The following is a 95,637-nucleotide window of genomic DNA, read 5'->3' as shown; positions in this document are numbered from 1 at the left end:
ATTTTTTCTGTCCAACTAAGTGTAGACGATCCAGGTCGAGGGAGAGCGTTGGAGTGGTGAGTTACCAGAAAGTCATGCATTCAGTATTGGTGTTATGATGGGGAAACTTCATGAAGCTTCCGCAACTTTAAATGTACCACATAATTTTGTTCGACCTCATTGGGGGATTTCTAGTTTCAGGCAAGAGATAAATAAATTAGAGCGTTATTATCCACGTTTCCTAACGGGTGGATCATGGATGCTATACCAAAAAGCCATCGATAAGATCATTCAACAATTGGATAGCATGCAAAGAGATGCTCGGAATTACGGATTAATTCATGCGGATTTGCATTCCGGAAACGTTGTGTTTAACAACGGACTCCCATACCCAATTGATTTTGGAAGATGCGGGTACGGATACTATTTGTATGATATGGCAGCTGCATTGCTGGAGCTTTATCCAAAACATCGCCGGTTACTTATTCAAGGTTATGAGAGAATAGTCAAACTAGGGAAGGATTATATTCGAGACCTAGAATGTTTCTTCATCATGTTTATGATTGAAAACTATTGTCATCACTCATCTGATATTAGAGAAATTCCTAGTCTAATAGAAGAACAAAAATATGCTTTGGCTTATATTACAGAATATATAAATGATAGGTCTTTCTTATTTAAAGTTGTTGAACCTATAGATCCCGAAAGAATTTTTAACGAACTAGAGGAAGCACAGTCAACGGACAACCCTCCGGATTTTGTGATGCCGGAACGTTAGAAGCCATTGGCTAAGGCCGCCAGCAGGTCCTTGCGGACTTATGCTGCCGTGACGTCGTGAATGCAAGAAGGTTAGGTGAAACCTACACAAAAATAAGGGGGTTTTTCAAAAGGAGAAAGAATAGAAGCATGTTTACATGTATCTCAAGATCCAGTTTATGTAGAGTTTTAATAATCTGGTATGTATATGTTCAAGGAGTGAAGAGTTGAATACACTAATGAGCCCAGAGTTAGATAAGATAAAGGAAATCATGGACGGTTTCATCGCTCCTTGGTATATTGCTGGCGGATGGTCTATAGATTTGTTTCTTGGTAGGAAAACTAGGGAGCACAAAGATATGGATTTGGTTATTTTTAGGCAATATAAAGAGGAAGTAATAGAACACTTTCACGGCTGGGATATTCAGATGGTTGTGTTTGGAGAAGATAGATTTGAGCAGGTAAGTCGAGGGATGAACATTGAGAAACCTAATTATTGTTTACATCTACGAAAAGGTGATGAATTTGTTGAAATTCTTTTTACGGATGTGGCTGAAGGAAGTGTAATTTATAGAAGAGATGAGTCTGTGAGAATGTCATTGGATGATTTTGTTCATCAGGATCGAGCGGGTCGAAAGTTCGTTACCCCGGAGTGGCAGCTATTATTTAAATCAAAATCCCCCAGATTAACCGATGAAGAGGATTTTAAGAACATTATTTATAGCTTATCAATTAAGCAATTGAATTGGCTGAAGATAGCACTTGAACATACAAATCAGAATGAAGAATGGAAAGATCAATTAAGCAAGCTTGAAGAAGGCAGGTTCATCAGATAACACATATTCACGCTACGGGCCTTACGGACCTTGATTTGCAAGAGGGTTTTCGAAGGAAATGGAATCAGCAGACAACCCTGCACTGGCTCAGTCCGTCGGACCCGGGGCCAAAGTAAGGGTTGGTGAATGCAAGAACGTTATATGAAATGGATGAGATCTGCTCAAAAAATGATTTTCACGAGGGAATGATTTAAATATGGAAATAAGGCAGATGGTTACTGCTTTTCTTTTTCATAATGAAAACATCTTAATGATAAAGAAACAAGCTAGTAAGTTATATGATTTTGAGTTCTGGAGTGGAGTAGGCGGCCACATTGAACCTTATGAATTGAACAACCCAATGAAGGCTTGTGTAAGGGAGATATACGAAGAAGCAGGAATCGAAGAGCAGAATATTTATGAATTATCACTTAGGTATTTATTGTTCAGAATCAAGGAAGATGAGATCCGGCAGCAGTTTGTATACTTCGGAAAACTAAAATCGGATCAAGTACGCTCTTCTGATGAAGGAGAAGTTTATTGGATACATAAGGATAAAGTACAAGATTTACATATCTCAAGCATAATAAAGCAAATGCTCGCACATTATTTTCAAAATCCATTCAAACAAGAAATTATGGTAGGAACATTAACAGAACGTAATGAAGTCCCGACTACTCAATGGGCAGAATTGAAAGATCCAAAGATATTTTGAATAAGATTCAATCATAAAACTAAGTGACATAAGTGAAGGCTTTGAATATGGAGCGCCAAAAGCAGCGCCAGAACTAGAGAAAGATATAAGAGTTCACAGTGTGGTGGGATTATGACTTTTGTGGATGACTCATGCGGCCTTCGTCTTCATTGCTTACCACATTATTTGAGAAGGTGAATTCTATTGAAGTATTACTCAAAACATACCAAAAGAGATGAAAACCTACCTAATGTCAGGAAAGCATTATTAGAAACGATTGTTCATTCATTAAAGCTAAGACCAGAAGTGATTGGTATTTTTGTAGGTGGTTCAATAGCTCTAGGCAATGAAGACAATTTCTCTGATATTGACTTGCGAGTAGTTGTTCAGGAACAAGCACTCTCACGATACATAGAATCTAAACAGGAACTCGCAAAAGAGTGGGGAAACGTTCTGTTTTTTGAAGACTATTATCCGAAAGCTCCCTTTACAATCGCACATTACGATACCTTTATAAAGGTAGATGTGTTTTTTTACAATACGCAAACCTTACATCCGTCTATCTGGCTTAAAGGCATTAAGATTTTGTTTGATCCTGAAGAGATCATTAGCCACCTCCTCAAGAAATCAGAGGCATTACATTACACGGTAAATCAGAGTAATGTATTGCGTTGGAGGGGAAAGGTCTTTGCCTATATTCATGAGGTTTATCGAAGGGTTATGCGTGGGGAATATTATTATGCACTAACGAATCTGAATAACATAAGACAATTTATAGTGCAAGGATGGGATATGGAGATAGATAGACAGCCTAATGAAGGTTGGGACTGGTCAAGATCGAAGGAGAACGAACTCACTTAATGCCATGGCAATTAACAATGCTTGAAAGTTGGGATTGTAGTCGGAATGAAGTCGAAATAATGAAGACCTTGACAAGTATGGTTCCAGAACTATTAAGAATTTATAATAGACTAATAGAAAAAACTGGAATAATTGAAGGAAACAATAAAATGAGCGCGATAATAAATCAAGTGATTTAGTAAGTGTCTCGGAGATGGTAAGAGAATGGGATCACACCATATTCAAGCTGCGGGCCTGAAGGCGCAAGGTCTACAGAGGCATTTTGGGGAAGCGAATTCAGCAGACAACCCTGCACTGGCTAACCGCTAGTCGCGGCAGCCCCTGCCTGAAATAACGTTAAACTTTGAAAGGACAGACTGAATGAAAGATACAAAGTCAAAGGCATCTCTTCAGTTATTTTTGGTTACTTCATTAATACTGACGCTTACTTCCTCAATACAAGTATTTGTAAATATTCTGCAAGAAAGACCTTATTGGCTAGTCACATTGCTATTATTTCCAATTCCATTTTTTATTTTTAGTGCAATAATGATTTCTCTGGATTTAGCGAAACAGGACTACACTACTCTTCAAGGTCGTGTAATAACTAAGGGAAAAGACATTATTGTAGTAAGGATTGAACATGGAAAGGATAAAAAATTTAGAGTGAAGAATGATTTGATAAATGATTTAGTTGAGGAAACAGATATTGAAATACAATATTATAAGAGAACAAAAGCAGTGATAAGTATAAAGAAAATTAACCAAAGAACAACAGAACTTTCTGAAACAGAAGGTTGATATTCTTAGGTGAGGAGAGGAATAAAGTATAGTTATTGTAGATTTATTGTCAAATAATGCGGACCCCAATATTGCAAATTTATACGGAGATACTGCCCTACATTTGCTTGCCAGTTCATATCTTTCTGAGGATACCTCCGGCGTAGTAGAATTACTCATTAAATCTGGGGTAAAGAAGAATCTTAAAAATAAAAATGAGGAACGCCCATTTGATTTAGCGTTAAAAGCAAATAATGACCAGCTGTTTTCTTTGCTATAGTAATCGATACAATTAATCAAAGGCGGGCATGAATGAAAATCCTATTTTACATATGTGCATTGTTAGTTTGTTTCATAATTCTGATTCCTTTAGAATTTTTCTTTGATTTTGCAAACTTAATGAATGAGAAGTCTAGACTAGAAAGTGGTCAGTCAGAATTTTCTATTAGTGAAAACTTATTATTAGTAGGTTTTCGTCTTCTCGCCACTGTACTAATAATTACTTGCTCTACGTTGTTAATTAGACTTTTATTTTTGCAACATACGAAACTTAAGGATACCTTAAATGTAATTGTGATTGCATTTATTATCGATAATTTATTATTTTTAAAAAACTTGGTAATGTAAACAGAGGTTCATATGGATGTTGTGATGTACAACGTTTGAATAGAAAGGAATTCAATGGTGTTATGGTGCTAGGTCCGAGTGAGGAGTTTTGGGTGAAGTTGATTCAGCGGACACTCTATCGGTTCGCGAATGCAAGAGCGTTGTCGGAAATCAACCCAAAATCATAAACCAGGAGATCTTAATGAACAGTATTATAAGGGAAGCAATCTTATCCGATTATCATGAAGTGGCCAGATTAGTGGCTCAAATTCATGAAATACATGTGAAAGAACGTCCGGATATTTATGCCCCGGATCCGTGTCCTATGAGTAATGACTATTTTAATAAACTGCTTGTGGATCAGAAATCCAAGCTTTTTGTTGTTGTAGTTGAAGACAAGGTGGTTGGGTACTCGGTCTTGAGAATAAACCTTCCTCCCAATCGACAGATCTATAGAAGCAGAAAATACATTTCAATTGATGATTTTTGTATTGATGAAAAATACAGGAATAACGGATTAGGAAAAGAATTAATGAATTACATTCTTGACTTTGGAAAAGGTGTTTCTGCTCAGTGTATAGAATTAGGGGTATCCGAATTCAATAAAGATGCAATAAGGTTTTATGAATCCATGGGTTTGACAACCAGGAGCAGAAGAATGGAATTCATTCTTAGAGACCAACTCGAAGATGGCGATAACATCCGATAACACCAGATTCACGGGCGGGCCGCACCTTGTGCGAGCCTTGGGCGCTGAGAGGCATTTTCAGGAAGCGGGATCAGGTGACAACCCTGCCGACTAACCACATCCCGGCCGGACGCATTGGTTTTTTTATGCGGTAAGGGTTGGTGAAAGTAAGACGATTATCGGAAATCAGTGCAAACTATAACATAGGGGTGAGCATTTGAGATTTGCATGTCCTTGTTGTGGTTACAAATCATTAAACATTAAACCGCCGGGAACATTTGAAATTTGCGAAGTGTGTTATTGGCAAGATGATCCAATACAATACAATGACCCGGATTTTGAAGGTGGAGCTAACAAAGTTTCATTACGACAAGCTCAAAAGTTGTTTGAAATCAATATGGGTATGCCTAGTGAACCTGCTTTTGAATATGAAGGTCCCAAAGATATCAAAGACATTAGAAGAATGCCATTAGTTGAGATTGCAAGAATATTTTATGCATTAGATCTTCCCATTAATAAAATACTTGGGCTATACCTCGGATTTACTCAAATAAGTGATAGCAAATTTGTTTTTGACTTTCAAGAGATTTACAGTTTTATGGATGAGGATCGAGAACTGATTATTAGATATATAATGATAAAAAGACGGAAAGATCCGAATGAGTTTTTTTCAATTTATAAAGAGATCCACGATTTATCGGATGTAGATGCACAAAACGAATTAGTTAGTATCGAGGAAATATTCACAAGGAAAGTAATGGAATACTTGAATATATAGAAAAATCATGCACTTCGTCTAATGCAGCATTCACGTATCGGTGGCATATGAATCAAGCGGTGGGCTAGCGACCCTTGGTATGCAAGAGAATCCTCGGGTGGCAAGAGAATTCAGGCATACAATCCTGCGAACCAACCGTGTCACGGCCGATGGATTCGCTCCCTTAAGGTTCTCGGGTTCGTGAATGAAAGAAGTTATGCGATACAACTGAAAGAGGATGATATATGAAAAAATTAATTACCTCCCTTTACAGACCAGAGAATAACAAACTATTATATTTGATGGTAAATATATTAGTAATAATCGCCACAATTATTAGTTGGATTGAGGAACTAAAATATCGTTCCTTTGATATTGGATTTCCATTACTTTTATACATTGTATTAAGTGTATTTGGTGTTATTGTATCTGTTTTGGGTTTTTATGGATACAAAGTCACTTACGCTTTTGGAATTGTAAATTTAATCTGGTATATGATTCTATTATTCTTATCTGTTAATGAATTAGAGTCAAGCTTCTTTTTCGTTCTATTTTTGTATCCATTTACTGTACCGCCATATCCTATATTTACATTTTTTTTGTTTGTCATAATTGATCTGGTTATAATAATCTTTTGGACTAAAAAGAATCCTAGGACCTGACTATGAAGTAACTGTAAAAGGTTAGAGTAGTATTAACACTAGACTTGTACAGAAAACAAGGATCATGGTGGAATGATTCTTTTGTATATGTGATAAGTTACTTTTGATCCGGCGGATGAGACGAAATTCCGTCCCTTAACGTTGTGCATCATAAGATTGTCCAGAGGCTTCATGAATGCTCAAACGTTAGATGAATTTTTGAAAACACTTAAAAGGAGTAAACATTGAATACTGAGTTCAAACGTCATTTTATCAACTATTTGTATTACTACGTAGTATTAGGTATCGTGATAAGTTCAATAAGTTATTCTCTACTATCATTAGATGTTTTGAGACCTGTGCCACAAATACCATATGAATTGAAGAGTGAAACTGTAAATAATAGAATTTCTCAGGCCTTTTATAATAATAGTAATGTCATGTTAGATATAATGGCAGAAGTATATGTGCATTTAGATTTATATACGGAAACGGAAAGGACATTTAAAAATAAGTATTTTGATGATGATAGTTTTAATCAGATTGAGAAGGAGTTTGTGCGCAAGATAATGAAAATAGATATGGATTACCATAATAAGTTAAATATCAAAGATATAAGTGACCCTTCTAATGAAATATTAGTTAAAACATTGCTAGAAGATATTCAAAAAATAAAAAGTGAATTAGAACAATCATACGGAAGTTAGCTAGATGTATGGTCTTATAACGAAACACGAGAGTGCTTTAATACCAATAACAGTCATGGAGAATTAATCGAGGGAAATTAAATGACACATCAATACGTTCCAGATAAATATAAGGAGATAATAAGTGAAGAAAAAGTAAAATCGTATTTTAGAATGTTATCTACGACCTGGGTACGGTAATGGTGGAGAAGGATATTGGTTTAAGAGGGATCTAGAATGGATGGTGTACTGTTCTCACGAAGACACAATTACTTTCGGTGGAGAAATGATTATAAACATGTTAAAGAAACAATTTCAGGACTGGAATAATTATATATGGTGAAGTTAACTGCTCTTGTTACAGATTTTCTATACCTTACAAATGGTATAAAGGGTATATTAGCCATGACAGCAATCTAAGAATATAAAATAATCGCTTTGAGGGTGAAAAGTTGGAGCAGATTCTAGTTGTTATAGGAGCTATATTGGTACCGATCGTTGTGGGTATTGTATTTTGGCAGATGATCAAGAAAAGGAACGAATTCATTGATATTGAGAGAGAAGCTGATTTACTAAGTACTTTAACGGGTGGAGCTCAATTTCAGAACGGAATGATAACAAGTAAATTTTCGTATCCTTTTGTTCAGGTTAGGTTTTACCAGACGTTTCTAATAATAAGTTATTATAAAAAAATACAAATGAGTTATTCCGAAATTATATGTATAAAACTGACTTATAGAGGCTTGCAACTCATACATAACAACAAGAATTTCCCGGAGAAGATATTTTTGTCGGTTGATCAAGAGAAATTTCTAGGTTTGGTAAGAGAAAAGGGAGTTAAGATCGAAGAATAGGTCTTATATTGCTGCAAGAGTTTCGAGCGGATAATGCTTTAAAAGAAACCTTACATTTAAGACAGGAGTCATGAATAAGTGAATATACAGCTTATTGAAAACTTACATACTGAGCTCAAAAATGCAGTTTCCAGCCATTATAAAGAACTATTATCTCGCTGCGGTGATGAAACCATATACGGATACTCCTTATTTACAGACGATTGCGTTACGAGTATGGGGCCAGTTGCGAACAAAGAAAGATCTATTAAAGTGAATAAATCAGATCCCTTGTACAATTACTATCGATACGGAGCTGTGGAGTGGGACGAATGGGACGATTTCGGATTATTTGATGAAGTCAACAACATGATCAAGAAATATCATGAAACAGTCAAGGATAGCTTTGATAATCGGGTAAACACATTGTTAAAAGAATCATTGAATGTACTAATGGAGCTTGAGGCTGAAGGGTTGTTTGGGAACAAAAATGATAATCGATTTATTGTCATTTGTGTTAGTGACTCCTCGAACGAAATTATGACTGAGTCAGCAAGAAAGCTTAATACATTAAAGGTATACGAACAATATGCTTCAGAATTTGCTTAGAAGCATAGTAACGGAAGTAATTCGAGATAAAGCTTTAAAACTACATTAGAATACACTTCAAGAGAAAGTAAACCCACCACTAGGTTGCATCCGAAGGTGGGTTTTGCCCATTTATCTCCGAAGGGAACCCAACTAAATGAGAGGAGTCATATAGGTGATTCTTTATAAAGAAATGGATATACATGAAGTTAACAGATTATGTGAGATTGATCGGTCGGAATACATTGATCTCATGTATAAAATGGATAATGGCCAATTAATCGAGGTGAACAATATTGGTCACGAATGTCCAAATTGGTCTAATCAAATGCTTAAGGAAATTGAATCTCGCTTCGCATATGAACTAGAGAATGCCGGTTTTGCCATCGGAGCCTATGACAATGAGAAACTAATTGGTTTTGGGGTATTGGCCCATATGTTTCGAGGACAATCAAATGATCAATTACAGGTTGACCTCATGTATGTTTCTAGATCTTATAGAAGAAAAGGTATAGGTACTCGGATACTAGAGTAACTAAGTAATGAAGCGAGAAGCAGAGGGGCTAACTGGTTATACATCTCCTCTACTGAAACAAGATCAGCGGTTTCATTCTACATATCCAATGGAAGTGTGTTAACGGATCAGGTTGACGAAGAGTTATTCGCAAAAGAACCCTTAGACATCCATATGTTAAAGAGTCTTCTGTAATCGTATATAAAAAATCAAAAGGGGCGAAAGAATGAAACCACCAAAACATATCCTTTCTGCTGCAGCTATTGTTGTAAATGATAAGAATGAATTATTACTTATAAAAGGACCGAGACGAGGCTGGGAGATGCCCGGTGGACAGGTAGAAGAAGGAGAGTCGTTAAGCCAAGCGGCAATCCGAGAAACAAGAGAGGAGTCTGGAATTGATATAGAAATTATTAAATTTTGCGGAATCTTTCAGAATATAGGGAATTCCATTTGCAACACCTTATTTTTAGCAAAGCCAATTATCGGGGAATTAACTAAATCATCGGAGAGCTTGGATGTAGGTTTTTTCCCGATCGATGAAGCGCTCAATAAAGTACAATGGAAAGATTTTAGACAAAGAATAGAGTACTGTTTAAAACCTGAATTGCAACCATTTTGTGTTGAGTTTATGGATACTCAGAATATATAGGGATCAAGAAGGCTCAGCCGCTTGGTCAATAAGGATGATTAACTACCAAGTTATTCCTCCTATGGATGTTTTAGTGTACAATGATTGGATAGAGAAGGGGGCAGCTGGGATGAATACACATATTTATATGGTAAGACATGGCGAATCACCGAAAGTGGATGGAAGTGAACGATCTCGTGGATTGACGGATAAGGGGAAGACCGATGCAAACCGTATAACTGAGTTGTTAAGGCATGAAAGCATGGATCGCTTTTTCACGAGTCCCTATTTGCGAGCTATATTGACAATAGAAGATTTAGCGGAGGCAGTAGGTAAGGAAATACAAATATTTGAAGACCTTAAAGAGGTAGTATTTTTATCCGATGACAAAATCATGCCTGACAATGAACTGTACCCCTTAGTAACCAAGATGTTTAAAGAACGAGATTTGCCTTCGCCAGGAGGCGAAACAATTTCGGGATGTCAAACAAGAGCAGTTGCTGTTCTAAAAGAAATTCTGAAAAAATATCGTGGTCAAAAAATGGTGATCGGCTCTCATGGAGCGTCATGACATTAATGATGGAACATTTTGATCGTAAATTTGACTATGATTTTTTAATGAATATGACAAAGCCAGATATATACAAGATGACATTTGACAATGAGAAACTCATTGATGTTCAAAGAGTATGGAAAGATTGATTTAGCATGAGAGATGAAGATCAACCTAGCCAGTAAGAGAATTCGTAAGACTTTCAATAAATAGTGGAGGTAAAAGATGAATTCGAAAGCATTCGTACTTATGCTTCTGATGCTTCTATTAACTTCATGTGAAGTGAATCATTCCCAATTAGCAACTAGCAATGATCCGATAGCTCAATATAAAGAGGAGAATAGTCAACTGCAAAGCAGAATCAAAGAATTAGAGCAAGAGATCACGAGATTGTCGAATAAGCAACCTAAGAAAAAATCGAGCGGGGAATTGAGTATTGATGGTTCTTCCCTCTCTATTGATCATCAAGATTATATTTTGGAGTACGAGGGGCGAACCTACGTTTCGGCAGATTTTATGAAAGAGTTTTATGGAGTAGATGATGAATATCCTCCCTATCTGATCTTTAGAGGCTTGCCCCTTGAAAAGAAGCTAATTGGGATAAACTCTATTTATAATTTATCTAAGGAAGGCTTAAGAGATTTAACAAACACCATGAGTGTTACGACAAAAGACGAATATTCAACAATATATCAGACGGATGGCCTTGAAATTGGTTTTGTTGAAGCGGGAAATTATTACGTGCTGACAAAACCTGTTTTTATGAATGATAGAGGAATCTCCATTGGTTCATCACGCTCGGACGTACAGCTTGCTTATGGAAAGCTTGGCGAAGATGATAGTGAAGTTTGGTCGACTTTTAATAGTAATGCGGAATATATCGGAACGAAGTTTACTTTTAAGGATCACAAAGTGATCAAAATCGTAGGCACATTTAACTGAGGAAATGTAGCTACAGTAGTTCGTGCATGCAAGAATGTTATGGAAAATCGGTGCACAAAAACGGAACGAGAAAGGGACTATATGAAGAAAGAAATCGTAATTCAGGACAATGCATAAGAATTTGGAGGAAACCTGATGAGGCTAAGTTTACTAAAAGAGAATTATGCGATAGTCAAATTACAAGCAGGCGAAGCTATACCAAGCTGGGCATCAGAATTTGATGGCGGGCTCTTATCTATTACTTATACATCAGACGAATTATCAATAGTGTGTAATGAAGATAAAGTACCAATAGGGATGAAAAACATAGAAAAAACATGGAACTGTCTGAAGATAGAAGGTGTTCTCGATTTTAGTTTAACGGGTATTCTCCAATTACTATTGAGACCTTTAGCTGAACATAAAATTAGTATATTTGCTATATCTACATTTAATACAGATTACTTATTAATAAAATCGGAAAATATTGAGAAAGCGATAGAGGTACTTATTAACGAAGGACATGAAATAAACAAACCATATTGAGTATTCTAAAGTAAAGATGAATCCTTGATATGAATAGATTCAATAGGAGGAAAATAATGACAAACGAATTGGGTAAAAAATGCTATATATATGCTCTGGATACGTTAGCAGATTGGGAAATTGGTTATATAACCGCCGAATTCAATAGCCAGAGGTTTTTTGCTAAAAATAAAAAATTAGAGCTTGTATGGATCGGTAATACTTTGAAGCCAATTAAAACAATGGGTGGAGTAACGATCATACCCGATAAGGAACTTCATGAGGTCGATTTTCAAGATGGAGATATGCTCGTCCTTCCTGGAGCAAATACCTGGATGGATGAGGAACATAAAAACATTTTAGAAGTGGTATCCAACGTTATTCATAAGAATGTGATCGTGGCAGCGATTTGCGGCGCTACAGTAGCATTAGCTCAATTTGGTTTGTTAAATAATAGAAAGCACACGAGTAACGATAAGGACTATTTAAAAATGTCTTGTCCTGATTACACGGGAAGCTCTCATTATGTAGATGCCCCAGCAGTGGCAGATGACAATGTAATAACGGCCACAGGACTCGCTTCATTGGAATTCTCGTACGAGGTATTCAAAAAGAGTAACGTCATGAAAGAGGAAACCATAGAAGCGTGGTATCAATTACATAAAACAAAAGAATCGAAATATTTTAATGAATTAATGGAATCGATGAAGTGATCTAACCTTGCAATGTAGAGGTAATCCCACCCATACGAAAGGACGATTAGGATTGAGAGAATATACGTTAAAGAGAGAGGATTTACTCAACATCTATAAGAAGGCAATACCTTTTTCAATTATTTCAGCCATTCTTCCTATTGTGATATTTGTTGTCATTAGTTCACAAATAAATGAAGCATTCATATCGAGAATCTTATTTGTTTTTATCTTGATTTTAATATTATATAGAGTCATAAAAGAAACGATAAAAATTCTAAATATAAGAAGAGATTGGATAAGCTTTAAAATTACTGTGTCCAATGAATCCATAACGAAGACACAAGTAAATATTCCAGACGTCGAGATTTTAAAAAAAGATGTAGTAAGAATAGTGAAAGCAGCTGGGGGATTCACGATTCAAACGGTCGATCCGCAAAAGTCTCTTTTTGTGCCAAATCAGCTGGGTGAATACGAGGATTTTGAAAGTCACTTAAGTACAATTACTCCAATTGAAGTCAGCCCAATAAATTCGATTCAGTTGCCGCCAGAATTCTCGTTAAAGCAACATGTAAAGCCAGGCTCGATTTTTAAGAAACTCTCTACTTCGATTCTAATTCTTCTAGCCATCGTGATGGTACCTGCGCTTCTCTTGTTGCTTGCTATTTCTATTCTAACAAATTAAGTTTTTAACCAAGGGACCTAATGTAGGTGACATAGAGAGGAGTGAGGAGTGTAAAAATCAATAAAAAAACGGTTATTCTATCTGTATTACTGATCGTACTCGTCGTCCCTTTTTCGATTAGTTTTATCCCGTATTTACAAATTAAAGTTAGTAGTAACTATAATGATGAGTTTGAAAAGAGGCTTTCTCATGCGATAGAAGCGAAAAAGCCTTTCGATATGAATGAACTAACCGATTTTATGTGGGATAAAATGTATATTTTTTATCCCTATACATCTAGAGAGCAGATGGAGGAAACGATCGGCCGTTCATGGACAACCCACTCGTACTTTGGATATTTATTAGATCATAAGACCATATTAGGGGATCACCCGTTAGATGATGAGTCGCTAAATAAGCTCGTTTTTGTTAGAGGAGAAGAAGTTGTGCTAGATATTACATTACGCAGAAAACAAGCTGATTTTACGGAAGCGGCGAGTGTTATAAATCATGATAAAGCCCGATTTGAAATCGTTGATGACAATAAAATCGTACAAATTCTGAACTAAGGTGGATACTTGTATTGACGAGGATTAGTAATGACACGAACGTGATCCAATACAATTTCAATCATGGTAGTTAGAAAGAGGAAGTGTATGATGAGATCAGATCATAAGTATCCGCCTCTAGAAACGGATAGAGTATATTTAGTTCCATTAACACAAGAACATGCGGAAGAGGTTTATAAGCATTTTTCGGATCCTGAAATAACTGAGTTTATGGACATTGAACCATGCAAGGATATTGAAGAAGCAAAGGAAATAGTTAAGTTCCACGAAAAAGACTTAGGTTGCAGATGGGGATTGTTTCATAAGAATACCGACAAATTTATAGGGACTTGTGGTTATCATTGTCTGGAGTTAGGGGAGATAAGGAAAGCGGAAATTGGATTCGATTTAGTTAAGCAAGAATGGGGCAAGGGATTGATGCGGGAGACCGTTTTAGTACTACTTGAATATGGCTTTGTAGAGATGTCGTTAGATTATATTGAGGCTACGGTTGAGCAGGCCAATAAAAGATCACAAGCCCTGTTAGAGAGGCTCGGGTTTCATAAATCGGAGGAGCTACGAGATCACCTTTATTACTACACTATAACAAAAAATGATGTGACTCAATTCATCAGAGCACAAATACCAATGTGAGGTCGTTGAATGATAGGTTGGATATCCATATTTATGTATAATATGGAAATGGAGTGAAGAAATCGACATGGACATAGGATTTAAATTATTGTTATTTATAGCTCTTTTTTCACTGATCTTTAGCTTGGTACGGTTCCTGGTCAACAAATATTTAAGTGACTTCTATCATGAAGCCTGGAAAAAAATAAGTAAAATTTTTTCGAAGAAGTAGCTAAATGGGTCCCATAGGCGAAGAAAAGAATTTTGATGAATAAGAGGACGCCTTCTCCGATCAATGGAGAAGGCGTTTGTGCGTAGCGATATTTTTAGTAAGCCGATAGCGATTAACGGATCGGCCGGCGCCGGCGCATCAGCCATAAAAAATAGAAGGCGCCGATGATGGCAACCACGAGGCCGGAAGGAATCTCCTTCGGCGCCAGAACGACTCGGCCGAGCAGGTCGGCCAGAGCAAGGAGCGCAGCGCCGAGCAGGGTGCTCAGCCACACGAGCCGCCGATGGTCGGGGCCTGCGAGCAGCCGGGCGGCATGCGGCGCAAGCAGTCCGACGAAGCCGACGGTGCCGACCGTGGCGACGGCTGAAGCGGCTAGCGCAACGCCGATGCCGGCGAGCCACAGGCGCGTTCGCGGCACGTGAAGGCCGAGGCCGATGGCCGACTCGTCGGACAGCGCTAGCAGGTTGAGGCGCCGGGCAGCGGCCCAAGCCAGCGGCAGCAGGAGCAGCGGCCAAGGAAGCAGCCGCAGCAGCTCCTCCCAGCCGCGCGCATAGGTGCTGCCGGCGAGCCAGGCCAGCGCGACCGCCGCCCGCAGCTGCGCCGTGAGCACGAGCAGCTGGATGGCCGCCGCGCCGAGCGCCGACACGGCGATGCCGACGAGCGCGACCATCGCCGGCTGCAGCCCGCTGCGCTTCGTCAGCGCGTAGACGGCGGCGGCACTGGCCAGCGCGCCGGCGAAAGCGGCCGCAGGCAGCAGCGACACCGGCATCGCCGGCCAAATGATCAGCAGCGTCAGCGCGCCCGCGCCTGCCCCTGAGGTGATGCCGATGATCGATGGATCGGCTAGCGGATTGCGTACCACGCCCTGCAGCAGCAGCCCGCTAACAGCAAGCGCCGCCCCGGCCAGCGAAGCGACCAGCATGCGCGGCATGCGCAGATCCCAAATAATATTCGCGGCGAGCTCCGGACCTTGCCCGGTTAACGCCGTCCACACCTCGCGCAGCGGAATGTGCAGCCCGCCGAACATGAGACCGCATGCCCATGCTGCGGCTAGAACAAGGGCTGCTGCAATGAGAAGCACAGGATACGGCGCCGCCGCGGAACGGCTGCCCTGCAGCAGCGTCCCGCCAGTGGCGGCGCCGCTCTGTGCGGCTCGATTGCGGAAGCTGCGCCGCGCGAGCCAAATCATCCACGGCGCGCCAATCAGGGCGGTCACCGCGCCGACCGGCATTTCGCTTGCGCTAAAGTCCACCAGCCGCGCCAGCACATCCGCGCCGACGAGCAATACGGCGCCCCACAGGAAGCTGGCGGGCAGCAGCAGCGCATGGCGCCGAAAGCCGAGGAAACGCATAGCGTGCGGTGCGATCAGGCCAATGAAGCCGATCGGTCCGACGACGCTGACCGTTACGGCAGCCATCAATACCGCGATAAAGAGAGCGGTTAGGCGCATCGTCCTTACCCGTTGGCCGAGCGACTCGGCTACCTCCTCGTCCAGCTCTAATAAATCAAGCTTGCGGGATAAGAGTATAGCGGCACCGATGCAGCCCGCAATCCAAGGCCATGAATACAGCACTCCGCCCCAGTTGTTCTGAATGAGCGTTCCGGCTCCCCATAAAAAAAGCTTAGAGGTGTCTTCTTCAAAAATAAGCTGCAGCGCTCCGGTAACGGCAGACAGAGCCAGCGTTACCGCCATTCCGGAGAGCGCCAGCGGAACCGGCGCCGCTTTCATGCCGCCGGCCAGCAAAAACACAAAAGCGGCTGCGCCGAAGCCTCCGGCCAAGGCAACGGGCAGTGAAGCCGACGCAAGCAGCCCCGGAGCAAATACGGTGAGCAGCACGACGGAAAGATAAGCGCCCGCGCTGATGCCAAGTGTGCTTGACGAGGCGAGCGGGTTACGGGTGACGGTTTGCAGCATCACGCCGGCTGCAGCCAGCGCACCTCCGGCCAGTGCGCCCATGACCGCACGCGGCATTCGAAGCGTGCGCACAATATGATGAGCCGCCTCATCCGAAGGCGCAAAAACGGCTTCCATCACGGTGCGGAAGCCGATCTGAGCCTGCCCCTGCGTGATATGGACCGCCAGCAGCAGCCAAAGCAGGCCGAGCCCGCCTGCAAATACCAACAGAAAGCGAAGCCCCGCAAGAGACTTGGAAAAAGTATCCTGCGCGGCTTCGTTGTTTAGGTGAATCATTTCGTCATTTCTCCGACTACTTGGTTAACAAAGACTTGGGCTGACAGCGGACCGCCGAACAGCCACGTACTGCCGCCAAGCGAATAGGTACGTTTTTCTTTTACAAAGCCAAGGCCGTTCCATACGGGATGGTTCTTCAATTGATTTTCGAAGATGTTGTCCTTCTCCTGCACAACATAGAGGAAGTTCGCTTTTTCATATGCGGGCAGCTCTTCGATTCCGGTGGATGCAAAGCCGTAGACCTCAAATTTTTTCGCTTTGTAGGCGTTCTTCAACCCAACTTTCGTTAAAATTTGCGAGGCCATCGAGTTATCCGTAAAAATACGAAGTGTAGGGACGTCCTTCGAAGTGAACGCCTGTACCAGCAGGAAATCGCTTCCTGCTTTATTGGCTGCTTTCAGCTTTTCCGCGGCTTTGGCGAACGATTCGTTCATTTGCTTCAGTACGGATTCGCCCTGCTCCTTTTTGCCTAAAACATCAGCGATCGTTAGGAAGGTTTCTTCCATTTCCTGATATTGATTAGGGCCATTTTCCGGAGGATACGGTTCGAACAGCAGCGTTGGCGCGATTCCGTTCAGCTTCTCGTAAATGGCTTTATGGCGGAAGCTGACTCCGATAATAAGGTCCGGCTTCAAGCTGGCGATCGTCTCCAGGTTCGGCTCCTGCCGGGTGCCAACATCAACGGTCGAAGTATCCAATGCGGGCTTTACGTTCACGTTTGTGCTGTATCCTTTCATATCGGCCGCACCGACCGGCTGCACGCCAAGTGCAAGCACGTCCTCGGCATAGGTCCATTCCAGCACTACGACGCGCTTCGGAGTTCCTTTGATCTCCGTTTCGCCGGCTGCATGCTTGATGGAGCGAGGAGCGTCCGCCACGGTAGCTTCCTTGGATGAATTTGCCGGTGCTTCGGCGGCAGGCTGCTTGGCCGGCTCCGGAGTCGTTTCGACTTTGCTTCCACAGCCTGTAACTAGAATTGCCGTCAGGGAAAGCATCAGAAGGAACGGCGTAAACCAACGGGATTTCATTCTTTTGACCTCCAAGAAGTATGTATTTTTATGTTTTTGCGAATGAGAATCATTCTCCACTGAATTGTATGAGAGACTGTCCTTGTAGTCAAGAAATATTTTCCCTACATTCAAACGAGTGCACATGAATAGGAAGAAGCGAATCTCCAAATCATTCCTATAATGGATGAAGTGTTGTAGAATGGATGAACAGGGAAGTGCGAAAGGAAAGTATGTATATGCATGTCAATATAAATTGAGGTGATACATGATGTGGAAAATTTTAATGGTATTTACTTGTTTATTGATTTTATATGGAGTGCTAGAGATTGTGATTAGCTTCGTAAACCAAGGAACCTTAAATTCTCAGGCTCTTATATTAATTGTAGGTATGGGGATATCATTTTTGACTGCACGGGAAAAATATCAACAAATGAGAGAGAATAAATAACACTTATCATTCTATTTTTCGTCGTAAATTTATCATGATGATTTTCCGGTTGCTAAATGGATTTGATGAACGAACAGAGAGGTAGAGGCATGATTATAAAAGATAAAATTAATCAAATGTTAGACACCTTACCGGAAGAGGAACTAGACAATGTTTACTGGTTCGTTTATTATCTTCGGAATATTTACCTTCATAAATGGAATTTATTTGGAAAAGGAGTGAAGGTTACATATCTGTTTGAAGAATCAGAAAAATTAATGCAACTTTGGGAATATAATTTTACAAGAAAAATAAGCAATGAAACTAAAGAAAGCATTTATTATAACCAGTTCAAGTGGCATATTTACAGTTATGAAAAAGAAGATTGTTTAAAGGAGGAGGCAGCAAGAGAAGCGTTCGATGTGGTTTTGAAAGATGAAATTTATGTAATGTATCAGAACTCTCCATTTGTGATGCTGTACAGTAATGCAACCGAACTTATTTCTACTGATTTTGATAATGAACAAGATATATATATTTTCGATAAAAGCTGTACTTGGACTTATGTTAATACCCACGAATCGATGTGTGGCCCCTACTTTGCAACGAAAGTAGGCCCATAAATGACAAATCAAAAACTTGTAATCCGGCGTTGAATTGCAAAAAATGAGAGAGGCGGAATAACATCATGGAGTGGATCGGAGGACAAGACAGTATCTTAAATAACGATTCACCCTATACATCATGCAAGGAGATTTTTCAGGCGGTCTGTGATGAGATCGGTACGTATTATACGACTAAAGGATTCAAGTACGCTAAATCAAGACCATCCATAACGTATAAAGATAAGGAGATTACGCTGCAAATCGCGTTTTGGTCCAGTGGTTATAATACACCCGGTGATTATGTAAATGTAGAAATAATCCCTGCATTTTTTTCAACGAAAATAGCCCGAGTTAAAAAAACTGCGCAGCCAAGGTCAAAGAGAGGATACCTGTTTGGCCACCCAGCCATTTTTCTTCATGATTTGCCTGGTCGAGAGCCCGGAACGGTTCGGATCCGACAAATTTTCGGTGACGAGATGGAGCGTTATGAAGAAGGCAAGTCAGAAAAGCTTAATCATTCCTGTAATGTGTACGGTATTACTCATGAGAAATTCGAGAACATCATTCATTTTATCGATAACCATATCATTTCCTATATCGATGTATTAAAAGATCATGAGAAGCTGCTTGCGTTTATTGAAGGTTCCAATAAAGAAAGAAGCTATTACCTTAACAACCCAGAACTATTGGAATATATCGAGATTGCTTTTCCATCAAGGAAAGGCCAACTGATTGAAGTGTTACAGAAAAAGATTGAATCTGGTTTGTAATGGATCCATGAGAGCGGAGATGTAAAAATGAATAAAATGGTTGAATACGGTTTTTTATGCAGCGGCAAGGATGAGAAGATGCTCATAAATGAACTTACCCGTTTCTTCGAATATATGAACAGAACGATCTCAAAAGTGAAAAACAAAAGCTTGTTAGAGTCGAAGCTTCCCTATGTTTATAAACATTATTATTGGAATTTGAATAAAGACAAGCAGGTGTACATCGAAGTTTACCCCAACCAGGACGTAGAAGGGAAATGTAAGTTTTCGAATCATGACGTTGGTTGGGTGCTTTTTGCAAATGTAAAAGACGAATCGGAGCCTTATCACGTACCTTTTGATGAGCAGGAGAAGTATCTCCAGGATCTTTTATCTTCAACAAATTTGCCGTATATCACATTATACGAGTATAAAAATGGTGAAGAGAGATTGTGATGCTTCTTAAACTGCGCTAGTGGATCAGCGATCATGTAAACATGGGAGGTGCTTAGCGCTTGGCTGTCATTGAAACCCCAAGACTTTATCTTAGAGAACTTGTTCTTGATGATAAAAAGGATCTAATGAAAGTATTGTCTGACGAGGATTCTATGAGATATTATCCACATCCTTTTTCCGAAGAAGAGGTTGAAAATTGGATCAGATGGAATATCGATAACTATCAAACCTATAAACACGGACTTTGGGCAGTTATACGCAAGGAAGATGAGCAATTTCTAGGGGATTGCGGGATTACGATGCAATGTATTGACAATGAATGGGTGCCGGAAATCGGATTCCATATCATCAAGCAATATTGCAATTATGGCTATGCAACGGAAGCTGCGGCTGCTTGTTTGGACTACGCTTTTGACGTGTGTAAGTATAAAGAGGTTTTTTCGTATACGTCCGATCGTAATTTAGCATCACAACAGGTAGCAACAAAGCTTGGTATGGAGTTTTATAAAAATATCGAAAAGAACGGCGAAAAACAAATCGTGCAAAAAATATCGAAGGGTTGTTTTCCATGTTAAAATTCTTCCTCTTATTTGTGCTGTTGATGACAGGTTCTCATATTTCGGAGAATAGTATCCCTTTGCAAACCGTTCAAACATTCGAGATCCATTCATTTGTGCAAGAGGATTTGGAGCTTAAGGATGCCGGCGGTGCAACGATTGGCCTTGGTATGAGTAAGGATGAGCTTACCCAGTTGATTGGAAACCATGTTGACACCATTGATTTTATAGATATATATCTTTTTGAAGGCCTAGAAATTCACTATAAGAATGAAAAAGTAAATGCAATCTTAATTAGAGACAACACTCCCAGTAACAAAAGATTTAAAACTTTAAAAGGTATTGGCTTTGGCGACTCGTTTTCTGATGTTATTCATGCTTATGGTACAGGCGGGTTTGTTGATGTCAATTATGGAACAAAATCGATTACCTATTTGTTTGAACGTACGGATGAAGGTAATTTTAGAATCTTAAAATCGAGGATGGACATGAAAGAGAAAGAACGTTTTCTTTCGTTATCGATGGCTTTTGACAAAAACGACAACATCATTTTTTTAATGATCGCAGATTATGATTTCTCATATGGCCTAGATAGCATAAAGAAATAAGAACGAAAAATTATGCATAAAATGGAGGCGAGCTTTCTATGACTAGTCCAATTCAAAACCTTGTCCGAGGTGTATTTATCCCAGTCAGCAGCATTGAGAAGGCAAGAGATTGGTATTGTAATCTACTGGGCCTCCCAGCGGATGGTGAAATCTTTTTTGGTCATATTTATGTATTACCCATGCAGGGAGAGAGCAATATCGTATTAGACAGTAAGATTTATTCGCCAGAAAATGTACATAAAGTCCCTGTATTTCAGTTGGCCACCGATGATATTGAAAGGTCTTATGAATTTATTCAATCGCAACCTATAGAGATCATCACCGATATTCAGAATAATCATTGGTTTACGATCAAGGACCCTGATGGGAATGTGTTAATGATATGTAAATGAAGCTTACGAATCCATGGGGGTGCGATGTGCGCGAATACAATCTCCTTCGCTCGGATAACGATGTAGAACCCAGCTATGATATTCGAAACGAAAGCATCTATTTCCAGATCTATGTGAGTCCGCAAGACGAAGTATGCATCGTGGGCAACGTCGATCATAACTATATTTGCTGGTGTTCGATTACGAATTTGTCCGAGAAAGAAATCAATGCAGCTATTATTAATTTACTATTGTCCTTTTCAAATGAAAGGATGTATTCAACGGAACATAGAGTGCTTGGGCCTCGATATCAAGAGATCAAGAGGTGGCATTATTTTACCGTTCGAAGAGAATGGTACGAGGACCATTACCGGTATCGCTCGCCGGTGAGCAACTGTTTCTTTGGAACGCCTCCTCATAACAACGGAGTGTTCTTAGTACATGAGATCGATAATTTCGTTCGGGAAGAGCGCAAAAAGTGCCATTTTCGACTAATCGATCCTGTTTACGTTTCTATTCTGCATACATATAAAACCCTTCTGCGGAAGCAAAACAATCCGGAATATTATCAAGAAGTGCTTCCATTGATCAAGCTTTTAGAGAACGAGGCGTATTTGAAACTGTGCCACGATGAAGAAGTTAGACGCGTATACTGGGAGTGTCTCGACCAAGGATCTAGCTTGTACAATGCTTATATGACTGCTGTTCGGTAAACAGGTGAGGTTGATGCGTCAAACCTTAAATTGCAACACTTTAAATCTCTAGGAGGTGCAATAGTGTTATACACTATCGATGTAAAAAGACCCAACCAAATTGATAAAATTAGGGAGCGAGCCGCTCAGCACGGTTTTACAGCTTCATGCGATGATTTAACTGGAAGCTTTCTTAGGGCTTTAGCGGCATCTCGAAAACAATGTGCGATTTTAGAACTAGGAACCGGCGTTGGTTATTCTACGGCTTGGATGCTTGATGGAATGGATCAAGAAAGCAAGCTTTATTCCGTCGAAATGGATGAAGCATGTTCGACTCTAGCGATGGAAGTGCTTGGAAGTGATCCACGCTTACAGCTCATCGTTGAAGATGGAGGAAAGTACATCGAAGAGCATAAAAATGCGAAATTCGACTTGATTTTTGCCGATACTTGGCCTGGAAAATTTTATTTGATTGAAGAAGTTTTGAACATGGTAAAGCCTGGAGGGATTTACCTGATCGATGATCTAAATCCGCAAGAGAATTGGCCCGAGGGTCATGAGAGCAAGGTGGCGGAGCTCATTACTGAACTGGAAGCAAGAGAGGATTTCTATATATGCAAAATGAACTGGTCAACGGGTTTAATGATGCTGACCAAAAAGCACTAGAAATGGCGTTACATTTTGGGAGGAGCGATGAGGATGAATAAAGAAAACGGAGAGGTTATGGAAGCATCGAAAGCAACCTTGGGACGAACCATTCAAGTACGCCTGGTCTCAGATTTAAAGAATTCCCAAGCGTACTACCGTGATGTTCTTGGCTGCAAAATAGATGATTGGGGACATGCTGAACGAGACGGGATGGTCTTTATTTTGCAGCAGGCGAAATCGGCGGAAGATGTAAGTCCGAATGCCGCCTCACAGAAGCGTTCAACTTATCCGTCGGAGTGGGAAGGTCCTGATCATGGCTGGGATACTTACATCCATGTTTCTTGGGATGATCTTGATCAATTCGTGGAAGAAGTACGAGAAAAGGGCGAAAATGTCGCGGTACCTCCTTTTACCGGAGCACATGGTGGTTTTGAATTTAAAAACGCATATATCCAAGATCCTGACGGGTATACCCTTGCTGTAGGAGCGATGCGGCCGGTTCAAGGCTAGCAATTTTATTTTATATGTAATGGAATGCGCTTTCATTTGTAATAAGGTCAGTGGAAAACCAGAGGGTTACCGATCTTCTTATAGAAAGGATGCATTTGTCATGAACGGGGAAAAGGTTGTTGGCTTGACGCAGTCTGCAGGATTTCAAGTCGGAGTAAGAAAGACGTTTCCACTCCGTGTAGAGGAAGCTTGGGAGCTTGTTACCACAGCGAAGGGAATCGAAATTTGGTTAGGAAAGGTGGATTCCTTTCCACTCCAAATCGGGCATTCTTTTCATACCGACGAGGGAATCTCGGGTGACATCAGAGTCGTAAACCAGCATCAAAATATACGAATGAACTGGAAAAAAGAAGGATGGCCAAGAGCATCCATACTACAAATCCGAACCATCTCCCAAGACAGCTTAAAGAGCACGATCAGCTTCCACCAAGAGCATTTGCCGAACTTGGAGGAACGTGATGAAATGAAAAAACGGTGGGAACAAGTCTTGAACAGCTTTAAGGCGATGATTTAGAAATTTGAACGAGACGAAAGAATCATGAACCGAGCCTGTACTGGATACCAGGTATGCGGTGAAATGATTCTTTTTCTTTCTTTATTACCTTCCAAATCGTTCCTTTAATGGGTACCGTGATGTACAATGGAGAAATAGCCATGAAAAGTGAGCTTGAACCGATACAAATAGATGAAGTCTCAAACCAAGGAGGTTCTATGGAACGCAAATTAGTTAAAGGCGGTATTTACAGCTTTATCGTGGGGCTGTTGATCGGAATTGTCGTGTTCCCCGATAAAGAAACGATAAACCTGGGAAGAGGACTTGTCGAAACGAACTATATTCCTTTGCGAGTTTATGTGATGCAGCTTGTACGATTTTCAGCTTTACTTTCGATTTTAACGATCGTGGGAATAGGGATAAAAGAGTATTTTACAATAACGAACCGCGAAACGGGCGTACGCGAGTTTGTGAAAGGGTTTGTTAAAGCATTTTTCATTGTTTTGGTTGTTATCGTTTTAGCGCTGCTGGTTTTGAATCTTATTACAACGAAGTGAGTTCTTAAGTATGATAGTCTTGGGGGTGAAGACAAATGAATATCCGGGTATTGCAAGAGCATGATGCCGAGGCATATCAAGCATTACGTTTGGCCGGACTACAATGTGATCCCGATGCGTTTGGTTCGACGTATGAAAGAGAAGCTGCCTTTTCCTTAGAAACTGTGGTGGATCGAATTCGACCAACTGAGGACAAGTTTGTTTTGGGGGCTTTCATGGATGATGGTTCGTTGGCCGGAATCGTAACCTTTGTACGCGAAAGCGGCATGAAAATGAAGCATAAAGGAAATGTGTACGGGATGTACGTATCAGCTCAAGCACGTGGAGCTGGCGTAGGGAAGGCTCTTTTGCTTGCATTGATAAAGATGTCCCGCAACTACGAAGGGCTCGAGCAGCTCAATCTAACAGTCACATCGACCAATGAAGCCGCAAAAAGGCTTTATCAATCCGTGGGGTTCGAGAGCTATGGCATCGAACGAAGGGCTTTAAAGTTCAACGACGTTTATTTTGATGAGGACCTTATGGTATATCGCTTGAATTAATATACTAAGTCCCTCTAATCTATAGGAGAAGCAATATGATCAGCAAAAATAATGCAGAGCATTACATCTGGGGGGATCGCTGTGACGGCTGGCGCTTGATCAACGACGAGCAGCAGAGCATTATTCATGAGCGTATGCCGCCAGGGACGAAGGAAGTAAGGCATTACCATGAGTATGCAAGACAGTTCTTCTTTGTTTTATCAGGAACGTTGACCATGGAAATGAACGGAATGGAGCAGGTCATAAACACGCATGAAGGAATTGAGGTTCCATGCAAAGCGGTACACCAAGTATTCAATAAATCGAATGAGGACCTCGAATTTTTGGTCATCTCTACTCCAAGCACCAAATACGACCGAGTTGTGCTGCCTTCATAAATGTAGCTTTAAGAAAAAAAGTCTGGTTCTGTCACTAAGAAAAATGGTAAGGAAAGGTCAGGATTATGTATCTGCGAAGTGTTGAATTGTTAAAAGAGAAAATAACATCGGCCAAGCAATACCCATTTCATATTCCTACAATTCGCAGCTTGGATCGGCTCGAGTTTACGGGTAATGTCACGTTTTTCGTCGGTGAAAATGGTTCTGGGAAATCGACATTGCTTGAAGCGATCGCTTACCAGTGCGGCTTTCATACTGCGGGCGGTGGACGGAATAACGCTTATGAGGTCGACTCCGCGGAAGCGGCCTTGGGCGATTATATCCGGTTATCCTGGCTGCCCAAAGTCACGAACGGATTTTTCCTTCGCGCCGAATCGTTTTATCAATTCGCTTCACACATTGACGAAATCGGCGGGCAAGTCCCTTACGGAGGGAAATCGCTCCACCGGCAGTCCCACGGAGAATCATTTTTAAGCTTGTTTCTGCATCGCTTTAATGGGAAAGGAATATTTCTATTAGACGAACCGGAGGCAGCATTATCGCCTATGAGGCAATTGTCGTTATTGCGGGTCATGAAAGATCTGGAGCAAGGCTCACAATTTATTATTGCTACCCATTCTCCGATCATTTTAGGCTATCCCGACGCGACCATCTTCAGCTTTGATCAAGACAGGATAAGTCAGATCAGCTATGAGCAAACAGAGCATTACCAGATCACACGGCGTTTTTTGGAAAATAAGAAGGTGATTCTGGATGAGCTTTTCCGCGAGGAGGAGGAATGAAGACCAAGCGTTTTACCTACATTGTACTCATAATCACCCTATTGGTAGTCGGCTTTGCCTTTATGAATGTACACCATGCGAAGAAGGAGCTTCAAGCTTCCATTGATCAAACCTTTAAAAGTAACATTGGCCGAGTTCTCGATAGCTTAAGCCTGAAAGCAAGTGAAGACAGCTATAGGATGATTTTGGCAAGCGTCCTAAGTGCTGCATCCATGGCGGAGATCACCACGTTCGAGGCGAATAATGATGATTTGGATATTGCGTTACATAATCTCTTTATTGCTCTACGGAACGAACAATCCAGAGAAAAGGTGCTACAGAGAACGCAAGAATTACATGATCTATTTTTCAAGCTGATGACGAGTCCGGACAGCAGAGAGGCTACAGACAAGCTGCTGCAAATCGCAAACGAGACCTTTTTTAAAGCGAATTAGAGAATATACCAAAAAAAGCAAGCCGGCTCCATGATGGAGTGGGGCTTGCTTTTATCGTTGTTTCAGTCTGGAATCCACATCAACTTCAATATAAAACGTCGGCATGCGTTCTTTTGCGCTTGAACGTTCCGGTTCAGGCTGTTTCGGCTGTTGCGTTTGCTTCGATTTGATCTTTTCATAAAACAATCCTGTTACCGTCTGGGTCACTAAAAAGATTGGAAACGAATAGGCAAGCTGATAACCCTTCTGAAGGTTAATGATTCCAAGAAGGGTGAACAGCCAATGGGCGCCTACGCCAACCGCAGCCCATGCGGCGACGTATGGAAGAAACCTTTTTCGGTTAATTCGAAGGCTGTCATAAAAGTAAAAGAAGAGATAACCAAATGGGGCAAACAGAAAATAATAAACCATATCAAATAACTCATATTCGTTCGAATCATTTACCCTGTACAAATCAACTAATCCGCCGCCGATCGTAAAATCGAACAAAACACCGATCGAATAACCCCAGACTAAGCTGATGACGGTCACTGAAGGACTGAACTTTTTGGGGAGTAGAAAAAAGACGGAGTAAATCACTGCATTTAAGATCAACAGGTAGATCTCATTCCGATCGAAGGCTGTCCATAAGATCACGTGCTCTGCACCTCATTTTTTTCGAGTTGGTGAAAGAATTTCCATACGTAGTAAGCTATCAAATGCAGCCCGATAAAATACATCACATCAAACGCAAGATTCCAATTGATTAAGGTTGTAATTCCGAAATAATTCCCCATGACAACCAACAGAGTAAGGATGGTTACAGATCCGGCCGCGTAAAGCATTGTTTTTTTTCGGCTGTTCTCCGCCATCACAAAGTTAAGCGTGATTACAATGATTAAGGGGATCGCAATGCTTCGGTTGATTAAAAATGCGGTGTAAGGAAGCGGATCTCTCGTGAGCTTAACAAATTTCAGCTGCTCGTAAATAATCCACGACCAATTTACGCTGATAATGAGTATGACCAAATAAACGATGGTGTTTTCCAGAAAAGTAAGGCTTTTCTTCATTGCTGAAAAAAAAGCGACCGCAGCCCAAGCTACAAAGAAATAAGAAGCAAACTCCACGTTAATCACCCCAGCCTTTACCTATATGTTTAGACTTTGTTGCACAATTCTTCCTATTTTGTTTCAATGGAAATTTTTATATACAGCAATGGCCAAAATAAATATCCATTCTTCAAGTAAACAAACGATTTTTCCATTCCATCAACGATCCCGCCAATTCATGATTATCCCGCTTCAGCTACAATGAATTTAAGCGCTTTCACATAATTGCGCACCGAATGGAAGATGTATCGATTGAGCTTTCCGGCCCCGGGACGGTACGATGGCGATAACCATCAACGAAAGGAGGTCGGGCTCAATGGCATCAAGTGTAATGACTGAGGAGCAATCGCGTCCCTCGCTTGCAGCGGGGCCGCAGAAGAAGCGAAAGCGAAATCCGTTTCTGCATAATGTGATCAAGCATTGGATGCTGTATTTGATGATTCTTCCCGGGATCGTATTCTTCATTGTATTTAAATTCATTCCGCTTGCGGGAAGCGTCATCGCATTTCAGAAATACCAGATCTTTAAAGGGATTTGGGGGAGTGAGTGGGTAGGCTTAGATAATTTTATTTTCCTTTTCACGTATCAGGATTTTTACCTCGTACTTCGCAACACCGCAACCATTGCTCTGTATCAGCTCCTATTCTCGTTTCCGGCACCGATCATTTTGGCGCTGCTGTTTAACGAAGTGCGGTTGATGCTGGCTAAGCGGGTGCTTCAGAGCTTATTTTACTTGCCGCATTTCTTATCATGGGTTGTCGTGGGCGGCATTGTGTTCGAGCTGCTGGCTACACAGGGCGTCATGAATCAAATCCGGGGCTGGATGGGATTCGAGCCGATTCTTTATATGCAGGAGGAGCGGTACTTCCGGACGATCGTCGTACTGTCGGGGATTTGGAAGGAAGTAGGCTGGGGAACGATCATTTACCTTGCGGCGATTTCCGGCATCAATCCGAACTTGTACGAAGCGGCGGTCATGGACGGGGCCAGCCGCTGGAAGCAGACCATCTATATTACGCTGCCAACGATGTTCCCTACGATTCTGGTGCTGTTCCTGCTGAACATCGGCAATTTCCTGGAGCTTGGGTTCGACCAAATCTTCAACCTGCTGACGCCGATGACGTATTCGGTGGGCGACATTATCGAGACGTATGTGTACCGGGCGGGGGTTCTGCAGGGACAATACAGCGTAACGACGGCGATTGGCCTGTTCCAATCGGTCATCGGGTTTATTCTGTTATGGATCTTTAACCGGCTGGCACGGAAAACAGAACAGGGGTTGTGGTGATGAAACAAACAGTTGGGGAAAAAAGCTTCCAATGGGTGAACTATACGTTTCTTGCGGCCGCTGCGGCGACGATGATCTTTCCGCTTCTGCATCTGCTTGCCGTGTCACTCAGCTCGCCGCTCGCTGCCGACTCCAAGAGAGTGTTTTTGCTGCCCGTTGATTTTACGACGGCGTCTTGGGTGCATATTTTGCAATCGCAGGATTTGTGGCGCTCCTTCGGAATTACGGTCTACATTACTGTCGTTGGAACGCTGATGAGCATGTTTTTTACCGTTCTGATGGCGTACCCGCTCTCTCGCAAAGAGTTTATGATCCGAAAGCAAATTATGCTCTGTATCGTGGTCACGATGATTTTTAACGCGCCGATGATCCCTTATTTCTTGACCGTACGGGAGCTGGGGCTGATGAACTCGCTATGGGTCCTCATTATCCCCGGATTGATCGGCACGTTTAATATGATCATTATCCGTACGTTTTTTATGGGGATTCCGAGCGAGCTGGACGACTCGGCGAGAATTGACGGCTGCAGCGACTTCCGGATTTTGTTCCAGATTTACTTGCCGCTGTCAAAGCCGGTCCTGGCCACCGTCGGATTGTTTTATGCGGTCGGATATTGGAACACGTTCCAGCGCGCCGTGCTGTTTATCCGCAATCCGGATCTATGGCCGCTGCAAATGAAGCTGCGCGCTTATTTCGTACAGCCGGAGAGCTTGGCGGAGGTCGACCTCTTATTAGGAGATTACGATTTTAATACGACAACTTTGAAAGCGGCTACAATCATCTTCGCTACGATTCCGATCATCCTGGTTTACCCCTATCTGCAAAAGTATTTTGTGAAGGGTGCCATGCTGGGGTCGTTAAAAGAATAACTCGAGGGTGTAAAACACGAATGGAGGAGAATGCCGAATGACATTTTGGAGCAGAAAACCGTTGGTTAAGGCTGCATTGATTTCCATGCTCGCGATTACGGTCGTATCGGGATGTACGAACAGCGGAGGGGGCGGAGCGGGAACGCAGCCTGGCGGAAGCGGCGGTGAAGGCGGATCAGCGGATGCGCCGGTGCAGGTCAAGGTATTTAAGAGTCATATGGGAAAAGGGAAGATCCCCGGAAGTGACGATCCGCATGTTCAATATGTGGCGAAGCATACCGGCGTTGAATATCAGTTGATGTCGACACCGCCGGGCTCGGAGCCTGCGGAATATATCAACCTGATGATCGCTTCCGATGAATTACCGGACATTTTGCGTCCGATCGGCGGCGTAGAGCAGACGCTTATTCAGCAGGGCGGAGCGCTGGCGCTTGACGATTTGCTGCCGAAGTACGCGCCGCATGTCTGGGAAAACATCCCGAAGGAAGCGTGGGATATTGTCCGTTCGGCATCCGACGACGGGAAAATTTACTATGTGCCGAAGGTATACCTCATTCCGGAGCGGGCTCCTATGATCCGCAAGGATTGGGTGGAAGCGGTCGGCATGGAAATGCCGAAGACGGTGGAGGAGTATAAGGAGCTGCTGCGCGCGTTCCGCGACAAGGATCCGAACGGCAACGGGCAAAAGGATGAGCTGCCGACGAGCGGCCGTGAATTCGGACGCTGGATGGATCATCTGTTTGCGATCTATGGCGTGGCGATGTGGGAAGGCTTCCCGGAGTGGGCGCTGTATGACGGCGAGATTCAGTACGCCGGAGTTACCGACAATATGAAGGCGGCGGTTGGATTTATCCGTGAATTGTACGCAGAGAAGCTGCTCGATAACGAGACCTTCTTGAACAAGGGCGATGTGTGGACGGCGAAAATCAACAACAATCTCGTCGGAAGCTGGTACCACCTTCCGGCCAACCTGCGGGACCGCTTTACCGCGATGCGGGCGGGCGCTCCGAATGCCTATGTAGCGGGCATGCCGCTTCCGAAGGCGGAAGGCTTTGAAGGCTTTGTCACGCAGAAGAGCATGGGCGAGCCGGAGTGGATCATTCCGAAGGCATCCGAGGCAAAGGCGCCGGCCGCACTGAAGCTGCTCGACTTCTTCTATAACGAGGAGCACAGCGAGTTTGTGCGCTTCGGCATCGAAGGGGTACAGCACGAGGTGGTCAATGGGAAAAAGGTGCTGCTGCCTCAATCCGATGATAAGCCGATTGGGCTGGGCATGCGTAACTTGACGACGAAGGCGGATATGGATGTGCGTATTGATCAGACCATTCCTGAGGATATGCAGCAAATGGTCCGCGATATTTTTGAAGTGAGCACGAAGGATGCGAAGCGGATTGCGGGCGACGGCCTGCCGAGCACGGTATATGAAGGCTTCCCGGATATCCAGTCCCATAAGCTGTTCCAAGAGTATTTGACGAAGATCGTCATCGGGGAATGGCCGATTGAGAAATTCGACGAGTTTGTCGATCGCTGGTACAAAGCAGGCGGGGAGACGGTGACCAAACGCGTACAGGAATGGTACGCCAAGACGAAGCAATAAACCGAATTCCAATGCGGCAAACGAGTACGGGTAGAGGGGCGTGAACAGTAATCCTTATTTCGATATCGGGGAAAGCATGAGCTCTCTTGGAACTTGAATGAAACCGGCGGGATCGGGTTCGTGCTGCTGGCTGGGCTGGAAACGCTAAGGATACTGGAACACTTGGAAAAAACTTGGAACTCGGCGTATTCGGCAGGATAAAAGAGAATGCGCCCCGAGCAGTGAGCTGCGTGGAGCCGAGGCATCGTTGGAAGCGTTTGCATAAATGGGGTTGGTTGGCATTATAATGAGAGCATACCGGGAAAGGTGGAAATCCGAATGGTACAGTCTCTCAAAGCATGGCTTACGTACACGTTAACCAACACACAAACCCGTCTTGTGCTGCTTCTTACGGTGTCTGTCTGCGTCATCATCTTCGGGGTCAGCATCACTTCGTATTATACATCCAAATCCGTGCTGCAGAAGGAGCTCAGCGAGCCTCAGCATCAGATGCTGCAAATCAGCATGAATGTTATCGATGAGTATATCGGAAAAAGTGACCAAATCGCCATTACGGTCGCGCTTCATCCGAATGTGTATACGTTTTTGACCAGCGAGGAGCAAAATTCGTATCGCAATATCACGGGGATCTACGATTTTTTATCGACGCTTATTAACAATACCTCGTACATCAACAGCATTTATGTGTATGACCTGGAGCGGGGGAGCTTCGTATCGATGCCGCAGGGCTACAGCTCCAGTAAAGCCAATTTTTTAGATTCGGACTGGATCGGTGTCGCCGATGAGTTTGGGGATCAAAAAATGGTTGTCAAGCAGCGCATGCTTCCGGGAAGCGGAGGGATTCGCAGTGATTCTGCGGATATCACGCTATTTCGCAAAATTATGATTCAGGGTGAATTCAAAGGGATCGTTGCGATTAATTTGAAGTCCGAGGAGCTGTTTGAGCAGCTTCATCCGCCGCATCTTTCCAATTTGCAGCGCGCCCGATTTATCGCCGATCACAACGGTGACATCCTGTATTCCGTTTCGGGGGGCGGCTTTGACGCGAATTCAATTCGGGAGGCCGTTGCCGAAACAACGGAGCTTGGGCTTGGTGATTTTCAGTACCAAGGGATCAACTATTTGGTCAATCGTCTGGAATCGCCGCTAACGGGCTGGAGCTATATTTCTTTTGTTTCTCAGGACAGTTTGCTAGCGCAATCGAAGCATGTGCGCAATGTCGTGCTGTCGGTATCCTCCGCCGCGCTGCTGCTCGGGGTACTCGCCATTATCTATATTCATTCTGTCGCGTTCCGGCCGGTCAGACGGATGCAGCGGCTGCTTCGCAAGAACAACCGGGACATTCCTCATGCCGACCTGGTTCATCTGGAGCGAATGACCTCGGAGCTGGTGAGCGACCATGCGCAGCTGTCACAGCTGATTCGGCAAACAATGCCGGAAGCCTCCTCCAAGTTTTTATATGACATCTACTTGGGCCATATCAACAGCAAGAGAGAGGTGCGCGAGAAGTGGGCCAGTTATTTTCAAGGCTGGACGAATGCACCGCTCACCTTCGCGGTTGTATCCATCGATGATTATGAAGCATGGTCGAGGCGCTATCCAAGCCGGGACCACTCATTGTTAAAGTTTGCGCTCGGGAATGTCGTTACCGAGGTGTTTGCGCCGGGGTGGCGGGCGGTATGCACCGATTTCGGCAAGGATAAGCTGGCTCTTCTGCTGCAAGCCGCGCATGAAGGCATGCTCACCAGAGAGCATTGCAGCGAGGCAGCCGGGGTGGTGCAGCGTATGCTTGGCTTCAGCGTAACGATCGGGGTCAGCCTGCCTCATGAGGATGCGGGACAGCTGAAGCAGGCGATGCTTGAGGCGGAAAATGCTCTCGGCTATCGTCTGTTCCGCGGCTATGGCAGTGTGATCTTCTTCCACGAGGTATCCAGTCATGAGCATCAAGCGGAGGCTCGCAAGGAACCGTTGACGGAGGAGCTCGCCGCAGCCGTTGAAGCGGGAGATGAACCGCGAGCGCAAGCCCTTCTTGCCGGGATGATTCGCGAAGTAATGGAAAAGGGATATTATCCTTCCACGGCCTTAAAGCTGCTTAAGGCGGTAGGGGGACGTCTGCGCCAGCTCGAACACGGTGAGGAGCGGGAGAGCTGGGAAGAGGCGGAGCCTCTCGATGAGCTGAATACGCTTTGTTTGGAGGAAATCGGGCAGCTGTTCAGCCGGCAGATTACTGCGCTGGCGGAGCGGTATCACAGCCTCCTGGAAAGCAAGGAGTATGTTCTTTGCCAAGCGATGATCGAGTATATGAAGAGAGAGCTTGCGAGCCCCATTGGCATCCAGGAGATCGCGGAGGCGGCTGGGATTAGCGTGAGCCTGGCAAGTCAGCTGTTCAAGCAGGAAATGAATGAGACCATTTATGGTTACTTTACCAAGCTTCGGATGGATCGGGCCGGTGAACTGCTGATTGAAACGGACGATAAGATAGCCGATATCGCCATGAAGGTCGGTTATCAGCATGAAAATAGCTTTATCCGGGTGTTTCGCAAATACAAGAACATCACCCCGGGGAAATACCGGGAAATGAGGAAGGCTCCGAAACGAATCGTGGAAAGCGTGGAAGGAAGTGCGGAGCCGTGCCGTTCGTATAAGGCGGCGGGGGAGGGATTGACGTGAAGCTGAATCGAAAAGAGATCGTGTCGCGCCACAACCCGATTCTCACGAAAGCGGAGCCGTTCGCTCCGCTTTCGATTGGAAACGGTGAATTCGGCTTTAGTGTGGATGTGACCGGACTGCAAACCTTTTATGACGATTACAAAACGCCGTTAGGTACACAATCCAATTGGGGATGGCATTATACCGGCGGGCGCGGGGTGTATTCCGTGAAGGATGTAGCGTATCAAAGCTACGAGACGTATGGCCGCCAGGTCGGCTATCCGATGAAGCCCGAGGACAAGGCGGAGGCTTATCATTGGCTGCGGCAAAACCCGCACCGGCTGCAGCTGGGCCGTATCGGACTGAAGCTGAAGCACCGCGACGGCTCGGTGGTGCGGCTGGAGGAGCTTCAGCATGTGCGGCAGGAGCTGGACCTGTGGAGCGGCATCATTCGCAGTGAGTTTACGGTGGACGGAACGCCGGTGACCGTTACAACGAGCTGTCACGGTGAGCATGGCGCGGTGGGCATCCGTGTGCAATCTGCGCTGCTGGCCGAGGACCGTCTGCAGCTGTTCGTGCGGTTTCCCGCTCCGGATATGACCCACACGAGCTGGTCCAAAGCGGTGTTCCCCGATTGGGGGAACGATGAGCGCCACGGTACGGAAGTTGCGGCCGAAGCGTCGTCTTTCGTCGTACTGCAGCGGTCGATGGATCAGGACTGCTACGGCGTACGCTGGGAATGGAGCGCTGGAAAACTGAAGCGTACCGGAGCCCATGAATTTACGCTCCATGGAGCGGAGGGAGCAGAGCGGCTGGAATGCACGGTGCATTTTGCGCCGGAGGAGCCGGAGCCGCTAACGGCGGCAGAAGCGGAGGAATCGAGCCGTGCGCAGTGGCCGGCCTTCTGGGAAAGCGGCGGGGCCGTCGACTTTTCCGGCTCAACGGACGAAAGAGCGCTGGAGCTGGAGCGCCGGGTCGTGCTGTCTCAATATTTGACGGCCATTCACAGCGGCGGATCGCTTCCCCCGCAGGAAACGGGACTGATGTATAACAGCTGGTTCGGCAAATTCCACTTGGAAATGCATTGGTGGCATGCCGTTCATTTTCCGCTGTGGGGACGCACGTCCTTACTGCAGAAAAGCATGGACTGGTATGTGTCGATTTTGCCGCTGGCGAAGCAGCTTGCGGCGTCGCAGGGCTATCAAGGCGCCCGCTGGCCGAAGATGGTCGGCTTTGACGGCGTGCAAAGCCCGTCCCCAGTTGCACCGGGACTCATTTGGCAGCAGCCGCACCCGATGACCATGGCGGAGCTGATCTACCGGGCGCAGCCAGAGCGAAGCACGCTGGAGCGTTACGCGGAGCTTGTGTTTGAAGCGGCCGATTTTATGGTGTCGTACGCGCATTGGAACGAAGCGCGGAAATCGTACGACCTCGGGCCGCCGCTCATTCCTGCGCAGGAATGTCACCACATTCATGAAGGCATGAACCCGCCTTATGAATTGGAATATTGGAAATACGGCCTTGAAATCGCGCTGCGCTGGGCCGAGCGGTTAGGGCGTCCGGCCAATCCGGCCTGGGCCAAAGTAGCGGGCGCGATGGCCCGGCTGCCGCAGCAGGACGGGGTCTATTTGGCGCATGAGCTGTGCCCGGACACGTTTACGGCGAAAAACCGCGATCATCCGTCGATGCTGGGCGCCCTTGGCATGCTGCCGGGCACGCTGGTGGACCGGGAAGTGATGCGCCGCACGCTTCACAAGGTGAACGAGGTGTGGAACTGGGACTCGGCGTGGGGCTGGGATTTTCCGATGTGTGCGATGACGGCGGCAAGGCTCGGGGAACGGGAGCTGGCTGTCGATTTCCTGCTGCTGAACGCAACGAAGAACACGTACCTTGCGAACGGGCACAATTTTCAGCGCCCGGGGCTGACGGTGTATCTGCCGGGTAATGGGGGCCTGCTTACGGCCGTCGCGATGATGGCCTGCGGCTGGAACGAAGGGACGGACCGCGAGCTGCCGGGGTTCCCGCAGAACGGCCGCTGGTCCGTGAAGTGGGAAGGCTTGCAGCCGCTGTTATAAACGAGAGGAGGGGCAGCAATTGGACAAAGGCAAAGGACGGATTTGGCCCGCCGAGTGGAGCCGCTACACAGACCGTTTTACGGGCATTGAGGTGCAGCAGCTGACGAATTATAAAACGCACAGCTATCATTTGTATTTTACGGAGAACGGCTGGTATGACGGTGAGCGCAAGCTGCTGTTCTTTTCGGATCGCGGTAACAGCACGAACTTATACAGCTTATCGATGCAGGACGGCACCATTACGCAGCTGACGGATTACCGGGAGGAGCATGAATTGGGCGCCTGCTTGTCTCCTCGGGAGGATCTTGTTTTGCTGAAGGTGGGCGGAAGCATCGTGCAGCTCCGCTTGGATACGCTGGAGGAGCGGGAGCTGTATACGGCGCCGGAAGGCTTTAAGATCGGCAATTTGAACTGCACGGCGGACGGGCGGTCGGTGATGACCTGTATTCAAGAGGATTTGTCGAAGCAGATCCGGCTGGACCTTGGCAACGGCTATGTCGGTCACCGCGAGCTGATGGAGGCTGCGCCGCAAAGCCGTATTATCCGGGTGGATCTCTCCTCCGGCGAAGCGGAAGTGATGTATGAGGCGAGAAAATTTATTACGCACATCAATACGTCCCCCGTTCATCCGTGGCTGATGACCTTTTGTCATGAAGGGCCTTGGCATTTGGTGGATCATCGGATTTGGGGTCTCGATCTCCGCACCGGAGAGGCTTGGAAAATTAGGGAGCGGCTGGAGCCGTCGGAGAAGGTCGGTCACGAGTTTTTTTATCCCGATGGGGAAACGATCGGCTATCACGGGTTTCGGGTGAACGGCACGAACTTCTTTGGGCGAATCCGCTACGACAATACGGAAATGGAAGAAACGGAGTTTGATTTTGACACCTGGCATTCTCATGCGGACGGTTACGGCCAGGCCGTTGTGGACGGCAAAGGAAATGTGAGAACGTTATGTGTTTGGCGAAAAGATAGCGGGACCTACGACGGGCCGCGCGTGCTCTGTGAGCTGCGCTGCAGCTTCCATTCGCAAAAGGTGCATGCGCACCCGCGTTTTACGGCGGACGGAACGAAAGTGCTTTTCACCAGCGATAAGAACGGGTATGCGAATTTGTATTTGGTCGAGCTGCCGGATGCTTTTAGCATGCTGCCGAAGCTGTGAGGGATAGGTGCTAGGGTACAGGTACAGGAGCAGGACGAAACAAAGCTGGCGATTCTCAGTGCGAAAGCAGAGTGAAGCTTCCAAAGTAAAGTACCTTTAGGAGGTGTTTAGGCTTTGACGGAAATCACGTTATGTCGTACCCGTTGGTCCGTTAAAATTGCTGATTCGATTCTTGCGCAACGTGAGAATGGCAGCCATCCGAAAATGGCGAACAAATGGGGCTACGTCGCTGGAATGGCGCTGATGGCGCTGGATCGCGCATCGGTGCACACCGGTGATTCTCGCTATTTCGAGGCGATGAAGCACCATATGGATTTGTTCGTGCAAGGCGACGGCTCCATCCTCAACTATCGCTTGAATGAGTACAATTTGGACCATATCAATCAAGGGAAAAACCTGTTTACCCTGTGGGAGCATACAGGGGAGAGCAAATATGCGGGAGCGATCAAGCTGCTGGTGAAGCAGCTGGTCGGGCAGCCGCACACCTCCGAAGGAGGGTTTTGGCACAAAAAGATTTATCCGTTCCAAATGTGGCTGGACGGGGTGTATATGTCCTCTCCGTTCTTAGCTCAGTATGCGAGGGTGTTTCAAGAGCCGCACTGGTTTGATGTCGTTGCGAATCAGATCCTGTTGATCGAGAGCAAAACCCGGAATCGGCAGTCCGGGCTGCTTCACCACGCGTGGGATGAAAGCCGGGAACAGCGCTGGTGCGATTCCGAAACGGGGCGTTCGTTCCATGTCTGGGGCCGGGCGATGGGCTGGTATGCGATGGCGGTCGTTGATGCGCTGGAGCATTTTCCGGAGGAGCATCCGCAGCGGGGGCAGATCATGGGTATCTTTCACCGGCTGGCCCATGCGATGAAAGACGCGCAGGATCAGGAGAGCGGGCTCTGGTATCAGGTGATGGACCATAACGGACGTGAAGGCAATTATTTGGAGGCATCCGCTTCCTGTATGCTGACGTATGCGCTGGCGAAAGCGATCCGTCTTGAGTACGTGGCAGAACTCGATATTTCGGTCGTGCAGCGGGCGTACGAAGGAATTTTGAAGCATTTTGTCACGGAGGACTCGGAGGGGGTTCACCTTCACCAAATCTGTCACGGGGCCGGACTCGGCGGGAACCGGATTTATCGGGACGGCTCCTATGCTTATTATTTGAGCGAGCAGGTGGTCAGCGATGCGCTGATGGGCGTTGCCCCGTTCCTGCTGGCCAGCATGGAAATGGAGAAGCTGCAAGCATGAAAATGCGCTTGAAATACCCGGCATCGTGGTGGAGAAACATGTGGCGCGAAGCACTGCCGTCCGGCAATGGCGTAATCGGCGCATCTGTGTTTGGCGCCGTTTCGGAGGAAACGATCCTTGTGGGTCATGCGGATTTGTGGCACTGGGGCCATAAGGATGAGCTGCCCGATGTGAGCTTCACGCTTCAGCAGACCAGAGCTCTCATGGATGAGAAGCGATTTGCCGAAGCCAGCTGGGTACTGACCAATGCCTTAAAGGAGCGAGGCTACGGTACCCGGCTGGCCTCCCGTTTTCCGCTTGCGGCGATCCAATTGACCATGCCCAGCAAAGAGGCTTTCCGCCGGTATGAGCGGACTGTTGAGCTGGGAACGGGAGAGGTCTCCGTAACGTGGGAGGACGGTCCGGTCCGGTATACGCGAACGCTGTTCGTCTCGCGGGCGGACGATTGCATCGTGTATGAGATCAGAGGAGATGCGCCGGGAGCGGTGAGCGGCAGCATTACGCTCCAGTTGCACCCGAGCGACCGCTGGCAGGGGGAGCCGGAATATGTGGAGCTGGAGCGGTCCGTCACGGTGCGGGCGGAGGGCAGCGATGTCCTGTACGCCGGACGAAACGATGACGGCACCGACTTTGGCGCGGTGCTGCGTGTCGTTCCGCAAGGCGGACGCCTTGTCGCGGAGTCGGAGCGGCTTCGGATCGATGACGCGGATCGGGTGCTAGTATTGGTGAAAGTTTTTGTGTCCTGTCAGGACCGTGAGCAGGAATGGACCCGGCTGCGGGAGGAGCTTGAGGGCCTAGAGCGGTTCGGCGGGTACAACGAGCTGCTGGAACGGCATCGGGCTCTCCATGAGCCGTTATATCAATCTGCGAAGCTGGAGCTTTGTTCCGGGGAGCACGCTTCCGTCACGAATGAGCAGCTGCTGCTGGAAGCGTATGACGGGGAAGCCCCAGCCGCACTTGTGCAGCTGATGTGGGCGTACGGCCGTTATTTGTTTATCAGCGGTGCGGGCCCGAAGGATCAGCCGTTTGGGCTGTATGGGCTGTGGGGCGGCGATTACCGGCTCATGTGGTGCCATAACATGGCTAATGAAAACGTACAAATGATGTACTGGCATGCTCATGTCGGAGGATTAGGGGAGCTGACGGCCTCCTTACACCGTTATTACACAGGCCTGCTGAACGACTTTCGGGACAACGCCCGCAAGCTGTACGGCTGCAGAGGCATCTATATTCCGGCAGGTTCGACGCCGGGTACGGGCATTCCCAATCAGATTGTTCCAGTGATTCTGAACTGGACGGGGGCGGCGAGCTGGCTGGCGAGTCATTTTTACAAGCACTACGGTTTTACGGGGGATGAGGCGTTTCTGCGGGAGGTCGCTTGGCCTTTTATGAAGGAGGCCGCAGCCTTTTACGAGGATTTTCTCGTCGAAGACGAGAATGGGCGCTGCAAGGTGTACCCATCCGTTTCACCTGAGAATACCCCGCAGAACTTTATGCCTGCGGATGGAAGGGCGCTGGCCCATCCGATGCCGACCGCGGTCAATGCAACGATGGATATCGCGCTGCTGAAGGAGCTTCTTACGTCCTCGATCGAGGCAGGGCGGATCGTATCCTGCGATGCTCAAGAGCTGGAGAAGTGGAGCGGGCTGCTCTCCAGGCTTCCTTCGTATACCGCCAATGAAGACGGCGCTGTTCGCGAATGGCTCGATCCTGCCTTCGAGGACCGGTATGACCACCGGCATCTTTCGCATTTGTATCCCGTGTTTCCGGGATACGAGGTTCAGCAGGAGGAGCAGCCGGAGCTGTTTGAGGCGTTCCGAACGGCGGTTGAGCTGCGCAATTTAGGGGCGCAAAGCGGCTGGTCGCTGGCCCATATGGCTTCCATCTACGCACGCCTTGGGGATGGAGAGCAGGCCTTAGCGTGCCTCGACATTCTCGCACGGTCGTGCTTGCTTCCGAACTTGTTCACGCTTCACAATGATTGGCGGAACATGGGGGTTTGCATGAATATCCCCATGGCCCCGATCCAGCTGGACGCCAACATGGGCTGGGTGAATGCCGTGCAGGAGATGCTGCTGTACGTTTCGCCGAGGCTGGTGAAGCTGCTGCCGGCTCTTCCGGAGAAATGGCAGAGGGGTCGCTTCGCGCAATGGCGTTTTTATACGGGAAGGGTGTCGGCACAATGGGATTGCGACACGCGTTCTTTCACTGTGGAGCTGCAAGCAGAACGAGCGTGTGAGCTGACGGTTCAGCTGCCTCAACGTTTTGCACCTTTCCAGGTTTCGCAGGATGGTCAATTGTTTGAGAGGGTCGAGGACGCAAAGCTTTATCTTCGTTTAGAGCAAGGGGCGGTAGTAAACATCACTAGTGAAGCAGCGGCAGCACGCGCTGGCAGGGTGTAAATAGACAGCGGCAATCACGGACGAAAACGGGGTCCTCGATTGCCGCTGTTTTATTTTTTCTAGCATCCTAGCGAAAAAGGGGAAAATTTTAAAAATTTTGGGTGAATCTCATTTTAGTCCATGTTAGCATTCGAAATGTAATCAAATCTTATAGAAAAGTGAGGACGTGACTCTATGAATTTGAAACTCGAAGCTCTCCCGAATTATCGTATTGCCTATGTGCGGCAGGTGGGTCCCTATGGCCCGCACAACAAACAAGCAATGGAAACATTGAAGCAATGGGCTGCGAAAAACCATCTTCTTACGGAATCGGCTATTTTATTCGGCATTGCCCAAGACAACCCTGAAACGACACCCCCGGAGCACTGCAGATATGATGCGTGTATCGTCATTTCGAAGGATGCTCCAGCTGATGAAGCTATATCCGAAGCTGAGCTTCCCGGCGGACAATATGTGATGTGTACCATCAAACATACGGCGGAGGATATTCAACAAGCATGGATGGAACTTTTTCCTGCGATCCAAAAGAGCGGGTACCAAATGGACAACAGACCGATCTTGGAGAGATATACGGTGAATCTGCTGAACGACGAATTATGCGAATTATGTGTGCCTGTAACACCGCTATCGCTAGAATCGAAATGAGGAAATGCGGAAATGCGGGTCTGCAACATTTCTCTTTTTCCTTGTACCAATCGAAGCTATAATACTGCTAATAGGAATATTTACCATTCATTATAGGGTGAGGGGAAAAGCAGATGGAAATTCGTGCTGATGATTTAACGGGACCGGAAATTAAAGGACTAATCTTGGAGCACCTGCAGGATATGGCGGAGCACTCCCCTCCGGAAAGCATTCACGCGCTTAATCTTGACGGGCTGAAACAGCCGGATGTAACGTTTTGGAGTGTATGGGAAAAAGATCAATTGCTCGGCTGCGGCGCACTGAAGGAGCTGGACCGCCAGCACGGTGAGGTCAAGTCGATGCGTACGGCGATCGTCCATCGGAATAAGGGCGTAGGCAGGACCATGCTTTCCCACATTCTAGCTGAAGCCAAGCGCAGGGGCTATGTGCGGTTAAGTCTGGAGACGGGATCGATGGCCGCTTTCGAGCCGGCTAGAAAAATGTATGAAAGCTTCGGCTTTCAATATTGCGAGCCGTTTGCGGATTATATCGAGGATCCGAATAGTGTGTTTATGACTCTCGAATTGTAGGCATTAAAAATCTTATAAACATAAAAAAATCCCGGAATCAAGAGAGATCGTATAGCCTTTGGCAGCGAAAGTCTCATGGTTCTGGGATTTTTCCATTGTTGAGATCCAGCTCATTTCAATGCTGAGGTAGACTGCCGAATCAACAGCTCGGAAGGAAGGATAAGCTTTCGATGCGTCTGCGGATCCGTCTTCCCCTCTATCTTTTCTATGAGCAGCTGCATGCCGAGCACGCCGAATTGATATGCCGGTTGGGCGGCCACGGTCATAAACGGATGAAGCTCAGATGCGATACCTAGGTCATCAAAGCATGCAATGGAGATCTCCTCAGGCACCGAAATGCCTTTGGCCCTGAGCGCTTTGATCACCCCAACCGCAATAAAATTGTTGGCGGCGAAAATCGCAGTTGGCGGGTCGGACAGCTGAAGCAGCGGGTCAAGCACCTGAAGATCGTCAACGCTTCGGTAACTTAATGGCAGCATAAGCTCCTCATCCACCGGAATCCCTGCTAGTTTTAATGCTTCTACATATCCCTGCTCACGCAATCGGGCGGTGGAAACGTCCATCGAACCATTGATTAAGGCAATTCGTCGGTGACCAAGCTCAATCAAATGGTCAACCAAGCGTCTTGCCCCCTCTTTGCTGTCACCGAGCACCATGTCGGACGCAAGCTCCGGCACCTCACGATCCAGCAGCACGAATGGAATTTGATGCGTCTGCAGCTGCCTCAGCTGGTCAAGAGAATGATCGCCTGCGGGTGCAAACAGCACGCCGTCTACACGTGTCGATAAAATCATATCGACATAATCCTTTTCCTTGGCGTAATCCTCGTCGCTGTTCCCGAGAAGAAGCTTATAGCCATTCTGTTTGGCGCTGTCTTCCGCTCCGCGGGCGAGTGTAGTATAGAAGGGATTTGTAATATCGGTAATCAACAAAGAGAGGATCTTTGTTTTTTGCAGGACGAGGCTGCGTGCCATGGAGTTCGGGACATAGTTAAGCTCCTCCATCACTTTCTTGACGTTCTTCCGAGTCGCTTCGCTGATTCTGCCTGTGTTATTGATAACTCTTGATACGGTCATCGCGGAGACATTGGCTTTTTTCGCGATATCGTAAATGGTTGTCAAGCGGAGCACACCTTTCGCATTGTTAATGAACTTTATTGTACGTAAAAAAAGCGTTGACAGCAAATGGTTGGCTTGATATTTTGGAGTTATCGATAACCCAAAATTGAAGAGAGGAGCCGAAACCATGGCACATTCCATTGAATCCGGCGCTGATGCGCTGGTCATGCATGAAATGGACCAGGTCGCAACGACCTTACGAGATCTCTCCGCTGGGGAAGCCATTCGTTATCGAAAGGGAAATCAAGTATACGAGCTCCTATTGTTGAATGCGGTTCCATTTGGCCATAAGGTTGCGATTTCTCCGGTGAAACAAGGGGAGCTTGTACGGAAATATGGGGAGGTCATTGGATGCTCAACCCAGCACATTGAAGCAGGAGAGCATGTGCACATCCACAATCTTGAAGGGATTCGCGGTCGTGGGGATCAGATTTCAACGATGAGAGAAGGGGATAAGAAATGAGTACGAGTACCCTATTAGGTTACCCTCGTGCAAACGGTGACATCGGAATCCGAAACCATTTGCTTTTGATCCCTACCGTGATTTGCGCCAATCAGGTATGCAGCCGGATTATGCAGCTCGTACCCGGGACGATCGCGATTCCCCACCAGCATGGCTGCAGTCAAATTGGGGTCGACAAGGATCGGACCTTTGAGGTGCTGGCCGGTATGGGGAAAAATCCGAATGTAGGCGGGGTCATCATTGTCAGCCTGGGGTGTGAGGTAGTTAATCCGGACGAATTGTCCGATGCCATAAGAGTTACCGGTAAACCGGTTGAGGCCTTTGATATTCAATCCGTAGGCGGCTCCGTGAAGGCGATCAAGCATGGGGTTGAGCTTGCCGGCAAAATGCTGAGCGAGCTGAATGCAATGGAGAAGGTGCCTGTTCCCTTAAGCAAGCTGAAGGTAGCCGTCAAATGCGGCGGCTCCGATGCGACGTCCGGCTTAGCCTCCAACCCTGCGCTGGGAGCGGCTGCCGATGCGTTAATCGCCGAGGGAGGCAGCATCGTAATCGGCGAAACAACGGAAATTATCGGCGCTGAGCATGTGCTGGCGAGAAGATGCGCTGATGGGGATACGAGGGAGCGTCTTTATCAGATCGTAAACCGATTTGAGAAGGAAGTGGAACGAATGGGGGAAGATATGCGCGGCGGAAACCCGAGTCCGGGCAATATTGCCGGAGGCTTGTCGACGATCGAAGAAAAGTCGCTGGGCTGCATCAGCAAATGCGGAACAGCTCCGATCCGGGCCGTAATCGAGTATGCCGAGCCAATTCCGGAGCAGGGACTCTACTTCATGGATTCGCCCGGAAATGATATTGAGTGCGTTTCCGGCATGTCCGCTGGAGGGGCGCATATCGTTTGTTTTACTACGGGGAGAGGAACACCAACGGGAGCCGCCGTCGTTCCAGTCATTAAAATTACCGGGAATAAACGAACGTTTGAAAAGATGGAGGACAACATGGATGTGGATGTAAGCGACATGTTATCCGGTACCCTTAGCCTAGAGGAGGCCGGCAAGCGAATTTGGCAGGAAATCAGAGAAGTCGCCGATGGAAAATGGACAAAGGCGGAGCTGTTAGGTCACCAGGAGTTCAGTATTAATCGTATCGGCCCAAGCTTATAGGGAGGAGGGGATCGTAATTACTTCCGTTACAGCGGATTGGTTGGATTTACAATATAAGCCTGCGATGCCCGCCGACAAAACGAAGGGCATTGCCTTAATCGGCGCCGGTGAAATCGTCGAGGCATGCCATCTTCCGGCGTATCGTCTTGCGGGCTTTAAAGTCGTAGGGATATACGACCAAGATTCAACGCGCTCCGAACGGTTGGCGGAGCAGTTCGAAATCGGCAAGACGTATCGATCGCTCGATGAATTGTTAAGCGATCCATCGGTACAGGTTGTGGATTTAGCGGTGCCGGCCAAGGCGCAGCCAGCTTTGGTGAAGCAGGCGTCAGCGGCAGGTAAGCATCTTTTATGCCAAAAGCCTTTGGCGGAAACCTACGAGGAGGCTTTGGAGATCGAAGCCGTCTGCAGGGAAGCGGGCATCAAAGCTGCGGTGAATCAGCAGATGCGATGGTCTCCAGCAATCCAAGCGAGTCATACGATCATCCAGCGAGGCTGGCTCGGCGAGCTTTTACAGGCAACGATCGCGGTGAATGTGCGGCAGGATTTTGCCAATTGGAGCTGGCTTCGGGAAACACCGACACTGGAATTTATGTATCACAGCATTCATTATATCGATTCCATCCGTTACTTGTTTGGAGATCCGGAATGTATTTTTGCCGACGGTGCCCGGTTCCCCGGACAATCCTGCGCAGGCGAAACAAGAACGCTGCTGCACATGAAGCTTCCGGGTGAAGCCAGAGGCCTCATTCAAGATAATCATAACCATATAGCCGGATCGGACGATTGGTACGCGACGTACCGCTTTGAAGGAACCGAGGGCATCGTGAAGGGCACCAACGGCTCTCTGTACAATTATCCTATTGGGCGTGAGGATACGCTGAGCTTTTTTTCCAAACGCATTCGCTCGGATTATTGGTTCACGCCTTCTCTTGAGGGCAAGTGGTTTCCGCATGCTTTTATGGGAACGATGGGTGAGCTGATGCGGGCCATCGAAGAAGATCGGGAGCCGATAAACAGTGTCAAGGACAATTTGAAAACGCTTCAGATTGTGTTTGGGGCGTACAGGTCCATCAGCGAAGACAGACCGGTGTATTTAGCGGAGTTTGAGGGGATGTAATAGACAAGGAGGGCTGCTGCTATGAAATTAGCGGATAAAGCAGTATTGATCACCGGCTCCGGCTCGGGAATCGGCAGAAGCTCCGCTTTGCTGTTTGCAAAAGAAGGCGCTAAGGTGATCGTCAATGACATAGATCCCGGGAATGGACAACAAACAGTAGATGATATACGCCGTGCAGGGGGAGAGGCGGTTTATGTTCAAGCGGATGTGACAGATCCTGAATCGGTGGAGAGTATGGTTCGTCAGGCGCTGAACGAGTATGGCCAAATTGATGTGCTGTTTAATAACGCAGGCATCAGTGGCGTAGGAGCGATCCATGAGCTGGAGCCGGAGCAATGGGATCAAGTGATGAAAGTGAATATCCGCGGTGTGTTTTTGCCCTGCAAATATGTTCTTCCGCATATGATGGAGCGGCGCAAGGGAAGCGTTATTAATATGTCTTCCTGCATTGCCGAAATCGGTTTGGCGAGAAGGGCATCGTACGCAGCTACGAAGGGAGCGGTGCTTGCTTTAACAAAATCGATGCAGGTCGATTACGCTGCCTACAATATCAGAGTAAATGCGCTGCTGCCGGGTACCATTTTGACACCGTTTGTTGAGGAATATTTGCAAAAATCGTATGATGATCCCGAATCCGCTCTGCAATCCATCAAGAAAAGACAGCTCGGCGGCGAATTGGGCAGACCGGAGGATGTTGCGCAGGCGGCATTATTTTTAGCATCAGAGGATTCAAAATTTATGATGGGCTCCCCGCTGTATATCGACGGCGGAGTGGTGTTCGGCAAAAATGCTTAGGGAGGAAAACAAATGAAGCTGCTGCATTTTGTCAAAAATGATAGGCTGCATTTAGGGGTGCAAACGGATCGCGGAGTATTGGATGTGAGCGAAGCTTTGGCGCAATTCCCCGCGCCAGCAGGACTGCAGCTCCCCACGCTTGTGGATGAAATAATTGAAGGGGGAACGGAGGCGCTTGCTGCGCTGGCAAGCTATCTGGAGCTTGTAAATGAAAAGGGGGCGGCCGCCGACTCCGTCTGGTTACGCGAGGACGAACTTACCTATGGCCCCTGTGTTTCCCGCCCGAATAAGATCATCTGTGTCGGCTTGAACTACCGTAAGCATGCGGAAGAGACGAATGCGCCGATTCCTGAGTATCCGATTCTTTTTAACAAGTTTCATAATGCATTGGCGGCTCATAATGACGACGTCCCGCTGCCAAAAGCTTCGAGCAAGGTGGATTATGAAGCGGAGCTGGTCATTGTTATGGGCAGGAAAGCGAAGGATGTGGAGCAGGAGAACGCGCTGGACTATGTTTTCGGGTATTGTAACGGGAACGACCTGTCGGCGCGGGATTTGCAAACACGTACCGCGCAGTGGATGCTCGGTAAGACCTGTGACAAGTTTTCGCCGATCGGTCCGTATGTGGTCACTTCCGATGAGGTGGGGAACCCGAATCAGCTCGAGATCAAGTGCCTTGTTAACGGAGAGGTGCGCCAGCACTCCAATACGGAGGATATGATCTTCCATTGCGACCAAATTGTGAGCTACATCTCACGGCATATGACACTCGTTCCCGGAGATCTCATTTTAACCGGCACACCGGAAGGCGTCGTGCTTGGCTATCCGCCGGAAAAGCAGGTATACCTGCAGGACGGGGATGAGGTGGCGATCCAAATTGAAAAGCTTGGCGTCTTAACAAACCGTATGGTTGCGGAATGACTCCTAATTCAAAGCTCCCGGTTGGGAGGCTCGTATGCTCGTTGAAGATCGTTCTTTGATCTGAGCCGGTTCGAGATTTATGTTTTGGGCGATGTGGATCCGCGAATGACGAGCTCCGCTGGAAGAACAATTTTGCGATATGAAGCAGGGGCGGCTTGTTGGATCCGTTCGATTAACAGCTGCATCCCTAGAAATCCCATGTCGTAAGCAGGCTGTTTGGCTACGGTTAGGAAGGGATTATAGTCCGGGATAATATCGGGGTCGTCAAAGCAAGCCACGGAAACATCCTCCGGGACACGTATTTGCAAGGCGCGCAGTGCCCGGAGTGTGTTGACTCCGATAAAATTATTCGTCGCGAGAATCGCTGTGGGACGTTCGTCTTTTTGAAACGAGAACAGCTTGCTCACGATTTCATTCAGATTGTCCTTTCTGAAGTGGGTCTCGATCATGTATTTCGGATCATGCCCGATTCCAGCAAGCGTCAAGGTGTCTTTAAAGGCCTGTGCCCGTTCCCTTGCGTTGGATAGGTCTGTGGGACCGTTAATGAGGGCAATCCGCGTATGCCCGAGCTCAATTAGATGATTGACTAGCTGACGTGTAGTATCCGGATTATCTCCCGAGATCACGTCGGCTTGAATGCTGTCAATCGTGCGGTCGATAAAAACGAACGGAACGTTGCGTTTGATCAGCTTCTTTAGATTGGCTGCCGAGGCGTCTCCGGTCGGCACGAAAAGAACGCCGTCTACGCCGGTGGACATTAGCATATTGACGTATTTGTTTTCTTTCTCTTTATTTTCATCGGTATTTCCTAAGATCAGCTGATAGCCTAGCTGTAACGCTTTATCTTCCGCTCCTCTGGCGATATTGGTGAAGAACGGGTTGGAAATGTCGGGAAGAACGAGCGAGACCAGCTTGGTTTCTCTTGAGGTTAAGCTTCTAGCTTGCTTGTTCGGTATATATTCCAGCTCCTGTATGACCTGCTGTACCTTAAGGCGTGTGGATTCCTTGATCAGAGGAGAATTATTAATAACACGGGAGACGGTCATAGGAGATACATTAGCTTTCTTGGCTATATCGTAAATGGTAACCACGAAATCCTTCCTTTCAAGCCTGACTAATCCTAATAATGAGACAAGGAAGGTTAGATTTCAAGTATTCATCCGTTGACGGTAGGAAATGTTTCTGTTATTTTTATGTTATCGGTAACATAAAAATAACAGAGGGGAGGTTCCGATAGATGTATATCAAGAAAATGATCGATTTATCTCAGGACATATACCATAATTGCCCGGTGCTGCCACAATTCAGTCCGCCAAAAATCGAATATTTGCTGATTGGTCCGAGGGACGGCTGGAATCTGGAGCAGATCACACTGAACCTGCATACCGCAACACATATGGACGCACCTGCACATTTGGCGGACTTCCGGCAAACGCTGGATCAGATTCCTGTTGATCGTTTTCAAGGCCGGTTAGTTTTGGTTCCGCTTACATCGAAGCCAGCCGGTGCTCCTATCGAAATTGAAGATCTGAAAGCATATGAAGAATGCTTTCACGAAGATTCCATTGTGTTCCTTCACACCGGGTGGGGGGAGAAACGTTCCTGGACAAAGGAGTTTATCTACGAATCTCCGTTTCTCTCGAATGAGGCAGCCCAATATCTTGTCGATAAAAACATCCGGGGAGTCGGCATTGACCACTTCAGCATTGGCGGTACGGGGGAGCAGAATGAAGAAACGCACCGCATTTTGCTTCAGGCTGGCATATGGATTGCGGAAGGACTGACTCTCTGTGATCCCGAGCTCTATTCCGGGCCATGGCATATCATGGCGCTTCCGGTAAAAATCCGCGAAAGCAGCGGTGCACCTGCGCGGATTGTCGCGTTTCAGGCCGCAGCGGATAATGGCTGACACATATGGAAAGGTGTAGAGAATATGAATTACCGTCAATTGGGCGCAACAGGATTGAAAGTATCCGTTTTAAGCTTCGGCGCATCCTCACTTGGCTCCGTTTTTCATCCGATTGATGAGAAGGAGGGGATACGCGCCGTACATGAGGCTTTCATAAACGGAATTAATTATTTCGACGTATCTCCATATTACGGATTGTTGAAAGCGGAACATGTGCTGGGGCAGGCGCTGCTGGAAATTCCAAGAGAGCAAATCATTTTGAGCACCAAGGCCGGCCGTTACGGGCAGGATCATTTTGATTTTTCGTATGAACGAATTATACGCAGTGTTGAAGAAAGCATGAAGAGGCTTAACACAGACTATATCGATATCCTTTATCTGCATGACATCGAGTTTGGTCATATGGATCAGGTAATCAACGAAGGGATACCCGCCTTACATGACTTGAAAAGGCAAGGCAAAATCCGCTTTGCCGGCGTATCCGGCTTGCCGCTTCAGGTGTTTCGAACGGTGCTTTCCCATGAGCATGTTGATGTCATTCTTTCTTACTGCCATTATTGTTTAAATGATGATTCTCTTTTGGAGCTTCTCCCTCTAGTACAAGAGAAGGGCGTCGGTTTAGTGAATGCCTCCCCTTTATCCATGGGATTGCTGTCCGGGAATGAGCCGCCTGAGTGGCATCCGGCAGCGCCGGTCATCCGCAATAAATGCCTGGAGGCTTATGAATATTGCCAGATGAAAGGGATTTCTCTCCCGAAGCTGGCCATTCAATTCGCCGTACAGCATGAACAGATTCCGACCACGCTCGTCAGCACAGCAAAGCCGGATAACATCAAGGCGAACATCGCATTCGCCCTGGAAAAACCGGATTCCGCGGCCATGCAAGAGATACGCGAGCTCTTGAGTCCGATTCAAAGAATGTCTTGGCCGAGCGGCAGACCTGAAAATGATAAGGGGGTGTTCGTGCGATGAAGTGTATCGTGTGTGAAGAACCGCGTCGTTTGGTTATGAAGGAAGCAGACCTCCCTACGCCAGGTCCCGATGAAGCCCTGCTTCGCATCTTACGCGTCGGAATTTGCGGTACGGATATGCATGCTTATCGCGGAAATCAGCCTTATTTTGTGTATCCGCGCATTCTAGGACATGAGTTAGCTGCGGAGATTTTTGTTATCGGTAACAATGAGAAAGGATTAGCGGTCGGCGATCAGGTTTGCGTGATCCCTTATGTTCATTGCGGGGCGTGTATCGCCTGCAGGAGAGGGAAAACCAATTGCTGCACCCAAATGAGCGTTATCGGAGTTCATCAGGACGGAGGAATGCGTGAATATATGACGGTGCCGATCCGGCACTTGGTTCGAACTGAAGGGCTTACTCCGGATCAAGCGGCGGTTGTGGAGTGCTTTAGTATTGGGGCCCATTCTGTAAGAATCGCCGGGATCGGACCGGGAGATGTTGTACTGGTGATTGGAGCCGGCCCGATTGGACTAAGTACAATGAAATTTGCTAAGCTGGCCGGTGCGAAGGTAATCGCGATGGATCTGAATGAAGAGCGGCTCGATTTTTGCAAAAGCTGGGTGCCTGCGGACCATACCGTGAACGCCATGAACGAACCCCTGCGGGAAGTGGAACGGATTACGGGAGGCGACTATCCGATCACGGTTTTCGATGCTACCGGCAATGTGAAATCGATGGAGCAGGCCGTTCAATATGTCGCGCATGGCGGCCGGTTGGTGTATGTGGGCTTAGTGAAATCGGACATTACCTTTCATGACCCGGATTTTCATAAACGGGAGATGGTCATTATGGGCAGCCGGAATGCGAATAAAGAGGATTTCGCGGAGGTTATTGATAACATTCGAGCTGGACGGATCGATACGGACGCGTTTATTACGCACCGTACGGCATTTACCGAATTGATTGAACAATACGATCATCTAATGCGGCCGGAAACGGGCGTCATTAAGGCAGTTGTACAATTTTAAAAAAGCGGTTAGGGCATGGATAGGAGGAGGGAACCGGAATGACAGGGACAGGTGACAACGAACAACAGTATAAGCTGTGGTATAACCGGCCTGCCGGGGAGTGGAACGAGGCGCTGCCGATCGGTAACGGACGCCTCGGTGCTATGATCTTCGGCGGAGTGGAGAAGGAACGAATCCAGCTGAATGAGGATTCGGTATGGTACGGCGGACCGCGGGACCGCAACAACCGTGACGCGAAGCCCAATCTGCCCAGGATTCGTGAATTGATTTTTGCCGGCCGACTAAAAGAAGCACAGGAGCTGGCAGCGCTTGCTTTACCCGGACTGCCGGAAAAGCAGCGTCATTATTTACCGTTGGGCGATCTTCTGCTGCACTTTTCCGGGCATGATCAAGCTGCAGATGATTACCGTAGAGAGCTTGATCTGGATAACGGTGTTGCAAGGGTTACTTACCGACTCGGCACGGTTCAATATAAGAGGGAGCTGTTTGCCAGCTATCCGGATCATACGATCGTGATTCGGCTAAGCACGGATCAACCGGGGAGCCTTTCGTTGAAGGCACGGTTTGATCGCAATAAATGGAGATATGTCGAAAGGACGGATAAGTGGGAAAGCGACGGACTTGTGATGCATGGGAATTGCGGCGGTGAAGGGGGCAGCCGGTTTGTGGCCGTTCTGAAAGCCGTTGTTGATGGAGGAAGTCATTATACGATTGGCGAGCATCTCGTCATAGAGAAAGCCGATAGTGTAACTCTGCTGCTTTCGGCCGGTACAACTTTCCGTCATGAGCAGCCGGAAGAGACTTGCAAGAAGCAGCTGGAGCTAATCTCGCAGCTCAGCTATCCGAAGCTTCATCATCGGCATACCGCAGATTACCGTGAGCTTTTTCACCGAGTAAACCTTCAGCTATCCGACGGCAGCGATTCCCATCCATCGCGTCCTACCGATGAAAGGCTGAAGCAGGTGCAGCTTGGAGCGGATGATCCGGGCCTTATGGCATTATATTTTCAGTTCGGGCGCTACTTACTGATCTCGTCCAGCCGGCCGGGATCGCTGCCTGCAAACCTGCAGGGGATTTGGAATGAAAGCTTTCTGCCGCCGTGGGACAGCAAGTATACCATTAATATTAATGCCCAAATGAATTATTGGATTGCGGAAAACGGCAATTTAGCAGAGTGCCATACACCTTTGTTTGAACTCATTGAACGAATGCGGGGGCCAGGCCGTCATACGGCCGAGGTAATGTATGGCTGCCGTGGTTTTACAGCTCATCATAACACCGATATTTGGGCGGATACCGCCCCGCAGGATACGTATTTGCCTGCCTCATTCTGGCCGATGGGTGCAGCTTGGCTGTGCTTGCATTTGTGGGAGCATTATCAATTCGGCCTCGACGAAACGTTCCTGCGCCAGGCTTATCCAACCTTGAAGGAAGCGGCGCAATTTTTGCTGGATTACCTGCTGGAAGGACCGGACGGTGCTCTGGTTACTTGCCCATCCGTTTCTCCTGAGAATACTTACATCCTGCCGAACGGTGAATCCGGTGTCATGTGTGCGGGTCCTTCAATGGATTTCCAAATTATCCATGCGCTCTTTTACGCTTGTATAGAAAGCTCGCGGATTCTGGAGACCGATGAGGATTTCAGCAGAGAGCTTAACGCAGTACTCGATCGTCTGCCCAAGCCGAAAATCGGAAAATACGGGCAGATTCAAGAGTGGATGGAGGATTACGAGGAGGTGCATCCGGGGCATCGTCATATCTCCCATTTGTTCGGTCTGTATCCAGGGGAACAGTTTACGGTGGAAGGGACTCCGGAGCTGGCCGCTGCCGCACGTGTTACCCTGGAACGCCGGTTAGCGAATGGAGGCGGGCATACAGGGTGGAGCCGGGCATGGATCATCAACTTTTGGGCACGGCTGCAGGACGCGGATCAAGCTTATAGCAACGTGGCGGCCTTACTCTCTCATTCCACCCTGCCCAATCTGTTTGATAACCACCCGCCATTTCAAATTGACGGAAATTTTGGCGGAGCGGCTGGAATTGCTGAAATGCTGCTGCAAAGTCATGCCGGGCTTCTTCATTTCCTCCCTGCACTGCCGCGGCAATGGCAGCATGGACAGGTTTGCGGCTTGCGTGCCCGAGGCGGGTATACCGTGGACATGAAATGGACGGAAGGCAAAATCATAGAGGCAAGGGTGACGGCCTCCGCTGACGGGTTGTGCCGAATACGCGGTATAGGTGAGGAAATCATTGAGATTTGGGCCAAGGCGGGCCAGAGCTATATGTTTTAAGGCTCACGATAACATTGAATGGATTTTGACCAAATTTATCAAGCATACGGAGGATTGTTCATAATGACGAATAAACGGTATTTAGCATTAGCAACGGCAGCAGCTTTAACGTTAACTTCGGCCTGTTCCCAAGGGCAGGCTCCTGCTCCTGCGAACGAAGGTAAGGCGGGGGAACCAGCCTCTGCCCCAAACATAAGCATTATGACCGTGCTGCATTCCCCGGAGGTTCCTTCGGATGCCATTGAAAAGCTGCTGGAGGAAAAAACAGGCACTCAGCTGGAGATCCAATGGGTACCGGATGGGACCTATAATGAGAAGCTGAATGCCTCCTTTGCTACAGGGACGTTGCCGCAAGTGGTGTATGCGCAAATCAGCAATTTCAGAGAGGCTATACTTGATGGGCAGTTTTGGGAAGTAGGACCCTACTTAAAGGACTATCCGAATCTAAAAAACTTGAACCCGGATGTATTACGGAACACATCCGTAAACGGGAAAATTTATTCCCTCTATCAGGAGTCGCCTATTTCACGCCAGGGTGTTCTATATCGGAAGGATTGGGCTGACAGCCTCGGATTGAAAGCGCCTACATCACTTGAAGAGCTGTATATGATGGCGAAGCAGTTTACCGAAAATGATCCGGACAAAAACGGTGTAAATGACACGATTGGCTTGACCGACCGCAATGATTTTCAATACGGGGCTTTTAAGACATTAGCATCCTATCACGGCACGCCGAACAATTGGGGGATGAAAGACGGTAAGCTTGCACCCGATTTTATGTTTCCCGAGTACATCGATACCATGAAGTTCATTCAAAAGCTGCACAAAGAAGGATTGATGAATAAGGATTTTCCAGTAACAAGTAAAACGGATCAGCAAAACCTGCTCATTTCCGGTAAAGCGGGAATGTATATCGGTTCCATGCAGGACGTTGTAGGCTTACAGGATAAGCTTGCAGCGCAAAATCCGAAAGCCCAGCTTGATATACAGAACAGAATTAAAGGGCCGAAAGATCTTGGGATCTGGGCGCTTCCGGGATATGGCGCGGTAGTTCTCTTTCCGAAGACCTCAGTGAAAACCGAACAAGAGCTGAAATCGATTCTGAGCTTTTACGATAAGCTTATGAGCCCGGAAATAGCCAACTTAATGAACTTTGGCGTAGAAAACAAGCATTATAAATCTGCCGAAGGCGGGAAGGTTTCCCGTGTGGATGACAGCAAATTGATCGAACGTGAGCTGAAGCCGTACTTCTCGCTGCGTATCGGCGGGCCAAACACGATTAACATGCTGCAGCAGTTCTACAGCAAGCCGATCCAAGCCAAGGCGGAGAGTCTAGTAAAGGACAATGAGTCGTTCCTCATCCATGATCCAACGGCTCCGTTATTCTCGATGACCTATGCTACGAAAGGGGCTCAGCTCCAAGAGATCATTAAGGATGCAACCTATAAGTTCATGCTGGGTGATATCAATGAGGCGGGTTATCAGCAGCAGATCGAAAGATGGCTTAACGAAGGCGGTCAGCAAATCATCGATGAATATAACGAATCGTATCTTCAATCTCAATCTGCTCCGAAGTAAATTTTAGATCGGACAATGGATAGGGGCATTATCACTGGGTTACCATTACGGGACTTGGCTCGGATAATGCCCTTTTTCATCCCGGTTTCATAAATTCTGCACATAATTATTGGGAATTGAAGCGCTTTCCTTCTTGGTGATATATTCGCCTTGCATAAAAAAACAGAGAGAGGGAGGTGAGACCGCTCATGAATGAAGCGAATGTAGCTAGAAAGGGAGACTTGGAGGGGCGAAGCCGACCGATCCCATACTTTGCAATGCTCAAAAAGGATTTCAGAAAAAATAAATACATTTATTTTCTGGCTTCCTTCGGGATAGCGTATTATCTGATCTTCAGTTATATCCCGATGTATGGAGTGATCATTGCCTTTAAAAATTATTCTCCGGTAAAGGGGATCATGGGAAGTCCTTGGGTAGGCTTGGATCATTTTGTAGAGTTTTTTCAAAGCTTTTATTTTTGGAGACTGCTGCGAAATACGCTGCTGATCAATGTTTATGAACTCCTCTTTGCTTTTCCTGCTCCAATCATTTTGGCTTTGCTTTTGAACGAGGTCAGAAATACTTATTTCAAACGACTTGTGCAAACGGTTACATACCTGCCGCACTTCGTTTCCATCGTTGTAATTTGCGGGATGATTGTAGATTTTTCCCGTAAAGCTGGTTTATTTAATAAGATTTTGGGCTGGTTTGGGGTTGAGGCTCAAAATCTGCTTCTGGATCCGTCCTTATTTCGTACGATTTTCATTGGGTCAGGGATTTGGCAGGGGATTGGATGGGGTACGATTATTTATTTGGCTGCCTTAACCGCCATCGATACGCAATTATACGATGCGGCCAGGGTGGACGGCGCCAATCGCTGGAGGCAAATGCTTCACGTGACCTTGCCGGGGATTATGCCGACCATTGTCATTTTATTAATTTTGCGTATCGGCGGGATGATGGATGTCGGCTTTGAGAAAATTATTCTTCTTTATAATTCCCAGACCTATGAGACGGCCGATGTGATTTCAAGCTTCGTTTACCGGCGGGGGATTCTGGAGGCGAATTACAGCTACAGCACCGCGGTTAGTTTATTTAATTCCGTTGTTAACTTTATGCTTCTCATTTTGGCAAATCGAATCAGCAGGAAGGTCAATGAAACGAGCCTCTGGTGAGGAAGGAGGGACGATATGATAAAACGCAGCTTAGGAGACAAAATTTTCGACGCATGTAATGTCCTGCTCTTATGCGGCTTGATGCTCGTAACACTGTACCCCTTTCTCTACGTGGTTTTTGCTTCCTTAAGCGTTCCGTCTGAGCTGGTGAAGCACAGCGGAATACTGTGGAGGCCGCAAGGGTTTTTTACGGAAGCATATAAGCTGGTGCTCCAGAATCCGATGATCATCTCGGGGTATAAAAATACGATTTTTTATGTTGTGGTTGGTACGATTCTAAACGTCTTTTTTACGGCTTTATTCGCATTTGTACTGTCCAGGCGCAATGTGTATTGGAAGAAACACATGATGATGATGGTTGTGGCAACCATGTTCTTCAGCGGAGGTATGATCCCCAGCTATATTTTGGTCAAAAATCTAGGCATGCTGGATACCCGGTGGGCACTTATTATTCCCGGCTTGATCGCCACCTGGAACTTGATCATTATGCGAACCTCCTTTCAATCGATTCCATATGAGCTGGAGGAAGCAGCAAAAATTGACGGCGCCTCCGATGCAAGAGTGTTTGCCCAAATTATTCTTCCTTTATCGGTTCCGCTGCTGGCCGTCATGGTTTTATTTTATGGCGTTGGGCACTGGAATTCTTGGGCCGGTGCTTTAATCTATCTCAGGGACAGGGAGCTCTTTCCTTTGCAGCTGGTACTCCGGGAAATTTTAATCGAGAACAGCACGACAGATACAACGAACCTTTCGACAACAACAGGGGATCCATTCCTCGGTGAAGTTGTCAAATATGCCACGATTGTGGTTGCCACTGTCCCAATTCTGGTCTTATATCCGTTCATCCAGAAGTATTTTACCAAGGGTGTGATGATCGGTGCGTTAAAAGGATAAGACATTTTACAAAATGGTAGGGGGAACGAGCATGTCGAAACGAAAAATGGGGTTACTATCGTTATCCGTTTTGATGGCAGGAACCGTCCTGGGCGGGTGTACCGGTTCTTCGAATACAGCACAGGAACCGGCAGAGGCTACAAAGTCGGGAACTCAGGAAATCAGTTTTCTTTGGAACGGAAAATTCAGCAGCAAGATTCCAGAGGTCAAAGGGTACGCGGACGTTGAGGCATATAAGGAAATTCAGAAGCGCGCTAATGTGACCTTGAAAATTCAAGATAACGATACGTCTAATCTTTCGCAATTTAATATTATGCTGGCTTCCGGCAACTATCCGGATATCATTTATGTTCCGGGAGCGTATCCGGGTGGGGTTGCGAAATTGGTGGAGGATGGCGTGGCCATCCGATTGAATGACCTGATTGAGAAGCACGCGCCAAATTATAAGAAGCTTCTGGATGAGCATCCCGAAATAAAAAAGCAAGTGATGCTCGATGACGGTACGATCGCGAAGTTCCCTCAAATCAACTTAGACCTGCGTCGGAATGCTTGGAGCGGTACGATGATCCGGCAGGATTGGCTGGACAAAGCGGGCTTACAGATGCCGACGACGATCGAAGAGTGGTATACGGCTCTGAAAGCCTTTAAAAGCACTGATATGAACGGAAACGGTAAAAACGATGAAATTCCGTTGGGAGATCAAAGCGGAGCTGGCAGTATTTCTGCATTTGCGACGGCCTATGGTCTTTTGACCACCTTCCAAATTCACCCGGATACCGGCAAGGTTACTTACGGTCCATACGATCCTGCCTTTAAGGATTTCCTGACAACGATGCATAAATGGTACCAGGAGGGGCTTATCGACAGTGAATTTGCCGCAACGGATAAGAAGGGCTTCGAGGCGAAATTTTCCAACAACACGGTCGGGGCGTACAGCGGGACCATTACAGGAATCAACTCCTATAAGAACCTGATGAAGGGGAGCATTCCGGAATTCAAGCTAATTGGAGTCACTCCTCCGATCGGCCCGGCTGGAAAATCCTTCAGTGCGAGTGCGCAGCTGGCGCAGTATGTTCCATTAGAAGGCGCTGTAGTCAGTTCGCAAGCCAAGGACCCGGAAGCTGTCGTCAAGCTTCTGGATTTTATGATCAGCCCGGAAGGCAGCGACCTGCAAAACTGGGGAATTGAAGGAAAAAGCTATATTGTAGAAAACGGAAAAAAGAAGTTTACCGATGAGATTACGAAGAACCCGAATTATGAAGCAAGGGTTGCCATTTCACGCTATGCCTATCCGACTTCCGGTATGGTAAAAGTGATGGATTTCGACGCATGGGCTTCGTTTGAGCTGCAATATCCCGAAGCTGCAGAAGCCAATGAGCGCTGGTTCAATGCAGATCGAACGCTTCTTCTTCCGCCGCTTTTGTTTAAGGGGGACGAGAGTCAGGAAATCAGTAAAATCATGAGCGAAGCGGATACGTATATGAAAGAAATGCTGCTCAAATTCATTATGGGCAATGAATCATTAGAGAACTTCGAGAATTACAGAGGAACGTTGAAGAAAATGAATATTGAAAGAGCGATCGAAATATATCAGGCGGCTTACGACCGTTACCAAAAAAGATAATCGTGTGAAGCAGGTTGGTTACGTATCGAATGTAGCCAACCTGCATCCATTTGCGAGTCAAGGGGGCAGGATGTGCGTACAAATGCGTACCGATTTTTTTTGAAATACCTGGCTTCTTATTTGCTGATTCTTCTCATCCCAATTACCGTCCTAACACTTGTCGTCAATACTCTCTTTGTAAACAAGCTGCAGGAAGAGGTAATTTCCAATAACCTTACGAACCTGGATAAGGTCCGCTACTCCATGGATAACCAACTACTATGGATTGAGGATATGACCCGTCAGCTGCTCCTGTATGATAACAGTCTTTATCCATACCGTATCTCCAATCAATGGGGGTACAAAGCATGGGGGATTACACGCGAACTTAAGCGCTTTCAAAGACTTGCCCCATACGTTCATGAAATTTGGCTGTATTATAAAAATGAAAATTCGGTTTTCACCAGCAGCGGTGTCTACACCATTCCGGTTCTGGCGAATCAAATTTATAAATTCGAGGATCTTTCGGAGACAGAGTTGGAACGGGGCCTTCATAGTACGGTCCGCACAGAAATCCTTACTCCGCAAAAGGATGCGGTATCGGGACAGAAATACCTTCGAATGTTTGTTCCTCTATTTCCGAATCAGAAGGAATCCTACGGAACACTTGTTTATCTGATCAAGGAAGAAGCAATTCATCGTTTGATGTCCTCTTATGATTCCACGGAGGCAGAGAGGTCGACTTGGATTTTTGATCAAAACAACCAGCTCGTAACCGGCATCGAGACAAGGGATGGTCCTACTAAGCAATCCATAGCGGAATTAGTGGCACATCAACCTTCCTTGGAATATCAGAAGCTCGATATTGAGGGGAAACCCTATTACATGTTTTTCGTGGAATCGGAACAAACGGGTTGGAAGTATGTTTCTTTACAGCCCGTCCATCTCGTCTTACATAAGGTCGAGCTTGCGCAAAAATGGTTCACCATAGGCGTTGTTTTATTATTGATATTTGGTGGAGCGATCATTTACTTTAGCATGCTTTTCAATTATAAGCCCATCCATCGGCTGCGGAATGACAGCATCCAGGTTTTATTCCCAAAGGGGAAGATTCTGAACGAGCTGGATACGGTCAGGGAGGTATTAACCCGCTTGGCGATCCGAAACCAAGAGCTGGATGAGCGGGTGAAAAATCAGGCCTCGGCAGCCAAAAGGCAATTGATGCTCTCGTTGCTAAAGGGAGAGATTCGAGATTTAGATGGGATGATTCAGTATGGCGGGGAAATCGGGTTGGCAATCCCTATTTATCCTTATGTACGTGTAGCAATTGTTGAGTTTCCGTCCCACTTGCATCTGAACCAGCATCCGAGAATCGAAGAGATGGAACAACGTTTCACATCGTCATGTCTGGCCTACGGAATTGAGCATATGGAAAGTAACCGGTATGTGTTTGTGATATTTACGGAAATGGAGTTCATGGAGGAAGCAGATGTAGGACTTCAAGCATTTCACCAGGCTATAAGCCAATCCGTGAAAGCATCCGTAACGATCGGTGTAGGGGCTCCCACTCGCTTGGGGAATGCTCCTCAATCTTATCTCGAGGCGCAAACGGCGATAGGCTATCGTTTTATCCAAGGGATCAATCGAGTGATCTATTTTGACCGTATCCCTCTGCGGCCGAATGGAGTGGACGATTATCCGGTTTCCGGGGTCGAAGACTTAAAAAGGGCGATTCAAGCGGGGAGCAAAGAGAGCATTCAAGAGAGCGTTTCTTTACTCATTTTGTTCATTAAGGAAAAGCAGCCTCCTCTTCTCATCACTCGAGGTCTTTGTTTTGAAATGATTCGTATCATGAACGGGGTTTGGAGAGAGGCCGGCTTGCATGACAAAGTGTCGGATCGTTACCCTGACATTTTCTCTCTTGAGCAAATGGAGACCATTGATGAATTTGAGTATCTGATGAAGGAAGTCAGCTCGGACTTATACAATGCCATTGCAAATCGTCAACCTGCTTTGGATAAAGTCGAAGATGCATCGGATGTACGTTCAATCCAAGCTATGCTTGGCTATATTGAAACCAATTACGACAGCTGCGAGTTCTCATTGCAGGCCATGTCCGAACGTTTCGGCATGGCTCTGCCCAACCTTGGGCAATTTTTCAAGGAACGAACGGGGCAGACCTTACTGGAATACACAACCACTTTACGGATGGAGAAAGCGAAGCAGCTTTTGATTACCACCCAATTGCCACTAAAGACCGTATCGGAGGAGGTGGGTTATTATAATGTTTCCAGCTTTATTCGGCGATTCAAGCAGCTGACGGGAATGACTCCCGGTGAATATCGTTCAACTCCAATGAAATCGGATGCGTTTCGGCAAGGGAGCTCCACTACCATGTTACGATAAGCATGTGCCGAATTTTGAGTTTTGGGCTAAGGAGGGGGCCAGAGCTATACGTTTTATAGCTTGCGATAACTCTGAATGGAATTTGTCCAAATCTATCAATTACACGGAAGAATGTTCATGATGACGAATAAACGGTTATTAGTGTTTTAGGGTAAGATTGGTAATTATTATATTTTATACATTGGGGGAAATTATATTAAATATTGTAGTTTACAATTAATGGTTGATATTTACATTTACTATGGTAATATATTACATGGATAGGTTGGCCAGCCGTTCCATTTTATTCTAGGAGGAGAAGCTATGAAAATCAAAAAAATCGCAGTTATTTTAACAGCAGTAGCATCATTAACTTTTGGATCACAAAGTGCCTTCGCTAATAGCAATATCTATGAACAAAACGACATTCAGAATAACAGTTATTACACTCCAGAGTTATATACAGCTGGTTCTGTAAGCACAAATCCTTTTGGTCTTAATAAATTGGGTACTCTTAGCAGTACTTCCGACCATGATTGGTATTTACTTGAGATTCCACAAAACTTCCCTAGTGATACTGCTCTAATTACACTAGTAAATCCATATGGTGGTGTAAGATACTCACTTTCAATTACTACAGAAAACGGTGGCTATGTTTCAAAAGAGTGGCTCATTGATAATGAAACTTTGACACAAGTAAGAATCCAATTGTCACCTAATACGAAATATAAGTTGCATGTTTCACCCTATAGCGAAAATAGCGATGTCAATCAATTTTATTATCAATTAGCTGTAAACTAAATCTTTCTCAAGACGTCGTCTATATGGACGACGTCTATTTATTTTTTATTATCTAGTCACCATCTTCTCTGCGTCTTCATATCCCTTTTTTGAAAACAAGTTCTTTCTGACCATTTATGTTAGTGGTAAAAACCGGTTGGTAGTCCGGAATCAAGAGTTTCGGCAAGGGAGCTCCACTACCATGTTACGATAAGCATGTACCGAATTTTTGACCCCATTAAATTATGCTCGCAGTCAACCGAAGCCGGTTGGCTTTTTTTGCTAGGAGGGCAAGGCCGGGGCACAATTGTTACAGGACATCAACAAATATGTGATTTTTAAGCACAGTTTTTGTGCACAGCGCGTTAGTATCCGCATCCAATTTTTGCACATTGTGTGTAGGATCGATTGATTGCCAGTGAGTTCCAGCGGGAGTAAGATGGCGGTAACATCGAACAAAGGAGGTGATTGAGGAGATCAAGGAGAGGGGCGTTTGGTACCCGAGGTTTTGAAAGCGTTTACGGTTTTCGTTGCTTGCCGTGCAGTTTGAAGGGTTGAAAAATTTAGATTTGTGGAGGTGCAGCGTTTGAAGAAGCTGTTGACGTTCCTTTTGTCTGTTGTGATGGTTTTGTCCTTGTTCCAGCTGCCGGTTTCTACCGTAAAAGCGGGCTATGATGCGCTGCCTGCGTTTCCGGGAGCCGAAGGGTTCGGTTATGCCGCCGTAGGCGGACGAGGGGGAGAGGTATATCATGTCACAAGCTATGAGCTTAAGGGTCCGGGAACCTTCCACGACGCGCTTACAACAGCCGGCTCCACACCTCGTACGATCGTCTTTGATATTTCCGGTGAGATTACCATTCCACAGATTGTGCTTCGCAATAAGTCAAAGATTACGATTGCAGGGCAAACGGCGCCTGGCGGCGGAGTAACGATCCGCGGGAATAACATCCGTTTTATTAATTGCAGCGACATCATCATCCGGTACATGACCTTCCGTTTGGGAAGGCAGTCGTTCCAGGACGATACGATGTATTTTGAAGACTGCCAAAATGTAATCATAGACCATTCCTCTTTTTCATGGGGCACCGATGAAGTCTTGTCCATTAAAAGTAAGAACTACGAAGACCCGAAATCCAAAAACATTACCGTACAATGGTCGATCATTTCGGAAGGACTGCTCACGCACTCGATGGGCGGCTTAATTGAGATGAACACGATCACAATGCATCACAATTTGTATGCCCATAACAATGACCGTAACCCGAAGACCAAGGGCCAGATCGATTTTGTCAACAATATCGTTTACAACTGGGGCGGTTACCCTTATGTGGCAGGGGGAGAATCTGGAACGAAGGGCTACGGAAACGTGGTCGGCAACTATTTTGTTGCGGGATTAAACTCGGCCGACCCTCAATATGCCGTTGTCCGCGGGAATGAAAATTACAGCCTCTACTTGGATAACAACCGGATCGACAGCAATAAAAACGGTGTGCTGGACGGCAGCGATACGGGAATCGGGATGATGGAAGCCGAGCGTCCCAGCCTGATTGTACCGGAGCGCTTTGAATATCCGCCGGTACATACCCAGGAGCCGGAAGCCGCTTATGAGTATGTGCTGGATTACGCGGGCGCTTCTTTATATCGGGACGCCGTCGATCAGCGCGTAACGGATAGTGTTCGTTATCAAACGGGTGTCATCATCGGTCACGAGGACGATGCGGGAGGATTTCCGCAGCTGCCGAAGGGAACTGCTGCAGCAGACAGCGACCGGGACGGAATGCCGGATGCGTGGGAAACGGCGAAGGGGCTGGACCCTTCCAATCCGGAGGACCGGAACGGCGACAGCAATGGCGACGGGTACACGCATTTGGAGGACTACTTAAATGAGCTGGCCGCACCCGGATTTCCAGCGATCTATCCGATGTCGCCGCTGCCATGGGCGGGATCTCCTTTCATTCCACCGGTGCAGCCGACACCGGAACCGGAACCAGACCCTACGCCGGCGCCGATTTTGGATGGGGAGCTCCTGCGTAATGTAGTGATTCACGATAACAGCGGAAGCGGCAGTACGAACGCGGCGAATTATTCGATTCAGCAAAATCTTCAGCCGGGAGACTTTGTCGCCGGGGATCGCATGACCGGAAGCAATGGCTATCGATTTGTCACCGTACCTGATGAAGTAAAGGGGATGGAATGGATTCGTTCGGCCGTGGGCTCGAGAAGTTCCTCGACCGACGACTTGGTCTCCTTCTATATAACGGCGGATACTGAAGTGTATGTGGGGCATGATTCACGGATCACGACGCTGCCTGCATGGCTTAGGGCGTATGAGGACACCGGTTTGGTCATCGAGGACAGCCAGCCGGTTCAGTTTAAGCTTTATAAGAAGAATTTCGCTGCGGGATCTTTCGTTCAGATGGGTCCGAATGGCAGCACCTCTCGGATGAATTACTTTGTTATTGTGAAGCCTGCAAGTCCAGAAGCGGCTCCTCCTGCAGCGGGCCCGGCTGAGGTGACAGCTGCGCAAACAGAGGATAATGTCGTAGCTTTGCAATGGTCTGCCGTTGATGGTGCAGAACGGTACTTGGTTTATCGCGCCTCCATGCTGGATCACCGGTTCCGCGTGATTGCAAGTGCAGGGACGGAAGGATATACGGACACGGGTGCAGAGCAGGGAATGGTCTATGATTATAAGGTATCCGCTGTCAACGCCGGAGGGGAATCACCGCATTCTACATCAGTCTCGGTGTCTACGTTTGACCCTTCACAGTCGAAGCCTAGCGTACCGGCTAAAGTATCCGTTACATCCGTTAACAGTATTTCCGTCGGACTCGAGTGGGGACCTGTCGAAGGTGCGATGTACTATAGCATTTACCGGGCACCGTCGCAGGATGGTCCTTTTACGAAAATTGCCCACTCTTTATATGCAGACTATAACGATCTTACCGTTACCCCAGCGACAGCCTATTATTACCGAATTACGGCGACTGGAATTGGCGGTGAAACGGCAATGTCTGACACGGTCAGTGCTACAACCAAGCCGCCGGTGGCGATCCCGCAAAAGCCTGCAGGCTTAACAGCGGATGAAGTAACCACATCGAATTTTTCATTCCATTGGAATCCGGTTGAAGCAGCGGAATCCTACAATATTTATCGAAGAGCGGCCAATGAAAGCGCAAATGACTTTGTGCGAGTGGGCAGCGCTACAGCACCTTCCTACGTAGACGATAGCGTAAGCGTGAGTCGGAATGGCTACAGCTACCGCGTTACAGCCGCCAACGAGATGGGCGAGTCGGTACCGTCTGATGAGCTTGCCTTGGCGATGCCGCTGCCTGCTACGCCGTCCAATCTGACGGTAGGAGCTAAAGGGGAAGACTTTGTCGGACTGCTTTGGACTTCGCATGGCGGTGCCGCTCAGTACAATATTTATCGGGAGTCGGAAGGCAGCCCGGTCGTGATGGTAGGATACGCCAAGGTGGATACCTTCTATGATCGTTCCGTAGAACCGGGAATCGAATACACTTACTATATTAAAGCGCAAAACGCCAGCGGCGAATCGGAAGCGTCCAATGTCGTGAAGGTAAAAACGCTGGAAACACCCAAGGACGTTACTCCTCCTGTAACGACCACAAACGCGAAAACCGGTTGGCAGAATGCAGCGCAGGTTATTATACTAACAGCTGTCGATGCCGAAGGAGTGGTTGGCGCCACCTACTATAGTGTAAACGATGAACCGTTTGTTTCTGGAAATGAAGTGACGATTCATGAAGAAGGACTCCATACCCTCCGCTATTACAGTGTGGACGCGGCAGGAAATGAAGAGTCCATCCAACAGATTGAGATTCAGGTGGATGTTACTGGACCCAATGTGGTGCCAACCGTGACCACAACGGTTTACCGTTCGGACTCTCTGTCCCTGCCATTCCAAATCACGGATTCGTTAAGTGGTGTTGCGAAGGTGGAGGCCTCATTAAATGGGGGAGCCGCAGAGCTGCCGCTGACCGTGAATCCGTACACGTTATCGATAGGTGATCATCGCATTGTCATTACCGCTCAAGACCATGCCGGAAACGTTACGGTTTACGAGTCGGTGCTGCATGTAACGATGGACCGCGCTCACCTGGATAAGGCGCTGCAAATGGCCTCCGACAACGGATGGATCTCGAATCACGGCGTATACAATAGCTTGCGGGCGAAGGTGAAGCAGGTGCAAAACGCCAATCGCGAAGAGCAGGCCAGAAATGCCCTCATTGCGTTGGAACACGAAGTTACCGCCCAAAGCGGGAAGCATATTGATCAAACGTTTGCGCAGCATTTGCTGTCTGACCTTGGGTTCTTGATTGATCAGATCAAGGAATAAGCAGAAGAAACTTTTTGATGGCTGGGCGTTAACCCTGCTGGGTTACGGTTTTTAGTAGAATTGAATTTGAAGGAGGATGCATTCGCTGCGTCCTCTTTTTCTCGTTCCGCTCTTCCAAATCGTTCCTTGAATGGATGGAATCATGTACAATAGTTGGAGGAGTGTAAGCAAAATGATATAAAGGAGCAATCGCGTTGAATCATTTCAAAATTCAGCTAATGATCATTTTCATTTGTTCGGCCGCTGCATGGCTTGGACCGATGTTGTTTATTCGTACAGAACCTAACTACCTTTATTTATTGGCTGGATTATTTCTATCCTTTATTTTTGTTTTGATTTATACGTTGATATTAGAAATGGAAAAGTTACTGCAAAGATTTTGCAATAGCTTGCGTGTAATGTATGGGATTGGTTTTGTGACCGGAGCAGCACCGATTACGTATTTGATTGCATCGGGCTACATTAACCTTGATTTCGCTTATTTTTTTGCAGTGAATAGAGGAATCGCTTTATTAAATCCGATCTTTATTTTTTTGCTTATGCTTTTCTTGTTCGTTTATCACCTCATACGGCTGAAGGACGTATTCAGAGCGATTTATGAAACGAGCTTGTTCTATGCCCTTCCGGTAGCCAGCCTTTTCGTGGGATTTTATTTCTTTTCCACCGGGGAGTCAGAGGTTTTATTCGGTAATGTCGGACTCTTATATTTTCTATTGGCGGGGATTCTCCTAAGGACGAAATTAAAATTCCAGGAAAAGTGATAATACTTCAAAACTTCATCATCTAAGGAGATTTTATGAAAAAGCTGTTATTCGTTTGTATGTTTGTTTCTGCGGTAAGCGGGATGCTCGCTGGGTGTAATGATTCACCAAGTCCTGAGCCTGCTCCGGTACCAACGCCAACGCCCTCCATACAAGAGCCTGAACAGGTGCGGAAGGAGGCGAAAGCCGGGGATGCTCCCGCTCCGCAGGACAGGAAGATTCAACAACCGGAAGATCCATTCGTTTCTCTTATTCCGGAAGGCTGGCGAATCCTAGAGATACAGAAGGATGTACCTGTCAAAGCTGAAGGGGATATAAACCAAGACGGCATTCTGGATGCTGCGGTCGTCCTAGAGCAGACGAAAAGTCCAAATGAGGAAGCCCCGGCCCGCTCGCTCCTTATTGCATTTGGCGAGAAGGACCATTCGTATTCACTTTCGATCCTTGCAGACCATGTCATTTTAAAAGCAGATGAGGGCGGAATATGGGGAGATCCGTTTGAGGGCATTACGATAAATCGAGGCTCCATTGTGGTCAGCCATTATGGGGGCAGTAATTGGAGATGGTATAACGATTATCGGTTTCGATACCAGGATAACGATTGGTATTTGATTGGGGTGACGACGGGCTCCTATTATACAGGGAATGCCATTCAAGAGAATGCGGATGAAGAGGACTATAACCTGTTGACAGGAGATTATATCCTGCAAAGAACGGATGAGCAGGGAAAAACGAAGCAAATCAAAGGCAATCTGGGAAAACATGACCTCGCACCATTACGGGATTTCCATATCCAGGATGCAAATTTTCCGAAAATCAATGAGGAAAGTCTAGCTAAATAATCAAGGAATCATGCATAAAAGATGACATTACACCTGTAAATGATAAGGAGTGCAGAGTTGCCGGGATGCTGATTTGTGAAGCCAAAGACAATGAGCTGGAGTTAGTAAGAATGATTATGTTTGAGTCATTCATAGAGTACAAGGATAAGCTGATCCCTCCTAGCGGGGCGATCACGGAAACGGTGGACGCGATTCGGCAAAAAATTCAGGGTCGTGGCGGTGCTGTTTTGGTTTGGGCGGAGTCGGAGCCTGTTGGTTCGGCCCAGTATTATGTGGAAGAGGATTATCTGTATATCGGTCGGATTTCCGTTTTGCCAGCTTGGAGAGGAAGAGGGATCGGCCGAAGGATCGTTGCTTATTTGGAGGATACGGCTCGAACGAAAGGTCTTGCTCAAGTGAGGCTGGAAGTGCGACAGTCACTGCCGGAGAACGTCAACTACTATACGAAGCTGAACTATGTTCTCATCCAGGAACACGAGTACCCCTGTAAGAGGGACCGCTGGTATACGATGAGCAAAAGTTTGTCTGAACGTCATTTATGCGAAGGAGGTCAACGTATCGAAATCTAAGGTTCTGTATATTATGGCCATCCTTGAGGCATTTTTTTTGTCGTTACCTTTCTTATGATGTGCTTTCTTCTTCAGCTGGGGTTAAACCAGTCGATTATCAAATCCTTGATTGTTAGTGCCGTCTCCGGCATTTCTACTTATATTTATCTCGCAAACGTCAACGGGTTGAATTATAAGTTTTGGGTGGACGATTAAACTGAAACAACGCTAAGAAGGCAAGCGCTGCGGGTCTTCGGAAAGGATCGAAACAATGAAAAAAAGACACGTAATGAGGACCTTCTTGGTAGTATTGCTCATCATTGGAGGCTATCTGAGCTACGAATACGTTCAAGATCGCTTCGGTGACCGTAGAATTGTGCAAAATATTTTGGACCGGGATCGCTACGTGGTCGAACAGAACGACATCTATTTTAGCTTTCATACGACATTCCGTGACATGAATTACAGCGAGGGAACACTGCTGTACAATATGGTCATTAATGATGACGGGACCTTTACCACGGTAGGCTCGTATAAGGATTTTCAGCTAACGGATCTTGAGGGCAATGATATCCGAATTGGACAAATCGGGATTGGACCGGGCTCCGATTTTTCTTTTGGTATTGATCCAAGTGAGTATGAAAAGATAAAGAACGGATTTCACGTCCGATATTCCGGAATGTTTTTGTATCACTATTCGATACAGTAAGATCGAGCCGCGAAACCCCAAAACTGACTTCATTTAATAGCAGGGGGGATTCTTATCGTCATCACAAGGCCTGGTGAACACGATGTGGAGTCGATATACTCCATGTTTCAGCAATGCAGATTGGAGCTAGAGGCTCAAGGCATCCATCAATGGGACGAAATTTATCCGAATCGAGAAGTGATTCAGGAGGATCTCCAGCACCATACGATTTATATCTTGAAAGTTCATGGCGATATTGCAGGTGTTGTAACCATGGATCAGCTAGAGCCAGAACCCTATCGATCCATCGATTGGAACGATGCGAACGACAAGTATGCCATCATTCATCGGTTATCGGTAAGGCCAGAGCACCAGGGGAAAGGAATTGCGTTGGAATTGATGGAATTTGCCCATGCCTCTTGCATTCGAGAGCACTACAATTCCATCCGTTTAGATGTATATAGCGGAAATGATAGAGCGGTTTCGTTTTACCGCAAGCTAGGATACGAGCTGCGAGGTCAGGTTCATTTTCCTAGGAGGACACTTCCATTTTTCTGTATGGAAAAGGTGCTGACGTGAAGCAAGAGTACGATCGTCCTTATGAAGTTCATTACGAAATGTGAGAGTAGGCGAAAACATGGGATACATTATGGATTTGCGTAAAATGGTGGGCTCCCGGCCCCTAATTATGGCAGGTGCCTGTGTCATAGTGAAAAACGATGCAGGGCATATTTTGCTGCAAAAACGAACCGATACCAAGGACTGGGGCACGATTGGCGGAGCGCTGGAGCTGGGTGAATCTTTAGAGGAAGCCGCCGCTAGGGAATTACTTGAGGAAGCGGGATTGACGGCAGAGAAGTTCACGTTCGTCACCGTTTTGTCCGGAAAAGAGATGTACTTTAAGTACCCGCACGGGGACGAGGTTTATAACGTTTTGGCGGTTTATGAAGCGACGGGGGTCACGGGAGAACCGACAATCCAGGACGATGAGGGCTTGGAGCTCGCTTATTTTCCCTTAGACAAGCCAATTGCAAATCTCAACCCTTTTTCGGAGCTCTTACTTCGAAAAACTGGGTATATTCAGACATGACGCCTTGGCCGAAGCTTACGCAGACGGTACGAAGAGATGTAACGTATTACGTGAACGCCCATCAAAATCATTGGAATCAAATATTGCATTATTTTGCCTTTTTATTTGCGTTCCTTGGTTGGATCTTTTTGTTTGTGAATATTTGGGCAACCTTGGTATTGGCTGTGCTGCATTATCTCTTTTCGTGGGTCGGACACTTCTGCTTCGAGGGCAACAAGCCGGCGTCTTTTCGGTACCCCTGGGTCGGATTTTATGCGGGGTTTCTATGGTTTTTTATTCGAAGCTTTGAGCTGGTCAGCGGTAAAAGCGTACTGCATAAGCTGATTATGCAGGATACGAGGAGGGCCCCTTGAAGGTAGCTTTTTATTTCGACATAAAGGATGGCGCGCGAACGTGAAAAGTCTGAAAGAATATTGGAACGCTATGTTTCAAAGACCTGAGCTGTTTCCGAGATACGATTTGTGGCTGGATAAATATGCGGAGCAGCTCGCTGCAGGTAGCGGTGCGATTGTTGATCTCGGCTGCGGGCTGGGTAACAATAGCGTTTATTTGGTAGAAAAGGGAATGCAGCCGCTTGCATGCGATATTTCCGAAGAAGCGTTACACCGGTTAAAAAGCGTTTTGCCGGAGTGCGTCACGTATTGTTTTGATATGACGAAGGGTCTGCCGTTTGAGGATCAATCGGTTAAGGTGCTGATTGCGGACTTAAGTCTTCACTATTTTGACGCGCAAACGACGATTCAAGTCATTCAAGACATTCATCGGGTGCTTACAGAAAGCGGGTTGCTGCTCTGCCGCTTAAACTCCATTCACGAAATGGGTAACGTAGGGGAAGTAAAAGAAAGCACGGATAGCTACCTTTTCGAAAATGAAGGGATTTTTAGAAGATTTTTTAATCGGGACGAAATCCAACGCTTTTTTACGAATGAAATGTGGGAGTTTGTGCATATGGAAGAGTACGAGCTCGATCGGTACGAAAATAAAAAGGTATTGTGGGAGATTGCTTTAAGGCCGAAGCGTGCGTCTGGAATATAGGGGTCCCGCGCCCCGATCATGGGAGAACCATTTGCGAGTTGGTCCGAAAAGGATTCTCGCGCTGGGCAAGGGGAAGAAGGGATATCATGACCGATTTTGATGAAAAGGACTTTTATGAGCGGATCGGCAGGGAAAATGGTTGGGACTTTCGTTCTCTGAAGGTTCATGTAGAAGGAGCGTTGTGGGATTTCTATCCGCTGGTGGCGAGTTATTCAACTGAACGGCCGCGTTTATTGGATATCGGTTCTGGGGGCGGGGAGCTGCTGCTCGAGAACTGCCGGAATTTCCGGCACGTTGTAGGAATCGACCGATCAGTTGAAATGATAAAGAAGGCGCAGGAGCTTGCTTCTCTACACGGGGGCGTGCCGTTTCGATTTTGCCAAATGGATTCCGCGGAGCTGCTGTTTCTGGACGGAAGTTTTGACATCGTGTCGTGCAGGCACGCTCCTTTTCACCCGCATGAGGTATACCGCGTCCTTGGGGAGAATGGAATTTTCGTCACGCAGCAGGTAAGTGAACACGATAAATTTGATTTGAAAATGGCGTTTCAACGCGGTCAGTCTTTCGGGGTAAAAGATGGAGCTCAGCGAGCGGCCTATGTAGAAGCGCTGCATGCCGCTGGCTTCGCCCGCATTGAGGTTCAAGAATACAATGCGGTGGAGTACTATCCGTCGGTGGAGGATCTGATCTTTCTGCTGAAGCATACCCCGATTATCCCGCATTTTGGCGAACAGGATTGTGACTTTCAGTATTTGCGTGATTATGTAAATGTGAATCGAGATGAGAAGGGGATCCGAACGAACTCGAAGCGTTATTTGATCACCGCATTTAAAGGAAAGGGGGAATACGAGTACAGATGATCATACGAACCGAAGAAAAAAAGGACTACGAGGCGGTTTACTCTATTCATTATCATGCTTTTGGGGGACGGGAAGACGAATCTACATTAGTAGAGCGAATTCGGGCTTCGTCCCATTTCGTGCCGGAGCTCTCAATCGTTGCGGAGCAGGACGGACGGGTTGTAGGGCATATCCTGCTGAGTGAGGCCGTCGTGGTAGAGAATGACCTTGCGCATAAGGTCATTGTGCTTGCACCTATTGCAGTGATCCCAGATCAGCAGAAGCGAAAAATTGGCAGTATGCTGGTGGAAGAAGGTTTAAGCCGATGCCGTGAGCTTGGAGCGGGGCTTGTTTTCTTGATCGGCCATCCAAGCTATTATCCGCGCTTTGGCTTTAAGCCTGCTAGAGCATTCCAGTTTGAGCTGCTCCAATTCAAGGTACCGGACGAAGTGTTTATGGTTTGTGAGCTTGCGGCTGGTGAACTGGAGAAGGTAAACGGAGAGCTGCAGTATCCTGAGACTTTTTTTACATAAGCAGGATTTCGCAAAGAGGAAGGTACGTTGTTTACAAGAGTTATGTAATGGCGAGGGGGAATAAAGTTGAAATGGAGATGGAACAAAGGGATTGGCTATTTTCTGCTGTTCTGCTTATCCTTGCTCATGTTAGTGGTGGATCATCGTGGCATGTACTTTGGTGATTTTGTTTTTAAGTCGATTGGCATTCCTCCGTGGAGTAAGAGTCCCGGCGAAGGAATCCATTACCCGATTGTGTTCGGCGTTCTGCTGCTGGTGGTAAGCGGAAAGCTCTTCATGGATTACTGCAGGGGGCGGTACCCCAAAATAGGCCGAAGGGCTGTGTTAAGCTGTGTCATACTTATTTTTGCTTTTCCGACGCTTAGCTATTGGTCAACGCTCGCACTGAATGTGAATCGATCCGGCCTACCCACACTTGATTATTCGGCGAAGGATAGTCAATGTAATTTTAATACTGGGAAAGAAGAGGTCAATATACGGTGTGAGCTTCAGCTTATGAATTACGGTTCAAGTCCAATGCAGGTAGGCGTGAAGCCCTTGCTGCAGGACGAGTTTCATAAATACATTGGCTTATCTAAGCTTAAGATCGAGCATCAGGAGGTGCTGCTCCCGCCGCGTTCTAGCCATCGTTATACACTGAATTACACGGCACAGCCGCTGCAGCTGCTTTTTGGAAAAAGGAATTCTAGCGGATCTACGGCTGCCGGAGGCGTTCATTTTGTGCAGGGTGATGAAGAGAGGATTGTAATCTGGGAGTAAATCGACCTCGAAGAAGCATAATGGTGTTGGCGGTTGGCATAACTTTACTATTGAAATAGATAGAAATCGGGGATGAGGAGAGGCAGCGAAATGATGAAATATACCTTAGGGTTAATTAGACAAGACACGAAGGTTTTACTGCTGAACCGTGAAAATCCTCCCTGGATGGGCAGCTGGAACGGAGTGGGAGGAAAGCTCGAGGATGGGGAGTCGCCAAAAGCTTCGATGCTGCGAGAAATACGTGAGGAAACGGGACTTGATCTTCCCGATGCCATTTTTAAAGGAATCATAACGTGGTCAACACCGGAAGGTGAGGGCTTTGGCGGCCTTTATTTATATTTAGCGGAGCTTTCGGACGTTGTATGCTATCCCACACCGAGAAGAACGGTTGAGGGCATTTTGGATTGGAAGGAAGCCGAATGGATCTTGCATCAAGAGAATACTGGAGTAGCCTCCAATATCCCAGGCTGTCTGGAAAAGGTTCTGTATGATTTGGGTTGTTATCACTATCACAGCGTGTACATAGGCAATCGGTTGATTGCACAGCATAGCTCGAAGCTTGATCCGATGATTGAGGAAAGTGAACGGCTTCGTGAAGAGTATATCGCACAGTATTTGGAGACGCGGGGATTTCAGCTTGAAGCAGCGAAGCAAAAAATATAGGATACATAAATCATTTTACTGCTTAACGAAAGGTTAAGAGCAGCGAAATGATTTTTTTGTTTATATAGCGGCGTGAGAATCTACTTCCAAATCGTTCCTAGATTGGTTGCCATGTAGTACAATAAGGTAAATCTATTGCTTTGCCTATTGGAGTCGTACCTGTTGAAAAGGAGTGGTTGTATGATCGAATGTCCATGGTGCACGAAGAAGGTAGAAATTCATAATGATGTTTGCCCGGAATGCAACCATGAGGTGCTGCTTGATGCTAGGGGCAATGTAATATTCGAAAGCTTTCATGATAACGAAGACGAAAGCCCTTACATAGATAAAAGCATCGATCAAATTTTGAAAGAACGTTTCAAATGCGTAAAATGCGGTCATTCCGAGTGCGAAGTGAAAGAGGTTGCCATGACAGGCACGGGCATCAGCAAGCTGTTTGATTTCCAGCATAATCACTTTTTATTCGTGTCCTGTTATTATTGCGGCTATGTCGAGGTATACAATCCGGACATCCTAGCAGGAAAGAAGAGCGGCAAGCTTGGCACGGTGCTGGATATTTTGTTCGGTGGTTAATGAATATGATGGGGTTGACCTACTCACATGGAAGGAAGCCGGGAAAAGTAAAAGCACGAATGTGCGTTTACCTTCTGAGCCGACGATCTGACCAGATGATATGTATATTGATCAAGTAAGGGGGATTTATCTGCGTAAAACTCTCATCTTCGTTCCTTTTAATATATTGATGATGCTCATCTGGTTTTACGGGTCAAGGTTGATGTACTGGTGTTTGGAAGGTTACATCCCCGCAGCGCTTCTCATAGGCGGACCTGTTCTTGTGCTGACCGTATGGGTGCTCGGAAATATTTGGTTGATTCGAAAAACCCGAGTTTCTTGGACAATGGCTGCCCTGATTATCGCTGCTACTTTATTGCTCATGAACCTCGATCCCTGGCTAAAGCCGATCTATCTAAATGTGATGAACCGTCATGCGATGTTTCAATCCTTCGAAATATTGAAGTTTTTTAGGAGCTGGAAATAACAGGTGTCTAAGGCTGGTCCACCGGCAAGGAATGGCTTCAAAAGTATAAATCAGCGAAAAGGTGAAACCGTGAATGGGTTGGTAGGAAAGCGAGCGGAGCTGGTCTTCGTCCTTATTTGCATAATTTTGTTTTTTAGCTTTGGACCGAGCTTTGCGGTGATTTTTTGGTGTACACTGGGCGCATTTTTACTGCTGATGAGGAGAATCCCTTGGGATAAGGTGCCCGTTTTGAAACGGATTGTGGTTGCGGGCGGTATGCTTTTTCTTGTCAGCTTCCTCATGATTGAATTTCTCGTCATTTCCGAATATGACTGCGCTGAGGGCGACCGGCAAAAGGTTGATTATGTCATTGTTCTCGGTGCCGGACTGCGCGGAGACCAAGTATCGAATACGTTAAAGCATCGGCTGGACACGAGCCTTTCGTATCTTCAGAGCAACCCGAATGTCCCCGTTCTTCTATCAGGAGGTCAGGGGCCGGGAGAGACGAGAACGGAGGCCGCTGCCATGAAAGAGTATTTGCTCCGCAAGGGACTAGATAGTGAGAGAATCACGATGGAAGACCGATCGACAAGTACGGAGGAAAATTTGGCATTTTCCAAGGTTATCTTATCGGAAAAGGGCATTCAGGCACCTTCCATACTTCTTGTCACGAGTGACTTCCACATGTTTCGTTCCAAGATGATATCCAAGGCTCATGGCTTCACAACCCTTGGCCTTTCCAGTCCAACACCGGCTCTGGTTAGAATCAACTATATGCTGCGGGAATATTTTGCCGTAATCAACACTGCCCTGCGGCTATCGATGCTTGAAAATTAAGTGAAGCCTTACAGGGGGACTTTTCATGACCACCTTTTATCTCATTCGACATGGAGAACCGGATTGGGACTTAAAAAATGCGAGAAAGCTTCAGGGGCCAATGCGGGATTATGTACCTTTAACCCAGCGCGGGATTGCTCAAGCCGAAGAAGCAGGGGCGAGCCATCAACAGCTATTCTCGGTTTGTGACCTCATTGTATCTTCACCGTTTACAAGATCTTTGCAAACGGCAGCGATTCTTAACCGCAGATTAGGTCTGCCCTTACAGGTGGAGTTTGATCTGCATGAGTGGGTGCCGGACTCTTTTCAAAAGGAGAGTTACGAGGACATTCAAGCCCTGCATCGCGACTTTTATAAAAACGACGGCATATACCCGCAAGGCGAGACGAGACTGTGGGAGACGAAGCAATCGGTGCTGGACCGGACAAAAGCCGTGCTGGAGAGATACCTAACCTACGAAAATGTAATCGTCGTTTGTCATGGAATGGTCATCGCGATTCTAAAGGGGTATGGTCCGGGTCAGGTTGATTTATGCAGTGTTCATGAATATACGATAGAAGGGAGATAAGAAAGAATGGAGCTTTTTGCAAGAATCGATTGTAATTTCATCCCTGTACGTGAGCTGGAAGCATCCGTGGAATGGTACACGAAGAAAATCGGTTGTAAGCTGATGTGGATTCATGGGGATTACGCGGCGCTAAATGTAAACAGCGTACATCCGGAAGAAGGGCAGGCCAATACGAAGCTTGGACAGGCCATGGTGACGCTCGTTCAAACGAGTGATTTCCAGCCGTTACATTTCAGCTATCAAGATCGGAAGCATCCGGTAATTAATCTGTATACAAAAGATATTAGTCAAACACATGCGTTTCTTTCAGCAAATGAGGTCGAGGTAAGCGCCATCAATGATTTTGGCAAAATGCAAGGCTTTGACTTCTACGATCTCAATGGTCACTTGATCGGAGTTTGCAGCTTCTAATGACAGGTAGGGACTACAATAGGATTGAAATGAGGGTGGCCGACTCGGCTGCCTTTTTCCTTTCTAAAGAAGGAACGAGGAGATTCATGCAGAACTTATGAGACTAGAAAAAAGGTTAGGTGCCAAGTGCACCCGACATTCGGTGAGGAGGGACGTTTGTGAAGGGTGAGTTTGAAGTTTCGATTTCAAAAATTAGCACGCCGTTTAATTTCCCAAAGGTTCACTACCATGACTATTATGAAGTGTACTATTTGCTTTCCGGAGAACGGAATTATTATATCGAAGATCAGTGCTTCCCTATCCAAAAAGGTTCCTTGGTGTTTGTTAATAAGAATGCGCTGCATAAAACGATGATGGCCAGCCGTCCGGAGCATGAACGTTTTTTGATTTATTTCTCCGATTCGTTTGTAGAGCCTTCGCTTCAAGAGCAGCCGGACCTGCTGCTGCCTTTTACAGCTCCACCGAAAGTTTTTGAGCTGAATTTGCAGGAGCAGGCGTTCGCAGAAAATTTATTCCTGCAAATGATAAGTGAGTACTCGGATCCGCAGAAGAAGGGGAGAAGCTTGTTTTTCCGCTCCTTGCTCAATCAGCTGCTTTTATTTGTCATACGAAAGATACCGGATAAGCCGGATCAAGAGACGCTCTCGGCAGCGGGAAAATCCATTCACGAAATCATTCGCTACTGCAACGAGCATTACAAAGAGCAGCTTACGCTGAATCAAATCTCAAAGGATTTCTTTTTATCGCCATCGTATGTGGGACGGTTATTTCGAAAATATACAGGGTTTTCATTCCCGGAGTATTTGAATTCGCTTCGTATTCGCGAGGCGCAGCGGCTGCTTCGTGAGGAGCAGTTGAAAATCGAGGATGTGTCCCAGCGGGTCGGATATATCAACAAAACGCATTTTAACAAAACGTTTAAGCAAATCACGCAGATGTCTCCGCTCCAGTATAAAAAAATGACGGAAGGAATGGACGACGTTACGCTGAGATACTCAAGTGAATTTTTGGAAAAGAACAAATAGGGCGTTGGAAGTGCGGAAATAGATAACTTTTAAGAAAAAGGCAATTTTGTATGTGCGGAAATAGCAAACAATTGCTTTTTTCGCAATTCTAATCATCGAAAGCGGTTACAATCCTGTGGTACGATATTCGCAGAGGTTGGAAGCGCTATCAAAAATGCCTTCCAGCTAAGTAAAGGTGAGGAGGATGTGCCCAGAAGGAACGCTTAGCATCGCATTCGTGTGGAGTGTTTTATAAGAAGAAGGAAACTTGGGAGTCGAGTCATCGATCTTTTATCTGAAGCTAGGCTTAGCCTGTTTCGGGAAGAGGTAAGAGCTTCTGGGGCGTCTTTCTGCGCACATTTTCACCCATCAAACATGTCCGTACTTTGCTTAGGGGGTAATAGGAATGGCGATGATGACAAAAACAAAACGTTTGCTGGCTGCGATGGGAACGGTCGGGTTGCTGGCTAGCAGTGTGGCCTGCTCGACTCCGGAGAGTACGCAAACCGGCTCCGGTACACAGGAAGCAGACGCGAATAAGCCGCTGGACTTAACGATTATGGCGGTGCTGCATACTCCAGATATTCCAAGCGGTCCTGTTATTAGCGAGATCGAGAAGAAAACGAACACCAATCTCAAAGTCAACTGGGTCCCTCAAGGGGTATATGAGGAAAAGGTAAACGCCGGAATGGCTACTGAAACCCTGCCGCAAGCAGTATTTGTCGGGAATGTGGCGATCTACAATAAATTCAAAAGCTCGCTTCGTGACGGTCAGTTTTGGGAAATCGGACCTTACCTCAAGGATTATCCTTATTTGAGCAATCTCGATCCGGTCGTCCTAAAGAATAGTGCGATTGACGGTAAGATTTACGGACTGTATCAATCGACGCCATTATCGCGCCAGGGTGTCATTTATCGGAAGGATTGGGCGGATAAGCTCGGCTTGCCGGAACCGAAAACAACCGAGGATTTATACCAAATGATGAAAGCGTTTAAAGAAAAGGATCCGGACGGCGACGGACAGGACAATACTATTGGCGTGGGCGACCGGAGCGATCTTGTATACGGAGCGTTTAAGACGATCAGCTCTTACTTTGGAACCCCGAACTACTGGGGAGAGAAGGATGGTAAGCTTCAGCCGGAGTTTATGTTCCCGCAGTATATCGATACGATGAATTTCTTCAAAAAGCTTTCGTCGGAAGGACTCATTAACCGCGATTTCCCGGTAACGAGCAAATCCGATCACGAAGCGCTGTTTAAATCCGGTAAGGCTGGTGTATATGTAGGCTGCCTTTGTGCCGCTCCGGGATACCAAAGGGATATGCGCAAGACGAACCCGAATGTAGAGCTGGCTGTGGTTAACCGCATTACAGGGCCGGATGGCAAGGAAGGCGTATGGTCGGTGCCGGGCTATGGCAACATGGTGCTGTTCCCGAAATCTGCGGTGAAGGACGAAGCCGAGCTAAAAAGAATTTTGGCGTATTTTAACCACGTGATGAGCCCGGAAATTTACAATCTGCTCACGCATGGCATCGAAGGGAAGCATTACGATCTTGTTGACGGCAAGGCCAAAGGCTACCGGGATGCCGAAAATGTTGCGATTAAAGACCGCGAGGTAAGACCGCTGCTCAGCCTGCGGATCGGCGGCGAAGAGACCATCGACGGCTTGAAGGCGTATGTAGACGACCCGCTGCAGGAGAAGACCAACGCCGCAATGGCCGATAACAACAATATTTTGATCAATAACCCGGCTTCGGCGTACAGCTCGCCAACCGAGGACCATAAGGGGCTGCAGCTCCAGCAAATCATCACAGACGCGACGTACCAATATATTTTGGGCAAAATGGACGAATCAGGCTTCCAAGCCGCAGTTGAAAAGTGGAAGTCGGAGGGCGGCGACAAGGTAATTGAAGAGTATAACGAGCAGCATGCGAAGTTTAAGTAACGACCTAAAGACCTGGCCTTAGGCCGGGTCTTTGAGTTGTTAGGCCGATAAGCGGCCGTTATACTAGAAAGAAAAAACAATTCGGAGAGGAAAAAGATAGATGAAATACAAATATAACTTTACCGATGAGCCGAAGGAAGGGTATGTTTCGGTTCCTTTCGAGCCGGAGCAAGGAGCTCCTCTTTACCAAGCATCCACAGGCTATGGATTTGTAATGGAAACCTGCGCGATTCCCGCTCGGGAGGTTCATGTCGAGCAGATTCAAGCGAACGGTTCGGGGTTTACGATACAGGAGTCTTCTTTTTTTGCGGAGCAGGGCCTAGAGCAGGATCATTATAATCACTTTGGTATGGCATTTCGGCTGCAAGCGGAGCCTGGAGCTTACCGGATCTATGTAAAAACAACCTCCAATGCAGCGGACACAACAGTGTCGGTTTCCGCGATGCAGGGCACAAAGCTGGTGCAGGGTGGACATTGGGATGCCGCGAAGCTAGTTCCTGTAAAGCATTACGCCGAAGCAAACGGGAATGAGTGGACGTTTGCTTTCGCAAATGGAAGATCGTTTATTGAAATCGAGATTGAGCCGAAGCATGTAGGTACCCCTGTCGGTATACAAGAAATTGTGCTGGAGCCGATCGCCTTGGAGCCGCGCGAGTCCACGGAGTTACCGACGGTGTTTTTGCTGGGAGATTCGACTGTGAAGTCTTATATTTTTGAAGAAGCGCCGATGAGCGGATGGGGACAGGTCATTGATCGGCTGTTTGATCCGAAGAAAGTGCGGATTGTAAATTATTCCATGGGCGGCCGTTCGTTTAAGAATGCCTACACAGAAGGGCGGTTTAACGATCTTGTATTAAGCGGCAATGTCGGCGATTATGTGCTTATCCAGTTCGGCCACAATGACGAGAGAGCGGATGAACATTGGCGTTTTGGCCGCGGCTCTATCGAGTCCTCCTATGAAACTTATATCAGAGAGGTCTATATTCCTGCCGTCCGTGCCAGGGGGATGCTCCCGGTTTTAGTGACACCGATGTCGAGAGTTCTCGGGGCTGCACAGCCGGGCCATGTATACACGGATTCCTTTGTGAACCGGCGTTTTCCCGAGATTATGCGGAAGGTTGGCGCCGAGCTCGGCATCCCTGTGGTCGATTTAAACGCGCGCAGCGTGGAGTATTACAATGAAATTGGCGTTGAGGCAACGACAGCGCTCTTTATGTCTATCGAAGCCGGTGAGACTCCGGGGAAAACGAATGACGGCAGCTACGCCAACGGGCATCCGTCCAATAAGATTGACGGTACGCATTATAAAGAGGCGCTTTCCAAGCAGTTTGCCCGGCTCGTTGTAGCCGAGCTTGTCCGTCTCGGCGGTGCCGGAGACCGTGTTGCAGGAGAAATTGCGGCCTTCTTGAAGGACGAGGTGCTGGAAGCTGTGGAAAGCGGTGACTGGTCGGGCATTTACCCGGAAATGACCACAGACACGCTTACCGGGCAAGGCTCCTACTACCGCAACCAGATTGAAAAGCTGCGGCAGCTGGGCGTTATGCAGTGCGGTGAGAATGGAAGCTTCGAACCAAGCAGGCCGATGATGGCAGGCGAGTTTATGGATGCTCTCGGCAAAGTGCTTGGGCATTCGCTGAGTGCGGTTTGTGCGGGTTATGAACGGGCGAAGGAGCTTTCGCGCGAGGTAATGGGAGCAATCTTGTACGACGCTTATATGGCTAGATTCGAGAATAAGCCTAAGTATATGACGGATTATAATGGGAAAACGGTGAAGCCCGGTGATGCGGGCTATGACCCAAATTTGGATACGGGCGCTGCCGCGACAGGCTATGATACTATGGTTTCATACGATCGCCTCACGGACACCGCTGAGATTGATCCGCAATTGGCGGATAAAGTAAAGGCAGCTTATGAACTCGGACTTTTCCGTTCAGAGAAGGGCATTGTGAGAGGGAAAATGATGAATGGTACGGAGCTTGAACCGAAGCTGATCGTAACCCGGGCAAAGGCGGCAAAGGCGTTATATTTTATGTGGGTGCTTGCTCAGCCGGTAGGGATAAATAACGATGTAAGCACATTACAATAAGCTAAGCAGGTCCATGTCGTTTTAGAGGATACAGCGTTGAAAGAGACGTTGTATCCTTTTGTTGTTTTCCTGAAATTGTCATTGGTGATAGAATAAGAAAAGGAGATGAGGAGGGGCTTTCTATGATAAAAGGTTTTCGTATAAAAACCTTGTCGCTGCTCTTGATTACCGCGCTTCTTCTTAGCGGATGCATCCATTCGACAAAGTGCGCATGCGGTGAACCCGTGGAGGATCAGGCGCCAAAGCAGGGGAACGAGAAATCTTAACGTTTATTGGGATCGATGAGTAACCGAATAAATAGGAACAAATGTTCTGTTTTTGTGTGATAGGCAGTGTTATAATAGACAAGTACAATTGAATCTTGGGTGGGCATGGTTTCCCTTCGAAAGGAGGTGAGGCCATGGAAGTTAAAGACGCAATTCTCATCATGATCGGATTTGCAACCTTTGTCGTTGCTCTTTTAACGTTCATTGGGAATAACTTCAAGAGAAAGTAAAAACCCACCCCAAGGTTAACGGCCGAAGGTGGGTTCTTTAGGTTTACGACCTGGAAGGGAACCCCATCCAAGCCAATTGTACAGCCGGGTGTTCGCAGCACTCGGCTTCATTACTTCAAATCATATCATAAGACAAATTGAAATGAAACCCGCGAATAACGAGATCAAGTCAACACCGACCGGTGCTGTTGAAATAATAAGGGAGAGTGTAAACATGAGCACAATTCATTATGACGGAAGAATATTCAAAACGATCAATAACACAGCGAATGGCGAGGTCAATCAACAAACGATTTTCCGTTATTATCAGAAGGATCAAGTCGTATGGGCGGACTATTCCGGAGGCGGCATTATCGTCGGGCATCTGGTAGCGGTTGTTGACGATGAGGGCGGATTGGATATGAGATACCATCATATTAACGAATCTCTTGAGCGGATGACGGGAATTTGCAAATCGAAGCCGGAGGTTTTGCCTGATGGCCGCCTAAGAATGCATGAGGAATGGGAATGGACGTGTAAAGACCGTTCTAAAGGATTTTCCGTGATCGAGGAAGTAATCGATTAGAGGCTGAGGTGGCTCATGCCTTGAATAGGGCTCCGGATGCTGGAAGATGACCGGGATTTTATTGAATTCGGAAAGTAAAAAAATCGACCGTAAAGTTGGATGATTTCATGACACCCAATATCAAAAGACTAATACCACTTATCGAATCGCTAGAGAAAAACAAGATCAGCTACAACCTTGGCGGGAGCGCCCTGCTTTATTCGATGAAGCTAACGGATCAGGTGAATGATTGGGATGTGCTGGTTGACTGTCCCAAGGATCACCTGCTTCGCAGCATTGAAGCGTTTCCTTGGATAGAGGAACACAGTGGTGACCCTCCGTTTGCGAGTCAATACCGAATCTGTATTCCGGATATTAATGTGGATTTGATCGGTGGATTTGCATTACATACCGAAACAGGTATTTTTCGCGTCCCTTTGGTCGATTCCAGAAGCTGGAATGGAGTTCGGCTCTCCAGCCCTGAACTGTGGTTTGTCGCTTATTCTTTAATGCAGAGAAAGGCGAAGGCGGATTTGCTATTGAAATACTTGAAGTCCGGCGGTGCGGCGCCAAATCGTGAGTTGCTGCAACGGTTGATAAGGGAGCAAGCGATTCCCGACTTCATAAAAGCAGATTTACATGAAGTATGGGAGAGCAGTTAATCGGCGACCAGCGGTGACCCAAGGTTTAAAACGTCATTCAAGAATTTTGCATGGAGTCAGCTGTTGACACAGGTGGGGTTGCTGAAACCTTTTGTTTTAACACCACTTGGCTGGATAAACCATCTGCAGCGAGAAGCCATTCGAAAGTAATGAAACGACGATTTTTGAAGTTGTTTTGATGGATGTGGATGACGAATAATACAAGTTCGCGATTAAGAGGGGGCTCAGGGGAGCCCCCGTTTTTTGTGTCTGAAGGTCTTACTCTTTGACAATAAAATCCGCTGTCATATTCTCCATGCCTGGGGCGGAGGTCATGATCGTAAAGGTCCCCGCGCGGTCAGCGGTAAATGTGGTTGATTTCTCCTGATTCGGCCCCACATCTTGTATCATGACATCGGTTCCTTTCATCATTAAATCGTTAACCACACCTTCTTGGTTGCGGAAGGTCAGCTTGATAGAGCTTCCCTTATCGACGGTAATGCGGTCCGGCGTAAACATCATGTCTTTGGCCGTAATGACGATATCAATCGGCTTGGCAGGCTCGCTGGAGCAACCGGCAAGCAGCGAAAACAATAGCATCAGCATAGCAGGCAGAATCAACGTTTTGGCTTTTTTCATGAACATTTTGCACACTCCTCCGAAAATAGTTTACAAGAATTCCTGACGAACCTGTGGAAAACAATACCAGCTAGTTGTGGAGAAGTGATGGAGAATAATCAAAATATTTGTCTCATAGGTATAGCACAAATAAATTCAAGAGTTGGAAGGAAGTCATAGAATCGGGATGAAAGGGGGATTTCACTTTAATCTTGCGTTCCTATTCTTGCACCACGGAACGACAAGTTCAATACACCTAGAGGAGGGTTATAATGAGCACGCCCAATACGATCTTGCTAGTGGAAGACGAGCGACTGCTTGCCCAAACTATTAAGACATATATAAAGGGTGAAGGATACAAAGTGGAGATTGCTTATAACGGAGCAGAGGCAACGGCGGCATTTGACCGAGTACAGCCAATATTGGTATTGCTTGACATTCGTCTTCCGGATGCATGCGGTATCGAGATATGCAAAGATATTCGATCCCGTTCCAACACCCCGATCATTATCCTTTCAGGTCGCAATCAGGAGGAGGATATTCTAAGAGGTCTTGGGGCCGGAGCGGATGATTACATCACAAAGCCGTTTCGACCACGGGAGCTGGTTGCCCGTATAAAGGCGATGCTGCGGCGGGTTTGGATGCCGGAACCTAAGCTGGAAAATATCATGGTCGGCGATATCCGCATTGAAAAGAAACAAAAACGCGTATGGGTGGGAGGCCACGAGGTAGAGGTTACGCCGATTGAATTTAAGCTGCTGCGGGTTTTCATGGAACATGCGGGGCAGATTCTTTCGAGACAGCAGTTGATCGAACGGGTACACGGTCATTTTTACGAAGGCATGGATAGAACCCTGGACAGCCATATCAAAAATTTAAGAAGCAAAATCGAAGAAGATCCTAAAAACCCTCAATATATCGTTACCGTGTTTCGAGAAGGGTATCAATTTCAGAGGCTGCAATGCTTAAACCCAAGTACAAAATGACGGTTGCGATATTTGGGGTGTCTATCTGTTCCACGGTGCTATGCTTTGTGATGGAGCATAACACAATGGCCGGATCGTGGACTTCTTTTTCTTATGTTAGGGTACCGGAATGCCTTGTGGCCAGTCTTGTTTTCGCATTATTGTCCTCTTATGCCGTAAGCGGGTATTACGATAGGCGTTTAGAGCTGATGCATCAGGTGAGCAATCGGGAAAAGGTGCATTTTTATGAGGAAGTTTCCCACGAGCTGCGCAATGTCGTTCATGTGCTTTGTACCCGTCTCGAAGCGTTAAACGACCATTTGATTCCTATGACGGAACAGGAGCTGCAGATCATTTATGAAAAAGCGATGCATGTTTCTCGGTTGGTTGAAGATATCGAAACGGCTTCCGATGAACAAATCCCGTGGTTTCGTGTTTCGTGCCATTCCTTTGATCTTACCGAGATCGTAAGGGATGTTGCCGTGGACGAAAGGCTATCTGGAGCCAAAAAAAGAGTTTCGGTCCGATATTTGGTGCCTGCCTCGTACGGGATCTATGTGCTTGGTGATCGGGAGCGTATCCGTCAGGTGCTGCACAATTTACTTCAGAACGCAATTCGGCATACGCCGGATGGCGGTTCGGTCACCGTCGAGGTTCGCGTCGATAGGATAAAACAGCACGCTGTGACAACGGTGCGCGACACAGGTCCGGGCATTCCGGAGGAACAAATGGATCGTGTGTTTGAAAGGAGCGTTCAGCTGCATCAGGGGACACGATCTGGCCGAAGCGGCCTTGGGCTGAGTATTGTAAAGCATTTGATCATGCTACAAGGCGGTCATGTCTTTGTCGAATGTGATCAGGCAGGAGGCTGCCGATTTACTTTTACACTCCCAATGTCAAATCCATTAGATAAGCGGAAGGAGGGGGAATGATGAAGCGGAAGCAGCTGCTAAAAGGATTGTGGTGCTCCGTTTGCTTGCTGCTTTTCCTGGGGGGTTCTGTATCTGCCGAACAACAAGGAATGTCAGAGATGCAGGACAGCGCTCAGGCCTCAAGGCAGCAGACAGAGCCGAAGCAGGAGGGAACTGAGGCCGGGCAGCAGCAAGGCTCGATGGAAGGGATGACAAAAGAGGAGCAGCCCGATTCGGCCCATGAACAATCAAATCGGGCAGAAGCGTCGGAAGGGGATGCGGCAGCCTCCGGTCAGAATTCTGGCAGCTCGGAAGCAAGCCAAGAGCAGAAGACTTGGAAGCAGCAGCAGCTGGAAGCGCTCCGGCTTGTACGGCAGGCGATTGATTTATTGCAGCAAAGCGTGGAGAATGCACCGGGCGGAATGGAAGCGCAGGGAAACGCAAACAACCAGAATAACGGTGTGGACGGCAATCGGAACACGAATGAGGATACCGGAAGCGGGCAAGCGGGCAAGCAGGGGCGCGGAATGAATGCCATGGAAGGCACAGGGACAACGAGCGGAGGGATGGAGAGTTCTTCCGGCTCTCCTATGGATATGGGCGACGCACAAAATATAGTCGGCTCTCAGATGAACATGGGCAGCGGTTCATCTGATATGTCGGGCATGAATACGAACAAGAGCTCCGTCTCCGGCAGCGGGGCCATGAACGGTATGAATATGGGCTCCATGCGGTCCAACGTCAGTGTTGATTACACCGGTGGCCCCAAGGCTCAAGGAAGCTTCTACGAGACTATGGTGATTGCCTTTAAAATAATCCTCATGATCCTGCTGCTCGTGCTATTCATATGTATCATTGCGTATGTGGTAAGCGTGATCAAAGATCGGGGGATTACCAAATCTTCGAAGGCGAAGAAGCAGCTGCAAAAGAGCCGATCACAAAAGAAGCAGGAAATCACAAAAGAGGAAGCCGGAAAGGAGGAAGAATCTTGAGACCAATCCCGTTTGATTTCATCGCGCATTGGATATGGGGTGTGCTAACCTTTTTCCTGCTGCTCAGCGGGTTTTCGATTATTGGAGGAAGGTTTAGCTGGATGATGGGGAATCACTTCCCGCTAATGGATACCGTGCACCGGTTGGTGGGCTTTGTGTGGGTGATTTGGGTTGCTTGGGTTGCGATCTACGAGGTAAAGCAATTGATCACAGAGAAGCCGATGGTCCGAAAATGGCTGCCGATTGGCAGCAGCGGCTTTGCAGGGTTTAATTTTGCGATCACCTTCGTGTTAGTGATAACAGGAGTGATTCTTTGGTTTATGCCGGCGGTTCCCTTCCGCGTGGCGGTTGTAAGCTTTATGCTTCATGAGCTGCTCGCATTTGTACTGATGGCGGTTATCGTCTGGCATATGGTGCAAAAGCGCCACTTGTATCGTCTGCCTTTGGTTAAGCCAAAACGCAGAGGTAGAAAACAATAAGCCCCTACTTTTATCTAAAGGAGAGGAGGTGATTCCGTTGGAATGAATCATTGGTTCGTTCTATTCGTCCGGTCGCTTTCTTTTTTATTTGCCTTTCTTGCCGCCTCCGTCTTGTTATCGCTTGTGAATCCGGTACTCCCCCCTGAACAGGCGATGCAGTACATGACCAGCATGATGCAAGCCTGTCAATCCGGCACGCTGATGTCTTCCATGATGCGGCAGCTGATGGGCATGTCCGGCCCTGCGGGTGGTTGGAGCACCTTGTTTTGGAGTGTCACACTCGTATCGTTTGGGCTTCTGCCTCTTAGCCTTATCGTTGGCTGTTGCTTACGCAAACGGTTGGGTGCGGCAAAATGAAGCCGAAGCGGTCAAGCTTCGGGCATTGGATGCTGGCGATAGTGCTGCTGTATACAGGGGCGGCGGTGTTGGTCTTCGTGCAGCCGGAATACCGTGCGCAGCCGTCGATGAAGGATATGTTGTCGATGGCGATGATGATGTGGTTCGGTCACACTATGATGAATTCATTTCACACCCTTACCCCTATGATCGAGGTTTGCATGCGGATGTGCGAGGAGCTAACGGGGATGGATATGCATATGCACATGTCCGGGATGGCGAACCCGGTACTTGACCCGATTAACTACGTCCTGTCACTGCTTCTTGTTGTTGTGACGGCAGTGTTTACGGGGACCTGTATTGTATGGGTCATACTTTGGCTGCCACGAACGGATCGGAAGGGGAGAGGAAAAGGAGGTCTTCGCAAATGAACGCAAACGGGCACCTGATCAGCGCAGCTTTAAGTATCTTCTTTATCATTCTCATCTTTTTGGTGCTGGCAGCACTGTTTATTGGCGGTATTCAGGCGTTATGGGGTAAGGTATCGGGTGTGTCGGGACCAAGACAAGAACGCAATACAAAAGACAGCGGCGGTTGGGGGCTCGGTAGCTGGTTAACGTGGGTCATTTATCTACTGGTCGGCATTGTGTTTTTTGGCATTATGGACTTGGTTTTTATCCAGGCATTCACAACTCACACCATGATGGGCTTTCGCGGAGGACTGGGATTGGCTAACGTCTTATTTGTCCAGGTGATCGACTTCTTATTCTACAGTCTGACCGTTCTCTTTCTTCTTACGCTGCTAGCCGGAATCGCAATGCTATTCGTACGCGCGATTCAGAAATATTTCCCAGACCGATTTTAGCCCGATTTTGTTATAAAAATGGCTTCTCCATTGTCCCTCCATAAGTGTCGGCTATGATGGTAGCAAAGGAGGGAGAGCTATGAATCGACAGCAGAGACCATTTTTGAAGCTTACCGTATATTCGGTCGTAGCCATTTTGATTTTCGGATTCATCGAATTTCTATTCGTAGGGTTTGTTGGTTATAGCGGCGTATCGGGAGGCGGTTCAAGCAGCTCGAGCAGCGGGTCAGCGTTCTCCGGGGCGGGCGCGGTTATTGCCATATTTAATTTTATATTTATCACGTTAATTATCTTGGCAGTGATCGGGCTGATTGTCGGGTTGATCGGCATTACGATTAAATACTTCGAACGGCATGATGTGCGTTTATTCGAGGACGACGATTATGACGACGAGGATGACGATCGCGGCCCAAGAAGAGGACGCCGCACCACACATCGATGATGGCGAGCTGGGCCGGATCCGATGCTAACGGTTAAGAAGTTTATCCTCCTGAGTTTAAGCATCCTACTCGGGTTTTTCACGTATAAGCTGCCCATCATTAATCAGATTTTTAACTACAAGACATCGTTTGATATTTCCGCCTTCTATTTCGTCGTTCTTATGTACTTCTTTTCCGAAAAAAAGAAATCGAATAAACCTAGGGAACAACCGGCGGAAGCCGCGGATTCGGCGGAAAATGATCCGTGACATCATCTTTGGTTAGATAAGGGGGAACACCGATGAGCAATAAACGGAAACGAGTCTCCTCCCGCGGGCCGCTTACGGCAAAGCAATGGGATCGCTTGATCGATACGGTAGTCGATACGGCGAGGGAGCATATTGTTGTCGCGAAGTTTCTTGACATTTATGGGCCGATCGGCGCTGGGGCCCAATCTGTCTCCAACCCGGTATATTTGGAGCCGGAGCCAGGAAACATTAGTCTCCACGGGGAAAAGATTAGCGTTGCTAAGCCGGATGAAAAGGAAACGTTGACCATTCCGATCTTGTATAAGGATTTTGTGCTGTATTGGAGAGATATCGAGCAGGCCAGAGAAACGGGCAATCCGCTCGACTATTCGGCGGCGGTAAGCGCTACGGCGGATGTGGCACTGCTTGAGGATGAGTTGATTTTTAACGGCCATCCTCCGCTCAACATTCCAGGCTTGATGAATGTGGACGGCAGAGAGGTGCAGCCATGCGGAAATTGGTCTGAGGCAGGGCGAGGGTTTCAAGATATTGTTCACGCGCGCAACCGTCTCTTGAAAAACGGCCATAACGGACCGTTCGCACTGGCCTTGTCGCCCGATGCGTACGCACAGCTTCATCAAGTGCAGCCGGGCTCAAATTTGCTGGAGATTGAGCATATTCGGGATTTGTTTACGGAAGGCATTTACCAATCCTCGCAGATCAAGAACGGGCTAGGGGTACTGGTTGCGACAGGCGGGCAAAATGTCGATCTCGCCATTGCCCAGGACGTCGACGTTGCTTTTTTAAATGATGATAATATGAACTACTATTACCGCGTATATGAATGCTTAGTTCCCCGCATTAAGCGTCCCACGGCAGTGTGCACTCTCGTCAAAGCGTAAAAGGAAAGGGTAAACGCCCCTTTCCTTTTTTTAGTATTTCCGCCGGTGCAGCTATTGACACCATTCAGCGATCTGCTGGCGTCCCGCCCGCGTCTTTATTCCGGGTTTCTATCTTTTCGTAGGTGAAATAGGTTTTCAAGCCGTGGTCGGCATGCAGCTCTTGATGGCAGTGGAAGAACCAGTCTCCGGGGTTGTCGGCTGTAAAGGCAATGGAAATACGGTCCATCGGACGAAGATTGATCGTATCCTTGAGCAGCCAAGGCTCAGCAATCGGCTGTCCGTTGATTTCGACGATATGAAACAAGTGTCCGTGAAGATGCATCGGATGACTTTCCGGAGACATGTTCGTAAGGTTAATACGTACTTTTTCTCCTTTTTTCAGAAGATAAGGCTCTGTATCCTCAAAGGAGTCCCAGCTCCGGCCGTTAATCGCCCAAGCCATTTGCCCGTCATCCATGGTCATGCCAAGCGTCATATTATAAATACGGTCGTACGTGGTATTATCGGGGCCGGGTACTCCGGCGGCAACCTGCTGGTAACGCGGCGCTCCTTCAGGGATATCCGCTGTTTTGATACGGGGAATGGGGAGAGGACTCCCGGTAGCGGACGGTGTATTTTTCAAATTATCCATGTCCTCGGTCTGGTTCGGCCCTTTCGGCGGTTGAAGCCGGATCTTTGCTTTCATACCGGACTCGCTGTGGCCCGGGTCGATATCCTTTAATGTGTAGGTTCCTGGGGTCATGCCGTAAATGTAGGCATCAAGCCGCTCATATGGGGCAATCTCCAGGATTTCAACCGGCTGTGCTGCGGGCAGCGCTCTTCCGTCCATGTGCGTGGCGAACAGCTTCAGCCCGTCAATCGTGAACCTGTGCTTTTGGTACCCGAAATTCAGCAGTCGAATGCGGATCCATTCTCCCGCACGGGCCACCAGCGGCTGCTGCGGGCTTCGCTTACCGTTTATTATAAACACATTGTACACGTCGGCGGAGCCGAGAATTGCACGGGGCATCATCCGCTGCATCATTTCTTGATCCATCAGGTTGCCGTCGCTCGCCGGCGGGGCGGATCCGGCTCCGGGAATCTGCATTTCATCGACGCTCAGAATCCATTCCACACTTGCTTTCGGAAGCCATGTCGGTTCAGCGGGATCGATAATAAACGGTCCATATAACCCTCGATCGAGCTGTTCGGCACCTTTGTTGGCCCCGTGAGCATGGTAGGAATACGTTCCGGAGGGAGAGGCAGTAAATTCATATACGTACGATTCGCCGGTATTTACGCTGGGTTGGGTAAGCTCAGGAACGCCGTCAACCTCATTGCGAGTTGGAATGCCATGCCAATGGACGGCTGTGCCGATGCCGGGAACGTGATTTTCAAAAACAATGCGGACGCGTTCTCCTTCTGTTACCCGGATAATAGGGCCGGGCAGCATGCCGTTATAGGTCCATGCTTCAAAGGGGAGCGTAGGACTGATGTTAACGGTCTCCGGTGCGGCGGAAAGCCGAAACTCGATGGTCCCGTCGTCTGTTATGGTTCTTTCGGCAAGCGTGCGCTCTCCAAGCAGCGGCGAATCCTGGAGATCCGCCGTAGAATCCTGACTTAACTTTTGGGCGGTGCCAAGCAAATCTTCGGGGAGAGGCTTCTCTACTTGACTATTGGCCTCAGCTGTAGAGCCGTCTAACTCTGTCTCATTGCCAGACATGCTTGTTGGCGGATGAGTTCGGGTCTGCGGAGCGGACTGGCCTTCGTTGTTTTGTCCGGACTGTACCTGCCGGTCGATCTGAGTTGCTGCAGCTGCAGGGGGCTGAGCCGAGTAGGCGGAAGGAGGCGCTAACTGACGAAGTGCCCAAGTTAAAATCAGCAGTAAAATAATAACGATGAAGGTGACTGTGATGAGGAGGAAAATACCGAACCATCGCGTCACTTTTCTTTTTATGGCTTCCATTTTATCAAGAAATCGGTTCACACATTTGCGCACCATGTTATTTCACCTCCGTAATTTGGAATGTAACAGAAAGGCGTGGAGCAGCTGTGGATTTTTTGGAAAAACGATTGTCTCAACAAGTAATTCATAAGTGGGGATTATGATGGGGTGTAGAGAGGGGGGAAACACGGTTGAAAAACATATGGCTTCGAATAACGGGCTATACAGCTGGCGCCATTGTTATCGTTTTGTTCTTGTATCTACTGCTCTTTTTATTGTTTCCACAAGGTGGGGCAGCATCGTCATCTGCCAATGGAGCAGTAGGACTGCCTGGGATGGGAACGGGGGGCGGCGCGACGCAGAGTTCAAGCGGCGGCGGCAGTTCTTCCTCCTCGAACAGCAGCGGGTCTAACAGCGGCGGAGGCGGCGGCGCGATGAGCGGAATGGACATGAGCGGCAGCGGCGGCGGAGGCGGCGGCGCGATGAGCGGAACGGACATGAGCGGCAGTGGCGGCGGCGGCGGCGGCGCGATGAGCGGAATGGACATGAGCGGCAGCGGCGGCGGAGGCGGCGGCGCGATGCGCGGAATGGACATGAGCGGCAGTGGCGGCGGAGGCGGCTCCATGAGCGGAATGGACATGAGCGGTAGTGGCGGCGGTGGCTCCATGAGCGGAATGGACATGAGCGGCGGGAGCGGCGGAGGCGGCGCGAGGAGCGGAATGGACAGGAGCGGTAGCGGCGGCGGCGGCGCGATGAGCGGGAGGGACATGAGCGGCGGGAGCGGCGGAGGCGGCGCGAGGAGCGGAATGGACAGGAGCGGTAGCGGCGGCGGCGGCGCGATGAGCGGGAGGGACATGAGCGGCGGGAGCGGCGGAGGCGGCGCGAGGAGCGGAATGGACAGGAGCGGTAGCGGCGGCGGCGGCGCGATGCGCGGAATGGACATGAGCGGCAGTAGCGGCGGAGGCGGTTCCATGAGCGGCATGAGCATGGGTGGAATGCGCGGGATGGGTGGCATGATGATGATGATGGGTATGGGAGGTATGGGCTCCATGGGCGGAGGTGGCTCCATGAGTGGAATGGACATGAGCGGTAGTGGCGGAGGTGGCTCCATGAGCGGCAGCGGCTCATCGGGTTCATCGAGCTCCTCCGGCAGAGATAATTCTACCAGTTCCGGGCAGAGCTCCTCACAAGCTTCAAACGCATCCTCTGACTCCTCAGCAAGCTCAGCGGTTTTCTCTTTTGACATCTTTAATCCTGAAATCTCTTCAGGCTGGGGTGTCTTTTTCTTTCACGCTTTTGGAGCTCTCATTCTTTTATTTCTGATTACGCTGAGTGTTGGCTTAGTCGGTATGGCTTTCCTTTCGATATGGCCTGGCTCCATAGAGAGAAGCCGTGCTGGAAGAGGGCGGAAGAAACCGCCACAAGCACCTTCCAGCCAAATGACAGTGCATGATAGCGGGCCCTCCTAACATGAGAGGAGGGGATCGTTTGAAAACAATATGGCTCAAGACCGTTAAAGTTTCCTTTATCGGACTTGCGTTTTCCGCCTTTTTTGAGCTGCTGGTGATGCTCTTTTTCCGTGACGCCCCAATTTACATGGGGTCGCTTTCCGGTGGGCCGCTTGGAATTGTGCTTGCTATTTTGATTATTGGATTGTTTTTAATCTTTGTTCTCGTGTTCCTCTATTTGTTTGCACGGGTGAATTCGGCCTTGGAAAGAAACGTACCCGATTTTCTGCGGCAGCAGCTGTCGGGCAAGGTAAAGGAGGACAGCTGATGGAATGGGTACAAATCATTTTACAGTTTATTTACCTGACGATCGGCCTTACACTTTCCTCCTTTTTAAGAACCTATTTGCTTAGCATATTTTCAAAAAATAAGAGTAACTGAACGAAAGGATGATGATCGTTGAAAAATACGTGGGCTATTGTTGTTATGTGCATCGCGCTTACGCTAACCGCTTGTCAGGCTGCACCGGATTCCAAACCTGCGGCGGCACCGGTTCCTAGGGAAGAACAAAGTGCTTCAGAGCAGGCGAAGGCCAAGGCCAGTGAAGCTTCGAATAAAAGCTCGCAAACGCAATACGATGAAAATGACGTCAGCCTCAAAATTTCGTTTGATCACGGTACTCCGCAAAGTAAACGGGATGAGCATCTAACACTCGTCGCATACAATGGGGAAGGAAAGAGGATTACCGAGTTCGAGGACGTCCACGTCGATAAAATGCACCTGATCGTCATTAGCCGGGACTTGTCCGTATTTCAGCATATCCATCCGCATCTGAAGGAAAACGGCGAATTTATGATTACGACACGTTTTCCCAAGGGCGGTGATTACCAGCTGATTTCTACCTTTGTCCCGACCGGAATGGGCAAAGGGAAGCCGGCCATCGTCAATAAACAATGGGTGCATGTCGAGGGAGAGGCCCCTACGGCTCCGCCGATTCAACCGGATAAAGAGCTGACGAAGGTAGTTGACGGAAAGAAGATCTCATTGTCATTTAATAAGCGAAAAGCAGGCGAAACCGTACAGCTGACGTACCGTTTTGAGGATGCGCAAACGAAGAAGCCGATTCATGATCTTGAATTTTATATCGGGTCCAAAGGGCATGTTGTCATCATGAGTGAGGATTCTACCTCGTATATTCATACCCACCCGAACGACGAAGCCAGCACTGGACCGGAGCTTGAATTCGATGCGAACTTCCCGAAGAGCGGGAAGTATAAGATATGGGCGGAGTTCCAGCGTGAAGGAAAAGTCTTTCTTGTCTCGTTCATTGTGAACATACCTGAATAGATGATAATTCATAAAGCTGCGTGCACACTTGTCGCGCAGCCTTTTTGTCTTTTCTCCAAAAAACGGAGTCGCAAGGTTTATATTTCCATTTTAGTAGATTCATGCTACTGTATGAATAATTGCTGGATCCGACTGTAAAAAGGAAGGAGAGGAGCTTATGCCGTTTACATTTGCTCATCCGCTCTATGCCG

The 95,637-nt window shown here is 47.2% G+C and carries 105 protein-coding genes and 2 pseudogenes (1 of these 107 cut by a window edge); 99 read left to right on the top strand and 8 right to left on the bottom strand.

Annotated features, from left to right (window positions below; all coding sequences use genetic code 11):
• Positions 1 to 28 precede the first annotated feature (28 nt).
• From GQS10_RS13945 to GQS10_RS13850, 20 genes and pseudogenes are all read left to right on the top strand, one after another.
• Complete coding sequence (locus GQS10_RS13945; protein WP_166243197.1) at positions 29 to 757, top strand: phosphotransferase; 729 nt, start codon at positions 29 to 31, stop codon at positions 755 to 757.
• A 205-nt stretch (positions 758 to 962) separates the two neighbouring features.
• A complete protein-coding gene (locus GQS10_RS13940; RefSeq protein WP_166243173.1) occupies positions 963 to 1,571 on the top strand; it encodes a nucleotidyltransferase domain-containing protein in 609 nt (202 codons plus the stop codon).
• Positions 1,572 to 1,767: 196 nt separating this feature from the next.
• Entirely contained in the window at positions 1,768 to 2,265 is a 498-nt protein-coding gene (locus GQS10_RS13935; protein ID WP_341805068.1) for an NUDIX domain-containing protein, read from the top strand.
• A 183-nt stretch (positions 2,266 to 2,448) separates the two neighbouring features.
• A complete protein-coding gene (locus tag GQS10_RS13930; protein ID WP_166243169.1) occupies positions 2,449 to 3,105 on the top strand; it encodes a nucleotidyltransferase domain-containing protein in 657 nt (218 codons plus the stop codon).
• A 360-nt stretch (positions 3,106 to 3,465) separates the two neighbouring features.
• A complete protein-coding gene (locus tag GQS10_RS13925; protein ID WP_166243167.1) occupies positions 3,466 to 3,885 on the top strand; it encodes a hypothetical protein in 420 nt (139 codons plus the stop codon).
• Between the two features lie 46 nt (positions 3,886 to 3,931).
• Positions 3,932 to 4,144: an ankyrin repeat domain-containing protein gene (locus tag GQS10_RS23795; protein ID WP_166243165.1), complete on the top strand. Its 213-nt coding sequence runs from the start codon at positions 3,932 to 3,934 to the stop codon at positions 4,142 to 4,144.
• Positions 4,145 to 4,672: 528 nt separating this feature from the next.
• Positions 4,673 to 5,179 (top strand): GNAT family N-acetyltransferase, encoded by a 507-nt coding sequence (locus tag GQS10_RS13915; RefSeq protein WP_166243163.1) that lies wholly within the window; start codon positions 4,673 to 4,675, stop codon positions 5,177 to 5,179.
• A 196-nt stretch (positions 5,180 to 5,375) separates the two neighbouring features.
• A pseudogene (locus GQS10_RS23185) lies at positions 5,376 to 5,546 on the top strand (CPCC family cysteine-rich protein); the annotation flags it as partial.
• A gap of 1,255 nt (positions 5,547 to 6,801) precedes the next feature.
• Positions 6,802 to 7,263 (top strand): hypothetical protein, encoded by a 462-nt coding sequence (locus GQS10_RS13905; RefSeq protein WP_166243160.1) that lies wholly within the window; start codon positions 6,802 to 6,804, stop codon positions 7,261 to 7,263.
• 431 nt (positions 7,264 to 7,694) lie between these two features.
• The gene (locus GQS10_RS13900) at positions 7,695 to 8,096 is read left to right on the top strand and encodes a hypothetical protein (protein WP_166243158.1); all 402 of its coding nucleotides are present in this window, start codon (positions 7,695 to 7,697) and stop codon (positions 8,094 to 8,096) included.
• Between the two features lie 78 nt (positions 8,097 to 8,174).
• Positions 8,175 to 8,684, top strand: coding sequence for a DUF4303 domain-containing protein (locus tag GQS10_RS13895; RefSeq protein WP_166243156.1), 510 nt, complete (start codon positions 8,175 to 8,177; stop codon positions 8,682 to 8,684).
• A 154-nt stretch (positions 8,685 to 8,838) separates the two neighbouring features.
• Positions 8,839 to 9,198: a GNAT family N-acetyltransferase gene (locus GQS10_RS23180; protein ID WP_341805067.1), complete on the top strand. Its 360-nt coding sequence runs from the start codon at positions 8,839 to 8,841 to the stop codon at positions 9,196 to 9,198.
• Positions 9,199 to 9,403: 205 nt separating this feature from the next.
• Positions 9,404 to 9,829 (top strand): NUDIX hydrolase, encoded by a 426-nt coding sequence (locus tag GQS10_RS13885; RefSeq protein ID WP_166243154.1) that lies wholly within the window; start codon positions 9,404 to 9,406, stop codon positions 9,827 to 9,829.
• A 109-nt stretch (positions 9,830 to 9,938) separates the two neighbouring features.
• Positions 9,939 to 10,510, top strand: a pseudogene (locus GQS10_RS13880) (histidine phosphatase family protein).
• Positions 10,511 to 10,586: 76 nt separating this feature from the next.
• Positions 10,587 to 11,303: a hypothetical protein gene (locus GQS10_RS13875; protein ID WP_166243152.1), complete on the top strand. Its 717-nt coding sequence runs from the start codon at positions 10,587 to 10,589 to the stop codon at positions 11,301 to 11,303.
• Positions 11,304 to 11,438: 135 nt separating this feature from the next.
• Positions 11,439 to 11,828, top strand: a complete 390-nt coding sequence (locus GQS10_RS13870) for an ACT domain-containing protein (RefSeq protein ID WP_166243150.1) — start codon at positions 11,439 to 11,441, stop codon at positions 11,826 to 11,828.
• Between the two features lie 56 nt (positions 11,829 to 11,884).
• Positions 11,885 to 12,520 (top strand): type 1 glutamine amidotransferase family protein, encoded by a 636-nt coding sequence (locus GQS10_RS13865; RefSeq protein ID WP_166243148.1) that lies wholly within the window; start codon positions 11,885 to 11,887, stop codon positions 12,518 to 12,520.
• Positions 12,521 to 12,572: 52 nt separating this feature from the next.
• Positions 12,573 to 13,184: a hypothetical protein gene (locus GQS10_RS13860; protein WP_166243146.1), complete on the top strand. Its 612-nt coding sequence runs from the start codon at positions 12,573 to 12,575 to the stop codon at positions 13,182 to 13,184.
• A gap of 41 nt (positions 13,185 to 13,225) precedes the next feature.
• Complete coding sequence (locus GQS10_RS13855; protein ID WP_166243144.1) at positions 13,226 to 13,732, top strand: hypothetical protein; 507 nt, start codon at positions 13,226 to 13,228, stop codon at positions 13,730 to 13,732.
• A 90-nt stretch (positions 13,733 to 13,822) separates the two neighbouring features.
• Positions 13,823 to 14,365 carry a GNAT family N-acetyltransferase gene (locus GQS10_RS13850; RefSeq protein WP_243735156.1) on the top strand — a complete coding sequence of 181 codons (543 nt, stop codon included), beginning with the start codon at positions 13,823 to 13,825 and terminating at the stop codon, positions 14,363 to 14,365.
• 323 nt (positions 14,366 to 14,688) lie between these two features.
• On the opposite strand, the gene GQS10_RS13845 is transcribed toward GQS10_RS13850, so the two are convergent.
• Entirely contained in the window at positions 14,689 to 16,767 is a 2,079-nt protein-coding gene (locus GQS10_RS13845; RefSeq protein ID WP_166243140.1) for an iron ABC transporter permease, read from the bottom strand.
• Positions 16,764 to 17,795 (bottom strand): ABC transporter substrate-binding protein, encoded by a 1,032-nt coding sequence (locus tag GQS10_RS13840; protein ID WP_243735155.1) that lies wholly within the window; start codon positions 17,793 to 17,795, stop codon positions 16,764 to 16,766. Before GQS10_RS13840 ends, GQS10_RS13845 begins: the two co-directional genes overlap by 4 nt.
• A gap of 495 nt (positions 17,796 to 18,290) precedes the next feature.
• Between GQS10_RS13840 and GQS10_RS13835 the strand changes: the two genes are divergently transcribed.
• The 15 genes from GQS10_RS13835 to GQS10_RS13765 all read left to right on the top strand — a co-directional run bounded on the left by GQS10_RS13835 (position 18,291) and on the right by GQS10_RS13765 (position 26,585).
• A complete protein-coding gene (locus tag GQS10_RS13835; RefSeq protein WP_243735154.1) occupies positions 18,291 to 18,827 on the top strand; it encodes a DUF4275 family protein in 537 nt (178 codons plus the stop codon).
• A 65-nt stretch (positions 18,828 to 18,892) separates the two neighbouring features.
• Positions 18,893 to 19,579, top strand: coding sequence for a hypothetical protein (locus tag GQS10_RS13830; protein ID WP_166243138.1), 687 nt, complete (start codon positions 18,893 to 18,895; stop codon positions 19,577 to 19,579).
• A 27-nt stretch (positions 19,580 to 19,606) separates the two neighbouring features.
• Positions 19,607 to 20,014, top strand: coding sequence for a hypothetical protein (locus GQS10_RS13825; protein ID WP_166243136.1), 408 nt, complete (start codon positions 19,607 to 19,609; stop codon positions 20,012 to 20,014).
• Positions 20,015 to 20,073: 59 nt separating this feature from the next.
• Positions 20,074 to 20,589 (top strand): GNAT family N-acetyltransferase, encoded by a 516-nt coding sequence (locus GQS10_RS13820; protein ID WP_166243133.1) that lies wholly within the window; start codon positions 20,074 to 20,076, stop codon positions 20,587 to 20,589.
• Between the two features lie 26 nt (positions 20,590 to 20,615).
• On the top strand, positions 20,616 to 21,179 hold the full coding sequence (locus tag GQS10_RS13815; protein ID WP_166243131.1) for a hypothetical protein: 564 nt from the start codon (positions 20,616 to 20,618) through the stop codon (positions 21,177 to 21,179).
• A 38-nt stretch (positions 21,180 to 21,217) separates the two neighbouring features.
• Complete coding sequence (locus tag GQS10_RS13810; RefSeq protein ID WP_166243129.1) at positions 21,218 to 21,571, top strand: VOC family protein; 354 nt, start codon at positions 21,218 to 21,220, stop codon at positions 21,569 to 21,571.
• 26 nt (positions 21,572 to 21,597) lie between these two features.
• A complete protein-coding gene (locus GQS10_RS13805) occupies positions 21,598 to 22,263 on the top strand; it encodes a hypothetical protein (RefSeq protein WP_166243127.1) in 666 nt (221 codons plus the stop codon).
• 63 nt (positions 22,264 to 22,326) lie between these two features.
• Positions 22,327 to 22,908, top strand: coding sequence for an O-methyltransferase (locus tag GQS10_RS13800; protein ID WP_341805066.1), 582 nt, complete (start codon positions 22,327 to 22,329; stop codon positions 22,906 to 22,908).
• Positions 22,909 to 22,941: 33 nt separating this feature from the next.
• The gene (locus GQS10_RS13795) at positions 22,942 to 23,400 is read left to right on the top strand and encodes a VOC family protein (RefSeq protein ID WP_166243125.1); all 459 of its coding nucleotides are present in this window, start codon (positions 22,942 to 22,944) and stop codon (positions 23,398 to 23,400) included.
• A gap of 100 nt (positions 23,401 to 23,500) precedes the next feature.
• Positions 23,501 to 23,914 (top strand): SRPBCC domain-containing protein, encoded by a 414-nt coding sequence (locus GQS10_RS13790; protein WP_166243123.1) that lies wholly within the window; start codon positions 23,501 to 23,503, stop codon positions 23,912 to 23,914.
• A 197-nt stretch (positions 23,915 to 24,111) separates the two neighbouring features.
• Positions 24,112 to 24,450, top strand: coding sequence for a hypothetical protein (locus tag GQS10_RS13785; RefSeq protein ID WP_207952265.1), 339 nt, complete (start codon positions 24,112 to 24,114; stop codon positions 24,448 to 24,450).
• 35 nt (positions 24,451 to 24,485) lie between these two features.
• On the top strand, positions 24,486 to 24,992 hold the full coding sequence (locus GQS10_RS13780) for a GNAT family N-acetyltransferase (protein WP_166243119.1): 507 nt from the start codon (positions 24,486 to 24,488) through the stop codon (positions 24,990 to 24,992).
• Positions 24,993 to 25,027: 35 nt separating this feature from the next.
• Positions 25,028 to 25,369 (top strand): cupin domain-containing protein, encoded by a 342-nt coding sequence (locus GQS10_RS13775; RefSeq protein ID WP_166243118.1) that lies wholly within the window; start codon positions 25,028 to 25,030, stop codon positions 25,367 to 25,369.
• 65 nt (positions 25,370 to 25,434) lie between these two features.
• A complete protein-coding gene (locus tag GQS10_RS13770) occupies positions 25,435 to 26,151 on the top strand; it encodes an AAA family ATPase (RefSeq protein ID WP_166243116.1) in 717 nt (238 codons plus the stop codon).
• Entirely contained in the window at positions 26,148 to 26,585 is a 438-nt protein-coding gene (locus tag GQS10_RS13765; RefSeq protein ID WP_166243114.1) for a hypothetical protein, read from the top strand. The genes GQS10_RS13770 and GQS10_RS13765 overlap by 4 nt, the downstream gene beginning before the upstream one ends.
• A 51-nt stretch (positions 26,586 to 26,636) precedes the next feature.
• Here the strand turns inward: GQS10_RS13765 and GQS10_RS13760 are convergent, their stop codons facing one another.
• Positions 26,637 to 27,221: a hypothetical protein gene (locus GQS10_RS13760; RefSeq protein ID WP_341805065.1), complete on the bottom strand. Its 585-nt coding sequence runs from the start codon at positions 27,219 to 27,221 to the stop codon at positions 26,637 to 26,639.
• Positions 27,218 to 27,634 carry a hypothetical protein gene (locus GQS10_RS13755; protein WP_207952264.1) on the bottom strand — a complete coding sequence of 139 codons (417 nt, stop codon included), beginning with the start codon at positions 27,632 to 27,634 and terminating at the stop codon, positions 27,218 to 27,220. Before GQS10_RS13755 ends, GQS10_RS13760 begins: the two co-directional genes overlap by 4 nt.
• A 463-nt stretch (positions 27,635 to 28,097) precedes the next feature.
• On the opposite strand from GQS10_RS13755, the gene GQS10_RS13750 reads away from it, so the two are divergent.
• From GQS10_RS13750 to GQS10_RS13705, 10 genes are all read left to right on the top strand, one after another.
• Positions 28,098 to 28,961, top strand: coding sequence for an ABC transporter permease (locus tag GQS10_RS13750; protein WP_243735166.1), 864 nt, complete (start codon positions 28,098 to 28,100; stop codon positions 28,959 to 28,961).
• Complete coding sequence (locus GQS10_RS13745) at positions 28,961 to 29,830, top strand: carbohydrate ABC transporter permease (protein WP_166243110.1); 870 nt, start codon at positions 28,961 to 28,963, stop codon at positions 29,828 to 29,830. Before GQS10_RS13750 ends, GQS10_RS13745 begins: the two co-directional genes overlap by 1 nt.
• Positions 29,831 to 29,867: 37 nt before the next feature.
• Positions 29,868 to 31,427, top strand: a complete 1,560-nt coding sequence (locus GQS10_RS13740) for an extracellular solute-binding protein (RefSeq protein WP_166243108.1) — start codon at positions 29,868 to 29,870, stop codon at positions 31,425 to 31,427.
• Between the two features lie 318 nt (positions 31,428 to 31,745).
• Complete coding sequence (locus tag GQS10_RS13735; RefSeq protein WP_166243106.1) at positions 31,746 to 34,097, top strand: helix-turn-helix domain-containing protein; 2,352 nt, start codon at positions 31,746 to 31,748, stop codon at positions 34,095 to 34,097.
• Positions 34,094 to 36,151 carry a glycoside hydrolase family 65 gene (locus GQS10_RS13730; RefSeq protein WP_166243104.1) on the top strand — a complete coding sequence of 686 codons (2,058 nt, stop codon included), beginning with the start codon at positions 34,094 to 34,096 and terminating at the stop codon, positions 36,149 to 36,151. Before GQS10_RS13735 ends, GQS10_RS13730 begins: the two co-directional genes overlap by 4 nt.
• Positions 36,152 to 36,170: 19 nt before the next feature.
• Positions 36,171 to 37,310, top strand: a complete 1,140-nt coding sequence (locus tag GQS10_RS13725) for an oligogalacturonate lyase family protein (protein WP_166243102.1) — start codon at positions 36,171 to 36,173, stop codon at positions 37,308 to 37,310.
• A 114-nt stretch (positions 37,311 to 37,424) separates the two neighbouring features.
• Complete coding sequence (locus GQS10_RS13720) at positions 37,425 to 38,552, top strand: glycoside hydrolase family 88/105 protein (RefSeq protein WP_166243100.1); 1,128 nt, start codon at positions 37,425 to 37,427, stop codon at positions 38,550 to 38,552.
• The gene (locus GQS10_RS13715) at positions 38,549 to 40,954 is read left to right on the top strand and encodes a glycosyl hydrolase family 95 catalytic domain-containing protein (protein WP_166243098.1); all 2,406 of its coding nucleotides are present in this window, start codon (positions 38,549 to 38,551) and stop codon (positions 40,952 to 40,954) included. The genes GQS10_RS13720 and GQS10_RS13715 overlap by 4 nt, the downstream gene beginning before the upstream one ends.
• Before the next feature lie 174 nt (positions 40,955 to 41,128).
• Positions 41,129 to 41,599 (top strand): AraC family transcriptional regulator, encoded by a 471-nt coding sequence (locus GQS10_RS13710; protein WP_166243096.1) that lies wholly within the window; start codon positions 41,129 to 41,131, stop codon positions 41,597 to 41,599.
• 113 nt (positions 41,600 to 41,712) lie between these two features.
• Positions 41,713 to 42,168, top strand: coding sequence for a GNAT family N-acetyltransferase (locus GQS10_RS13705; RefSeq protein ID WP_166243094.1), 456 nt, complete (start codon positions 41,713 to 41,715; stop codon positions 42,166 to 42,168).
• A gap of 110 nt (positions 42,169 to 42,278) precedes the next feature.
• On the opposite strand, the gene GQS10_RS13700 is transcribed toward GQS10_RS13705, so the two are convergent.
• Positions 42,279 to 43,289, bottom strand: coding sequence for a LacI family DNA-binding transcriptional regulator (locus GQS10_RS13700; protein WP_166243092.1), 1,011 nt, complete (start codon positions 43,287 to 43,289; stop codon positions 42,279 to 42,281).
• Between the two features lie 124 nt (positions 43,290 to 43,413).
• Here GQS10_RS13700 and GQS10_RS13695 point away from each other — a divergent pair, with 124 nt between their 5' ends.
• The 5 genes from GQS10_RS13695 to GQS10_RS13675 are packed head-to-tail and all read left to right on the top strand — an operon-like array spanning position 43,414 to position 47,748.
• Positions 43,414 to 43,749 carry a UxaA family hydrolase gene (locus tag GQS10_RS13695; RefSeq protein ID WP_166243090.1) on the top strand — a complete coding sequence of 112 codons (336 nt, stop codon included), beginning with the start codon at positions 43,414 to 43,416 and terminating at the stop codon, positions 43,747 to 43,749.
• Positions 43,746 to 44,912 (top strand): UxaA family hydrolase, encoded by a 1,167-nt coding sequence (locus GQS10_RS13690; protein ID WP_166243088.1) that lies wholly within the window; start codon positions 43,746 to 43,748, stop codon positions 44,910 to 44,912. Before GQS10_RS13695 ends, GQS10_RS13690 begins: the two co-directional genes overlap by 4 nt.
• A gap of 40 nt (positions 44,913 to 44,952) precedes the next feature.
• On the top strand, positions 44,953 to 46,032 hold the full coding sequence (locus GQS10_RS13685; RefSeq protein ID WP_243735153.1) for a Gfo/Idh/MocA family protein: 1,080 nt from the start codon (positions 44,953 to 44,955) through the stop codon (positions 46,030 to 46,032).
• 21 nt (positions 46,033 to 46,053) lie between these two features.
• The gene (locus GQS10_RS13680) at positions 46,054 to 46,827 is read left to right on the top strand and encodes an SDR family NAD(P)-dependent oxidoreductase (RefSeq protein ID WP_166243086.1); all 774 of its coding nucleotides are present in this window, start codon (positions 46,054 to 46,056) and stop codon (positions 46,825 to 46,827) included.
• A gap of 12 nt (positions 46,828 to 46,839) precedes the next feature.
• Positions 46,840 to 47,748: a fumarylacetoacetate hydrolase family protein gene (locus tag GQS10_RS13675; RefSeq protein WP_166243084.1), complete on the top strand. Its 909-nt coding sequence runs from the start codon at positions 46,840 to 46,842 to the stop codon at positions 47,746 to 47,748.
• A gap of 77 nt (positions 47,749 to 47,825) precedes the next feature.
• On the opposite strand, the gene GQS10_RS13670 is transcribed toward GQS10_RS13675, so the two are convergent.
• Complete coding sequence (locus tag GQS10_RS13670) at positions 47,826 to 48,839, bottom strand: substrate-binding domain-containing protein (protein ID WP_166243082.1); 1,014 nt, start codon at positions 48,837 to 48,839, stop codon at positions 47,826 to 47,828.
• A 146-nt stretch (positions 48,840 to 48,985) separates the two neighbouring features.
• Between GQS10_RS13670 and GQS10_RS13665 the strand changes: the two genes are divergently transcribed.
• From GQS10_RS13665 to GQS10_RS13495, 36 genes are all read left to right on the top strand, one after another.
• A complete protein-coding gene (locus GQS10_RS13665) occupies positions 48,986 to 49,657 on the top strand; it encodes a cyclase family protein (RefSeq protein WP_166243080.1) in 672 nt (223 codons plus the stop codon).
• 24 nt (positions 49,658 to 49,681) lie between these two features.
• On the top strand, positions 49,682 to 50,629 hold the full coding sequence (locus tag GQS10_RS13660) for an aldo/keto reductase (RefSeq protein WP_166243078.1): 948 nt from the start codon (positions 49,682 to 49,684) through the stop codon (positions 50,627 to 50,629).
• Positions 50,626 to 51,639 carry a zinc-binding alcohol dehydrogenase family protein gene (locus GQS10_RS13655; protein WP_166243076.1) on the top strand — a complete coding sequence of 338 codons (1,014 nt, stop codon included), beginning with the start codon at positions 50,626 to 50,628 and terminating at the stop codon, positions 51,637 to 51,639. Before GQS10_RS13660 ends, GQS10_RS13655 begins: the two co-directional genes overlap by 4 nt.
• Before the next feature lie 38 nt (positions 51,640 to 51,677).
• On the top strand, positions 51,678 to 53,930 hold the full coding sequence (locus GQS10_RS13650; protein WP_166243074.1) for a glycoside hydrolase family 95 protein: 2,253 nt from the start codon (positions 51,678 to 51,680) through the stop codon (positions 53,928 to 53,930).
• 63 nt (positions 53,931 to 53,993) lie between these two features.
• Positions 53,994 to 55,508 (top strand): extracellular solute-binding protein, encoded by a 1,515-nt coding sequence (locus GQS10_RS13645; RefSeq protein WP_166243072.1) that lies wholly within the window; start codon positions 53,994 to 53,996, stop codon positions 55,506 to 55,508.
• Between the two features lie 188 nt (positions 55,509 to 55,696).
• The gene (locus tag GQS10_RS13640) at positions 55,697 to 56,662 is read left to right on the top strand and encodes an ABC transporter permease (protein WP_166243070.1); all 966 of its coding nucleotides are present in this window, start codon (positions 55,697 to 55,699) and stop codon (positions 56,660 to 56,662) included.
• Between the two features lie 15 nt (positions 56,663 to 56,677).
• Positions 56,678 to 57,556, top strand: a complete 879-nt coding sequence (locus GQS10_RS13635) for a carbohydrate ABC transporter permease (RefSeq protein WP_166243068.1) — start codon at positions 56,678 to 56,680, stop codon at positions 57,554 to 57,556.
• Between the two features lie 31 nt (positions 57,557 to 57,587).
• The gene (locus GQS10_RS13630) at positions 57,588 to 59,180 is read left to right on the top strand and encodes an extracellular solute-binding protein (protein WP_243735152.1); all 1,593 of its coding nucleotides are present in this window, start codon (positions 57,588 to 57,590) and stop codon (positions 59,178 to 59,180) included.
• Between the two features lie 72 nt (positions 59,181 to 59,252).
• Complete coding sequence (locus GQS10_RS23675; protein WP_166243066.1) at positions 59,253 to 61,565, top strand: helix-turn-helix domain-containing protein; 2,313 nt, start codon at positions 59,253 to 59,255, stop codon at positions 61,563 to 61,565.
• A 303-nt stretch (positions 61,566 to 61,868) separates the two neighbouring features.
• A complete protein-coding gene (locus tag GQS10_RS13620; RefSeq protein WP_166243064.1) occupies positions 61,869 to 62,345 on the top strand; it encodes a hypothetical protein in 477 nt (158 codons plus the stop codon).
• Between the two features lie 556 nt (positions 62,346 to 62,901).
• On the top strand, positions 62,902 to 66,684 hold the full coding sequence (locus tag GQS10_RS13615; RefSeq protein WP_341805069.1) for an OmpL47-type beta-barrel domain-containing protein: 3,783 nt from the start codon (positions 62,902 to 62,904) through the stop codon (positions 66,682 to 66,684).
• 194 nt (positions 66,685 to 66,878) lie between these two features.
• Positions 66,879 to 67,445 carry a hypothetical protein gene (locus GQS10_RS13610; protein ID WP_166243062.1) on the top strand — a complete coding sequence of 189 codons (567 nt, stop codon included), beginning with the start codon at positions 66,879 to 66,881 and terminating at the stop codon, positions 67,443 to 67,445.
• A 35-nt stretch (positions 67,446 to 67,480) separates the two neighbouring features.
• Complete coding sequence (locus GQS10_RS13605; RefSeq protein WP_166243060.1) at positions 67,481 to 68,287, top strand: hypothetical protein; 807 nt, start codon at positions 67,481 to 67,483, stop codon at positions 68,285 to 68,287.
• A gap of 110 nt (positions 68,288 to 68,397) precedes the next feature.
• Complete coding sequence (locus tag GQS10_RS13600) at positions 68,398 to 68,856, top strand: GNAT family N-acetyltransferase (protein ID WP_166243058.1); 459 nt, start codon at positions 68,398 to 68,400, stop codon at positions 68,854 to 68,856.
• Between the two features lie 54 nt (positions 68,857 to 68,910).
• Positions 68,911 to 69,051, top strand: a complete 141-nt coding sequence (locus GQS10_RS13595) for a hypothetical protein (RefSeq protein WP_166243056.1) — start codon at positions 68,911 to 68,913, stop codon at positions 69,049 to 69,051.
• An 85-nt stretch (positions 69,052 to 69,136) separates the two neighbouring features.
• Entirely contained in the window at positions 69,137 to 69,544 is a 408-nt protein-coding gene (locus GQS10_RS13590) for a hypothetical protein (RefSeq protein ID WP_166243054.1), read from the top strand.
• 102 nt (positions 69,545 to 69,646) lie between these two features.
• Complete coding sequence (locus GQS10_RS13585) at positions 69,647 to 70,102, top strand: GNAT family N-acetyltransferase (RefSeq protein ID WP_166243052.1); 456 nt, start codon at positions 69,647 to 69,649, stop codon at positions 70,100 to 70,102.
• A 58-nt stretch (positions 70,103 to 70,160) separates the two neighbouring features.
• Complete coding sequence (locus GQS10_RS13580; protein WP_166243050.1) at positions 70,161 to 70,613, top strand: NUDIX hydrolase; 453 nt, start codon at positions 70,161 to 70,163, stop codon at positions 70,611 to 70,613.
• Positions 70,610 to 70,966, top strand: a complete 357-nt coding sequence (locus tag GQS10_RS13575) for a DUF962 domain-containing protein (protein ID WP_166243048.1) — start codon at positions 70,610 to 70,612, stop codon at positions 70,964 to 70,966. Before GQS10_RS13580 ends, GQS10_RS13575 begins: the two co-directional genes overlap by 4 nt.
• 40 nt (positions 70,967 to 71,006) lie before the next feature.
• The gene (locus tag GQS10_RS13570) at positions 71,007 to 71,648 is read left to right on the top strand and encodes a methyltransferase domain-containing protein (protein ID WP_166243046.1); all 642 of its coding nucleotides are present in this window, start codon (positions 71,007 to 71,009) and stop codon (positions 71,646 to 71,648) included.
• 86 nt (positions 71,649 to 71,734) lie between these two features.
• Complete coding sequence (locus GQS10_RS13565; RefSeq protein WP_166243044.1) at positions 71,735 to 72,508, top strand: class I SAM-dependent methyltransferase; 774 nt, start codon at positions 71,735 to 71,737, stop codon at positions 72,506 to 72,508.
• On the top strand, positions 72,505 to 73,020 hold the full coding sequence (locus GQS10_RS13560) for a GNAT family N-acetyltransferase (RefSeq protein ID WP_166243042.1): 516 nt from the start codon (positions 72,505 to 72,507) through the stop codon (positions 73,018 to 73,020). The genes GQS10_RS13565 and GQS10_RS13560 overlap by 4 nt, the downstream gene beginning before the upstream one ends.
• Before the next feature lie 66 nt (positions 73,021 to 73,086).
• The gene (locus tag GQS10_RS13555; protein WP_166243040.1) at positions 73,087 to 73,779 is read left to right on the top strand and encodes a hypothetical protein; all 693 of its coding nucleotides are present in this window, start codon (positions 73,087 to 73,089) and stop codon (positions 73,777 to 73,779) included.
• 90 nt (positions 73,780 to 73,869) lie between these two features.
• Positions 73,870 to 74,442, top strand: coding sequence for an NUDIX hydrolase (locus GQS10_RS13550; protein WP_166243038.1), 573 nt, complete (start codon positions 73,870 to 73,872; stop codon positions 74,440 to 74,442).
• Between the two features lie 180 nt (positions 74,443 to 74,622).
• Complete coding sequence (locus GQS10_RS23790; RefSeq protein ID WP_166243036.1) at positions 74,623 to 75,015, top strand: zinc ribbon domain-containing protein; 393 nt, start codon at positions 74,623 to 74,625, stop codon at positions 75,013 to 75,015.
• Between the two features lie 100 nt (positions 75,016 to 75,115).
• The gene (locus tag GQS10_RS13540) at positions 75,116 to 75,481 is read left to right on the top strand and encodes a hypothetical protein (RefSeq protein WP_166243034.1); all 366 of its coding nucleotides are present in this window, start codon (positions 75,116 to 75,118) and stop codon (positions 75,479 to 75,481) included.
• A 156-nt stretch (positions 75,482 to 75,637) separates the two neighbouring features.
• On the top strand, positions 75,638 to 76,297 hold the full coding sequence (locus tag GQS10_RS13535) for an ElyC/SanA/YdcF family protein (RefSeq protein ID WP_166243032.1): 660 nt from the start codon (positions 75,638 to 75,640) through the stop codon (positions 76,295 to 76,297).
• 25 nt (positions 76,298 to 76,322) lie between these two features.
• Positions 76,323 to 76,865, top strand: a complete 543-nt coding sequence (locus tag GQS10_RS13530) for a histidine phosphatase family protein (protein ID WP_166243030.1) — start codon at positions 76,323 to 76,325, stop codon at positions 76,863 to 76,865.
• 6 nt (positions 76,866 to 76,871) lie between these two features.
• Positions 76,872 to 77,276 (top strand): VOC family protein, encoded by a 405-nt coding sequence (locus GQS10_RS13525; RefSeq protein WP_166243028.1) that lies wholly within the window; start codon positions 76,872 to 76,874, stop codon positions 77,274 to 77,276.
• Between the two features lie 158 nt (positions 77,277 to 77,434).
• Complete coding sequence (locus GQS10_RS23670; protein ID WP_166243026.1) at positions 77,435 to 78,301, top strand: helix-turn-helix domain-containing protein; 867 nt, start codon at positions 77,435 to 77,437, stop codon at positions 78,299 to 78,301.
• A 385-nt stretch (positions 78,302 to 78,686) separates the two neighbouring features.
• Complete coding sequence (locus tag GQS10_RS13515) at positions 78,687 to 80,225, top strand: extracellular solute-binding protein (protein ID WP_243735150.1); 1,539 nt, start codon at positions 78,687 to 78,689, stop codon at positions 80,223 to 80,225.
• Positions 80,226 to 80,325: 100 nt separating this feature from the next.
• Positions 80,326 to 82,311, top strand: a complete 1,986-nt coding sequence (locus GQS10_RS13510; RefSeq protein ID WP_166243024.1) for a GDSL-type esterase/lipase family protein — start codon at positions 80,326 to 80,328, stop codon at positions 82,309 to 82,311.
• 122 nt (positions 82,312 to 82,433) lie between these two features.
• On the top strand, positions 82,434 to 82,577 hold the full coding sequence (locus GQS10_RS13505; protein WP_166243022.1) for a hypothetical protein: 144 nt from the start codon (positions 82,434 to 82,436) through the stop codon (positions 82,575 to 82,577).
• Positions 82,578 to 82,711: 134 nt separating this feature from the next.
• Entirely contained in the window at positions 82,712 to 82,807 is a 96-nt protein-coding gene (locus GQS10_RS23165) for a putative holin-like toxin (protein ID WP_243735149.1), read from the top strand.
• Positions 82,808 to 83,021: 214 nt separating this feature from the next.
• The gene (locus GQS10_RS13500; RefSeq protein WP_166243021.1) at positions 83,022 to 83,372 is read left to right on the top strand and encodes an avidin-fold protein; all 351 of its coding nucleotides are present in this window, start codon (positions 83,022 to 83,024) and stop codon (positions 83,370 to 83,372) included.
• Between the two features lie 95 nt (positions 83,373 to 83,467).
• Complete coding sequence (locus GQS10_RS13495; RefSeq protein ID WP_166243019.1) at positions 83,468 to 84,013, top strand: hypothetical protein; 546 nt, start codon at positions 83,468 to 83,470, stop codon at positions 84,011 to 84,013.
• Between the two features lie 258 nt (positions 84,014 to 84,271).
• Here the strand turns inward: GQS10_RS13495 and GQS10_RS13490 are convergent, their stop codons facing one another.
• On the bottom strand, positions 84,272 to 84,637 hold the full coding sequence (locus tag GQS10_RS13490) for a cupredoxin domain-containing protein (protein ID WP_166243017.1): 366 nt from the start codon (positions 84,635 to 84,637) through the stop codon (positions 84,272 to 84,274).
• A 245-nt stretch (positions 84,638 to 84,882) separates the two neighbouring features.
• Here GQS10_RS13490 and GQS10_RS13485 point away from each other — a divergent pair, with 245 nt between their 5' ends.
• The 9 genes from GQS10_RS13485 to GQS10_RS13445 all read left to right on the top strand — a co-directional run bounded on the left by GQS10_RS13485 (position 84,883) and on the right by GQS10_RS13445 (position 90,727).
• Positions 84,883 to 85,596 carry a response regulator transcription factor gene (locus GQS10_RS13485; protein WP_166243015.1) on the top strand — a complete coding sequence of 238 codons (714 nt, stop codon included), beginning with the start codon at positions 84,883 to 84,885 and terminating at the stop codon, positions 85,594 to 85,596.
• A 65-nt stretch (positions 85,597 to 85,661) separates the two neighbouring features.
• Positions 85,662 to 86,507, top strand: a complete 846-nt coding sequence (locus GQS10_RS13480) for a sensor histidine kinase (protein ID WP_166243013.1) — start codon at positions 85,662 to 85,664, stop codon at positions 86,505 to 86,507.
• Entirely contained in the window at positions 86,507 to 87,478 is a 972-nt protein-coding gene (locus tag GQS10_RS13475; RefSeq protein ID WP_166243011.1) for a hypothetical protein, read from the top strand. The genes GQS10_RS13480 and GQS10_RS13475 overlap by 1 nt, the downstream gene beginning before the upstream one ends.
• On the top strand, positions 87,475 to 87,957 hold the full coding sequence (locus tag GQS10_RS13470; RefSeq protein ID WP_166243009.1) for a hypothetical protein: 483 nt from the start codon (positions 87,475 to 87,477) through the stop codon (positions 87,955 to 87,957). Before GQS10_RS13475 ends, GQS10_RS13470 begins: the two co-directional genes overlap by 4 nt.
• A 42-nt stretch (positions 87,958 to 87,999) precedes the next feature.
• Positions 88,000 to 88,314 (top strand): hypothetical protein, encoded by a 315-nt coding sequence (locus GQS10_RS13465; protein WP_166243007.1) that lies wholly within the window; start codon positions 88,000 to 88,002, stop codon positions 88,312 to 88,314.
• Positions 88,311 to 88,724 carry a hypothetical protein gene (locus GQS10_RS13460; RefSeq protein ID WP_166243005.1) on the top strand — a complete coding sequence of 138 codons (414 nt, stop codon included), beginning with the start codon at positions 88,311 to 88,313 and terminating at the stop codon, positions 88,722 to 88,724. Before GQS10_RS13465 ends, GQS10_RS13460 begins: the two co-directional genes overlap by 4 nt.
• Positions 88,721 to 89,158, top strand: coding sequence for a hypothetical protein (locus GQS10_RS13455; RefSeq protein WP_166243003.1), 438 nt, complete (start codon positions 88,721 to 88,723; stop codon positions 89,156 to 89,158). Before GQS10_RS13460 ends, GQS10_RS13455 begins: the two co-directional genes overlap by 4 nt.
• A 79-nt stretch (positions 89,159 to 89,237) precedes the next feature.
• Positions 89,238 to 89,600, top strand: coding sequence for a hypothetical protein (locus tag GQS10_RS13450; RefSeq protein WP_166243001.1), 363 nt, complete (start codon positions 89,238 to 89,240; stop codon positions 89,598 to 89,600).
• A 278-nt stretch (positions 89,601 to 89,878) separates the two neighbouring features.
• Positions 89,879 to 90,727, top strand: coding sequence for a family 1 encapsulin nanocompartment shell protein (locus GQS10_RS13445; RefSeq protein ID WP_166242999.1), 849 nt, complete (start codon positions 89,879 to 89,881; stop codon positions 90,725 to 90,727).
• A gap of 64 nt (positions 90,728 to 90,791) precedes the next feature.
• Here the strand turns inward: GQS10_RS13445 and GQS10_RS13440 are convergent, their stop codons facing one another.
• Complete coding sequence (locus GQS10_RS13440) at positions 90,792 to 92,708, bottom strand: multicopper oxidase family protein (protein ID WP_166242997.1); 1,917 nt, start codon at positions 92,706 to 92,708, stop codon at positions 90,792 to 90,794.
• Between the two features lie 134 nt (positions 92,709 to 92,842).
• Between GQS10_RS13440 and GQS10_RS13435 the strand changes: the two genes are divergently transcribed.
• From GQS10_RS13435 to GQS10_RS13420, 4 genes are all read left to right on the top strand, one after another.
• Positions 92,843 to 94,120: a hypothetical protein gene (locus GQS10_RS13435; protein ID WP_166242995.1), complete on the top strand. Its 1,278-nt coding sequence runs from the start codon at positions 92,843 to 92,845 to the stop codon at positions 94,118 to 94,120.
• A 19-nt stretch (positions 94,121 to 94,139) separates the two neighbouring features.
• Positions 94,140 to 94,427, top strand: a complete 288-nt coding sequence (locus tag GQS10_RS13430) for a hypothetical protein (RefSeq protein ID WP_166242993.1) — start codon at positions 94,140 to 94,142, stop codon at positions 94,425 to 94,427.
• 131 nt (positions 94,428 to 94,558) lie between these two features.
• Positions 94,559 to 95,446 carry a hypothetical protein gene (locus GQS10_RS13425; RefSeq protein WP_166242991.1) on the top strand — a complete coding sequence of 296 codons (888 nt, stop codon included), beginning with the start codon at positions 94,559 to 94,561 and terminating at the stop codon, positions 95,444 to 95,446.
• 157 nt (positions 95,447 to 95,603) lie between these two features.
• Positions 95,604 to 95,637: the start of a DUF4184 family protein gene (locus tag GQS10_RS13420; RefSeq protein WP_166242989.1), read on the top strand. It continues 722 nt past the right edge of the window; the window shows 34 of its 756 coding nt (coding positions 1–34); it begins with the start codon at positions 95,604 to 95,606; its stop codon lies beyond the right edge, outside the window.

Source organism: Paenibacillus turpanensis (assembly GCF_011421635.1).
Lineage (GTDB): Bacteria > Bacillota > Bacilli > Paenibacillales > YIM-B00363 > Paenibacillus_AK > Paenibacillus_AK turpanensis.
This window is presented reverse-complemented; position numbering and strand designations above follow the sequence as displayed.

Excerpts from the sequence above, each read along its gene's own strand:
- GQS10_RS13935 (WP_341805068.1), top strand. The coding sequence starts at position 1,768 with ATGGAAATAAGGCAGATGGTTACTGCTTTTCTTTTTCATAATGAAAAC.
- GQS10_RS13925 (WP_166243167.1), top strand. The coding sequence starts at position 3,466 with ATGAAAGATACAAAGTCAAAGGCATCTCTTCAGTTATTTTTGGTTACT.
- GQS10_RS13915 (WP_166243163.1), top strand. The coding sequence starts at position 4,673 with ATGAACAGTATTATAAGGGAAGCAATCTTATCCGATTATCATGAAGTG.
- GQS10_RS13885 (WP_166243154.1), top strand. The coding sequence starts at position 9,404 with ATGAAACCACCAAAACATATCCTTTCTGCTGCAGCTATTGTTGTAAAT.
- GQS10_RS13875 (WP_166243152.1), top strand. The coding sequence starts at position 10,587 with ATGAATTCGAAAGCATTCGTACTTATGCTTCTGATGCTTCTATTAACT.
- GQS10_RS13870 (WP_166243150.1), top strand. The coding sequence starts at position 11,439 with ATGAGGCTAAGTTTACTAAAAGAGAATTATGCGATAGTCAAATTACAA.
- GQS10_RS13865 (WP_166243148.1), top strand. The coding sequence starts at position 11,885 with ATGACAAACGAATTGGGTAAAAAATGCTATATATATGCTCTGGATACG.
- GQS10_RS13850 (WP_243735156.1), top strand. The coding sequence starts at position 13,823 with ATGAGATCAGATCATAAGTATCCGCCTCTAGAAACGGATAGAGTATAT.
- GQS10_RS13845 (WP_166243140.1), bottom strand. The coding sequence starts at position 16,767 with ATGATTCACCTAAACAACGAAGCCGCGCAGGATACTTTTTCCAAGTCT.
- GQS10_RS13840 (WP_243735155.1), bottom strand. The coding sequence starts at position 17,795 with ATGAAATCCCGTTGGTTTACGCCGTTCCTTCTGATGCTTTCCCTGACG.
- GQS10_RS13835 (WP_243735154.1), top strand. The coding sequence starts at position 18,291 with ATGAACGAACAGAGAGGTAGAGGCATGATTATAAAAGATAAAATTAAT.
- GQS10_RS13830 (WP_166243138.1), top strand. The coding sequence starts at position 18,893 with ATGGAGTGGATCGGAGGACAAGACAGTATCTTAAATAACGATTCACCC.
- GQS10_RS13825 (WP_166243136.1), top strand. The coding sequence starts at position 19,607 with ATGAATAAAATGGTTGAATACGGTTTTTTATGCAGCGGCAAGGATGAG.
- GQS10_RS13815 (WP_166243131.1), top strand. The coding sequence starts at position 20,616 with ATGACAGGTTCTCATATTTCGGAGAATAGTATCCCTTTGCAAACCGTT.
- GQS10_RS13810 (WP_166243129.1), top strand. The coding sequence starts at position 21,218 with ATGACTAGTCCAATTCAAAACCTTGTCCGAGGTGTATTTATCCCAGTC.
- GQS10_RS13795 (WP_166243125.1), top strand. The coding sequence starts at position 22,942 with ATGAATAAAGAAAACGGAGAGGTTATGGAAGCATCGAAAGCAACCTTG.
- GQS10_RS13790 (WP_166243123.1), top strand. The coding sequence starts at position 23,501 with ATGAACGGGGAAAAGGTTGTTGGCTTGACGCAGTCTGCAGGATTTCAA.
- GQS10_RS13785 (WP_207952265.1), top strand. The coding sequence starts at position 24,112 with ATGGAACGCAAATTAGTTAAAGGCGGTATTTACAGCTTTATCGTGGGG.
- GQS10_RS13780 (WP_166243119.1), top strand. The coding sequence starts at position 24,486 with ATGAATATCCGGGTATTGCAAGAGCATGATGCCGAGGCATATCAAGCA.
- GQS10_RS13775 (WP_166243118.1), top strand. The coding sequence starts at position 25,028 with ATGATCAGCAAAAATAATGCAGAGCATTACATCTGGGGGGATCGCTGT.
- GQS10_RS13770 (WP_166243116.1), top strand. The coding sequence starts at position 25,435 with ATGTATCTGCGAAGTGTTGAATTGTTAAAAGAGAAAATAACATCGGCC.
- GQS10_RS13765 (WP_166243114.1), top strand. The coding sequence starts at position 26,148 with ATGAAGACCAAGCGTTTTACCTACATTGTACTCATAATCACCCTATTG.
- GQS10_RS13755 (WP_207952264.1), bottom strand. The coding sequence starts at position 27,634 with ATGAAGAAAAGCCTTACTTTTCTGGAAAACACCATCGTTTATTTGGTC.
- GQS10_RS13750 (WP_243735166.1), top strand. The coding sequence starts at position 28,098 with ATGCTGTATTTGATGATTCTTCCCGGGATCGTATTCTTCATTGTATTT.
- GQS10_RS13745 (WP_166243110.1), top strand. The coding sequence starts at position 28,961 with ATGAAACAAACAGTTGGGGAAAAAAGCTTCCAATGGGTGAACTATACG.
- GQS10_RS13740 (WP_166243108.1), top strand. The coding sequence starts at position 29,868 with ATGACATTTTGGAGCAGAAAACCGTTGGTTAAGGCTGCATTGATTTCC.
- GQS10_RS13735 (WP_166243106.1), top strand. The coding sequence starts at position 31,746 with ATGGTACAGTCTCTCAAAGCATGGCTTACGTACACGTTAACCAACACA.
- GQS10_RS13715 (WP_166243098.1), top strand. The coding sequence starts at position 38,549 with ATGAAAATGCGCTTGAAATACCCGGCATCGTGGTGGAGAAACATGTGG.
- GQS10_RS13710 (WP_166243096.1), top strand. The coding sequence starts at position 41,129 with ATGAATTTGAAACTCGAAGCTCTCCCGAATTATCGTATTGCCTATGTG.
- GQS10_RS13705 (WP_166243094.1), top strand. The coding sequence starts at position 41,713 with ATGGAAATTCGTGCTGATGATTTAACGGGACCGGAAATTAAAGGACTA.
- GQS10_RS13695 (WP_166243090.1), top strand. The coding sequence starts at position 43,414 with ATGGCACATTCCATTGAATCCGGCGCTGATGCGCTGGTCATGCATGAA.
- GQS10_RS13690 (WP_166243088.1), top strand. The coding sequence starts at position 43,746 with ATGAGTACGAGTACCCTATTAGGTTACCCTCGTGCAAACGGTGACATC.
- GQS10_RS13680 (WP_166243086.1), top strand. The coding sequence starts at position 46,054 with ATGAAATTAGCGGATAAAGCAGTATTGATCACCGGCTCCGGCTCGGGA.
- GQS10_RS13675 (WP_166243084.1), top strand. The coding sequence starts at position 46,840 with ATGAAGCTGCTGCATTTTGTCAAAAATGATAGGCTGCATTTAGGGGTG.
- GQS10_RS13665 (WP_166243080.1), top strand. The coding sequence starts at position 48,986 with ATGTATATCAAGAAAATGATCGATTTATCTCAGGACATATACCATAAT.
- GQS10_RS13660 (WP_166243078.1), top strand. The coding sequence starts at position 49,682 with ATGAATTACCGTCAATTGGGCGCAACAGGATTGAAAGTATCCGTTTTA.
- GQS10_RS13655 (WP_166243076.1), top strand. The coding sequence starts at position 50,626 with ATGAAGTGTATCGTGTGTGAAGAACCGCGTCGTTTGGTTATGAAGGAA.
- GQS10_RS13650 (WP_166243074.1), top strand. The coding sequence starts at position 51,678 with ATGACAGGGACAGGTGACAACGAACAACAGTATAAGCTGTGGTATAAC.
- GQS10_RS13645 (WP_166243072.1), top strand. The coding sequence starts at position 53,994 with ATGACGAATAAACGGTATTTAGCATTAGCAACGGCAGCAGCTTTAACG.
- GQS10_RS13640 (WP_166243070.1), top strand. The coding sequence starts at position 55,697 with ATGAATGAAGCGAATGTAGCTAGAAAGGGAGACTTGGAGGGGCGAAGC.
- GQS10_RS13635 (WP_166243068.1), top strand. The coding sequence starts at position 56,678 with ATGATAAAACGCAGCTTAGGAGACAAAATTTTCGACGCATGTAATGTC.
- GQS10_RS13630 (WP_243735152.1), top strand. The coding sequence starts at position 57,588 with ATGTCGAAACGAAAAATGGGGTTACTATCGTTATCCGTTTTGATGGCA.
- GQS10_RS13620 (WP_166243064.1), top strand. The coding sequence starts at position 61,869 with ATGAAAATCAAAAAAATCGCAGTTATTTTAACAGCAGTAGCATCATTA.
- GQS10_RS13605 (WP_166243060.1), top strand. The coding sequence starts at position 67,481 with ATGAAAAAGCTGTTATTCGTTTGTATGTTTGTTTCTGCGGTAAGCGGG.
- GQS10_RS13600 (WP_166243058.1), top strand. The coding sequence starts at position 68,398 with ATGATTATGTTTGAGTCATTCATAGAGTACAAGGATAAGCTGATCCCT.
- GQS10_RS13595 (WP_166243056.1), top strand. The coding sequence starts at position 68,911 with ATGATGTGCTTTCTTCTTCAGCTGGGGTTAAACCAGTCGATTATCAAA.
- GQS10_RS13585 (WP_166243052.1), top strand. The coding sequence starts at position 69,647 with ATGTTTCAGCAATGCAGATTGGAGCTAGAGGCTCAAGGCATCCATCAA.
- GQS10_RS13580 (WP_166243050.1), top strand. The coding sequence starts at position 70,161 with ATGGGATACATTATGGATTTGCGTAAAATGGTGGGCTCCCGGCCCCTA.
- GQS10_RS13575 (WP_166243048.1), top strand. The coding sequence starts at position 70,610 with ATGACGCCTTGGCCGAAGCTTACGCAGACGGTACGAAGAGATGTAACG.
- GQS10_RS13565 (WP_166243044.1), top strand. The coding sequence starts at position 71,735 with ATGACCGATTTTGATGAAAAGGACTTTTATGAGCGGATCGGCAGGGAA.
- GQS10_RS13560 (WP_166243042.1), top strand. The coding sequence starts at position 72,505 with ATGATCATACGAACCGAAGAAAAAAAGGACTACGAGGCGGTTTACTCT.
- GQS10_RS13550 (WP_166243038.1), top strand. The coding sequence starts at position 73,870 with ATGATGAAATATACCTTAGGGTTAATTAGACAAGACACGAAGGTTTTA.
- GQS10_RS23790 (WP_166243036.1), top strand. The coding sequence starts at position 74,623 with ATGATCGAATGTCCATGGTGCACGAAGAAGGTAGAAATTCATAATGAT.
- GQS10_RS13540 (WP_166243034.1), top strand. The coding sequence starts at position 75,116 with ATGTATATTGATCAAGTAAGGGGGATTTATCTGCGTAAAACTCTCATC.
- GQS10_RS13530 (WP_166243030.1), top strand. The coding sequence starts at position 76,323 with ATGACCACCTTTTATCTCATTCGACATGGAGAACCGGATTGGGACTTA.
- GQS10_RS13525 (WP_166243028.1), top strand. The coding sequence starts at position 76,872 with ATGGAGCTTTTTGCAAGAATCGATTGTAATTTCATCCCTGTACGTGAG.
- GQS10_RS13515 (WP_243735150.1), top strand. The coding sequence starts at position 78,687 with ATGGCGATGATGACAAAAACAAAACGTTTGCTGGCTGCGATGGGAACG.
- GQS10_RS13510 (WP_166243024.1), top strand. The coding sequence starts at position 80,326 with ATGAAATACAAATATAACTTTACCGATGAGCCGAAGGAAGGGTATGTT.
- GQS10_RS13505 (WP_166243022.1), top strand. The coding sequence starts at position 82,434 with ATGATAAAAGGTTTTCGTATAAAAACCTTGTCGCTGCTCTTGATTACC.
- GQS10_RS23165 (WP_243735149.1), top strand. The coding sequence starts at position 82,712 with ATGGAAGTTAAAGACGCAATTCTCATCATGATCGGATTTGCAACCTTT.
- GQS10_RS13500 (WP_166243021.1), top strand. The coding sequence starts at position 83,022 with ATGAGCACAATTCATTATGACGGAAGAATATTCAAAACGATCAATAAC.
- GQS10_RS13490 (WP_166243017.1), bottom strand. The coding sequence starts at position 84,637 with ATGTTCATGAAAAAAGCCAAAACGTTGATTCTGCCTGCTATGCTGATG.
- GQS10_RS13485 (WP_166243015.1), top strand. The coding sequence starts at position 84,883 with ATGAGCACGCCCAATACGATCTTGCTAGTGGAAGACGAGCGACTGCTT.
- GQS10_RS13480 (WP_166243013.1), top strand. The coding sequence starts at position 85,662 with ATGGCCGGATCGTGGACTTCTTTTTCTTATGTTAGGGTACCGGAATGC.
- GQS10_RS13475 (WP_166243011.1), top strand. The coding sequence starts at position 86,507 with ATGAAGCGGAAGCAGCTGCTAAAAGGATTGTGGTGCTCCGTTTGCTTG.
- GQS10_RS13465 (WP_166243007.1), top strand. The coding sequence starts at position 88,000 with ATGAATCATTGGTTCGTTCTATTCGTCCGGTCGCTTTCTTTTTTATTT.
- GQS10_RS13460 (WP_166243005.1), top strand. The coding sequence starts at position 88,311 with ATGAAGCCGAAGCGGTCAAGCTTCGGGCATTGGATGCTGGCGATAGTG.
- GQS10_RS13455 (WP_166243003.1), top strand. The coding sequence starts at position 88,721 with ATGAACGCAAACGGGCACCTGATCAGCGCAGCTTTAAGTATCTTCTTT.
- GQS10_RS13450 (WP_166243001.1), top strand. The coding sequence starts at position 89,238 with ATGAATCGACAGCAGAGACCATTTTTGAAGCTTACCGTATATTCGGTC.
- GQS10_RS13445 (WP_166242999.1), top strand. The coding sequence starts at position 89,879 with ATGAGCAATAAACGGAAACGAGTCTCCTCCCGCGGGCCGCTTACGGCA.
- GQS10_RS13440 (WP_166242997.1), bottom strand. The coding sequence starts at position 92,708 with ATGGTGCGCAAATGTGTGAACCGATTTCTTGATAAAATGGAAGCCATA.